Annotated in this window: 96 protein-coding genes and 4 tRNA genes (1 of these 100 running past the window's edge); 44 read left to right on the forward strand and 56 right to left on the reverse strand. The window is 66.6% G+C overall.

What is annotated here, in order from left to right:
- Positions 1 to 128: 128 nt before the first annotated feature.
- The 5 genes from tgt to AB0H61_RS23530 form a co-directional block, all read right to left on the reverse strand.
- Entirely contained in the window at positions 129 to 1,364 is a 1,236-nt protein-coding gene (tgt, locus tag AB0H61_RS23510; protein ID WP_357307921.1) for a tRNA guanosine(34) transglycosylase Tgt, read from the reverse strand.
- Between the two features lie 126 nt (positions 1,365 to 1,490).
- Positions 1,491 to 3,410: an ABC transporter ATP-binding protein gene (locus tag AB0H61_RS23515; protein ID WP_357307923.1), complete on the reverse strand. Its 1,920-nt coding sequence runs from the start codon at positions 3,408 to 3,410 to the stop codon at positions 1,491 to 1,493.
- Positions 3,407 to 5,140, reverse strand: coding sequence for an ABC transporter ATP-binding protein (locus tag AB0H61_RS23520; protein ID WP_357307925.1), 1,734 nt, complete (start codon positions 5,138 to 5,140; stop codon positions 3,407 to 3,409). Before AB0H61_RS23520 ends, AB0H61_RS23515 begins: the two co-directional genes overlap by 4 nt.
- 110 nt (positions 5,141 to 5,250) lie before the next feature.
- Positions 5,251 to 5,718: an Rrf2 family transcriptional regulator gene (locus AB0H61_RS23525; RefSeq protein WP_357307927.1), complete on the reverse strand. Its 468-nt coding sequence runs from the start codon at positions 5,716 to 5,718 to the stop codon at positions 5,251 to 5,253.
- 75 nt (positions 5,719 to 5,793) lie between these two features.
- Complete coding sequence (locus AB0H61_RS23530; RefSeq protein WP_357307929.1) at positions 5,794 to 6,336, reverse strand: helix-turn-helix domain-containing protein; 543 nt, start codon at positions 6,334 to 6,336, stop codon at positions 5,794 to 5,796.
- Between the two features lie 253 nt (positions 6,337 to 6,589).
- Here AB0H61_RS23530 and AB0H61_RS23535 point away from each other — a divergent pair, with 253 nt between their 5' ends.
- Both AB0H61_RS23535 and AB0H61_RS23540 read left to right on the forward strand, forming a co-directional pair.
- Positions 6,590 to 8,884 (forward strand): MMPL family transporter, encoded by a 2,295-nt coding sequence (locus AB0H61_RS23535; protein ID WP_357307931.1) that lies wholly within the window; start codon positions 6,590 to 6,592, stop codon positions 8,882 to 8,884.
- A 217-nt stretch (positions 8,885 to 9,101) separates the two neighbouring features.
- Positions 9,102 to 11,393 (forward strand): MMPL family transporter, encoded by a 2,292-nt coding sequence (locus AB0H61_RS23540; RefSeq protein ID WP_357307933.1) that lies wholly within the window; start codon positions 9,102 to 9,104, stop codon positions 11,391 to 11,393.
- 77 nt (positions 11,394 to 11,470) lie between these two features.
- Here AB0H61_RS23540 and AB0H61_RS23545 read toward each other — a convergent pair whose 3' ends face one another.
- The gene (locus AB0H61_RS23545) at positions 11,471 to 11,671 is read right to left on the reverse strand and encodes a hypothetical protein (protein WP_357307934.1); all 201 of its coding nucleotides are present in this window, start codon (positions 11,669 to 11,671) and stop codon (positions 11,471 to 11,473) included.
- Positions 11,672 to 12,192: 521 nt separating this feature from the next.
- Between AB0H61_RS23545 and AB0H61_RS23550 the strand changes: the two genes are divergently transcribed.
- Positions 12,193 to 13,101 carry an EamA family transporter gene (locus AB0H61_RS23550; RefSeq protein ID WP_357307936.1) on the forward strand — a complete coding sequence of 303 codons (909 nt, stop codon included), beginning with the start codon at positions 12,193 to 12,195 and terminating at the stop codon, positions 13,099 to 13,101.
- A 3-nt stretch (positions 13,102 to 13,104) separates the two neighbouring features.
- Here AB0H61_RS23550 and AB0H61_RS23555 read toward each other — a convergent pair whose 3' ends face one another.
- Both AB0H61_RS23555 and AB0H61_RS23560 read right to left on the reverse strand, forming a co-directional pair.
- Positions 13,105 to 13,320 carry a hypothetical protein gene (locus AB0H61_RS23555; RefSeq protein WP_357307938.1) on the reverse strand — a complete coding sequence of 72 codons (216 nt, stop codon included), beginning with the start codon at positions 13,318 to 13,320 and terminating at the stop codon, positions 13,105 to 13,107.
- A 166-nt stretch (positions 13,321 to 13,486) separates the two neighbouring features.
- Complete coding sequence (locus AB0H61_RS23560) at positions 13,487 to 13,702, reverse strand: hypothetical protein (protein WP_357308318.1); 216 nt, start codon at positions 13,700 to 13,702, stop codon at positions 13,487 to 13,489.
- A gap of 131 nt (positions 13,703 to 13,833) precedes the next feature.
- On the opposite strand from AB0H61_RS23560, the gene AB0H61_RS23565 reads away from it, so the two are divergent.
- Entirely contained in the window at positions 13,834 to 14,130 is a 297-nt protein-coding gene (locus AB0H61_RS23565; protein ID WP_357307940.1) for a DUF6191 domain-containing protein, read from the forward strand.
- 280 nt (positions 14,131 to 14,410) lie between these two features.
- Positions 14,411 to 14,908 (forward strand): hypothetical protein, encoded by a 498-nt coding sequence (locus AB0H61_RS23570; RefSeq protein ID WP_357307942.1) that lies wholly within the window; start codon positions 14,411 to 14,413, stop codon positions 14,906 to 14,908.
- Between the two features lie 122 nt (positions 14,909 to 15,030).
- Here the strand turns inward: AB0H61_RS23570 and AB0H61_RS23575 are convergent, their stop codons facing one another.
- The 4 genes from AB0H61_RS23575 to AB0H61_RS23590 all read right to left on the reverse strand — a co-directional run bounded on the left by AB0H61_RS23575 (position 15,031) and on the right by AB0H61_RS23590 (position 16,783).
- Positions 15,031 to 15,351: a hypothetical protein gene (locus AB0H61_RS23575; RefSeq protein WP_357307944.1), complete on the reverse strand. Its 321-nt coding sequence runs from the start codon at positions 15,349 to 15,351 to the stop codon at positions 15,031 to 15,033.
- A 248-nt stretch (positions 15,352 to 15,599) separates the two neighbouring features.
- Positions 15,600 to 15,690, reverse strand: a tRNA-Ser gene (locus AB0H61_RS23580).
- A gap of 78 nt (positions 15,691 to 15,768) precedes the next feature.
- Positions 15,769 to 16,203 (reverse strand): nucleoside deaminase, encoded by a 435-nt coding sequence (locus AB0H61_RS23585; RefSeq protein WP_357308321.1) that lies wholly within the window; start codon positions 16,201 to 16,203, stop codon positions 15,769 to 15,771.
- Positions 16,204 to 16,243: 40 nt separating this feature from the next.
- Positions 16,244 to 16,783, reverse strand: a complete 540-nt coding sequence (locus AB0H61_RS23590; RefSeq protein WP_357307946.1) for a tRNA adenosine deaminase-associated protein — start codon at positions 16,781 to 16,783, stop codon at positions 16,244 to 16,246.
- 58 nt (positions 16,784 to 16,841) lie between these two features.
- On the opposite strand from AB0H61_RS23590, the gene AB0H61_RS23595 reads away from it, so the two are divergent.
- Positions 16,842 to 17,795, forward strand: coding sequence for a prephenate dehydrogenase (locus tag AB0H61_RS23595; protein WP_357307948.1), 954 nt, complete (start codon positions 16,842 to 16,844; stop codon positions 17,793 to 17,795).
- 9 nt (positions 17,796 to 17,804) lie between these two features.
- Here AB0H61_RS23595 and AB0H61_RS23600 read toward each other — a convergent pair whose 3' ends face one another.
- From AB0H61_RS23600 to AB0H61_RS23620, 5 genes are all read right to left on the reverse strand, one after another.
- A complete protein-coding gene (locus AB0H61_RS23600; RefSeq protein WP_357307950.1) occupies positions 17,805 to 18,401 on the reverse strand; it encodes a putative glycolipid-binding domain-containing protein in 597 nt (198 codons plus the stop codon).
- A gap of 191 nt (positions 18,402 to 18,592) precedes the next feature.
- Entirely contained in the window at positions 18,593 to 20,503 is a 1,911-nt protein-coding gene (locus AB0H61_RS23605; protein ID WP_357307952.1) for an ABC transporter ATP-binding protein, read from the reverse strand.
- 19 nt (positions 20,504 to 20,522) lie between these two features.
- Positions 20,523 to 22,424, reverse strand: coding sequence for an ABC transporter ATP-binding protein (locus tag AB0H61_RS23610; protein ID WP_357307954.1), 1,902 nt, complete (start codon positions 22,422 to 22,424; stop codon positions 20,523 to 20,525).
- Between the two features lie 225 nt (positions 22,425 to 22,649).
- Positions 22,650 to 24,575: a long-chain-fatty-acid--AMP ligase FadD32 gene (gene fadD32, locus AB0H61_RS23615; protein WP_357308324.1), complete on the reverse strand. Its 1,926-nt coding sequence runs from the start codon at positions 24,573 to 24,575 to the stop codon at positions 22,650 to 22,652.
- Positions 24,576 to 24,700: 125 nt separating this feature from the next.
- Entirely contained in the window at positions 24,701 to 25,951 is a 1,251-nt protein-coding gene (locus tag AB0H61_RS23620) for a KasA/KasB family beta-ketoacyl-ACP synthase (RefSeq protein WP_357307956.1), read from the reverse strand.
- A 290-nt stretch (positions 25,952 to 26,241) separates the two neighbouring features.
- On the opposite strand from AB0H61_RS23620, the gene dcm reads away from it, so the two are divergent.
- The 3 genes from dcm to AB0H61_RS23635 all read left to right on the forward strand — a co-directional run bounded on the left by dcm (position 26,242) and on the right by AB0H61_RS23635 (position 28,766).
- A complete protein-coding gene (gene dcm, locus AB0H61_RS23625; RefSeq protein WP_357308327.1) occupies positions 26,242 to 27,375 on the forward strand; it encodes a DNA (cytosine-5-)-methyltransferase in 1,134 nt (377 codons plus the stop codon).
- Positions 27,372 to 27,782 (forward strand): very short patch repair endonuclease, encoded by a 411-nt coding sequence (locus AB0H61_RS23630; protein ID WP_357307957.1) that lies wholly within the window; start codon positions 27,372 to 27,374, stop codon positions 27,780 to 27,782. The genes dcm and AB0H61_RS23630 overlap by 4 nt, the downstream gene beginning before the upstream one ends.
- Before the next feature lie 270 nt (positions 27,783 to 28,052).
- The gene (locus AB0H61_RS23635; protein ID WP_357307959.1) at positions 28,053 to 28,766 is read left to right on the forward strand and encodes a DUF998 domain-containing protein; all 714 of its coding nucleotides are present in this window, start codon (positions 28,053 to 28,055) and stop codon (positions 28,764 to 28,766) included.
- Here AB0H61_RS23635 and AB0H61_RS23640 read toward each other — a convergent pair.
- Positions 28,753 to 30,354 carry an esterase-like activity of phytase family protein gene (locus tag AB0H61_RS23640; RefSeq protein ID WP_357307961.1) on the reverse strand — a complete coding sequence of 534 codons (1,602 nt, stop codon included), beginning with the start codon at positions 30,352 to 30,354 and terminating at the stop codon, positions 28,753 to 28,755. The genes AB0H61_RS23635 and AB0H61_RS23640 overlap by 14 nt on opposite strands.
- An 81-nt stretch (positions 30,355 to 30,435) precedes the next feature.
- On the opposite strand from AB0H61_RS23640, the gene AB0H61_RS23645 reads away from it, so the two are divergent.
- Together AB0H61_RS23645 and AB0H61_RS23650 are read left to right on the forward strand one after the other, a co-directional pair.
- Positions 30,436 to 30,828 (forward strand): RidA family protein, encoded by a 393-nt coding sequence (locus AB0H61_RS23645; protein WP_357307963.1) that lies wholly within the window; start codon positions 30,436 to 30,438, stop codon positions 30,826 to 30,828.
- A gap of 115 nt (positions 30,829 to 30,943) precedes the next feature.
- Complete coding sequence (locus AB0H61_RS23650) at positions 30,944 to 31,687, forward strand: maleylpyruvate isomerase family mycothiol-dependent enzyme (protein ID WP_357307965.1); 744 nt, start codon at positions 30,944 to 30,946, stop codon at positions 31,685 to 31,687.
- Positions 31,688 to 32,035: 348 nt separating this feature from the next.
- On the opposite strand, the gene AB0H61_RS23655 is transcribed toward AB0H61_RS23650, so the two are convergent.
- The 3 genes from AB0H61_RS23655 to AB0H61_RS23665 form a co-directional block, all read right to left on the reverse strand.
- Positions 32,036 to 32,108, reverse strand: a tRNA-Arg gene (locus AB0H61_RS23655).
- Between the two features lie 34 nt (positions 32,109 to 32,142).
- Positions 32,143 to 32,232: transfer RNA gene (locus tag AB0H61_RS23660), tRNA-Ser, on the reverse strand.
- Positions 32,233 to 32,324: 92 nt separating this feature from the next.
- On the reverse strand, positions 32,325 to 33,038 hold the full coding sequence (locus tag AB0H61_RS23665) for a dienelactone hydrolase family protein (protein ID WP_357307967.1): 714 nt from the start codon (positions 33,036 to 33,038) through the stop codon (positions 32,325 to 32,327).
- Positions 33,039 to 33,214: 176 nt separating this feature from the next.
- Here AB0H61_RS23665 and hisC point away from each other — a divergent pair, with 176 nt between their 5' ends.
- A complete protein-coding gene (hisC, locus tag AB0H61_RS23670; RefSeq protein WP_357307969.1) occupies positions 33,215 to 34,291 on the forward strand; it encodes a histidinol-phosphate transaminase in 1,077 nt (358 codons plus the stop codon).
- On the opposite strand, the gene AB0H61_RS23675 is transcribed toward hisC, so the two are convergent.
- Positions 34,288 to 35,346, reverse strand: a complete 1,059-nt coding sequence (locus AB0H61_RS23675; protein WP_357307971.1) for an alpha/beta hydrolase family protein — start codon at positions 35,344 to 35,346, stop codon at positions 34,288 to 34,290. The genes hisC and AB0H61_RS23675 overlap by 4 nt on opposite strands.
- Before the next feature lie 471 nt (positions 35,347 to 35,817).
- Between AB0H61_RS23675 and AB0H61_RS23680 the strand changes: the two genes are divergently transcribed.
- The 5 genes from AB0H61_RS23680 (at position 35,818) to AB0H61_RS23700 (ending at position 39,966) form a co-directional block, all read left to right on the forward strand.
- The gene (locus AB0H61_RS23680) at positions 35,818 to 36,927 is read left to right on the forward strand and encodes a nitric oxide synthase oxygenase (RefSeq protein ID WP_357308330.1); all 1,110 of its coding nucleotides are present in this window, start codon (positions 35,818 to 35,820) and stop codon (positions 36,925 to 36,927) included.
- Positions 36,928 to 37,036: 109 nt separating this feature from the next.
- Complete coding sequence (locus AB0H61_RS23685; RefSeq protein WP_357307973.1) at positions 37,037 to 37,378, forward strand: SDR family NAD(P)-dependent oxidoreductase; 342 nt, start codon at positions 37,037 to 37,039, stop codon at positions 37,376 to 37,378.
- A gap of 321 nt (positions 37,379 to 37,699) precedes the next feature.
- Positions 37,700 to 38,020 (forward strand): type VII secretion target, encoded by a 321-nt coding sequence (locus AB0H61_RS23690; RefSeq protein ID WP_357307975.1) that lies wholly within the window; start codon positions 37,700 to 37,702, stop codon positions 38,018 to 38,020.
- On the forward strand, positions 38,017 to 38,733 hold the full coding sequence (locus AB0H61_RS23695; protein WP_357307977.1) for a hypothetical protein: 717 nt from the start codon (positions 38,017 to 38,019) through the stop codon (positions 38,731 to 38,733). Before AB0H61_RS23690 ends, AB0H61_RS23695 begins: the two co-directional genes overlap by 4 nt.
- A 687-nt stretch (positions 38,734 to 39,420) precedes the next feature.
- Positions 39,421 to 39,966 (forward strand): hypothetical protein, encoded by a 546-nt coding sequence (locus AB0H61_RS23700; protein WP_357307979.1) that lies wholly within the window; start codon positions 39,421 to 39,423, stop codon positions 39,964 to 39,966.
- A gap of 103 nt (positions 39,967 to 40,069) precedes the next feature.
- Here AB0H61_RS23700 and AB0H61_RS23705 read toward each other — a convergent pair whose 3' ends face one another.
- From AB0H61_RS23705 to AB0H61_RS23725, 5 genes are all read right to left on the reverse strand, one after another.
- Positions 40,070 to 40,579 (reverse strand): hypothetical protein, encoded by a 510-nt coding sequence (locus AB0H61_RS23705; protein WP_357307981.1) that lies wholly within the window; start codon positions 40,577 to 40,579, stop codon positions 40,070 to 40,072.
- Between the two features lie 132 nt (positions 40,580 to 40,711).
- Positions 40,712 to 40,960 carry a PF20097 family protein gene (locus AB0H61_RS23710; RefSeq protein WP_357307983.1) on the reverse strand — a complete coding sequence of 83 codons (249 nt, stop codon included), beginning with the start codon at positions 40,958 to 40,960 and terminating at the stop codon, positions 40,712 to 40,714.
- 319 nt (positions 40,961 to 41,279) lie between these two features.
- A tRNA-Ser gene (locus AB0H61_RS23715) sits at positions 41,280 to 41,367 on the reverse strand.
- Between the two features lie 79 nt (positions 41,368 to 41,446).
- On the reverse strand, positions 41,447 to 41,938 hold the full coding sequence (locus AB0H61_RS23720) for a MarR family transcriptional regulator (RefSeq protein WP_357307985.1): 492 nt from the start codon (positions 41,936 to 41,938) through the stop codon (positions 41,447 to 41,449).
- 47 nt (positions 41,939 to 41,985) lie between these two features.
- A complete protein-coding gene (locus AB0H61_RS23725) occupies positions 41,986 to 43,161 on the reverse strand; it encodes an alpha-hydroxy-acid oxidizing protein (protein ID WP_357307987.1) in 1,176 nt (391 codons plus the stop codon).
- 153 nt (positions 43,162 to 43,314) lie between these two features.
- Between AB0H61_RS23725 and AB0H61_RS23730 the strand changes: the two genes are divergently transcribed.
- Positions 43,315 to 44,316, forward strand: coding sequence for an NAD(P)H-quinone oxidoreductase (locus tag AB0H61_RS23730; RefSeq protein WP_357307989.1), 1,002 nt, complete (start codon positions 43,315 to 43,317; stop codon positions 44,314 to 44,316).
- A gap of 79 nt (positions 44,317 to 44,395) precedes the next feature.
- Here AB0H61_RS23730 and AB0H61_RS23735 read toward each other — a convergent pair whose 3' ends face one another.
- Positions 44,396 to 45,598: a cysteine desulfurase-like protein gene (locus tag AB0H61_RS23735; RefSeq protein WP_357307991.1), complete on the reverse strand. Its 1,203-nt coding sequence runs from the start codon at positions 45,596 to 45,598 to the stop codon at positions 44,396 to 44,398.
- Between the two features lie 294 nt (positions 45,599 to 45,892).
- Between AB0H61_RS23735 and AB0H61_RS23740 the strand changes: the two genes are divergently transcribed.
- The 7 genes from AB0H61_RS23740 (at position 45,893) to AB0H61_RS23770 (ending at position 52,725) form a co-directional block, all read left to right on the forward strand.
- The gene (locus AB0H61_RS23740) at positions 45,893 to 46,495 is read left to right on the forward strand and encodes a bacterial proteasome activator family protein (protein WP_357307993.1); all 603 of its coding nucleotides are present in this window, start codon (positions 45,893 to 45,895) and stop codon (positions 46,493 to 46,495) included.
- A gap of 307 nt (positions 46,496 to 46,802) precedes the next feature.
- Complete coding sequence (locus AB0H61_RS23745) at positions 46,803 to 47,624, forward strand: ABC transporter permease (protein WP_357308333.1); 822 nt, start codon at positions 46,803 to 46,805, stop codon at positions 47,622 to 47,624.
- 12 nt (positions 47,625 to 47,636) lie between these two features.
- Complete coding sequence (locus tag AB0H61_RS23750; RefSeq protein ID WP_357307994.1) at positions 47,637 to 48,488, forward strand: ABC transporter ATP-binding protein; 852 nt, start codon at positions 47,637 to 47,639, stop codon at positions 48,486 to 48,488.
- A 146-nt stretch (positions 48,489 to 48,634) separates the two neighbouring features.
- Positions 48,635 to 49,657, forward strand: a complete 1,023-nt coding sequence (locus AB0H61_RS23755; protein WP_357307996.1) for a glycosyltransferase — start codon at positions 48,635 to 48,637, stop codon at positions 49,655 to 49,657.
- 238 nt (positions 49,658 to 49,895) lie between these two features.
- Positions 49,896 to 50,942, forward strand: a complete 1,047-nt coding sequence (gene rsgA, locus AB0H61_RS23760) for a ribosome small subunit-dependent GTPase A (RefSeq protein ID WP_357307998.1) — start codon at positions 49,896 to 49,898, stop codon at positions 50,940 to 50,942.
- Positions 50,943 to 51,000: 58 nt separating this feature from the next.
- Positions 51,001 to 51,711, forward strand: a complete 711-nt coding sequence (locus AB0H61_RS23765; protein ID WP_357308000.1) for a hypothetical protein — start codon at positions 51,001 to 51,003, stop codon at positions 51,709 to 51,711.
- A gap of 162 nt (positions 51,712 to 51,873) precedes the next feature.
- Positions 51,874 to 52,725 (forward strand): NAD(P)-dependent oxidoreductase, encoded by an 852-nt coding sequence (locus AB0H61_RS23770; RefSeq protein WP_357308002.1) that lies wholly within the window; start codon positions 51,874 to 51,876, stop codon positions 52,723 to 52,725.
- Between the two features lie 69 nt (positions 52,726 to 52,794).
- On the opposite strand, the gene AB0H61_RS23775 is transcribed toward AB0H61_RS23770, so the two are convergent.
- Together AB0H61_RS23775 and AB0H61_RS23780 are read right to left on the reverse strand one after the other, a co-directional pair.
- Positions 52,795 to 54,702: a glycosyltransferase gene (locus tag AB0H61_RS23775; protein WP_357308004.1), complete on the reverse strand. Its 1,908-nt coding sequence runs from the start codon at positions 54,700 to 54,702 to the stop codon at positions 52,795 to 52,797.
- A gap of 174 nt (positions 54,703 to 54,876) precedes the next feature.
- Positions 54,877 to 55,407 (reverse strand): GtrA family protein, encoded by a 531-nt coding sequence (locus tag AB0H61_RS23780; RefSeq protein ID WP_357308006.1) that lies wholly within the window; start codon positions 55,405 to 55,407, stop codon positions 54,877 to 54,879.
- Between the two features lie 130 nt (positions 55,408 to 55,537).
- On the opposite strand from AB0H61_RS23780, the gene AB0H61_RS23785 reads away from it, so the two are divergent.
- Both AB0H61_RS23785 and AB0H61_RS23790 read left to right on the forward strand, forming a co-directional pair.
- Positions 55,538 to 56,527 carry a glycosyltransferase gene (locus AB0H61_RS23785; RefSeq protein ID WP_357308008.1) on the forward strand — a complete coding sequence of 330 codons (990 nt, stop codon included), beginning with the start codon at positions 55,538 to 55,540 and terminating at the stop codon, positions 56,525 to 56,527.
- Positions 56,524 to 58,170 carry a DUF2142 domain-containing protein gene (locus AB0H61_RS23790; RefSeq protein WP_357308010.1) on the forward strand — a complete coding sequence of 549 codons (1,647 nt, stop codon included), beginning with the start codon at positions 56,524 to 56,526 and terminating at the stop codon, positions 58,168 to 58,170. Before AB0H61_RS23785 ends, AB0H61_RS23790 begins: the two co-directional genes overlap by 4 nt.
- A gap of 78 nt (positions 58,171 to 58,248) precedes the next feature.
- Here AB0H61_RS23790 and rfbB read toward each other — a convergent pair whose 3' ends face one another.
- Positions 58,249 to 59,265, reverse strand: a complete 1,017-nt coding sequence (gene rfbB / locus AB0H61_RS23795; protein WP_357308012.1) for a dTDP-glucose 4,6-dehydratase — start codon at positions 59,263 to 59,265, stop codon at positions 58,249 to 58,251.
- 305 nt (positions 59,266 to 59,570) lie between these two features.
- Here rfbB and AB0H61_RS23800 point away from each other — a divergent pair, with 305 nt between their 5' ends.
- Positions 59,571 to 60,296, forward strand: a complete 726-nt coding sequence (locus AB0H61_RS23800; RefSeq protein WP_357308014.1) for a hypothetical protein — start codon at positions 59,571 to 59,573, stop codon at positions 60,294 to 60,296.
- A 179-nt stretch (positions 60,297 to 60,475) separates the two neighbouring features.
- Positions 60,476 to 61,186, forward strand: coding sequence for a hypothetical protein (locus AB0H61_RS23805; protein WP_357308016.1), 711 nt, complete (start codon positions 60,476 to 60,478; stop codon positions 61,184 to 61,186).
- A gap of 123 nt (positions 61,187 to 61,309) precedes the next feature.
- On the opposite strand, the gene AB0H61_RS23810 is transcribed toward AB0H61_RS23805, so the two are convergent.
- Entirely contained in the window at positions 61,310 to 61,540 is a 231-nt protein-coding gene (locus AB0H61_RS23810; protein ID WP_357308018.1) for a helix-turn-helix domain-containing protein, read from the reverse strand.
- A gap of 210 nt (positions 61,541 to 61,750) precedes the next feature.
- Between AB0H61_RS23810 and AB0H61_RS23815 the strand changes: the two genes are divergently transcribed.
- Positions 61,751 to 62,617, forward strand: coding sequence for an alpha/beta fold hydrolase (locus AB0H61_RS23815; protein ID WP_357308020.1), 867 nt, complete (start codon positions 61,751 to 61,753; stop codon positions 62,615 to 62,617).
- Positions 62,618 to 62,707: 90 nt separating this feature from the next.
- Here AB0H61_RS23815 and AB0H61_RS23820 read toward each other — a convergent pair whose 3' ends face one another.
- Positions 62,708 to 63,700 (reverse strand): alpha/beta hydrolase, encoded by a 993-nt coding sequence (locus tag AB0H61_RS23820; RefSeq protein ID WP_357308022.1) that lies wholly within the window; start codon positions 63,698 to 63,700, stop codon positions 62,708 to 62,710.
- A 224-nt stretch (positions 63,701 to 63,924) separates the two neighbouring features.
- Between AB0H61_RS23820 and rfbA the strand changes: the two genes are divergently transcribed.
- Entirely contained in the window at positions 63,925 to 64,797 is an 873-nt protein-coding gene (gene rfbA, locus AB0H61_RS23825; RefSeq protein ID WP_357308024.1) for a glucose-1-phosphate thymidylyltransferase RfbA, read from the forward strand.
- A gap of 2 nt (positions 64,798 to 64,799) precedes the next feature.
- Positions 64,800 to 65,351 (forward strand): dTDP-4-dehydrorhamnose 3,5-epimerase, encoded by a 552-nt coding sequence (gene rfbC, locus AB0H61_RS23830; RefSeq protein ID WP_357308026.1) that lies wholly within the window; start codon positions 64,800 to 64,802, stop codon positions 65,349 to 65,351.
- Positions 65,352 to 65,434: 83 nt separating this feature from the next.
- Here rfbC and AB0H61_RS23835 read toward each other — a convergent pair whose 3' ends face one another.
- Complete coding sequence (locus AB0H61_RS23835) at positions 65,435 to 66,901, reverse strand: MFS transporter (protein ID WP_357308028.1); 1,467 nt, start codon at positions 66,899 to 66,901, stop codon at positions 65,435 to 65,437.
- Positions 66,902 to 66,986: 85 nt separating this feature from the next.
- On the opposite strand from AB0H61_RS23835, the gene AB0H61_RS23840 reads away from it, so the two are divergent.
- Entirely contained in the window at positions 66,987 to 67,427 is a 441-nt protein-coding gene (locus tag AB0H61_RS23840) for a MarR family transcriptional regulator (RefSeq protein ID WP_357308030.1), read from the forward strand.
- Here AB0H61_RS23840 and AB0H61_RS23845 read toward each other — a convergent pair whose 3' ends face one another.
- Entirely contained in the window at positions 67,428 to 68,264 is an 837-nt protein-coding gene (locus AB0H61_RS23845; protein ID WP_357308032.1) for a helix-turn-helix transcriptional regulator, read from the reverse strand.
- Between the two features lie 251 nt (positions 68,265 to 68,515).
- Positions 68,516 to 69,076: a DUF4282 domain-containing protein gene (locus AB0H61_RS23850; RefSeq protein WP_357308034.1), complete on the reverse strand. Its 561-nt coding sequence runs from the start codon at positions 69,074 to 69,076 to the stop codon at positions 68,516 to 68,518.
- Positions 69,077 to 69,253: 177 nt separating this feature from the next.
- Between AB0H61_RS23850 and AB0H61_RS23855 the strand changes: the two genes are divergently transcribed.
- From AB0H61_RS23855 to AB0H61_RS23865, 3 genes are all read left to right on the forward strand, one after another.
- Positions 69,254 to 69,748, forward strand: coding sequence for a hypothetical protein (locus AB0H61_RS23855; RefSeq protein ID WP_357308036.1), 495 nt, complete (start codon positions 69,254 to 69,256; stop codon positions 69,746 to 69,748).
- Between the two features lie 204 nt (positions 69,749 to 69,952).
- A complete protein-coding gene (locus AB0H61_RS23860) occupies positions 69,953 to 72,124 on the forward strand; it encodes a molybdopterin-dependent oxidoreductase (RefSeq protein ID WP_357308038.1) in 2,172 nt (723 codons plus the stop codon).
- A gap of 233 nt (positions 72,125 to 72,357) precedes the next feature.
- The gene (locus AB0H61_RS23865) at positions 72,358 to 72,999 is read left to right on the forward strand and encodes a pyridoxamine 5'-phosphate oxidase family protein (protein ID WP_357308040.1); all 642 of its coding nucleotides are present in this window, start codon (positions 72,358 to 72,360) and stop codon (positions 72,997 to 72,999) included.
- 90 nt (positions 73,000 to 73,089) lie between these two features.
- On the opposite strand, the gene AB0H61_RS23870 is transcribed toward AB0H61_RS23865, so the two are convergent.
- Positions 73,090 to 73,623, reverse strand: coding sequence for a GtrA family protein (locus AB0H61_RS23870; RefSeq protein ID WP_357308042.1), 534 nt, complete (start codon positions 73,621 to 73,623; stop codon positions 73,090 to 73,092).
- An 86-nt stretch (positions 73,624 to 73,709) separates the two neighbouring features.
- Between AB0H61_RS23870 and AB0H61_RS23875 the strand changes: the two genes are divergently transcribed.
- From AB0H61_RS23875 to AB0H61_RS23900, 6 genes are all read left to right on the forward strand, one after another.
- Positions 73,710 to 75,155 (forward strand): FAD-binding oxidoreductase, encoded by a 1,446-nt coding sequence (locus AB0H61_RS23875; protein WP_357308043.1) that lies wholly within the window; start codon positions 73,710 to 73,712, stop codon positions 75,153 to 75,155.
- Positions 75,152 to 75,913 carry a decaprenylphospho-beta-D-erythro-pentofuranosid-2-ulose 2-reductase gene (locus tag AB0H61_RS23880; protein ID WP_357308045.1) on the forward strand — a complete coding sequence of 254 codons (762 nt, stop codon included), beginning with the start codon at positions 75,152 to 75,154 and terminating at the stop codon, positions 75,911 to 75,913. Before AB0H61_RS23875 ends, AB0H61_RS23880 begins: the two co-directional genes overlap by 4 nt.
- A gap of 49 nt (positions 75,914 to 75,962) precedes the next feature.
- A complete protein-coding gene (locus AB0H61_RS23885; protein ID WP_357308047.1) occupies positions 75,963 to 76,205 on the forward strand; it encodes a hypothetical protein in 243 nt (80 codons plus the stop codon).
- A gap of 183 nt (positions 76,206 to 76,388) precedes the next feature.
- Positions 76,389 to 78,401 carry a galactan 5-O-arabinofuranosyltransferase gene (locus tag AB0H61_RS23890; protein ID WP_357308336.1) on the forward strand — a complete coding sequence of 671 codons (2,013 nt, stop codon included), beginning with the start codon at positions 76,389 to 76,391 and terminating at the stop codon, positions 78,399 to 78,401.
- A gap of 158 nt (positions 78,402 to 78,559) precedes the next feature.
- A complete protein-coding gene (locus AB0H61_RS23895; protein ID WP_357308049.1) occupies positions 78,560 to 82,000 on the forward strand; it encodes an arabinosyltransferase domain-containing protein in 3,441 nt (1,146 codons plus the stop codon).
- Positions 82,001 to 82,268: 268 nt separating this feature from the next.
- Positions 82,269 to 82,430, forward strand: coding sequence for a hypothetical protein (locus AB0H61_RS23900; protein WP_357308051.1), 162 nt, complete (start codon positions 82,269 to 82,271; stop codon positions 82,428 to 82,430).
- 151 nt (positions 82,431 to 82,581) lie between these two features.
- Here AB0H61_RS23900 and AB0H61_RS23905 read toward each other — a convergent pair whose 3' ends face one another.
- Positions 82,582 to 85,914 (reverse strand): arabinosyltransferase domain-containing protein, encoded by a 3,333-nt coding sequence (locus tag AB0H61_RS23905; protein ID WP_357308053.1) that lies wholly within the window; start codon positions 85,912 to 85,914, stop codon positions 82,582 to 82,584.
- Between the two features lie 125 nt (positions 85,915 to 86,039).
- Between AB0H61_RS23905 and AB0H61_RS23910 the strand changes: the two genes are divergently transcribed.
- Positions 86,040 to 86,537, forward strand: coding sequence for a peptidylprolyl isomerase (locus AB0H61_RS23910; RefSeq protein WP_357308055.1), 498 nt, complete (start codon positions 86,040 to 86,042; stop codon positions 86,535 to 86,537).
- Between the two features lie 73 nt (positions 86,538 to 86,610).
- On the opposite strand, the gene AB0H61_RS23915 is transcribed toward AB0H61_RS23910, so the two are convergent.
- From AB0H61_RS23915 to glf, 16 genes are all read right to left on the reverse strand, one after another.
- Positions 86,611 to 88,155 (reverse strand): acyl-CoA carboxylase subunit beta, encoded by a 1,545-nt coding sequence (locus AB0H61_RS23915; RefSeq protein WP_357308057.1) that lies wholly within the window; start codon positions 88,153 to 88,155, stop codon positions 86,611 to 86,613.
- 73 nt (positions 88,156 to 88,228) lie between these two features.
- Complete coding sequence (gene pks13, locus AB0H61_RS23920; RefSeq protein WP_357308059.1) at positions 88,229 to 93,559, reverse strand: polyketide synthase Pks13; 5,331 nt, start codon at positions 93,557 to 93,559, stop codon at positions 88,229 to 88,231.
- A 202-nt stretch (positions 93,560 to 93,761) separates the two neighbouring features.
- Positions 93,762 to 95,675, reverse strand: a complete 1,914-nt coding sequence (gene fadD32, locus AB0H61_RS23925; RefSeq protein ID WP_357308061.1) for a long-chain-fatty-acid--AMP ligase FadD32 — start codon at positions 95,673 to 95,675, stop codon at positions 93,762 to 93,764.
- A 193-nt stretch (positions 95,676 to 95,868) separates the two neighbouring features.
- Complete coding sequence (locus tag AB0H61_RS23930; protein WP_357308063.1) at positions 95,869 to 96,912, reverse strand: LLM class F420-dependent oxidoreductase; 1,044 nt, start codon at positions 96,910 to 96,912, stop codon at positions 95,869 to 95,871.
- A 213-nt stretch (positions 96,913 to 97,125) separates the two neighbouring features.
- Positions 97,126 to 98,058 carry a cutinase family protein gene (locus tag AB0H61_RS23935; RefSeq protein WP_357308065.1) on the reverse strand — a complete coding sequence of 311 codons (933 nt, stop codon included), beginning with the start codon at positions 98,056 to 98,058 and terminating at the stop codon, positions 97,126 to 97,128.
- Between the two features lie 47 nt (positions 98,059 to 98,105).
- On the reverse strand, positions 98,106 to 98,651 hold the full coding sequence (locus AB0H61_RS23940; protein ID WP_357308067.1) for a DUF732 domain-containing protein: 546 nt from the start codon (positions 98,649 to 98,651) through the stop codon (positions 98,106 to 98,108).
- 102 nt (positions 98,652 to 98,753) lie between these two features.
- Positions 98,754 to 100,628, reverse strand: a complete 1,875-nt coding sequence (locus AB0H61_RS23945; protein ID WP_357308069.1) for an alpha/beta hydrolase-fold protein — start codon at positions 100,626 to 100,628, stop codon at positions 98,754 to 98,756.
- A 196-nt stretch (positions 100,629 to 100,824) separates the two neighbouring features.
- The gene (locus tag AB0H61_RS23950) at positions 100,825 to 101,856 is read right to left on the reverse strand and encodes an alpha/beta hydrolase family protein (RefSeq protein ID WP_357308071.1); all 1,032 of its coding nucleotides are present in this window, start codon (positions 101,854 to 101,856) and stop codon (positions 100,825 to 100,827) included.
- A gap of 300 nt (positions 101,857 to 102,156) precedes the next feature.
- Positions 102,157 to 103,092, reverse strand: a complete 936-nt coding sequence (locus AB0H61_RS23955; protein WP_357308074.1) for an alpha/beta hydrolase family protein — start codon at positions 103,090 to 103,092, stop codon at positions 102,157 to 102,159.
- Between the two features lie 426 nt (positions 103,093 to 103,518).
- Positions 103,519 to 104,580 (reverse strand): alpha/beta hydrolase family protein, encoded by a 1,062-nt coding sequence (locus AB0H61_RS23960; protein WP_357308077.1) that lies wholly within the window; start codon positions 104,578 to 104,580, stop codon positions 103,519 to 103,521.
- Positions 104,581 to 104,876: 296 nt separating this feature from the next.
- Positions 104,877 to 105,872 carry an alpha/beta hydrolase family protein gene (locus tag AB0H61_RS23965; RefSeq protein WP_357308080.1) on the reverse strand — a complete coding sequence of 332 codons (996 nt, stop codon included), beginning with the start codon at positions 105,870 to 105,872 and terminating at the stop codon, positions 104,877 to 104,879.
- Between the two features lie 337 nt (positions 105,873 to 106,209).
- On the reverse strand, positions 106,210 to 108,126 hold the full coding sequence (gene zomB, locus AB0H61_RS23970; protein WP_357308083.1) for a flagellar motor control protein ZomB: 1,917 nt from the start codon (positions 108,124 to 108,126) through the stop codon (positions 106,210 to 106,212).
- 4 nt (positions 108,127 to 108,130) lie between these two features.
- Positions 108,131 to 109,063 carry a decaprenyl-phosphate phosphoribosyltransferase gene (locus AB0H61_RS23975; RefSeq protein ID WP_357308086.1) on the reverse strand — a complete coding sequence of 311 codons (933 nt, stop codon included), beginning with the start codon at positions 109,061 to 109,063 and terminating at the stop codon, positions 108,131 to 108,133.
- Position 109,064: 1 nt separating this feature from the next.
- A complete protein-coding gene (locus AB0H61_RS23980; protein ID WP_357308339.1) occupies positions 109,065 to 109,655 on the reverse strand; it encodes a phosphatase PAP2 family protein in 591 nt (196 codons plus the stop codon).
- A gap of 65 nt (positions 109,656 to 109,720) precedes the next feature.
- Positions 109,721 to 111,658, reverse strand: coding sequence for a glycosyltransferase (locus AB0H61_RS23985; protein ID WP_357308090.1), 1,938 nt, complete (start codon positions 111,656 to 111,658; stop codon positions 109,721 to 109,723).
- Positions 111,659 to 112,885, reverse strand: a complete 1,227-nt coding sequence (gene glf / locus AB0H61_RS23990) for a UDP-galactopyranose mutase (RefSeq protein ID WP_357308093.1) — start codon at positions 112,883 to 112,885, stop codon at positions 111,659 to 111,661.
- A 211-nt stretch (positions 112,886 to 113,096) separates the two neighbouring features.
- On the opposite strand from glf, the gene AB0H61_RS23995 reads away from it, so the two are divergent.
- Positions 113,097 to 114,266, forward strand: a complete 1,170-nt coding sequence (locus AB0H61_RS23995; protein WP_357308096.1) for a hypothetical protein — start codon at positions 113,097 to 113,099, stop codon at positions 114,264 to 114,266.
- 267 nt (positions 114,267 to 114,533) lie between these two features.
- On the opposite strand, the gene AB0H61_RS24000 is transcribed toward AB0H61_RS23995, so the two are convergent.
- Entirely contained in the window at positions 114,534 to 115,106 is a 573-nt protein-coding gene (locus tag AB0H61_RS24000) for a hypothetical protein (RefSeq protein ID WP_357308099.1), read from the reverse strand.
- A gap of 42 nt (positions 115,107 to 115,148) precedes the next feature.
- Positions 115,149 to 115,343, reverse strand: the 3' end of a protein-coding gene (locus AB0H61_RS24005) for a hypothetical protein (RefSeq protein ID WP_357308102.1). Its footprint extends 342 nt past the window's final position; only the last 195 of its 537 coding nucleotides appear in the window; the start codon falls outside the window, past its right edge; the stop codon is at positions 115,149 to 115,151.

Raw genomic sequence — 115,343 nt, forward strand, 5'->3', positions numbered from 1 at the left:
GGCCGAAGCGCACGCGACGCAGTCGCAAGTCTCGGCCGCTCGGCAGCGAGACATCCAGGGCCGCGAACCCGCCGCGCCCGCGCGGCCAACAACACAGCGCGAACACGCAGCGCCGCAGGCGCTGCAAATTAAACTCTGCCCTTCCAGCGGCCGAGGGTTTCGGCCTTGAGGTCGTCGAAGTAGCCGCCCTCGATGCTGTCGCGGATGCGGTCGACCAGCCGAATCGTGAAGCGCTCGTTGTGGATTGTGCAGAGCGTGGCGGCCAGCATCTCCTTCGCCTTGAACAGGTGGTGGATATAGGCGCGGGTGTAGTTGGCACAGGTGTAGCAGTCGCAGGTGTCATCGATCGGGGTGAAATCACGACGGAAGCGACTGGTGTTGATATTGAATCGGCCTTCGGCGACATAGATCGCGGCGTTGCGTGCCACCCGGGACGGGTTCACGCAGTCGAAGGTGTCGGCGCCGTTCTCCACCGCGACGAAGACGTCCTCCGGCTCGCTGATGCCGAGCATGTGACGCGGCTTGTCCTCCGGCAGTTCATCGCAGCACCAGCCGACGATGGCGCCCAGATTGTGCTTCTCCAGTGCGCCGCCGATGCCGTACCCGTCGAATGCCGTTCCGGCGCTGCCGCGAATCGCTTCCAGCTCGCGGCAGGCCTTGCGTCGCAGATCCTCGTACTGCGCACCCTGGATCACCGCGAACAGCGCCTGGTAGGGGCGGTGGGTGCGGGTGGCGGTCAGGCGCTCGTGCTCGTCGATGCAGCGCTGCGCCCACTCATGGGTGCGTTGCAGGGATTTCTCCTGGTACGCACGGGTATTGAGCAGTGTGGTGAGCTCGTCGAAGGCGAACATGATGTCGGCGCCGAGCTGATGCTGGATGCCCATCGACACCTCGGGGGTGAAGCGATGCTTCGAACCGTCCAGGTGTGAGCGGAAGGTGACACCGTCGTCGTCGACGGTCGCCAGCCGTTCCTTGCCCTTGGCGATGACGTCGTCGCTGCGGATGTCGACGGCCTCCATCGCGAGCACCTTCTTGAATCCGACGCCGAGCGACATCACCTGGAAGCCGCCGCTGTCGGTGAAGGTGGGTCCCGGCCAGTTCATGAACTTGCCGAGTCCACCCGCCGCGTCCACGATATCGGCGCCCGGCTGGAGGTACAGGTGATAGGCGTTGGCCAGCAGCGCCTGCGCCCCGAGCTCCTTCATGGTCTCCGGTAGCACCGCTTTCACGGTTGCCTTGGTTCCCACCGGAATGAACGCGGGCGTCGCGATCTGCCCGTGCGGCGTGCCGATCACACCGGACCGACCGTGCCGCCCGTCCAGCCGGCTACCAACGGTAAAAGAGAACGCTTCGGGAACTGACACCCCGCCATCCTCCCAGGCCGCCCCACCACCGCCGAACCCGCGATGCCCACAGACCCTGTGCACGCGGCACAGAGAGTACAAGCGCTGTGGAGCGTGTAATGCCTCTGTGATCTCCCTGGACGATCGTCAGGCTTCGGCGGCGGCAGCGGCGAACTGGGAGTTGTAGAGGCGGTAGTAGGGGCCGCGCTCGTCCAGTAGGCGCTCGTGGGTGCCGTGTTCGACGATGCGGCCCGCCTCCATGACGACGATGAGGTCGGCATCGCGGATGGTCGAGAGCCGGTGCGCGATGACGAAACTGGTGCGGTCGCGGCGCAGCGCGGCGGTCGCGTGCTGCACCAGCAGTTCGGTGCGGGTGTCGACCGAGCTGGTTGCCTCGTCCAGGATGAGGATGGACGGCTTGGCCAGGAAGGCGCGGGCGATGGTGATGAGCTGCTTCTCACCCGCGCTGACCCCGGAACCCTCTTCGTCGATGACGGTGTCATAGCCGTCCGGCAGCGCGTGCACGAACCGGTCGACATATGCGGCGCGGGCGGCGGCGAGAATATCGTCTTCGCTCGCGGTCGGATTGCCGTAGGCGATGTTCTCCCGGATGGTGCCCTTGAACAGCCAGGTGTCCTGCAACACCATGCCGATCCTGGAGCGCAGGTGGTCGCGGGTGATCTCGGTGATGTCGACCCCATCGACGGTGATGGTGCCCGCGTCCAGTTCGTAGAACCGCATCACCAGGTTCACCAGCGTGGTCTTGCCCGCGCCGGTCGGACCGACGATGGCCACCACGTGACCGGGCTCGGCCACCAGCGACAGCCGCTCGATCACCGGCTTCTCCGGCTCGTAGCGGAAAGACACCGCCTCGAATTCGACGCGGCCGCGATCGACCGGACGCGTGGTGTCCATCATCGGGTCCGGGCTCTGTTCCTCGGCATCGAGGATCTCGAAGATCCGCTCCGCGGAAGCGACGCCGGACTGCAGCAGATTGGCCATCGCGCCGATCTGCGTCAGCGGCTGGCTGAACTGCCGGGAGTACTGGATGAAGGCCTGCACCTCGCCGAGCGAAATGTGCCCTGTCGCCACCCGCAGACCGCCGACCAATGCCACCAGCACGAAGTTCACATTCCCGAGGAACATGATGGCGGGCATGATCAGGCCGGAGATGAACTGAGCCTTGAAGCTGGCGTCGTAGAGCTCCTGGTTGCGCTTGTCGAACTCTTCGCCGACCTCCCGGTTGCGGCCGAATGCGGTGACCACCTCGTGCCCGGTGTAGGCCTCCTCGACCTGGGCGTTCACCATGCCGGTGTACTTCCACTGATTCACGAAATGCGGCTTGGACCGCTTCGCGATCTGCGCCGTGACCACGACCGCCGCGGGCACCGTGAGCAGTGCGATCACCGCGAGCAACGGCGAGATCCAGAACATCATGATCAGGATGCCGAGCACCGAGAAGACCGAGGTGAGCAGCTGGCTCATGGTCTGCTGCAAGCTCTGCGAGACATTGTCGACGTCATTGGTGACTCGGCTCAGCACGTCACCGCGCGGCGCGGAATCGAAGTAGCGCAACGGAAGTCGATGGATCTTCTCCTCGACCTCGCCGCGCAGTCGCTTCACCGTCCGGTTGATGACGATATTGAGCAGGAAGCCCTGCAACCAGCCGAACAGCGCCGCGCCGAGGTAGAGCGCCGACACCAGCATCAGCACCCGGCCGACCGCGGTGAAATCCACGCCGACGCCCGGCACGACATCCATGGCGCCGAGCATGTCGGCCACGGTGCCGTTGCCCTGCGCCCGCAGCGATTCGACGACCTGTTCCTTGCTCATTCCGGCGAACTGGGTGAGCTGTTTGCCGACCACGCCGTCGAAGACCAGATTGGTCGCCTTGCCGAGGATGTAGGGCCCGAGGGTGTTCAGCACCACCGAGACGATCACCAGCGCGACGATCACCCCGACGTAGAGCTTCTCCGGCGCGAGCCTGCGCAGCAGCCGCTTCAGCGACGGTCCGAAGGATTTGGCCTTGGCATCCGGCGCACCGGGATTGACCGCACCGGGTCTCATCGGACCTCCTCCGCGCTGAGCTGCGACTCGACGATCTCCCGGTACTCGGCGCAGTCCCGCATCAACTGCTCGTGTGTGCCGATGCCAGCCATCGCACCGTCCTCGAGCACCACGATCTGATCGGCATCGCGAATGGTCGAGATGCGTTGCGCCACAATGATCACCGAGACATTCTTGATCTCCGGCCGCAGCGCCTCGCGCAGACGGGCATCGGTGGCCACGTCCAGCGCGGAGAAGGAATCGTCGAAGATATAGATGCGCGGCCGCCGCACCAACGCCCGCGCGATGGCCAGCCGCTGCCGTTGACCGCCGGAGACGGTGGTGCCGCCCTGGGCCACCGGGGTATCGAGTCCCTGCGGCATCTCACGCACGAAATCGGCGGCCTGCGCGATTTCCAGCGCATGCCACAGCTCTTCGTCGGTGGCGTCCGGTTTGCCATAGCGCAGGTTGCTGGCCACCGTGCCGGAGAACAGGTACGCCTTCTGCGGCACCAGGCCGATTTGCTCGCGCAGGGTTTCCAACTCGATGTGGCGTACATCGGTGCCGCCGACGTAGACCGCGCCGTCGGTGACATCGATGAGCCGCGGAATCAGATTGATCAGGGTGGTTTTACCCGCACCGGTGGATCCGACGATCGCCGTGGTCGTACCCGGCTTCACCTCGAATTTTATGGCCTTCAGAACCGGCTTCTCCGCACCCGGGAAGCTGAATTCGGCGAAGGACACGTCGATCGCGCCGGGATCGCCCTGGAACGGCTGCGGCAGCCGCGGCGGCAGCACCGAGGATTCGGTGTCGAGCACCGCGCCGACCCGGTCCGCCGAGACCGCGGCGCGCGGCGCCATCATGGCCAGGAACGAGGCCATCATCACGGCCATCAGGATCTGCATGATGTAGGAGAGCATCGCGGTGAGCGAGCCGATCTGCATCGTGCCGTCGTCGATGAGGTGGCCGCCGAACCAGATCACCGCGACCGCGGTCACATTGCTGATCAACATGACCGTGGGGAACATCAGCGCCATCAGGCGTCCGACCCGCAGCGAGGTCTCGGTGAGTTCGGTGTTCGCCACCCCGAAACGCCAGGTCTCCTGCCGTTCCCTGACGAATGCCCGCACCACCCGAATACCGGTGATCTGCTCGCGCAGCACCCGATTCACCTCGTCGATGCGGGCCTGCATATCGCGGAAACCGGGCACCATCCTGGCCACGATGAAGCCCATCGACAGACCGAGCGCGGGCACCGCGATCAGCAGCAACCAGGACAGTCCGAGATCCTCGCGCAGCGCCATGATGATGCCGCCGACACACATGATCGGCGCCATCACCAGGATGGTCGCCGACATCACGATCAGCAGTTGTACCTGCTGAATATCGTTGGTATTGCGGGTGATCAGCGAGGGCGCGCCGAACAGCCCGACCTCGCGTGCGGAAAAGGTGCCCACCCTGTGCAGCAGCGCGCCTCGCAGGTCCCGGCCCGCGCCCATCGCGGCCTGCGAGCCCAGGTAGACCGAGAAGGCCGACGCCACGATCTGCACCCCGGTCACGGCCAGCATCCACAGGCCGGTGGTCCAGATGAAGCCGATATCGCCCTTGGTGACGCCGTCATCGATGAGGTCGGCGTTCAGACTCGGCAGGTACAGCATCGCGATGACCGAGATCAGCTGAAGCACAACGACCCCGGCAAGCTGCGAGCGGTAGGGGTACAGATATGTACGAAGCAGTCTGATCAACATGATGACAGGCAGGCTACCGGCAATTAGTTAGGTGCGCCCCGAGGATTCTTGACCTGCGATAACGACCGGCCGGACGCCGTAAAACCTGCGGACCGGCACCGATGTCCGATTTACCGACGCGCCCAGGCGCCCACGTCCTCAGTCAACGCGTCGACGAATTCCGGCAGCCTGCCGAGCGCGATCTCCTCGATCGAGACGTTCTCCAGCACCGCGCGGATATTCACCCGCAGCGCGATCCACACCCGTTGCAGCGACTCGGCGGCGCCCCCGTAGGTGACATCCTCGGGTCGCTGCCCGCGCACCGACGCCAGCGGGCTCTCGATGGCCCGGATGACGTCGGCCACCGAGATCTGTGCCGCGGGCCGGGCCAGCCAGTAGCCGCCGTCCGGTCCGCGCCGACTGGTCACCAGGTCGGCGCGGCGCAGCTCACCGAGTACCGTCTCCAGCACCTTGGGCGGAATCCGCTGCGCGGACGCGATGGCGTCCGCCTTGAGCGCCGCGGTGCCGCCGGTCTGCGCCGCGCGGGCGATTTCGAGCAAGGTCCGCACCGCGTAGTCGACCTTCGCGGTGATGTGCACGTGGAACTCCTGGACGCCGGGGCGGGGATCAGCTCGAATCTACGCTGGCCCGCCCGCGCGACCGGCACGCAGTCGCTAACGTGTACCGCAGGCGGTCAGCACGCAGGTGGCCGCGTCCAGCAGGGTTGATTCCACCAGCGCGTCGTCCGCGGCGGGGACGAACTCCTTGGACGTCAACGCCACCCCGATCACCTCCATCGCGGCACAGGCGCGCAGCTCCGCCTCGGGACTCGCGCCCGGACCGGCCAGCCAGACGCGCAGCGTCTGATTCGAATCCTTCAGATCCGGGTACCGGTCGGCCATCGCGTTGAGGATGGCGACGGTGTCGCGGATACACAGCGCGCCCGCGTCGCGATGCCGGATCATGCCGCGCAGATAGGCGCGCAGCACGGCCCGGATGCCCTCGGCGTCGTGCGGCACCGCGTCGATGTCATCGACCACCGACCGCATGTGATCGATGATCGGGTCGATGATCGCGAGCAGCAGATCGAGTTTAGAGGGGTAGTGATAGTACAGCGAAGCCTTTGTGATTCCTACCGCATCCGCGACCTCGCGCAGGCTGGTCTGCTCGAATCCCTTGCTCCCGAAGAGCTTTACAGCGGCGTCACGAATCGCCACTTTAGTCCCGCTACCTGCGACAACACTATCGGTCGCGTCTCGAACGGCCATTGGATGATCCTCTCATCACTACTGCGCTGAGCTAACGTTCCCACCAAAATTGAGGTTGTGCCTCCACTTAGTTCATAGGTAGTCTACCTACCGCACGGTAGGCAGAAAGCGTCAGTGGAGGCGGGGACAAAGCAGGGCACCCCGCGAGTGCTGTCTACACGCCACGAACCAGCACGCCCCAGTCATCGCTAGGAGTACCCTCGTGTCCGTTTATCTGTATAGATGGGGAAAGTTCGCTTTCCGCCGTAAATGGATAGTGCTTCCGGTCTGGCTTGTTTTGTTCGTTCTCCTCGGCGGCCTCGGCTCCCAGCTCAGCAAGCCGATGACGAACGACTTCAGCATGCCGGAGCTGCCATCCGCCCGAGCCAACGACATCCTCGACAAGCACTTCCCCGGCGCGTCCGACGCCTTCAAATTCGACGCCGTCACCGGCACCTACGTCATCGGCGCCCCGGAAGGGCAGAAGCTGACCGATCCGGCGAACCGTGCGGCGCTCGAAGCGTTCATCGCCAAACTCGGCCAGCTCGACATCGTCGATCACAACAAGCCGGTGATGAACCCGGTCGAGGCGACCGACGAGATGGGCTGCCTCGCCAACCCCGATCCGTCCCAGTGCAGCGGCGCACCGCTGAATGTGCTCAGCAAGACCGACCCCGGGTCGGTCGCGTTCATGAGCGTGCCGTTCACCATCAAGAACTTCACCGATGTCACCGACAAGGAGCGCGCGGCCGCCTACGACGTGGCCGACGATGCGCGCAATGCCGGGCTCACCGTCGAGATGAGTGGCTCGATCGCCACGAAGCAGGAGCAGCCCAGCGGTACCGCCGAGCTGATCGGTATGGGCGTCGCCCTCATCGTGATGATCGTGGCCTTCGGCGCGATCGTGGCCGCCTTCGTGCCGATCGTCACCGCGATCGTCGGCCTCGGCTCCGCCACCTCGCTGATCATGCTCGGCACGTCCTTCATGGAGGTGCCCAGCTTCACGACATTCCTGGCCTCGATGATCGGCATCGCGCTGTCCATCGACTACGCGCTGTTCATCGTCTCGCGCTACAAACACGAACTCGCCGTCCAAGATTCGCCCGAGGAGGCGGCGGGCATCGCGCTCGGCACCGCCGGTTCCGCGGTCGTCTTCGCCGGCCTGACGGTCATCATCGCCCTCGGCGGACTCAGCATCGTCGGCGTCCAGTTCATGACGTTCATGGGTCTGGGCGGCGCGATCGCCGCCGGTTTCGCGGTGCTGACCGCGATCACGCTGATGCCGGCGCTACTCGGCGCGTTCGGCCGCTTCCTCTTCAAGCCGAAGCTGCCGATCGTCGCCCAGCACGATCCGGAAGACGACCGGTCCGTCACCAACGGCATGCGCTTCGGACGTCTCCTCGGCAAGGCCCCCTGGGCGGCGCTGGTGCTCAGCGTCGCGGTGCTCGGTGCGCTCGCGGCTCCGGCCGCCGGCCTGAACCTGGGCCTGCCCGGAGACGACAGCATGCCGAAGACCTCCACCGTGCGGAAGGCCTACGAGCTTCGCACCGAGGGCTTCGGTGAGGGCAGCAACGGCGTGCTGAACGTCGCGGCCGACCTGACCAACGTGCCGGAAGCCAAGCGTGAGGAAGCGGTGAAGGCGCTGCGCGACAAGCTCGCCTCGTACTCGGGCATGGATTACGTGACCGAGCCGCAGTACAGCGAGGACAAGCTGGGTGTGCTGCTCGACGGCGTGCCGAAGTCGGGCCCGAACAACCAGGCCACCAAGGATCTGGTGGCCGACGCCCGCGAGGCCGAGGCCGACCTGAAGGCCCAGTACGGCGTCGAATACGGCATCACCGGCACCACGGCGATCTTCGCCGACGTGGACCATGTGCTGCTCAGCAAGATCGTGCCGTACCTGGCGATCGTCGCGGGCGCCGCATTCGTCCTGCTGATCCTGGTGTTCCGCTCGATCCTGGTGCCGCTCACCGCCGCGCTCGGCTTCCTGCTCTCCATGGCAGCCACCTTCGGCGCGACCGTGCTGATCTTCCAGGAAGGCAAGCTCGGCCTGATCGACGATCCGCATCCGCTGGTCAGCTTCCTGCCGATCATGCTGATCGGTCTGGTGTTCGGTCTGGCCATGGACTACCAGGTGTTCCTGGTGACCCGCATGCGCGAGGAATATGTGCACGGCAAGTCACCGAAGGACGCGATGGTGGCGGGTTACCACCACGGCGCCCGCGTGGTCACCTCGGCCGCGATCATCATGATCTCGGTATTCGCGTCCTTCATCCTGGAGTCCGACGTCACGGCCAAGTCGTTCGGCTTCGCGCTGGCGGCGGGCGTGCTGCTGGACGCGTTCATCGTCCGGATGATCCTGATCCCGTCGCTGCTGGTGATCATGGGCAAGTGGTCCTGGTGGATCCCGGCCTGGCTGGACAAGATCCTGCCGGATATCGACGTGGAAGGCGCGAAGCTGCGTGAGCTGCAGCAGAAGTCGGTGAACATCACCAAGGAGCCGGTCAGCGTCAGCTGATCGACCCGCTCTCCGCGATCTCGGCCCCGCACCTGAAACCAGGTGCGGGGCCGAGTGCGTTTTCTTGCTCTTGTGCCCAGCGCGCAGCAGACTCGGAAGTTGTTCGACTCTCAGCTCGGTAATCCACCGGCGCTCTCGGTCGGTGGGGAAGTTCGCGACAGCGGGTCCACGCAGTGGTCCCGCACCGGCTCGACCCGATCACCGCGAGGAGAACCCCGTGTCCGTGTATCTGTACCGGTGGGGAAGGTTCGCCTTCCGCCGCAAGTGGATCGTGCTGCCCGTCTGGCTACTGCTGTTCCTGATCCTCGGAGCCCTCGGCGCCCAGCTGAAGGAACCGATGACCGACGACTTCAGCATGCCGAACCTGCCCTCCGAACGCGCCACGGAAATCCTCGACAAACACTTCCCCGGCATGTCGGCGGCGTTCCGATTCGACGCCGTCACCGGCACCTACGTCATCGGCGCGCCGCGGGGGCAGAAACTCACCGATCCGCCGAACCACGCGGCGATCCAGAAGCTGATCGGCGAGCTCGACCGGCTCGGGATCGTCGATCACGCCGAGCCGATCACCGACCCGATCGCCGCCACCGAGCGGATGGGCTGTCTGGTCCCCGACCCCGACCCCAGCAAGTGCAGCGGTGCACCGCTGAATGTGCTCAACAAGTCCGAGCCGGCGACCGTCGCGGTCTTCAGCGTGCCGTTCACCATCGCGAATTTCGGGGATATCACCGCCGACGACCGCACAGCCGCCTACGACGTGGCCGATGCGGCCCGCAGTGCCGGGCTGACGGTCGAGATGAGCGGCACCATCGCGATGGAACAGCAGGCCCCGAGCGGCAAGGCCGAAATGATCGGCATGGCGGTCGCACTGGTGGTGATGATCGTGGCATTCGGCGCGATCGTGGCGGCGTTCGTACCGATCATCACCGCCATCGTCGGATTGAGCGCGGCCACCTCGCTGATCTTCCTCGGCACCGCGTTCCTGTCCATCCCCAGCTTCACCACATTCCTGGCCTCGATGATCGGCATCGCGCTGTCCATCGACTACGCGCTGTTCATCGTCTCGCGCTACAAACACGAACTCGCCGTCCGGGATTCGCCGGAAGAGGCGGCGGGAACCGCGCTCGGCACGGCGGGTTCCGCGGTGGTCTTCGCCGGGCTGACCGTGATCATCGCGCTGGTCGGACTCGCGATCGTCGGGGTCAGGTTCCTCACCTTCATGGGTCTGGGCGGCGCGGTGGCGGCGGCATTCGCGGTGCTCACCGCGATCACCCTGATGCCGGCGCTGCTCGGCGCGTTCGGCCGCTTCCTGTTCAAGCCGAAGCTGCCCGTCATCGCCCAGCACGATCCCGAGGACGACACCGCGGTCACCAACGGCATGCGCTTCGCGCGGTTCATCGGCAAGGTGCCCGCGGTCACGCTGGTACTCAGCATCGCGGTGCTCGGCGTGCTCGCCGCACCCGCGGTCGGCCTCGATCTCGGACTGCCCGGTGAGGACAGCATGCCCAAGTCCTCCACCGTGCGAAAGGCCTACGAGCTGCGCACCGACGGCTTCGGGGAGGGCAGCAACGGCGTACTCCAGGTCGCGGTCGACCTCAGCGCGGTGCCCGCGGAGAAACGACCGCGGGCGTTGGCGGCGCTGCGCGACACCCTCGCGTCCTATTCCGGCATGGAGTACGTGACCGAACCGATGATGAGCGCCGACGGTCAGGGCGCCCTGCTCGACGGCGTCCCCGAGGCGGGACCGAACAGCCAGGACACCAAGGATCTGGTGCGCGACGCCAGGGCCGCCGAGGCCAGGTTGCAATCCGAATACGGGATCAGCTACGGCATCACCGGGACCACGGCCATCTACGCCGATATCGACCATGTGCTGCTCAGCAAGATCGTGCCGTACCTGGCGATCGTCGCGGGCGCCGCATTCGTCCTGCTGATCCTGGTGTTCCGCTCGATCCTGGTCCCGCTCACCGCCGCGCTCGGCTTCCTGCTCTCCATGGCAGCCACCTTCGGCGCGACCGTACTGATCTTCCAGGAAGGCAAGCTCGGCCTCATCGCCGATCCGCACCCGCTGGTCAGCTTCCTGCCGATCATGCTCATCGGCCTGGTCTTCGGCCTCGCCATGGACTATCAAGTCTTCCTCGTGACCCGCATGCGCGAGGAATATGTGCACGGCAAGCCGCCCAAAGAGGCGATGATTTCCGGTTACCACCACGGGGCGCGGGTGGTCGCCTCGGCCGCGATCATCATGATCTCGGTCTTCGGGTCGTTCATCCTCGAATCCGATGCCACCGCGAAACAGATGGGTTTCGCACTGGCGGTGGGTGTGCTGCTGGACGCGTTCATCGTCCGAATGGTGCTGATTCCGTCGCTGCTGGCGCTCATGGGGGAGGCGGCCTGGTGGATGCCGAAATGGCTGGACAGGATCGTGCCCGATATCGACGTGGAGGGCGCGAAGTTGCACGAGCTGCGCGCGGCGTCGACGGTCACGGAGTCCGCGCCCGTCGGCTGAGGCGGGATACGGATCGACCCCCGCGCGACGGCGCGGGGCTCGTTTCGTCGGATACCCGGCGCCGCTACCCGCCGGGGCTACTCGCTCGGCTCCGGCAATGTGCAGTCCGAGATCTTGGGGTTCAGTCCCATGTAATTGAGCGGACCGGCCAGAGCCGTCACGGCAATCGTGGCGAATCCGGCGCAGTCGATCGGACCGTTGGCGAAGCTTCGCCGCTGGCCCGCGGCGATCAATCCGATGGCCAGCCAGACCAGGAGCAGAAAGGTCCCGAATCGCATGCCGGCCTCGTGAGCCGGTCTCCGGTGAGTTACACGCTCGCGCATTTGTCATCGCATCCTTCCGCACAGGCGTAGGAGTCGAGTACCCCCGCGAGTGGTGTCGTACCGAGTTTCTTGTGCCCCACACCACAACTCACGTCACATTCGGCAACATTTTTAACGAATTTCGGCAACCGAACGGCTCACTATTCGTTGCTTAGGACACCTACACTCTTTTCCGTGAAACATGGCCGCGCGCAGCGCATAAAGCCTCGAATCCCACTCACTCCGCCGACAACGGCATAAATCGACCGGCGCGGGACCAGCCCCTCATCGCAGCCGCAAATCTGTCGCCACTCTGTCGCAACCCGATCGCGCAACCTGCGTGAACGCCGCGTTCGCGCGGCCCCGCACAGGTCGCGGGCGTGCGAACGGTCCGCCGCGTCGACGCACCTCATTCCTCTCCCCCACGCACATATCCGCTCCCGATCGCCCGGTCACGTCGGCGCGGTTGCGTGAGCCTGCCTCGAAACGGAGATCTCGTGGTCATCAGTCCGGTCAAGGACGCACCGGCCATCGTCACCTCGCCGCCACCCACCAGCCGGTCGGTCGGCAGTCTGCCCGCACCGGCGCTGGTACTCGGCGCCATGGTGAGCATCCAACTCGGCGCGACGATCGCCAAACATCTATTCGAGATCGCGGGCGCCGGAACCGTTGCCTGCGTCCGTATCGCGCTCGCGGGCGCCATCGCACTGCTGATCTGGCGGCCCACCTTCCGGGTCGACCGGCGCGCCCTGCCCGCCATCGCCGGACTCGGGATCTCCATCACCGCAATGAATCTCAGCTTCTACGCGGCGATCGAACGAATCCCGCTCGGCATGGCGGTGACCATCGAATTCCTCGGTCCGCTCGCCATCGCGCTCGCCGGATCGCGGCGGTGGCGCGATGCGCTGTGCGCGGTGCTGGCGGGCATAGGCGTACTGCTACTGGTGGATTCGCGCGGACCGGTGTCCTGGACCGGCGTGCTCTTCGCGCTGGGCGCGGGGGTGTGCTGGGGTAGCTACATCGCGTTCAGCGCTGCGGTCGGCCGTCGCACCGAAGGGCAAGGCGGATTGGCGCTGGCAATGGCCTTCGGCTCGATCCTGGTGCTGCCCTTGGTATTCAGCCAGCCCCTCGCCGTCGTATTGGATATCCGGGTGCTGATCGGCGCGGCGGCCATCGCCGTACTGTCCTCACTGGTGCCGCACGGTATCGAAATGGCGGCGCTGCGCCGGATGAAGCCGTCGGTATTCGGCGTGCTCATGAGCCTCGAACCCGCCGTCGCGGCGGGCGTGGGCCTACTGCTGCTCGGTGAGGGACTCGGCCTGAACCAATGGATCGGCATCGGCCTGGTGACGCTCGCGACAGCGGGGGCGGTACGGGATACGAGTCCCGCGCTCACCGATGCCTAGCGACTACGGGCTGGGTTGTGGCACATTGCAATCCGCTACGCGGGGATTGACCCCCATATAGTTCAGCGGGCCCGCCAGAACCGTCAGAGCGATGGTGCCCGAACTCGCGCAATTGATCGGCCCGCTGTCGAAATGGTGGCGCTGACCCGAGGCGATCAGGCCGATCACGAACCACGCGATGACGATCGCACCACCCAGACTGATATTGACGCCGCGCATCGTCCGGCCTCCGTCCCACAGACGCCATCAGGCGCATTTCCCAGGTGCGCCGAATTATCCGCGCCACGGCACGACTCGCCGAAGGGTTCGGGACGAATGCGCGCCGGGAACAAGGTCGTCGTCGAGCCGGGCCGGGCGCACGAGCACCCGGCCCGGCTCCAGCCCACTACGGACTCGGCTGCGGCACATCGCAATCCGCGATCTTCGGGTTCACACCCAGATAGTTCAACGGCCCCGCGATGACGGTCACCGCGATCGTGCCCCACCCGGCACAATTCACCGGTCCGCTGTCGAAATAACCCCGCTGCGCCGCGGCGATCACCCCGATGACCAGCCAGACCAGGACCAGAACACTACCGATTCTCGGATATCTCTCGCGCATCTTCCTCTCGCGCGGCTCGTCCGGCGACGCCTCGAGCGTCACACCCAGCCGCGCTCTCCTTACCTGGCGCATACCCGGATACGGACATTTCACACGGGAACTCCCGCGCACGTCTCGACGTTGCTCCGTGCATGACAGGGCTGCTTGCCTGGATGATCCCCGGCTGGGTTCTGCTACTGCTCACAGTGGCGGTCTTCGAGGCGCTCACCAGAAAGCGCCGTAAACGCCGAAACCCGGTCTCGGGCACCTTCACCGACGAATTCACCGCCCTGTTCTACGGCACCAAGCGCATGGAACTCGACCACCGCGACTCCATCTCCATGCTCCGCGATGAACAACACCGCGCCGCCCCACCCACCATCGGCGTCGACCTGAACCGCCGCACCGCCGTCCTACGCCCGAACCCGGGCCGGGCGAACCCCCAATAGTCAGCGCCGTCCCGTATACCCGGAACTACCAACAACCCCCTCCGCACACAGCCCGGTGGAGCGCGCGGCCACGAGAGCTGAAAACTGCACGCCGAAATCCCCGTGATGTAACCGATCACGTTGTCGTCGAACACAATTGGGCGGCCCGTGCATAGCGGCACCTGGACTTGATTCGGCGATCATGATCGGATAGAACTTGATCGTTGCAATACGCAACGCGAAACGTTCTGCACGCCAACGGATTGCAGCGTGCATTGGGGTCGGGAGAATAAGGGAAATCATGCGTCGGACTATCGGCAAATTCGGTCGTAAGGCTCTCATCGGGGCATTGCCGCTCGCGGTCGCGGTGACCTTCGTGGGCGCGGGAACAGCATCTGCCGACGTCCCGGACGCGGCCCCGCAGTCGGCCCCCGTGGTACAGATGGTCGCGGCTGCGCAAGCTCCGGTCGCGGTTCAGCAGGTCGTTCCGGTCGTCGCGCAGCCCGCCGCCTCGGATGGCGCACAGTCCGCCACTCCGGAGGTCATGCAGCCGGTGGCGGCCGCGGGTGCGCAGGATATCGCCACCAATCCGAATGCGGCCAACCATGATCCGATGGCCAATGGCGCGGCAGCGGGTGCCGTTGTGGGGGCCGTGTTCGGGGCTGTTGTCTGCGGCGCCACCATTGTCGGCATTCCCCTCATCCCGCTCTGCATCCTCGGCCCCGCTTTCCAGGGTGCCCTGCTCGGCCTGATCGTCGGCGCGATCGCCCCGGATGTCATTCCGCAGGTCCTGCCCTGATCCCTCCGGGATAAACACTTCTCGTTTTCTCGCCCCGCTGCCTGCCGAGCCCCTGAACGAAGCCCGGCAGGCACGCCCATCACTGCTACGCGGTATTGATGGCGGGTCTGGTGATGGCGTCCTTACGGTGCAAACACCGACGCGCCATAAGCGGTATTCATTGAACCCGGGTTGATCGAGCCTGTGGGCTCGCCCAGGCAGTCGCTGCCGCTGTAAACGGTGACCAGTCCGGACGTGTCGTTGTGGACCTCCAGATCCATTGCCTCGGGGGCGACGTTCACGCAGCCCGACGGGTCGATCCAGTCCGTACCGTTCACTGTGAGCGTGCCCGGCGCGGCGGCCGCGGACGCGGCAACGGCAACGGCAACGGCAACGGCAACGGCAACGGCAACGATGACGATGACGGCCGATAGGCCGGTGACAACCACTTCGAATCGCTTCATACCGAACTCCTCTGCTTGGTTCGTACGGCGATCGCCCGACGCCAGCCAAGGTAACCGCCTGATTGGTGTCCGAAATGTTGCGCTGCAACAGTAACCCCGAGGCGTGGTCCGGCCGGGCCAGCGATGGCGACCCCCACCCCTGGTCATGACTCATCCGGCTGTCGGCAAATTCGTGCCCAAACCGGCGGAGTCGGACGTCGCGGAAACAGAGAAAAAGCCCCTGACCTGCTGCTGCAAGTCAGGGGCTGTGGCGGTGGCGGAGGGATTTGAACCCTCGGAGGGGGGTTACCCCTCACACGCTTTCGAGGCGTGCTCCTTAGGCCGCTCGGACACGCCACCGCCGACAACCATACCGGAACGGGGCTGGATCGCTAAATCGCCTGGAGAGGGCGGCTGATGTGCGGGATACGGCGGCGATCAGCGCTGCGTGCGGAAGAACGTGTCGAGGAGTGCGGCGCATTCCTGCTCGAGGATGCCGCCGCGGACATCGGGGCGATGGTTGAGGCGGCGATCGCGAACGACGTCCCACAGTGAGCCGACGGCACCGGTCTTCGGCTCCCACGCCCCGAACACCACCCGGCCGACGCGGGCCAGCACCAACGCGCCGGCGCACATGGTGCACGGCTCGAGCGTGACGGCCAAGGTGGTTCCCTCCAGACGCCACCCGTCACCGTGCACCTGGGCGGCGCGGCGCAGCGCGAGCACCTCGGCGTGGGCGGTCGGGTCGCCGAGAGCCTCCCTGGCGTTCGCCGCGCGAGCCAGCTCACGGCCGGTCGCGTCGAAGACGACCGCGCCGACCGGAACATCACGCGGATCTGCGGCGGCGGCCGCCTCGATCGCGGCCCGCACCATCTCGGTGTCCGAGATGATCGGGTTCTGCGGCAGATTCACGTCACCGCGGCAGCTTGTCCAACACCGCCGACAATTCGTTGGAGAAACCCAGCCGCTGAGCGATCATGCCGAGCTGCTCGTCCGGGTACAGATCGGTCTCGGCGAGGATGACGCTCAGCACCGGTTCGGGCATGCCCAGGTCGGCGAGCACGCCGAGATCGCCCTCTTCCCAGGGCTCGATGTCGTCCAGTTCGTCCGGATCGATATCGGGGATTTCCACATTCAGCGCCTCGAGTACATCGGCGGCGATGTCGTAGTCGATCGCGGCCGTCGCATCCGAAACCAGCATCCTGGTGCCGCTCGGTGCCGGCCGGAGCACGATGAAGAATTCGTCATCGATGTCCAAGAGCCCGAACACCGCGCCGGAGCTGCGCAATGCCTTCAGTTCGTCCTCCGCCGCGGACAAGTTGGTGAGTGCCGCCTGGCTCAACGGACTGCACCGCCACTTGCCTTCTTCGCGGACAACCGCCACTGCGAACCCTTCCACGTCGTCGTAATCTTCCGACGCCGCCCTGTTCGTGCCCGAGCGCTGTGCTGCCATGGGCGCAACGGTAGTCTGCTCGACCCGAAATGTTGAAGTCGTATGCCAATCTGTTCCGATGACTCGTGACCAGAAAGCATCCGTCTGTGTCCTCGGGGCGGGCTTGATCGGCGGTTCCCTGCTGCGCGCCGCCGCGGCCGCGGGCTACGAAGTGTTTGGATACAACCGGTCCGCGGCCGGCGCGCAGGCGGCACGCCAGGACGGATTCGACGTCGGCGCGGACCTACCCGCCACGCTGACCCGGGCCGCCGCGGCCGATGCGCTGATCGTCATCGCGGTGCCGATGCCCGCGGTCGACCACATCCTGGCCGATATCGCCACCTTCGCCCCCGAATGCGCGCTGACCGATGTGGTGAGCGTGAAGGCGCCGGTCGCCGCGGCGGTTCGCGAACACGGTCTGTCGGCGCGCTTCGTCGGGGGCCATCCGATGACCGGTACCTCCGAATCCGGCTGGGCGGCGACCGATTCCGAACTCTTCCGTGGTGCGGTGTGGGCGGTCGGAGTGGACGAGGGCACCCACGTGGAACCGTGGACCCGGGTGGTGCGGCTGGCGCTGGACTGCGGATCGGTGGTGGTGCCGGTGGTCGCGGCGGAGCACGATCGGGCCGTCGCCCGGATCTCGCACCTGCCGCACGTGCTGGCCGAGGCGCTCGCGGTGGCCGGTGCCGCCGGTGGTCCGCTGGCGCTGGGGCTGGCGGCTGGTTCGTTCCGGGACGGTACCCGGGTCGCGGCGACCGCGCCCGATCTGGTGCGCGCCATCTGCGAACCGAATGCCGAGGCGCTGCTCGCCGTGCTGGAGGAAACGCTCACGGTGCTCGGCGCGGCCCGGGACAGTCTGCGAGCGGAGGGCTCGCTCGCCGATCTCGTCACCGCCGGGCACGACGGCAGACAGGACTACGACACCGCGCAGCGCTGGGAGATCAGGGATATCCGGCCCGGCGACCACAATTGGCTCGAACAGCTGCGCGACGCGGGTCTGCGCGGCGGTGTCCTGACCGAGCTGCGGAGCTGAGCCCGCGGATCAGATGCGTTCGGCCAGGCCGGGGTAGTCGAGCAGGAAGCCGTCCGCATCCACGGTCACCGTGGCGCTGGAGACCGGGGACAGCACGCTGATGCCGTCACTGGCGGCGCTATAGGTGAGGCTGGCTTCCTGAACCAGCAGGTCGGGTAGCCGGACGTAGACGACGGGAACCTGGATCTCGTCGACGGCATGCTGCAGACCGTAGCGGCGGATGGGCAGCGTATTGAAGAACGGGCTGAGCACCACGTCGACGTCGAGGGCCCCCGCGAAGGTGGAACGCACATGGTTGCCGCCCGCGTCCACCAGCCAGTAGTTCTCTTCATCCCGCGCGATCGAGGCATGCCGCTCCCCCGCCGAGGTGGTGGCGCGCACCGACAGCCGTTTAGTGACCCCGTTCTCGTCGGTGACCAGGTCATAGGACGCGCTGAACGCGGGATGATCCGCACATGCGCCACCGATCATGCGACCGGCGGCACGGATACGGTTGCCGTTCAGCGTCACACGCACCGACTCCATCCGCGTGGCGTTATGGGACCGCCACGTAAGAATCGCCGGCCACCGGGATGCGCTCTCGGAGCCAGAGGCTGCATTGGTCACCTATCTACCGTAAGCGACAAACCCCCCACGAACGCACCACACCGGCCCCGTGCCCGCATCACACCACCGCCGCATCGACGCTGGCGGCGTGATCTTCACAGAGGGTCCGTACGCCCTACAGAGGGTGCACGCTCTGTAGGGCGTACAGAAGGTCTGTGGGAGGACCACCCTGATCGGATAGACACCGGACATCAGACCAGGGAGTCGCGCCAGGCGGCGTGTAGGCCCGCGAAGCGGCCGGTGCCTGCGATCAGTGCGGCGGGGGCGCCGTCTTCGATGATTCGGCCCTGTTCCAGGACCAGTACTCGGTCGGCGATGGAGACTGTGGAGAGGCGGTGGGCGATGATCACGGCGGTGCGATGACGGAGGACCGTTTCCAGCGCTCGCTGCACCAGGCGCTCGCCCGGGATGTCCAGGCTCGAGGTGGCCTCGTCCAGCACGATCACCGCGGGATCCGCCAGGAACACTCTGGCGAACGCGACCAGCTGCCGCTGGCCCGCCGAGAGCCGTCCGCCGCGTTTGCGGACATCGGTGCCGAAGCCGTCGGGTAGCGCGGCGACGAAGTCGTACAGCCCGACCGCTCTGGCCGCCGCGTGCACCTCCTCGTCGGTGGCGTCGGGCCTGCCGAGGCGGATGTTGTCGGCGACCGAACCGGAGAACAGGTACGACTCCTGGGTGACCATGACGACATGGCGACGCAGGTCGGTGTCGGTGAGCATGCGCAGGTCGATGCCGTCCAGGGTCACCGTGCCGCCGGACGGGTCGTAGAACCGGGTCAGCAGCTTGGCCAGCGTCGACTTGCCCGCGCCCGTCGCGCCCACCAGCGCGATCACCTGCCCGGCCGGAATCTCCAGCGTGAACTCCGGTAGCACGGGGCGCGCCGAGGTCGGCGCCGCGGCGCCGTCCGGTCGCTTCGCCCCGGTGTCGTAGCCGAACCAGACCCGATCCATTCGCACCGCGCCGGCCGCCTTCGCGAGCGCAATCGGGTCGGTGGGCTCGGCGACCGATGGCTCTTCCTCCAGCACGCCGGAGATCTTCTCCAGCGCCGCGGCCGCGGACTGGTAGGAGTTGAAGACCTGCGCGAGTTCGTCCAGCGGGCCGTAGAACTCGTTGAGGTAGAGCAGGTATGCCGCGAGCACGCCGACCGCGAGGTTGCCCTCGATCACCTGCCAGGCGCCGACCACGATGACGATCACCGTGGTCAGATTGCCGAGCAGACGGGTCAATCCGGCGTAATCGCCCATGCCGCGCATCGCGGTGGTCGTCGCCTTGCGGTACTCCGCGTCCTCGATGGCCAGCACCGACTCATTGCGCTGCTCACGCCGGAAGGCTTGCACCGCGCGCATGCCGCCCATCGACTCGACGAACTGCACGACGACCTTCGCGATGGCGCCCCTGGTGCGCCGGTAGCCCGCCCGCTGCCTGCGCTGAGCCCAGCGGGTGACCAGCGCCAGCGGGACGAAGCCGATCAGCACGATGGCGGCCAGGGTCGGATCGAGGTAGATCAGCAGCACGGCGATGGTCAGCACCGAAAGGATCGCGCTCAGCGCCTGATTCAGCGCGCCCTCCAGCAATTCCTGCAGGGTTTCGATGTCACCGGTCAACCGGGCAACCACCTTGCCCGAGGTGTACTTCTCGTGGAAGGACACGCTGAGGCGCTGCATATGCGCGAAAGAGCGCACCCGCAGATCGAACAGCACACTCTGGCTGAGGCTGCCGGAGACCCGCAGGAAGCAGAATGTGGTGACCACGCCGACCCCGACGGAGCCGAGGTAACCGGCCACGGTCCAGGTCAGCGGCGCCCAATTACCCTCGGCGCCCTTCGCGATTCCGGTGTCGAGGCCGTGCGCGATGAACAGCGGCGCCGATACCATCGCGGCGTTGTCCACCACGATCAGCACCAGGGCCAGCACCGCCAGCTTGCGGTACGGCCGAACCAGACTCATCAGCAGGCGACGGGACCGCCCGGCCAGCACCAGATTTCCGGCCTCGGTGACTTCCCTGTCCTCGCTGGCGATGCCGCGCCAATCAGCGGATTCGTCGTGTTCCGGCGAATCCTGCTGCGGTGTCGGGTCTTTCACGGCACCTTCGGATCCACTCACCATCTCACCTCCGATCGAGTCAGTGGTCACTGGTGGACAGCGCCCGGTCGGGCGTGTCTTCGGACTCGGGCGACGCCGACCCGCCCATCAGCTCCCGATAGTGGGCGCTGGTGCGGAGCAGCTGCTCGTGGGTGCCCTCGACGGCGATGCGGCCGTCGGCGAGCAGCGCCACCCGGTCGGCCAGCGCCGCCGTGGAAGGCCGATGCGCGACAAGCAGTGTCGTCGCACCCACGAGTACGGTGCGCAGCCGTTCCTGCACCCGTTCCTCGGTCTCCACATCGAGCGCCGAGAGCGGGTCGTCGAGGACCATGATTCTGGAGCGGTTCCCGGCGCTCGCCCGGCTCAGCACCGCGCGAGCCAGGGCGAGCCGCTGACGCTGGCCGCCGGACAGGCTCAGCCCCTGCTCGCCGATCCTGGTGTCCAGGCCCCACGGCAGGTTGTCGACGAATTCGGTGGCCTGGGCGACATCGAGGGCGCGGCGCACATCGGCGTCGGTGGCCTCCGGGTCGCCGAGCGCGACGTTCTCCCGCACGCTGGCCGAGAACAGCACCGGCTCCTCGAACGCGACCGTCACCAATGACCGCAGGTCGGCGATCCGCATGCTCGCGATGTCGATGCCGTCGATGGTGACGACACCGCCGGAGACGTCGTAGAGCCGTGGAATCAGATTGAGCAACGCGGACTTTCCGCTGCCGGTCGCACCGACCAGCGCCACCGTCTCACCCGGGCGCACCCGCAGCGAGACGTCCTGGAGCACATCGACCTCCACGCGATTGTCACCGGACTTCTCGTCCGCACCGCGTGGGAAGGCGAAACGCACACCGGTCAGACGCAATTCGCCCGCGATCCGCTCCGGCAACCGCACCGGATCGGCCGGATCGGTGATATCGACAGGGGTATCGATGATCTCCCAGTACCGGTCCGCGGCGGTGCGGGCGTCGTTCAGCTCGGCGAGCAGGAAGCCGGTCCAGATGATCGGCCACTGCAGGAAGGTCGCCAACGTGATGCCCGCGACCAGGGTGCCCAGCGTCATACTGCCTGCCGCCACGGCGTATCCGCCGTAGCCGAGCGCGAAGGCGATGGCCAGCTGCGGCAGGCTCGTCATCGCCGACCACAGCGTCGCGTCCAGCCGGACCTTCAGCAGCTCGGTCTGCTGCAATTCCCGCGATTGCGCGGTGAATCGGGCGCCGAAGAACGCGCCGCGGCCGAATGCCTTGAGCACCCGCACACCCTGCGCCGACTCCTCCGCGGTGGTGGCCAGGTCACCCGATTGATCCTGGGACCGTCGCGAGGCCACCTCGTAGCGCCGCACGAATCTGGTGCAGATGTAGCTGAGCGGGATCGAGATCAGCGCGAAGATCAGGCCGACCTGCCAGCTCAGCGCGAGCAGCGTCAACAGGCCCACCGGGATCACGATGAAGTGGATGACCAGGAACGGCCCGGCGAAGGCGACGAACCGGCGCATCGTGGCCAGGTCGTCGACCGCGCGCGAGAGCAGCTGACCCGACTCCCACGCGTCGTGTCTGCCGATCGCCAAGGCCTGTAGCTTGCGGTAGATCTTGGCGCGCATGGTGATTTCGAATTCGGTCGCGGGCCCGGAGACCAGCCAGCGCCTGCCCCAGACGCCCGCCGCCTCCAGCAGGCCGAGCAACAGCACCAGCGCGACGGGCCCGAGCAGGCCCGCGAAATCGCGGTGCGCGATCGGTCCATCGATGATTCGCGCGATCACCAGTGGAATCACGATCGCGGTGAGGGTGGCGAGTACCGCGAGGGCGGTCGCCCCGAGTAGCGCGGCCCGATGTGGCCGCAGATACGGCCAGAAGCGCCGCAGCGAGTGCAAGCGGCCCGGCGCGGAGGCGACGGGCCGCTCGGGTCTATCGGCCTCCGACTCGGTCGTCGGCGACTCCAATGCGAGTGACAAAGCTCCCCCTGCCGGTTGGTGGTTTGCGGTGTCCGCCAGATGCGACGCCCGGTGATGTTCGCACCGAGGTCCGACATTCCAGAGTGGCACCGAAACCCACACCGGCCAACCGATTTTTCGCCCGCCGATAGCCCGCCAGCAGCCAATACGCGGGGCCGTCTACGAGGCACGCCGATCGGCGCACCGGATTTACCGGCGCGCCGGCCTTCCGGCCGCGGCGTCGAACTACCGCACCCCCGCGCGCTGCGGCTCGAGCTCATTCGGCGCATCCGGGAAGGACTGCTGCTGATAGCCGCCGCGCAAGGTGCCCTCCAGATAGGCGGCGCGGCAGGCGCGGCGGGCGATCTTGCCGCTGGAAGTGCGCGGAATCGAGCCCGCGGGGACCAGCAGCAGGTCGCGCACGGTGACGCCGTGGCGCTGGGCGATGGCGGCGCGCACGATATCGGCGATCGGCTCGGGGTCGAGCTTGCCCGCGCCGGTGCCGCGTTCGGCGACGACCACCAGTTGTTCGGAGGTGTCGTCGGCGTCGAAGCGCAGACCCGAATGACTGCCCTGTGCGAAAACCTCGGCGGGCAGCTGGTTGGCGGGCACCGAGAAGGCCGCGACGAAACCCGGCCGCAGCGCCGAATTCGCCTCCTGCGCCGAGAATTCCAGATCCTGCGGATAGTGGTTGCGTCCGTCGACGATCACCAGATCCTTCACCCGGCCGGTGATGTACAGCTCACCGTCGAGGTAGGCGCCGAAATCGCCGGTGCGCATCCATTGCGCGTCGGGTTCGGTTCCCTGCGCGTGGCTGCCCTTGCGCAGCCGCCGGGCCAGCCGATTGCGGAAGGTCGCCTCACTCTCCTCCGGACGACCCCAGTAGCCGATGCCCATATTGTTCCCGTGCAGCCAGATCTCACCGACCGAGCCATCGGGTTGTTCGGTGCCGTGCTCGGGATCGACGATCGCCGCCCACTGCGATAGTGCGACATAACCGCACGAAACCTGCGCGATGGCATTATCGGCGTCCGGGGCGACCTGCACCATGCGGCCCGCGTTCAGCTCGCCGCGATCCACGTAGACGACCTTCGCTTCGTCGGAATTCTTTGTCGCCGAGACGAACAGCGTCGCTTCTGCCATGCCGTAGCACGGTTTTATCGCGGTCTTGGGCAGCCCGTACGGCGCGAACGCGTCGTTGAATTTCTTCATCGACGACACCGACACCGGCTCGCTGCCGTTGATCAATCCGATCACATTCGATAGGTCGAGGTCCTCGCCCGGCTTGGGCAGGCCACGGACCGCAGCATGTTCGAACGCGAAATTCGGTGCGGCGGCGAAGGTTCCGGCGCCATCGGAAACAGCGGCCAGCTCCTTTATCCAGCGGTACGGGCGCCGCACGAACGCGCTCGGCGACATGATGGTGATGAAGCCACCGCCGATGGTCGGCAGGATCACACACAGCAGACCCATATCGTGGAACAGCGGTAGCCAGGTGACCCCGCGCGAATTCTCGGTGACGCCGATGGCGTCGATCATCTGCAACAGATTGGTGCCGACGGCCCGGTGCGTGATCTCCACACCGGCCGGGGTTCGGGTCGAACCCGAGGTGTATTGCAGGTAGGCGATGTCGTCGATCTCGATATCCGGCCACACCCATTGCGCGCCGACGCTGTCGGGAATGGCGTCCACCGCGATGATGCGCGGACGCTGCGTGGCGGGCAGATGCCGGAAGAAGTTCCGCACCCCCGCCGCCGCCGTGGAGACCGTCAGAATCGCCGCGGGCGTGCAGTCGTTGAGCACCGCGTGCAACCGGTCGGTGTGGCCCTGCTCCTCCGGATCGAACAGCGGCACGGCGATATTGCCCGCGTAGACCGCGGCGAAGAGCGAGACCACATAGTCGAGGCCCTGCGGGGCCAGAATGGCCACCCGATCCCGCTGCCGCGATACCTGTTGCAGCCGGGCCGCCACCGCGCGCAGCCGGACACCGAACTCGCGCCAGGTCAGGTCCTGGTACTCGCCATCGCGCTCGCGCGAATAGTCGATGTAGCGATACGCGAGTCCGTCCCCGTTCTCCGCGCTGTGCTTGTCGACGAAGTCGATCAGGGTTTTGTCACCCGGGATCTTGATATTGCCCTGTTCGTCCACATAGTCGTCAAAGGTCTCGCCGATCATTCGTCATATCCTTTATCCAACGCACGCGCGGGGGCGTGCAGTGACACCGAACACAGAACGACACTGGAGTGCCGGGAAGGTTAGCAGGTCTGCCGCCCGACTTCATTGCACATCGACATTACTCAGTACCTGCCGAAGGCCAGCGCGACGTTGTGGCCGCCGAATCCGAAGGAATTGTTCACCGCGTAATCGATCGCGCCGGGCCTGCACTGGCCACGCACGATGTCGAGATCGACCTCGGGATCCTGATTCTCCAGATTCAACGTCGGGGGGACGATGGCGTCCCGGATGCTCAGCACGGTCAGCACCGATTCCAGCGCGCCGACGGCGCCGATCGAATGGCCGAGTGCCGACTTGGGCGCGTAGACCGAGGCGTGGCTGCCGACGGCCTTCCTGATCGCCCGCGCCTCGGCGGTATCGCCGATCGGGGTCGCGGTGGCGTGCGCGTTGATATGGCCGACATCGCCCTTGGACAGGCCCGCCGTCTGCAGCGCGCGCGTCATGGCGCGGGCCGCGCCGGAACCCTCGGGATCGGGGGCCACCAGGTGGAAGCCGTCGGAGGTGACGCCCGCCCCCATCATCCGCGCGTGGATGGTCGCACCACGCGCCTTGGCGTGTTCCTCGGTCTCGAGCACCATCATCGCGCCCGCCTCACCGAAGACGAATCCGTCGCGGTCCATATCGAATGGGCGGGAAGCGCATTTGGGATCGTCGTTGCGGGTGCTCATCGCGCGCATCATGGTGAACGCGGCGATCGCGATGGCCTGGATCGAACCCTCGACACCGCCGGTGACCACCATGTCGGCATCACCCATCACGATCATCTTCCAGGCATTGGCGATCGCCTCCGATCCGGACGAACAGGCCGACACCGGGGTCGCCACCCCGGCCCGGGCGCCGAGCTCGACCGCGACGCAGGCGGCCGCGCCGTTGGGCATCACCGCCTGCACGGTCAGCGGGGAGACCTTGCGGTAACCGCCGTTGGCCAGTTTGTCCCTGGCATGGACGATGGCCTCGGCGCCGCCGAGACCGGTGCCGATGGAGACCCCGAGCCGATCCTTGTCCACCTCCGGACTGCCCGCGTTGCGCCAGACCTCGCGGCCGAGCACCGTCGCCATCTGTTCCACATAGGCCAGCCTGCGGGCCTCGCCGGGGGTGAGGCTGGCCGAGGGCGCGATCTTCAGGTGTCCGCCGATGCGTACCGGGAGTTCGAACTGGTCGATGAAGGAATCGTCGAGAACATCGATGCCGCTCTCCCCGTTGAGTAGTCCCTTCCAGGTGGAGTCGACGTCACCGGCGATCGACGTGGTGGCCGCGAGGCTCGTCACGACGACGTTCGGGTAGTCCCCGCATTTGGTGGACGAAGTCTGCATCGTTGGCTCGCTTTCCTGGCCTCGCATGGATCAATCCGGGACTGCGCATCGACGCTGGGCGCCGGGAGGTAAGCAAAGAACGGGGCTATAGAACTGCCCCCGCCGTGAGAAGCCGTGGTCGAGATGCGGCCGATTGGCATTATCGGGGAGCTCGAGCTAATCCGCAGCATGACACGCAAACCCGGTTCGCGCCACCCGGCCGGTGCTCATGGGGGCCGTGACTCGAGTAGTCTCGGCACCCGTCGTGATTTCGCGAGAGGCGAGAAGGGAAGACGGTGACGGGCGGGCGAATGGTCGGACTGTTCGCCGGGATCGGCGGGCTGGAACTCGGCCTGGCCGGGCACGGCTGGCGCTCCGAGCTGCTCTGCGAGATCGACCCTGGCGCGGGCGCGGTGCTCGCGACCCACTTTCCCGAGGTCGAGTTGCATACGGATGTCACTCGCCTGCGGTCGATTCCGGCCGGGACCGAACTCGTCGCGGCGGGCTTTCCGTGTCAGGACCTTTCACAGGCCGGGCGGACCGCCGGAATCACCGGCGCGCGCTCCGGATTGGTCGACGAGGTATTCCGGCTGGTGCGCCGTCAACGCGGACCGCGTTGGCTGCTGATCGAAAATGTCCCGTTCATGCTGCAATTGGGCCGCGGCGCCGCGATGCGGCACATCACGAGCGCGCTGGAGGAGCTCGGCTACACCTGGGCATACCGGGTGGTCGACGCTCGCGCGTTCGGGCTGCCGCAACGCCGTCAGCGGGTGCTGATGCTGGCCTCGCGCACCGAGGATCCGCGCCCGGTGCTGTTCGGAACCGATGCCGGGCCCGCGGAAGTCGGTGACCCGGAACGGGATCCGTGCGGCTTCTACTGGACCGAAGGCGTGCGTGGCCTCGGCTGGGCGGTGAATGCGGTGCCCACACTCAAGGGCGGTTCGGCGCTCGGCATCGCCAGCCCACCCGCGGTGCGGCTGCCCTCGGGTGAGATCGTCACCCCCGGCATCGTCGACGGCGAACGACTACAGGGCTTCGCGGCGGACTGGACCGCACCCGCGACCACGGCGCCGGGTGTCCGGCCCGGCCATCGCTGGAAGCTGGTCGGCAATGCGGTGAGCGTGCGGATGGCCGGATGGGTCGGGGCCCGGCTGGCCGCCCCGGACGGCGCGCCACCGGACTATCTCCGCCTCGCTCCCGGCCAGCCGTGGCCGGTCGCCGCGTGGGGACATGACGGGGTCGCGCATCGGGTGCCGGTGTCGACCTGGCCGGTGCACGAACCGTACGAGGACCTGAAGAATTTCCTCACCGATTCCCGGCTGCTCTCGGCCAGGGCCACGGCCGGATTCCTCCGCCGCACCGGCATGGGCAAGCTGCGGTTCCCGCCCGGCTTTCTGGACGATGTGGAGAGCCACCTCGACCGCATGGGAGGCTGGGCGGCATGACCGCACGGCCGCGCACCGACGCCGCCACCAGTGCGCGGATGGCGCGGCAACGGCGCGCCGGAACACGACCCGAGCTGGCGTTGCGCCGCGAACTGCACCGGCGCGGATTGCGCTATTTCGTGGACCGGGCGCCGCTACCGGGACAGCGGCGGCGCGCCGACCTGGTATTTCCGCGACTGCGGGTCGCGGTCTACGTAGACGGATGCTTCTGGCATCGCTGCCCCGTGCACGCGACGGATCCGAAGAACAATGCCGAATGGTGGGCGGCCAAGCTGGCGGGCAATGTGACCCGCGATCGCGCCACCGATGCGCAGCTGACCGCGGCGGGCTGGCGGGTCGTGCGGATCTGGGAACACGAGGATCCCGTCGTCGCGGCGGATCGGGTACAGACCGCGCTGCGCGAGTGAGCGCTAGCGGCGCCGCCTCCGGACCAGACCGCGCGGTGCGTGCGCCGCAAGATAGCCGGACGTGGCGATCGCCGCCATGACGGCGAAAGCGACGACTGCTGTCGCGTATCCGATCATGGGAACCTCCTCGATTGCTTCCCTGTAGCCTCACCGCCGAACCTGACAGGACCCTGTGTTTCCGGTGGCAATGGCGTGCGAACTCCCGGTAAGTGAGGAATCGCGGCCGGACGATCGACCACGGGATCGGCAGCCACCGGGACAATGGAATCCGTGACTGGTAGCCCGAGGATCGCCGACCGGCGCCTACGCGTGCTGTCTCTGCTGATCGCGGCGGCGATCGCGATCGCCGGGCTCTGCTATTCGTCATGGGTGCTGGAGTTCGTGCTGCCTATCCACGTGGACCCGGTCGATACGTTCCTCAGCGAGCTCGACGCGGAAGGCAAGCCGTACCGGGAGGTGTTCGCGACCGCCGACAAGATCGTCGGCGCGCTGCTGATGCCCGCGGCGATCGGCGGACTACTGGTGTTCCCGCGCCGCAGGCTCACCACCGTCGGCTGGGTGGCACTGTTCTGTTTCGGCGCCGCGACCATCGCCGACGTGCTGTTGCCGCTGCGCGACTGCACACCGGAGGACAACAGCGCCTGCGGCGGCGCGGGTAGCGAACTCTTCCCACAGCTGCACCAACCGCACGCGCTGACCAGCACCCTGGCGGTCACCTCGATCGCGGTGGCGGTTTTCGCGTTCAGTCTGGCCGCCTATCGCTATCACCGCTGGCGGATCCTGCGCGAGGCAGGCGTGATCATCCTGGCGCTCGGTGCGGCGGCGACCGTGTGGATGTTGGTCGCCGACAACCTGACCGGCAATTACGCGCTCGGCATCGCGCAGCGAATCCAGGTAGGTGCCATGTCGCTGTGGCTGATCACCTTGGCGGCGGCGGTGGTCCTGGAGGGCCGGGAATGGATCGAACCCGTCAGCCGACGTTGATCTTCACCGTGTAACCGCCCAGTCGCGGGGGCAGTTTCGCCGTATCGACCAGCAGGATCTCCCCGGTATCGGGCAGGCCGTTCGGCAGCGTCTTGGGTTTCAGCCCGAAGGGCGGCTGCTCGCCCTGACTCCCCGCCACGCCGAAATCACTATCGTTGGCGATGTAGATGGTTCGACCACCGTCCAGTGTTGCGATGCCCTCGATCTTGTCGTGGCCGAAGAACTCGCCGTTGGCATTCACCGACTCGCCATCGGCGTTGAGCGCGTTGACAAGTCCGGTCAGATCGAGATTATGCGTCTTGGCCACCGGGGTGATCCCGGCCCGCCGCAGGGCCGCCATACCGTCGGCGGTGGTGACCGTGCCGACCGAGGTCTCCAGCGGCTTTCCGTCGATGAGCAGCCCGCCGCGCTTCGGATCGTAGTGCGCGCCGGGCACCGTCGACTGCGGGCCGACGTCGGTGGCGCCCGCGATATCGATGGTCCACAACTTCTTGTTCGACTTCGGGGCCGGCTTGCCGTCGCGTTCATCGACCAGGAAGGTGGTCGGGCCGATCGCGGTGATCTCGGAGACGGCGACCTTGTTCTGCTCGGGATTCTCGAGCGGATAGACGAACTCCCTGAGCGCCTTGGTCTTCAGGTCGACGGTGACGATACGGGTCATCGGGACGTCCTTGGCGGAACCGCCCAGCCCCGGGGTATTCAGGCCGCTCTGGACGATGCCGACCAGGGTGCCGCCGTCGGGGGTGATGGTGAGACCCTCCATACCCTGGTTCGGGGTGCGCAGCGAAATCTCCTCGGGCAGGCCGTTTCCGGGGGCCAGTCGTTCGATCTCGGCGCCCTCGGCATCGAAATGCACCAGGAACGGACCGTATTCGTCGGAAACCCAGAAGGTGCCGTCCGGCAATGCGACCAGACCCTCCGGATCGAGACCGTGGTCGGTGGGCGGCAGCACATTTCCGGCGAGATCACGGATGGTCTCGCCGGTGCTCGCGGCGATATCGACCTGACCGTTGAACGGGATGCCGTTCGCGGTGCGCAGATCGATGGTGGACCGCAGCACCGCGTGGTTGCCCACCATTTCAAAACGTCCGATCCGGGGCACGAAACTCGGCACCGGAGCCAGCTTTTCGTTCTTCCCGGGACCGTCCACGTTCGGGCCGCGGTCGGTGAGGCCGTAGAACTCGTTGGTACTGCCGGGCACGGGGGTCCATGCCGAGCCGAAGCCACTGCCCTGCACCGTGCTTCCACCGAACTCGCCGAGCGGCGGAATGTCGGTGGTGTACAAGCGAACCGCGTCCGTGGTCGTGACGGTGAACTGATCGAGGCCGCGATACCCCGCGATCGGACTGTAGACGAACGAACCGTCGGGGCGGCGGGTCAGGTTGCCCTGCTCCGGTTCCAAGCTCACGGTGAGGACGGTGGCGGCGCCGGTCTTGCCCACCAGATCGTCGAGCGTGAACACCAACTCCCCGTCGCGCGGCACCGTGAAATCGGAGTCCGATCCGGGTGTGGTGCAACCTGCCGCCAGTACGCCGGTGCACAGCACGACGACGATTGTGGCGATCCGAGGAAGGGAGCGTGCTTTCACCAGCCATGCCTATCGCGTGCATCCGACTGCGAGTCGAAAATGAAATGAACTATCGGCAATCGAGCATGCCATGCTCTCGCCATGGGTGATCGAGTGAACATTGCGTCGGAATCCGAGTTCGAAGATGTCGTCGGCTACTCCCGCGCGGTCCGGGTCGGCGCCTTCGTCGCGGTCAGCGGAACCACCGCCGCCGCACCCGGCGGCACCGCGATCGGCGGCGCCGATATCGCCGCACAAACCCGAGAAGCGCTGCGCCGCATCGGCGACGCCCTCACCGAGGCGGGCGCGAGCCTGGACGATGTGGTCCGCACCCGCATCTTCGTCACCGACATCACCCGCTGGCCCGAGATCGCCGAGGCGCACCGCGAGGTCTTCGGCGCCATCCGTCCCGCCGCGTCGATGTATCAGGTCAGCGCGTTCATCACACCGGCGCTGCTGGTGGAGATCGAGGCCGACGCGATCGTCGGCGGATAGGGCGGACCGGCCACCACGCACAGCCCAGGCCGGACCCATCGACGCACCACCGGACCGACCCGGGCGCATCCGGAAAAGCCGGGCCCGGCCGACCCGTGCCATTAGGGTCGGGTTCGTGACCAGCGCCACGCCGGAACCCACCGCTCCCCTCGCCCTGCTGGATCAGGTCGCCGCCGCGACCGCCCGCCTCCTGGAGACGGTCGAGGGCATGAGCGATGACGACGTCATCACACCGTCCCTGCTCCCCGGCTGGACCCGCGGCCATGTTCTCGCCCACACGTCCCGCAATGCCGATAGCCTGGTCAACCTGCTGCTCTGGGCCCGCATCGGCGTCGAAATCCCGCAATATGCCAGCAAATTCATCCGCGACCACGATATCGAGGCGGGCGCCGCGCGCCCGATCGCCGAACAACTCACCGACCTCGCAACCTCCGCCCACCGCTGGCAGGCCCTCGCGAGAACCACCCCCGACACCGCGTGGTCTGCCACCGTCCGCACCCGCGCGGGGCGCGAAATCCCCGCCACCGAGGTCCCCTGGATGCGCCTACAGGAGGTCGAAATCCATCACGTCGACCTCGGCCTGTCCTACACCCCCGCCGACTGGCCCACCGACTTCCGCGACCGCCTACTGACCGCCGCCACCGCCGACCTCGATCGCGCGATCTCCGCGGAAACCCCCGCCACGACCCCCACCTTCGCCATCCACACCACCGACACCGACTTCACCGCCACCCTCGGCCGAGGCACCCCCACCCGAACCATCACAGCCCCGACCCCCACCCTCCTGGCCTGGCTGATAGGCCGCTCCCCCGGCACCGACCTCGCCGACACCCTCCCCACCCTCCCCGCCTGGCGCTGACCCCGAATCCCGCCCCAGTCCCCACCCGACATCGATCGCCATCACCCCACCGAGCCACCGCCCCCCGAGCCGCCGCCCACCCCCAAGACCCGCAGGGCAAGGCACCTCAATGCCCGCAAGGTGAGACCCCGGCGTCCGCAAGGCGAAATCCGACGCCCGCAAGGCGAGGCCCCGGCGTCCGCAAGGCGAAATCCGACGCCCGCAAGGCGAGGCCCGATGCCCGCAGGGCGAGGGAGGGGGTCCGGGGGCGAAGCCCGCCGGGTAGGGTGTGGGGGCTGCGCCCCCACAAGAAATGACGAAACGAGCAAGGCCCACACCCTTGTGGGCATGGGCCTTGCACGAGTGCAGTGCGCCCGAAGGGACTCGAACCCCTAACCTCTTGATCCGTAGTCAAGTGCTCTATCCATTGAGCTACGGGCGCATGTGTATTCAATTGTCACCCGGCGAACCGGGTGTGGCGGAGGCGAGAGGATTTGAACCTCCGGTCCCCGTGAAGGGACAACTCATTAGCAGTGAGTCCCATTCGGCCGCTCTGGCACGCCTCCTGGAGCCTTCTCTTCGAGGGCACCGGTCCTTTCGAACCGCCGAGCAGCAAGGTTACAGTAGCCGACGTACAGATAACAAAACGCCTGGTTATCTACCGTAAATTACTGTCGAACCAGTCGAAGATACGAGTTTGGGGATCGACGAGGACGGTGCCGTCTTCGGCGGTGTCGCCCGCGGTGTCCGCGCGGTGGCGCAGACCCGGATAACTGATGACGAGACTCGCGACCGAGGCGCGTGCGGTGGCGTCGCGCAACTGGTCGATGTCGGTGGGTGGGGTGTCGGGGTCATCGGTGCCGAAGAGGCCGAGCCAGGGCGCCTGGAGGTTCGGGGCGACCCGCACCAGGGCGTCGGCTTCGGAGGTCAGCGGTTCGACGATGCCGGGTGCGGCGACACTGACGGCGGCGCCGACCGGGCGGTTGGTAGCGACCAGGAAGGCGGCGGTGCCCGCGTGGTCGAATCCGAGGACGCCGATGCAGTCGGGGAAGACCCCGTGGCGTATCAGCCAGTCGAAGCAGGCGTCGAAATCGGCGAAGAGTTCTTCGCCGAATACCTCGTCGACCTGGTCGCCGTTGATCCGATGGAATAGATTGGGCGCGACCACCGTCCAGCCTTCGGTGGCCAAGGCCCGCATGAGCTCCAGCAATGTTCCAGTGAACTCCCGGGATTCGTGTAACACCACGATCCCGCCACGCGCGTTTCCGTCCGGCTCGACCACGGTGATGGGCACCTGGGTGTGGGGGGCAGGGTGCTGCGTCATGTCGTCGCCACCGCGTAGCGGGGCTATATCGTCATAAATGCCCGACATGAAACAAGCGTAGGGCGACAGCCTGATATTCGCGAGAAATTGCACGTGGGCGGCCATTACCCGCAGATTTTCCGGTACGCTACCCCAGCTCGGGGCCCGGTATCGCGGACCGCCGCGGTTTTCCGGAAACCCGCTCCGGGCCGAGGACGGATGCGGCCGCCACATAGGGTGGAGGGGTGACACCGCACATCCGGCCGGACCTCTCCTCGATCCCGGCGTATACCCCGGGCCGCAGCAACCCCGGCGCGGTCAAACTCGCCAGCAATGAGACCACCCTGCCACCGCTGCCCGCGGCGGCGAAGGCGATCGGCGAGGCGGCCGAACTGGCCAACCGGTACCCGGACAATCAGTCGACCGAACTACGCGCGGCGCTCGCGGATTTCCTCGGCGTCACCGCGGCCAATGTGGCCGTCGGCTGCGGCAGCGTCGCCATCCTGCAGGAGCTGGTGCAGATCACCTGCGACGCGCCCACCGACGAGGTGGTGTTCGCATGGCGCTCGTTCGAGGCGTATCCGATCGTCACCCAGGTCGGGAATGCGACCGCCGTGCAGGTGCCGCTGGATCCGGGGCTGGTACACGATCTGGACGCACTGGCCGCGGCGGTTACCGAGCGCACCAAATTGATCTTCGTGTGCAATCCGAACAATCCGACCGGCACCGCGGTGGGCCGGGCGGCGCTGGTGCGATTCCTGGACTCGGTGCCCGCGCATGTGCTGATCGTGCTGGACGAGGCGTACTACGAATATCTGCGGCTCACCCCCGAGGATCGCCCGGACGGGGTCGAGCTGGGCCGCACCCGGCCGAATGTCATTGTGTTGCGGACCTTCTCGAAGGCGTACGGGCTGGCGGGTCTGCGCGTCGGCTATGCGGTTGGCGACCCCGAGGTGATCGCGGCGCTGATGAAGGTGCACATCCCGTTCAGCGTGAACCGGGTCGCGCAGGCCGCCGCCATCGCCTCGCTGGAGGCGCGGCACGAATTGCTCGATCGAACCGATGCCCTGGTCGCGGAGCGCGTGCGGGTTCGTGACGCGCTGCTCGCGGCGGGCTACCGCGTGCCGCCGAGTGAGACCAATTTCATCTGGCTTCCGCTGGGCGAACACAGTGTCGAATTCGGTGAGGCGAGCGCGGCGGCCGGTGTGCTGGTTCGGCCCTACGGCACCGACGGTGTCCGGGTCACCATCGGCGACGCCCATGAGAACGATCTGTTCCTGGAGTTCGCCTGCGACCCCGCGGTGGCCGCCCGCTTCGCCTAGGAGGTGCCCAGCGCCCCGGCGATGGTCGGCCAGGACACCGCGAGTTCGTCGGCCCAGTAGGGCCACGAATGCGTTCCGGTGGGGCGGAAGTTCGCGGTGACCGGGATACCGAGCTTCACGAGCCGCTCGGTCAGCCTGCGGGTGCAGGCGTTGGTGCCCGCCTCCAGCGGACCGCCGAAGCCGACGGTGCTGGCCAGTTCCGGATTCCCCGGTACGTCGTACTTACCGGGGAGCCCGCTGCCGACGGACAGGTAGACCGCCTTACCGCGCAATGCTTCCGCGTGCACGATCACATCGTGTGCGAGCCATTCCGGGTCGTCCTGCTTGCCGAACATATTGTCCGGCTGGCCGCGATAGGTGGCGACGACGGTACGCGCCTGCGCCTGGCCGACGTCGGTTCCCATCGAGAAGCATCCGCTGTGCGCCGCCACCGCCGTGTACAGCGCCGGTTGCCGGACGGTCAGCATCATCGCCGCCTCGGCGCCCATCGAGACGCCCATGATCGCGTTGCGGCCGTTGCCCTGGAATCTGGCGTCGATCAGCGGCGGTAGTTCGCGGGTCAGGAATGTCTCCCATTTGTTGGTGCCGAGCACCGGATCCGGCTGCTGCCAATCGGTGTAGAAGCTGGCGGGCCCGCCGACGGTGAGCACCACGTTGACGTTCTTGTCCTCGAAGAACCGGTCGGCATGTCCGAGTTCGGTCCAGTTGTTGCTATCCGGGTTCGCGCTGCGACCGTCCAGCATGTACACGGTGGGGCGGCTTCGGTCCTGCTCACGCGGCAACAACACCTGCACCTCGACGGTGCGGCTCATCGCGGGCGACTTGACGAAGACCCGCAACCACCGATCGCTGATCGGCTCGATGCGTTCGATCGCGGGCCTGGCGGGCGGCACGGTGGTCGGCTCGGCCGGGCTCGGACCGTCCGACGAACCGGTGCTCGGCTTATCCGGTTCGGCCAGCACCTGGGGAGCACCGACCCCCGCCGCACCGGGTAGCAGTGCGGCGCATATGACGACACCACAGAGCCAGCGCCGTATTTCCCGCCGAGACAGCATGGGTGCCATCCTGCCAGAAACAAGGAAGCCGGGCCGGATGCCATCGCCATAGGCGGGTGGGCATCGCTTTTCCCACGCCCCGAAGCGCCATACCGCGATGGCGACCGATCACCGCGAATTCGGGCACACGGTCAGCACACCGGCCGTACGCTGCTCATCGGGCCTTTTCGGGCGTCGATTGGGAACAGCATGACCGTGCACAGCTACGACCCGCATCGAGGTCGCGGTGTTGTGCACGCGCGCTTACGGCGGCCGTACCCGGCCGGGCCCGATTCCGATCTCCGGCTCGCACCCGATTACACGCAAATTCACGGCATCAATGGCGCTGGACCCGCTCGGGCGCCACCGACACCCCATCTCGGCCGTGCCCGCGCGCGAATTCTCTGCTCGAAAGATGTCTGTCTGTCCACAGTCGCAGTACCTGATGCCCGACCGGAGAAAAACGTGAACCAAGTGTTACCCGTTCCACCGATCGAGAATGCTCCTGACACACAACCTTTCAGCCTCGACCTACGCCGTCGCCTGCGCGAGTGCGACGAATTCTTCCGCCGACCCGAACTAGCCCATCTATCCGCGCAACGCAGGCGCACCGCGCTCGAGCAGCTCGAACAAAACGGCTACTACCTGCAGACGGCCGAGGAAATCCTGATCGGCGCCAGGCTCGCGTGGCGCAACCACGCCCGCTGCGTCGGCCGAAAACATTGGCGCTCATTGAAATTGCTCGACGCGCGCCGGGTGCGCTCGGCCCGCGACCTCGCCGAGGTCTGCTGGCAGCACCTGCATATGGCCACCAATGGCGGCGCCATCCGCTCGATGATCACCGTCGGGCCGCCGCGCCAAGCCGACGGACGCGAATACCGCATCGTGAGTCCACAACTCATCCGCTACGCGGGCTACCGCAAAGGTGACGGCACCGTCATCGGCGATGCGGCCAATATCGCGATCACCGAATTCGCGACGAAGCTTGGCTGGCGCGGCGCGGGCACCCCGTTCGATATCCTGCCGGTGCTGATCAGCACCCCGGACGAGCCGATCCGCTGGTTCGAGGTGCCCCCGGAGCTGGCCCGCGAGGTCGAACTGGAACATCCCGACTTCGACTGGTTCGCCGGACTCGGCCTGAGATGGCATGCGCTACCGGCGGTTTCGAATATGAATCTGGAGATCGGCGGCGTCACCTACCCGTTCGCCCCCTTCAACGGCTGGTATGTGGGCGCGGAGATCGGCGCACGCAACCTCAGCGACACCAACCGCTACAACATGCTCCCGCTCGTCGCCGACATGATGGGTCTGGACACCTCGAGCGCCCGCACCCTCTGGCGGGACCAGGCTTTGGTCGAACTGAACCGCGCTGTGCTCTACAGCTACCGCAAGGCGGGCGTCCATATCGTCGACCATCACACGGTCGCGAAGCAGTTCTGCGACCATGTCGCCCGCGAAGAGGCGGCGGGCCGCACCTGCCCGACCGATTGGTCCTGGATCAACCCGCCGATCTCCTCGGGACTGACCCCCACCTTCCACCGCTACTACGACCCACCCGACGACGATATGCGCCCCAACTTCGTCCGGCGGGATACCACGTGAAACGCGATTCCAGCGGAGACGGCGGTCGAGGACAGAGTAGCGACCAGAGTCGAATCCTCAACGGCCACAGCTTAAGATCGACGTGCTACACAGAGGGGGAGGACTCGAAGTGTCGACTAGACGGCCGCTGGGTGACCGGCGGGTGTGCCTGATCACCGGTGCTGGAGGCACGCGCGGCGACGGGTTCCGCCGGGCGCTGTACACGCAATACGACATCGTGGCCGTACATTGCAATCGGCCGCCCGGTGTGCCTTCGCAGATCGAATGGTTCGTCGACCCGCAAGCCGAACTGCCGGAGAACAATTCGCGGGTGCACCTGATTCGGGCCGACCTGAACGAGCCGGGTGAGGTGGAGCGGGTTGTCGACCTGGCGTTGGCGCGGTTCGGGACAGTCGATCTGCTGATCGACAATGCCGCCGACCGGAAGTCGCGCGCGGCAGGGCATGGTTGACGGCGACGTGGCGCCGGCCGATTTCGCCGGCATGTTCCGGACGAATGTGGTTGCGCCACTGCGGATGACGACACGGCTGGCCCAACGGAGCAGTGTGTCAGGAGAATTCTCGCTCAGATGGAACCGAAACGGCCGGTTCTTCGTCAAACCTGATATGAAACCCGACATGCAACCGCTGACGGCGCGCACAGGCAGGCCAAGGTCGCCGAATTCGCCGCGATTGCTTGGTTCGGGGGTGAGGATGCGGTTGGCGAACGGGGTGGTGTTTGGCGTTTCCGACGACGCCGGGCCTTGTGGTGATTCTATGAAGAAAGGAAAATCATGACAGATTTCAAGGTTGTTCCAGATGACCTGGACAAGGCGGCAGCAGGATTACTGAAAATTGCCGAAGAAAACACCAAAGCTGTTGCCTACGCCAAGGAATGGATGGACCTGGAAGGAAATGCCGGCGCTATTCTGAAAGATATTATTCAGGCGCTCGACGAAAATTGCTCCAGAATCGCGTACAACTATGAGCGCCTCGGTGTGATTACTAACTTGTCGGAGCAGGAGCTGCGGAAAGCTGCGCAGATGTACCGGACAACCGACGCAAAGAACGCAGCCAATCAAGATGCGCTGTACGTTAAGGCAGAAGGCGAATGACCGAGTCTCCGATTGAAAAACTAACCGCGCCAGACAATGTGGACTGGTTTCCAGGTTCCAGCGTCGCCCAATTCATCCTCGGCGGCGATTTACTCAGCATCTCCGGCGTTGTGAATCAGATAATCGACACGGTCACAGGGTGGAACGCGGTTGAATCGATAACTAGCAACTACGGAGGGGACTGGAAGGGGCTCCGCAAGTCCGTTGATGCGTTCAGAAACTTAGCCGAGTACAACAATGCATATGCCGCTTCAGTAAAGGCCTCCACTGAATACTTCAGCACTTCATGGCAGGGGAAAGCGGCTACTAGTGCGGTCGAATTTTTCGACACACTCTGCACAGCTCTGGAAAATCAGGCGACGGCGCTGAACAAGCTCGCAGACGAGATAAACCTTTTTGCCGAAGCGTCCTACCTGATGATTCAAGCGATGAATAACATCGTTCAGATGATTGTCGACCTCGCGATCATTTTGATCGCGTCAATCCTTGCGTACGGTACCGGAATCGGAGCGGCAGCGTCGGCGGTAAGTGCCGCCATTTCGGCGTCGATGATCGCCAAAGTCGCGGCAGCCATGAAACTCATCGGTGAAAGCCTTGTCATTGCCGAAGGGGTTATGGGCCTGATCGTTACCGGACTTGCTGCATCGCAGGGTGAGGACAAGCATACGCAGCTTCCCAGCCTCGGAAAGTCCTACAATCACAGTGCGGTGTAATTATGAAACCAGATAACGAGCCGATGCTTGACACCGTTGGTGGCGATATCGGAATGTCACGCCATATCGCGAATGCCCTTACTGTCATTGCCGATCGCACTCACGACAACAATCTCAAGGTCTGTTGCGGGAGATCTTGAATGGCCAAGGCAGCATTCGAGACCTCATACGCAACGAGGGGTTTATTCGCCTCAGCGAGACCGTCGTTCCCCCTGCTCTCGCGGAACTGAAGTCACTGACCCCGGAGGAGATGCAGCGCCTCGCAGATCAAGGCAATGCGGTCCTGGATCGGTACCGGAATGAGGTTCCGGCCGGTCAGCATCAGCCGGAACCGGATGCTAGTTATGAATCGCAACATCAAAGCCCGCCTCGGGATGCGGCCCCTAATTCAGTAGGCGTTGGTGTCCCTGACCTTGCGCGAGATTCTCGAACACTGCCAGGAACACGGAAGCCCAACCGCGACAGAATTGTATGGCCGGACGACGATCTGGACGAAGACGACGCATACTTCCAGGATCGCAACCGGAGGGGCTGGCTACAGTGACAGAAAGTAATGAACGAAACCTCGGCCCACCAATGACCTATCAGCGGCCCGAGACGAACGCGAGCGATGTGGTAATTAGGTTGCGCCGGTCATCCGGACTTGCCGTGAATACCGGGCATGTGTGGTTGGATCGACTGAGAGCCATGGCGCCCCCACCGCTCGAACTCGAGATCGACCAGCCGCTGCCGCCGATATGTAGCAGACATGGACGTTCGGAGGTTTCGCGCCGTCCGGTTCGTGTGTATTTCTTCGACTCCCATTCCCGTCGCCGATCTCCCTCAGTTATGCCCGAATTCTCGGTCGCAACTGTGCTACAGCCGGAATTGCGTCAGAGAAAAGTCTCGACCGTCATCGTTGGGGAATGGCCGGTCTGCGACCGGTGTGTACGCGCCGGTCGACTGGGTCGCCGTATCGCACGGTTCCTGTATGCAGCGATGGCTGCCAATCTGGCGGCGTTCGTGATCGTGGCGGCAACGAAGTTCGAGCCCCTGATCGTCCCGGTTTCGGCTGCGGTGCTACCCGGTTCGATCCCGCTCGGTCTGTTAGCGGCGGTTTGGATCACCAAGAAGGGAGTCGAACCGGTCATATTCCGCCCCATCTACGACGTACGCTTCGCCTTCGCGCAGGCTCATCCCCGCTTCCGAGCAGCCATCGATAAGGACCCGCGCTACAAGCCACCCTTGGATTGAGTGGGGATGGGCATTCGCTCTGGTGGCGAGAGGAATTGCTGTGGCTGGCGTCGACGCCGAGGTGAGATCCACGGCTATCAGGAGCTGATACGTCGGGCCTGAGCTACGCCATGGTCCTTCGCAGCCCATCGACCAGCCAGTTGTGCGCCGCACCGGTCGTGGCGGGGGTTCCGGTGATGTGCGAGGTCAGTTGCCAGTATCGGCGGGGCCGCGGGTCGTTGTCGATTTCGCCGCCCAGCAGCTGTCGACGAAACAATGGCGTGTCGCGCCTGCGGCGGGCGAGGGAGTGGGCGGCGACGAACTGATCGAGTTCGACACCCGCACGGGGGGTTTCGGCTTCGAGGACGAGGCGTCTGGTGTGGTCGTACACCTGCGCCAACGCTGCGAGTAGTCCGTTCTTATCGCGGATCGGGGTATCCATGGGCCGCCACAACTGCGCCGAGACCACCGAACGCGACGCCGGATCCGCGACAAGCGCAACCGACTCGGCGTAGGCGAGGACTCGATCCGGCGTCGGAAACGGCGGCAGTCGTGGGACATTCGCCGCTATGAACCCGTCGGCCGTGTCCGGGGTCCTATCGGTGAGATGTGACAACGCGATGACAACACACAACCGAAGGTTGTGGATCAGCGTTGTGCAGCCACCGCAGCGACAACGCGGACCAGACCCCGTCTGACGGAAGAAATACAGCTCTGACCGGCAAATAGGATAAAGAATCCGAGTCCTGTGCCTGGTGGTAGGTGGCTACGTGTCATAGCTGGGGTCGGCGGGGATCACCGTCGTCGCACACTGAGGACATCGCATTGCGACTCGCGCGTCCCTGCCGCCAGCACGGGCCTTCAGCAGCACCACCGCGCCTTCGGGAACACGCAGGCGGACGTATCCCGGCTCGGTGGGCTGCCAACGGACTTTTTGTCCCAGGATGGGGTTCCACATCGCTACCCACCCCGATGTCATCGAAATACCACAGGTCGGGCAAGCCATGGTGTTCATGAATGGCCAGGCTAATGCCCTTGGCCTGGCAGGTCAGCCACATTCGGCAGGTGGGCGCGTCGGGAACCTCCCGGCAGCCAAGACCAATTCAGCACCCTGCTGCACCTTCAGAACGTGCCGACTGCGGTCGTGTCGGCTTGGCTGGGGGCATTGCGACGCCGCGTTCACGATGCGGACCTACGTGCACAGCCAGCCCGACGCGCTGGCCGAGGCCGCCCGGAGTTTGAACGCGGTTGTGACAAGTCGTGACAAGACAGCGGCCGTACGATCGATTCGAAATCGGCGACGCCGCAGGCCAACAGCCTGACCTCGGCGTCTGTGGCGGAGACGGAGGGATTTGAACCCCCGGTCGCTCTCGCGACGCTCGCTTTCAAGGCGAGTGCATTCGGCCGCTCTGCCACGTCTCCCGGCAAGTCGCCGCGCGACTTGCCCAGCGACTTTACCTCGCGCACTGGCGTCGCGCCCAATGATGCCGGTGGGAGGTCCTCAGCCGTCGCGGTGGCCGATGGCCTCGTCGATGCGGCCGAAGACGTCGGCAATCACCTCGAGCTGCGCGGGGGTGAGCAGGTCGATGAAGTTGCCGCGCACCGCGTCGACGTGGCCGGGGGCGGCGGATTCCAGCCTGCGCATGCCCTCGTCGGTCAGTTCGGCGAGCACGCCGCGGCCATCCTCCAGGCAGGTGTTGCGGCGCACCAGGTGCTGGGCCTCCAGCCTGCGGATCTGATGGGTGAGTCGGCTGCGGGAGGAGAGCACGCCATCGGCGAGTTCGCTCATCCGCAGCGAGCGGTCGGGGGCCTCGGACAGCAGGACCAGGATCCGGTATTCGGCGATAGTGAGATCGGAGTCGTGTTGCAGCTGACGGTTCAGCGCCGTCATCAGGCGCTGATGACCGTCCATTAACGACCGCCACGCACGCTGCTGCGCCGGATTGAGCCAGCGGGTCTCGGCGGGCGCGCGACCGCTCGATTCGGGATGCACGGGCCTAATTCTAATGCGCTCTGAGCTGGGAAAATACCGCCGGTGGCTCAGCGAACGGTGGCGATCAGCGATCGATTGAGGTCGGCGGGACCAGCACAGCCGGAAAGTCCGAGCGCCGAATCGAAATCGGCGAGCAGCAACCGCAGCGCATGCCGCATACCGTCGCGTCCGGCGATGCCGAGACCGTAGGCCCACGGCCTGCCGTAGAGCACGGCTTTGGCGCCGAGTGCCAGCGCGATCAGCAGGTCCGAACCGGTGCGCACGCCGGAGTCGAACAGGACGTCGGCGCGGTCGCCGACCGTGGCGACCACCGCGGGCAGCGCATCCAGCGCCGCGATCGAACCGTCCACCTGACGGCCGCCGTGATTGCTGACCACCACGGCGTCCGCACCCGCGTCCACCATCTGGCGCGCGTCGTCGGGGTGCAGGATGCCCTTCACCGCGATCGGCAGATCGGTCCATTCGCGCAGGTGGGCCAGATCCGCCGGGCGCAGCCCGTGATTGCCGAACAGGCCGGCCCAGGTCAGGATCGCCGCCCGCATCGCCTCGGCGCTCTCCTGCGGCGGCGCGGACAGTTTGGCCAGGAAGACCGGATCGGACAGATAGTTGGCGATACCCTTGCCGTGCAGGAAGGGCAGATGGGCCAGCTCCAGATCACGCGGCCGCCAGCCGAGCATCGGGGTGTCGACGGTGACCACGATCGCCTCCGCGCCCGCCCGCTCGGCCCGCGTCACGAACGATCTGGCCAGTTCGTCGTCATTCGGCCAGTAGAGCTGATACCACCACGCGTCCGCGGCCGCGCCGACCTCCTCGATGGTGGAGGAGGCCGCGGTGGAGAGCACGGTGCCGATCCCGAGCTCCTTCGTGACCTCGGCCGCGATCACCTCACCGCCGTCGTACACCAGCCCGAGTACCCCGATCGGCGCGGTCAGCACCGGTGCGGCCAGCCGCGTGCCGAGCACCTCCACCGAGAGATCCCGCGCGCCGGGTCCGGTGGTGCCCCGCAGCATGCGAGGCACGATCCGGTACCGATCGAATGCGGAGCGGTTCGCCGCCGCCGTCCGTTCCGACGACGCGCTACCCGCCACATACGCATATGCCACCGGGTCCAGTTCCGCTGCCGCCCGAGCCTCCAATCCCGCTGCCGTCATCGGCAATTCGGGCACGACACCACCCAATCCACCCAGGTAGATCTCGTTCTGGAAGTCGATGAAGCCACTCACGCGGGGAACGCTAGTCCCTCCTCCGGTCACGCGCAGGGTGCTTACCAGATCGCAATCAACCCCGCCGTCGGCAACGAATGCGCTACGGCCTCGATCACGCCGAATCACCGGGGACCGTGCGGTGAGCGGTCTGAGCGGAGCAGTATGGGACAGGTGCGCGCTATCAACCTGAACGGGTTCGGTGGACCCGAAGTAATGCGGTGGAGTGAGGCGCCGGATCCCGTACCCGGGCACGGTGAGGTGCTGATCGATGTCGTCGCGGCGGGTGTGAACCGCGCCGACCTCTTACAGCGGCAGGGCTTCTACGCCCCGCCTGCCGGGGCGAGCGAGATCATGGGGCTGGAGTGCTCGGGCGTCGTCGCCGAGGTCGGTGACGGTGTGCGGGACTGGCGGGTGGGCGATCGGGTCTGCGCGCTGCTGTCCGGCGGCGGATATGCCGAGCGGGTGGTTGTGCCCGCCACCCAGCTGCTTCCGGTGCCCGAGCAGCTCGATCTCGGCGCGGCCGCCGGACTTCCCGAGGTCGCGGCCACGGTGTGGTCGAATCTGGTGATGACCGCCGGGCTGCACGCCGGTCAGCTGGTGCTGATTCACGGCGGCGGCAGCGGCATCGGTACGCACGCCATCCAGGTGGCGGTGCAGCGCGGCGCGCGTGTCGCGGTGACCGCGGGCTCAGCGGAGAAGTTGCAGCGGTGTAAGGAACTCGGTGCGACCGTGCTGATCAACTATCGAGAGGACGATTTCGTCGCCGCGGTGCGCGCCGAGACCTCCGGTGCGGGCGGACCCGGCGCCGACATCATCCTCGACAATATGGGCGCCGCCTACCTGGCGCGCAATGTGGCGGCGCTGGCCGACCACGGCCACCTGGTGGTGATCGGCATGCAGGGCGGTGTCAGCGGCGACCTGAATCTCGGTGCGCTGCTGTCCAAATGGGGCACCATCCACGCCACCAACGTGCGCAACCGTCCCACCACCGGCAACCACAGCAAGGCCGAGATTGTCGCCGCGGTCCGCAGTCAGCTGTGGCCGCTGATCATCGACGGCACCATCGTGCCGGTGATCCACGCCGAACTCCCGATCGCCGAGGCTCCCGACGCCCACCGCCTGCTCGACGCCTCCGACGCCTTCGGCAAAGTCACCCTGCGGGTGCGCGACTAGATCCCGGACGATGTCGTCATCTCGCGTCGGCCGCGACCCGCGCGAGGTGGCGAATGGAGGGCGCGGAAACCGGCGCGAATTACTCGAGCGCGGCGAGGGCGCGGCCGAGTTGGTCGATCTCGAATTTGGTTGTGTAGGGCGCGAGTCCGACGGTTACCGCGCCGCCCTCGTCGTTCACACCGAGCGCATCGAGTAATCGGCTGCCGCCGTGGACGCCGCTGAGGGTGCCGATGCGGGCGTCGGCGAGTTTGGCGGCGACCTTCTCCGCCTGCATGCCCGCGAGGGTGAAACTGACCGTCGGGATGCGGGTGGAGGCCCGGCCGATCACGGTCAGGTTCGGAACCTTGTCCAGGGCGTCCATCAGATGTTCGAAGAGCTGATCGTGATAGTCCTGCAGCGAGGTGATGGAGATTTCCAGGCGCTCGCGCCGGGTGCCGGTGGCGCGTTCGTCCAGTCCGGCCAGGAAGTCGATCGAGGTGGTGAGCCCGGCCAGTAGCGCGTACTGGTGACCGCCGACCTCGAGCCGCTCGGCGCCTTTCGCGTACGGGTTCAACGACATCGACGGAATCCGGTCCAGGAACGCGGGGTCACGGAACACCAGGGCGCCGATCTGCGGGCCGCCCCAGGCGGGGGCGCTCAGCGCGACCACGTCGGCATTGAGCTCGTCGATATCGATCAGCGCGTAGGGCGCCGCGCCGAACGCGTCGGCGACCAGTAGTCCGCCCACCTCGTGTACCCGGTCCGCCGCGACCCGCACCGCGGGCGCGGATCCGACGATCGGCGACGCGGCGGTCAAGGCGACCAGCCGGGCTGTCGGCCCGATCAGTTCCTCGAACTGCCAGGAGGGCATCTCACAGGTCTCGATCTCGACCTCGGCCCAGCGCACGTGAGCGCCATAGCGGTTGGCGATGCGCAACCACGGGGCGACATTCGCCTCATCGTCCAATCGGGACAGCACGATGCCGGTACCGAGTCCGAGCCGGGAGCTCAGCGACTCGGCCAGCCAGGCCAGCAAGACCGCGCGGTCCGGCCCGAGCACCACACCGGCCGGATCGCCACCGACCAGGTCGGCGACGGCCTCGCGGGCCGCGTCGAGGATCGCGGCACTGCGCACGGCGGCGCCGTTACGACCGATGTGGGAGAACGACGACGTACGGAAACCCGTTGACACAGCACGGGATACCGAATCCGGCACCAGCATGCCCGCCTGCGGATCCAGGTGGATCCAGCCGTCGCCCAGGGACGGTATCAGGCCCCGAACCCTCGCGACGTCGTAAGTCATGTGGGCCACTCTAAGGGCAGTGGGCAAGCCGGCGTAACCGCGTTCCCTCCGACCTGGGGGTGGGAGCACAGCCGCCCCGGCCTACGCGCCGGCGGGGAGGGGCGCAGCGAACTGGGACTCAGCATGGCAACCGACTTTCAGCAAATCCGAACCATACGACGACGCGAACAGTTTAGGACCCTCCCGCCGCGAGCAGACACCGACCGGTGCACCCGGTCCGTGACCGCACTGTGGCCCGCCGGCGCCGCGCGCCCGGCTTAGCGCGTTCGCGCAGAACGCGACATGATGGGGATCATGACGCATTCGGATGACGCACCCGATTCCATCGTCGTGGTCGGACCCGACGGGCGGCCGCTGGTGATCCCGGCCGACGCGGGCACCCCGCTGACCGGGCAGGTGGTCACCGACAACGACAAGAACCCCGATGATCAGGACGAACGCGACGACTCCGGTGAATCGCTCGCCGACATGGTGGAACAGCCCGCCAAGGTCATGCGCATCGGCACCATGATCAAGCAGCTGCTGGAGGAGGTCCGCGCGGCTCCGCTCGATGACGCCAGCCGGACCCGGTTGCGCGAGATCCACAAGTCCTCGGTTCGTGAGCTGGAACAGGGCCTGGCCCCGGAGCTGCGCGACGAGTTGGAGCGGCTGACCCTGCCGTTCACCGACGACGCCATTCCGTCCGACGCCGAACTTCGCATCGCCCAGGCCCAGCTGGTCGGCTGGCTGGAGGGACTGTTCCACGGCATCCAGACCGCGCTGTTCGCGCAGCAGATGGCGGCCAGGGCCCAGTTGGAGCAGATGCGCCAGGGCGCGCTGCCGCCCGGCATCCACGCCGTCGACCCGCGAGGCGGCCGGACCGACCAGGTCACCGGCGGATCCGGGCAGTACCTCTAGGAGTGATCCGTCGCGGAAATTCATCGCCACCACGCCGACCGGCACGGCCCGGTAGGAATATGGACGGGTAGTCTCGGGGATCGTGCCCGCCGCTGCCGCTCGACCCGACTCCGATATGAGTTCGGTGCGTCCTGAAGAGAGCCAAGTGCGTTCAGATGACAGCTCAGTGCGATCAGAAGAACCTGCGCATGCAGGGGAAACCAGTGCGTCGGCAGAAGAGAACCCGGTGACCGCCGAGAACTCGGCACCGGCCGAGGAAGCCGCCGCGCCCACCGCCGCCGAATCGGCGGTCCGCACGGAGCCGCTCATCTCGGATTCACAGACCTTCGGTCGCGCCTTCAAGGACTTCCGCGACGGTTTTTCCCAGCGCGAACTATGGCTGTCACTGGGCTGGCAGGACATCAAACAGCGCTACCGGCGTTCGGTGCTCGGCCCGTTCTGGATCACCATCGCGACCGGCCTGCAGGCCGCCGCGATGGGTGTGCTCTACGCGACGCTGCTGAACCAGCCGCTGCGCGAATACCTGCCCTATGTGACCGTCGGGCTCATCGTCTGGAATGTGATCCAGGCCAGCATTCTCGAGGGCTCGGAAGTCTTCATCGCCAATGAGGGGTTGATCAAACAACTTCCCTCGGCGCTGAGCGTGCACGTCTACCGGCTGGTATGGCGGCAATTCCTGTTCTTCGCACACAACATGGTCATCTATCTGGCACTGCTGGTGCTATTCAGCGTCTGGAAGAACCTGAGCTGGGCGAGTCTGCTCGCGGTGCCCGCGATGCTGCTGCTGTTCCTCAATGCGATGTGGGTGTCGATCGTGTTCGGCATTTTCAGCACCCGCTACCGCGATATCGCCCCCATTCTCAGCAGCACGACGCTGATGCTGTTCGTGCTGACGCCGGTGATGTGGACGACCAAGACGCTGCAGTCGCAGATGGGCGCGGGTGACCGGGCCCGGCTGGTCGAGATCATCCCGACCTTCCACTACCTGGAAATCGTCCGGGCCCCACTGCTCGGCGAGCCGCAGGCGCTGCGGCACTGGGCGATCGTCGTCGCGATCACCGTCGTGGGCTGGATCGTCGCGGTCCTCGCGATGAAGCAGTACCGTTCTCGCGTGCCGTACTGGGTATAAGGAGGCTCCACGGTGACCTCTCAGGTGAGCATCGAAACCCACCAGGCGTGGGTCGAATTCCCGATCTTCGACGCCAAATCGCGGTCGTTGAAGAAGGCCTTTCTCGGTAAAGCGGGCGGCGCGATCGGACGCAACCAGTCCGACGTGGTGGTCGTGGAGGCGCTGCGCGATATCAACCTGTCGTTGAAGGAAGGCGACCGGATCGGCCTGGTCGGGCACAACGGCGCGGGCAAATCGACGCTGCTGCGGTTGCTTTCCGGCATCTACGAACCGTCCCGCGGCAGTGCCCGAATTCGCGGACGGGTGGCGCCGGTATTCGATCTCGGCGTCGGCATGGATCCGGAGATCTCCGGATACGAGAACATCATCATCCGCGGGCTCTTCCTCGGCCAGACCCGCAAGCAGATGCTGTCCAAGATCGATGAGATCGCCGATTTCACCGAGCTCGGCGAATACCTGTCGATGCCGTTGCGCACCTATTCGACCGGTATGCGGGTGCGGCTGGCGATGGGCGTGGTCACCTCGATCGACCCGGAGATCCTGCTGCTGGACGAGGGCATCGGCGCGGTGGACGCGGAATTCATGAAGAAGGCGCGGCTGCGATTGCAGGAACTGGTCGCACGTTCTGGCATTCTGGTATTCGCCAGCCATTCCAATGAATTTCTCGCGCAACTCTGCGATTCCGCACTGTGGATCGATCACGGGCAGATCCGGCTGCGCGGCGGCATCGAAGAAGTGGTCCGCGCGTATGAGGGACCGGATGCGGGTAACCACGTCGCGACGGTGCTGCGCGAAATGGAAGCGGAGCGGGCGGCGACGGCCGACGAAACGATCGAACGAGAACTGGAGCGGAACAAGGCATGAGCGGTCAGGGCCCGGAGGAGGCAGCTCACGTAACCACGGAGGGCCCCCCGCTCGTGCCAATCGAACCCAGCATGAGCGGTCAGGGCCCGGAGGAGGCAGCTCGCGTAACCACGGAGGGCCCCCCGCTCGTGCCAATCGAACCCAGCATGAGTGAGCCGACCGGGCAGGACGCCCCGATCAACGCGGGGACGCCGGCCCCGGTCGACTCCGTGACCGCCGATGACGCGGTTCCGGCGCTGTTGACCGCCGCCGATGTACAGCCCGCGGCGGGCACCGGGCCCGGCGCCAGGGTGATCGCCGTCGTGGTGACGCACAAGCGGCGCGAACTGCTCGCCGAATCGCTGAAAGTCGTGACCTCCCAGTCCCGGCCGGTGGATCACCTGATCGTGGTCGACAACGGCAACGAGTCCGAGGTCGCCGATCTGGTGCGGGAGCAGCCGATCGAATCGACCTACCTGGGTTCGGCCCACAACCTCGGCGGTGCGGGTGGTTTCGCACTGGGCATCCTGCACGCACTGACCCAGGGCGCCGACTGGGTATGGCTGGCCGACGACGACGGCAGGCCCGAGGGCACCGACGTGCTGTCGATCCTGATGGATTGCGCCGGACGGCACGGTCTCGCCGAGGTCTCCCCTGTTGTCTGCGATATCGACGAACCGGATCGGCTCGCCTTCCCGCTGCGCCGCGGCGTGGTGTGGCGGCGACTGCGTTCCGAACTCGGCGACGAGGATTTCCTGCCCGGCATCGCCTCACTCTTCAACGGCGCGTTGATCTCCGCGAAGGCCGTCGACCTGATCGGTGTCCCTGATCTGCGGCTGTTCGTCCGCGGCGACGAGGTCGAGGTGCATCGGCGGCTGGTTCGCTCGGGTCTGCCCTTCGGCACCTGCCTGCAGACGGCGTACCTACACCCGAACGGCGCCGCCGAGTTCAAGCCGATCCTGGGCGGCCGGATGCACACCCAGTATCCGGACGATCCGGTGAAACGCTATTTCACCTACCGCAACCGCGGCTATCTGATGGCCCAGCCCGGCATGCGGAAGCTGTTGCCCCAGGAATGGATTCGCTTCTCCTGGTTCTTCCTCGTCACCCGCCGCGACCCCGCCGGACTGCGCGAATGGTTCCACCTGCGCTCGCTGGGTCGCAACGAGCAGTTCGGTAAGCCGGACTAGGAACACCACCGCACCGGCCATCGGTGCAGGTAGAAAATGGATTGCTCGGTATCGGGCCGCGTGCCAAGGTGTTGGGACTACAAGAGAGACGAGGAGGTGGAAAGACGTGATGGCGAACATTCGGATTGTCGTGCCCGGGCGAGCCGCGCTACTGCGCGCCGCCGCACGAAATTCCACCTCGAACTCATCTCGCTGAGCCCGGGTCGGGCTCGGCGCCCGACGAAGGACTTCTTCCATCATGGTCGACAACGACCTGCTCGTCTCCTACGGCTGGACCGAAGCCGTATCACTTGATTACGCGGAGTTCATCGCCGACGGGTGTGTACCCGCGCGGGTGATCCGGATGGATCGCAGTGAATGTGATGTGGCGACGCCGACCGGCACCACCCGTGCCCGGTGCCCGCGCGCCGATTCCGAGGTCAGCGGTTTATGCACCGGTGACTGGGTGAGCATCGACGCCGAATCGAATGTGCGGCAACTGCTGCCGCGCCGCTCGGCGATCGTGCGTTCCTCGGTTTCCGGGAAATCCGAGGGCCAGGTGCTGGCCGCCAATGTCGATACCGTGCTGATCTGTACGGCAGCCGACGGCGATGTCGATCTGGGCCGGATCGAGCGGATGCTCGCGCTGGCCTGGGAGAGCAATGCGCAACCCATCGTGGTGCTCACCAAAGCGGATGCCGCGGTGGATATTCCGCTCGACGAGGTACAGGCGGTGGCGCCGGGGGCGGTCGCGCTCGCGGTCAGCGCGAATACCGGGGCGGGTCTGAATGTGCTCACCGCCATGCTGGACGGCACCGTCGCGCTGATCGGCCCGTCCGGTGCGGGCAAATCCACCCTGGCCAACGCGCTGCTCGGTCAGGAAGTGTTCGCCACCAACGCCGTCCGCGCGGCGGATAAGAAGGGCCGCCACACGACAGTGCATCGCGAGCTGCGGCCGTTGCCCGGCGGCGGGACGCTCATCGATACCCCCGGGCTGCGCGGGATCGGACTGTGGGAGGCGACCGAAGGTATCGAGAAGACCTTCAGCGATATCGAATCCCTGGCCGAGCGTTGCAGATTCGCCGACTGCGCCCATGACAGCGAACCCGGCTGTGCGGTGCGGGCAGCCGTCGACAGCGGCGCACTGGCCCAGCGCCGGATCGACAGCTATCGAAAACTGGCCAGGGAGAACGCGTGGATGCAGGCGCGCACCGATAAACGACTGCGGGCCGAACGCGAAAAGGTATGGAGGGACATCACCAAACAGCACCGGCAGATGTACCGGGAGCGAAACTCGCGACACTGATCCGGCGAAACCACGGTAGGGTTCGGCTCGCATAAATCGCGATTCCTGGGAGAGATGGATGAGTTACCCCGGCGGGTACCCGCCTCAGGGCCAGCCGCAGCCCGGGCAGTGGCCCGGACAGCCTGCGTACGGTCAACCGCCCGCCCCTACGGGCCAGCCCTACGGCGCGCCGCAACCCTACGGCCAGTCGGCACCCGGTCATCCGGTGGCGCCGCAACCGTACGGACAGTCCGCGCCGGGTCATCCGGTGGCGCCGCAACCCTACGGGCAGTCCGCACCCGGTTATCCGGTTCCCGGGCAGCCGTACGGCGCGCCCCAGGCCGGGCAACCCTACGGACAGCAGGCACCGCAATACGGACAGCAGGCGCCGCAGGCGCCCGCACCGCCCGGGATCACCGTGGACGCCTCCTACGAGTGGTTCGGCTTCATGCTCGGGTTGCTGACCAAGCCGAAGATCACGATCAATGGTCAGCAGGTGCCGAATACCCGGTGGGGCGAGAACCATATTCCGGTCGGACCGGGCAACTACCAGGTCTGGATCGCGACGCCGTGGCTGTTCGATATGGGCGCCAATCAGCTGCCGGTTCAGGTCAGCGGTGGGCCGGGCACCCGGGTGTATTACAAACCGCCCGCCGCCTTCTTCCTCAAGGGCGCGATCGGAACGGTTCCGCAGAAAACGCCGGGCATGCTGTTCATCTGGCTGCCGTTCGCGATCGCCGCGGTATTCATCGTGCTGATGCTCTTGCTGACGGTGGTGGCCGCCGCCTGATCGGGTAGCCGCGGAATTCGGGCATCGGACCACGGTCCGGTGCCCGTTCTTCGGCCACCCTATGCAACTGGTTGCATAGGGTGGTGGTCTACGCTTAGTGTGCAGAGCGCGGAAGGCCGCGGGCGCCCCTCAACCTGCGGCACATACGACAGGAGCAGGTCAATGACGGAATCGGCAGCCAAGCCGCTCGCGGGCAAGACGATGATCATGTCGGGCGGCAGCCGCGGCATCGGTCTGGAGATCGCGAAGCGCGCCGCGGCGGACGGCGCGAACATCACCCTGATCGCCAAGACCGATCAACCGCATCCCAAGCTCCCCGGCACCATTCACACCGCGGCGGCGGAACTGGAGGCGGCGGGCGGCCGGGTGCTGCCGTTCGTAGGCGATGTGCGCCTGGATGATTCGGTGGCGGAGGCGGTGCGCCAGACGGTCGAGCGATTCGGCGGCATCGACATCGTGGTGAACAATGCCTCGGCAATCGACCTGTCACCCACCGATGTGCTGCCGATGAAGAAATACGACCTGATGCAGGACATCAACTGCCGTGGCAGCTTCCTGCTTTCCAAACTGAGCATTCCGCATCTGCGCGCCTCCGCGCAGGCGGGCAACAATCCGCACATCCTCACCCTCTCGCCGCCGCTCAACCTCGACCCCAAGTGGGCGGGCTCGGCGCTGGGCTACACCATCGCGAAGTACGGAATGTCGCTCACCACCCTGGGTTTGGCCGAGGAGCTGAAGGGCGACGGCATCGGCGTGAACTCGCTGTGGCCGCGCACCACCATCGCCACCGCGGCGGTGAAGAACCTGCTCGGCGGCGAGCAGATGATCGCCACCTCGCGCACCCCCGATATCTACGCCGACGCCGCCTACCTGGTCCTCACCTCGCCCGCCGAGAAGACCACCGGCAATTTCTTCATCGATGACGATGTCCTTGCCGCACACGGCATCACCGACCTGGACAAGTACCGCGTCGTCCCCGGTGACGCCGAACTCACCACCGACCTCTTCCTCTGAACAGTCGGCACCAACGCATAACGCCCGGACCGGCGATTCCAGATCACCGGTCCGGGCGTTCTTTCGAAATCAGTTGTCTCGCTGAGAATTCGCAATACCGTACAACCGCTCCCAGTTGGCACGGCTGGTGAGTTCGGGCATGGCGGCGCGGTACTGCTCTTGCAGGGTGGGAAGTTCCTTGCGCAGGCGGCGCAGCACGCGCAGGGTGCGCAGCAGGAGCTGCCGGGCACGAGCCTTGTCGCGCCGCCGGACCCGCACACCGGACTGGGACGCGTCGGTGACCACCACATGATCGAACAGTGCGACATGCCACCAGTGCGCATCCTCGCGGGTGACGCCGATCAGGCCGTGCTGGGTGCGGCCGAACCACTGGTTGATGGCCCGTTTGATGAGCACCAGCGTAATACGGCTCGGTTCGCCACCGGCGCGGCGCAATTGGATATCGGCCGAGGGAACCGGCGGGGTGGCCGCCGGATGTTTGATGGTCTCGGCGTAGTCCGACCGGCTGGTGCGGGCGGCGGCCAATGCGTCGATTCCGCCGTCGCGCAGGATCTTCGGGCCCTCCAGGAAGTCCTCGATGCCCTGCAGGGTGGTGTGCACCAGGCCGTACTGCATGGCGACCAGATGCTCGGCCAGGGAGCGGAACAGCTGGCGGGTGATCGCCTTACCGTCCAGGTCGGTGTGCAGCGATCCGACGATGAGCGAGTTGCGGGTGCTGAAATACCGCGCCCAGTCGTCGTAGTCCTTCCAGTAGAAGTCGGCGTGCCAGACCGCGGCATTGGGCAGCGTGACGGTCACGAAACCGTTCTCCCTGGCCCGGATGCCGTATTCGACATCGTCCCACTGGAAGAAGATCGGCACCGGAAGCCCGATCTTCGCGACCACCTCGGCCGGGATCAGGCAGGTCCACCAGGCGTTGTAGCCCGCGTCGACGCGGCGTTCCTGGTTCCTCTTGAGCATGCTGGTGTTGCGCAGCGCCTTGGGCACCTTCTGCCCATGCTTGAGCTCGTGCAGGTGCACCTCCTCGGCTCCGACATTGAGGTAGTCGGGGTTGAGCAGGAACAGCATCTGCGCGCCGACCAGGGTCGGTTCCACCGTCATATTGGCGAAGGCGTTGAGCCGCAACACCGTTTCCGGCTCGCACAGGATGTCGTCGTCCATCAGGATGACGTCGGCGTGCTCGTTTACCGCGGAGACCTCGTAGAGCCCGCGCGTGAAACCGCCCGCGCCACCGAGATTCGGCTGCCGGATGTAGCGCAGCTTGTCACCGAGGATCGGCAGGGTCTGCTGGAAGCGCGGCCGGTCCTGCACCAGATCGGTGCCCTGGTCCACCACGTACACCGCATCGATGGCGGCGAGCACGGTCGCGTCGGAGGCGAGTGCGGCCACCGTCTCGGCGCAGTCCGCGGCGCGGTTGAAGGTGCAGATCGCGATGGCGACGGGGCGCACGTGATCGGGCGCGACCGAGGTCCAGGTCAGCTCGGTGATACCGAGTTCGCCGCCGATCGCGTCGAACTCCAGCCATATCGCGCCGCCGTCGACGTACTGGTCGAGCGGTGCGGTCAGTGTCACCGGACCGCTCGCGGTGACCTCGGTGGTCTCGATAATGCGGCGGTGCCCGGCGATGTCGGAGGCGACGATCCGGACCCTGGCCTTCTTGTCCACATCCAGCACCATCGTGGTGCGGACCTCGGTGACGGTGGTCCAGCGCTGCCAGTAGGCGGCGGAGAAGCGACCGAAGTAGGTGTTGGTATGCGCGGTCGCGCCCTTCTCCAGGCGCAGCGCCAGCCGCTCCCGGTGCGCGCGACCCTTGACCACGGCGTACAGCTCATCGCTCACCTTGGCCGATGGCCCGGTGAAGATGCCGCGTTGCAGCACCATCCGATCGGGCGCCCGATGGTCGACGCGCAGCGAGGCAGGCGCGGCCTCCGCGTAATCGTTCGTTTCGGTAACGGCCTCGGTAACCGACTGCTCCATGAAATCCTCACTGTGCCGACGGGACAGACACGCCCCTTGATGCCGTTCGCGGCGGGGCCGAGGATATCAATCCGTATCCACGCCCGCCCGTCCAGCAACTGGATAATCCGGTCGCATCGGTCACGCGAGGATCCGGCTCCAACCCCTGACCTGTTATTACCCTATGCCGAATGCCTATAACCGCGGCGGCAACGCCTGGTCCGCATCCGGCTTCCCGGTGAATACGAACTTGTCATATGCCCAGTACCGGAAGACCACCGCGACGATCTGGCCGATCAGCGTGCCGGAGATGTTGTCCGACAATGGGGTCGACAGGTCGAGCACATAGCGGGAGAAACCGAGGCAACCCAGTTGCAGACCGATCGCGACCACATTGAAGACCGCGTAGAGCAGGTATTCGCGGCCGGGATTATCGGTCTGTTTGTGTGAGAAGGTCCACCACTTGTTGCCGAAATAGGTGACCATCGTGGCCACCGCGATCGCGATGATCTTGGCCTGTAGCGGCGCGTGATAGAGCACACCCTCGCCGCCCCAGAACACCAGCAGGTTGTAGGTGCCCGCGTCGACCAGGAATCCGATGGCGCCGACCACGAGAAAGGCCGCGCCCTGGCGCAGCCCGGTGATCAGTTTCGTGGTCAGCGACGGTGCGTCGGACGGGGAGCCGGACCGCTCGGGGACTGACACGGGCTGCTCGGGGTAAGACACCGGGCGACGGTACCCCACTACGCTGGATACACGCGGCTCACTGCCGGGTGAACCGAGTGAGCGCCGTACGTCACAGCCCTGTACCCTCCCGGTGTTCCCCATTCACCGCCGACATCGAGGATTGACCCGGGTGGACTCCACCGAGCTTCGAATTGCCGCCGTGGTGCCGTGCCACAACGAGGAGGCTTCGGTCGCCAAGGTCGTCGCCGACCTACAGGCCGCCGTGCCGGGAATCGTCGTCTACGTCTACGACAACCTCAGCACCGACCAGACCGCCGAACGTGCCCGCGCCGCCGGCGCGATCGTGCGGCACGAGCACACCAAGGGCAAGGGCAATGTGGTCCGCCGCGCCTTCGCCGATATCGAGGCCGATATCTATTTGATGATCGACGGCGACGACACCTACGAGGCGTCGGCCGCACCGCTGATGATCAAGACCCTGCTCGACGGCCCCTACGATCACGTGCTCGGCGTGCGCAAGCAGGACGAGGGCGGCTCGGCCTACCGCGCGGGTCACGAGACCGGCAACAAGGTGCTCAACGGCGTGGTCGGCAAGGTGTTCGGCGAGAACGTCGAGGATATGCTCAGCGGCTTCCGTGTCTTCTCGCGCCGGTTCGTGAAGAGCTTCCCCGCGGTCTCGCGGGAGTTCGAGATCGAGACCGAGCTGACCGTGCACTCCCTGCACCTGCGGGTGCCGCAGACCGCGGTGCCGGTCGGTTTCCGGGATCGGCCCGCGGGCAGCGAATCGAAGCTGCGGACCTATCACGACGGTTTCAAGATTCTGGCGCTGATCGTCGGGCTGGCCCGGCACGAGCGGCCGGTCGCGTTCTACGGGCTGTTCGGCACGCTGAGCTGGCTGGTCTCCATCATCCTGACCATTCCGATCGTGATCGAGTTCTACAACACCCACGAGGTGCCGCGCTTCCCCACGCTGTTCCTCGGCTTCACCCTGCTGCTGCTCGGCAGCCTGGCCTGGACCGCGGGCCTGATCCTGGATGGCATCCGGCGCTCCCGGCACGAGGCGGCCCGGCTGGTCTACCTGCGCTATTCCGCCCTGAGTTCGGATGACGTGAGCGCCGACCTCGGTGGTGACGCGCGGACCGGTGGGGCCACGCGGTGACCACCTCCGCGGATAGCACCACCGAATCGAACGGCACCACCGAATCGAACGGCACCGCGAATCACGCTGTGCCCGACAGCGGAACCGAAACCTCGCCGCATCAGGGCGGCACCGGCGGCGATCCCGGCAAGACGACGGAGGCCACCGCACCGAATCCGGTCGCGGACTCCGGCGTGCGCGCCTCGTTGCGTCGGATCGCGGAACCGATCGTGACCCGCTGCGGCGCGGCCACCCTCGCCTTCGCCGTCGTCGCGGCGATCTTCGGTGCGGTGTTCTCGGTGGTCACGCCGCCCTTCTGGGGACATGACGAGATCACCCAGTTCGGCCGCGCCTACCAGGTCGCGCACGGCGGCTTCCTGCCGGAACGGATCTACGACAGCCGAGGCATCTCCTACGGCGGCGACGTGCCGATCAGCGTCACCGACCTCATGGGCTACGCGTTGCAGGACTACACCACCAACCCGGAAGAGCCCGGCGCGATGGTGGCCGACCCCGGCGTCTACGACCGGCTGAAGGCCGCCGAGGTCTCCGACGCCGAGGAACCGGTCTGGTTCACCAACACCGCCGCTTACTCACCCGTGCCTTATGTGCCCGCCGCGCTCGGTATCCGGGTCGCCGAACTGTTCGGCCTCGATGTCGGCGGCCTGATCCTGGCGACCCGGCTCGCCGGGCTGCTCGCCTATCTCACGGTGGTCGGATTCGGTCTGTGGGCGCTGCGCGCGCACCGCGTGCAATGGCTCGCGTTCACCGTCGCGGTGCTGCCGATCGCCGTCTTCCAGGCGGGCACAGTCACCGCGGACACCCTGACCAACGCGCTCGCGATCCTGGTCTCGGCGCTGCTGGTGAAGGCGCTTTTCCTGGGTGACCGGCTGCGCGGCATAGAAACAGCCGCACTGCTCGGCGCCACGATCCTGCTGCCGGTGAGCAAGCCGACCTATGTGCTGCTGGCGATGCTGGTGGTGCTCGTGCCCGCGGACCGATTCGGTTTCACCGGCCTGCGCCGCTGGATCCCGTGGGGTTTCGCGGCGGCGGGCGCGCTGGTCTTCGCGGTCTGGATGAAGATCGCCGCGCCCACCGGCGAGGGTATGGGCCTGATGCGGCCGCAGCACCAATGGAATTCGGTGCGCCCCGGCGATCAGCTGAGCGGAATCCTCAGCGACCCGCCGCACTTCGTCTCGGTATTCGGCGACAGCATCATGTACCGGGATCAGCGCTGGTTCACCCAATTCTTCGGCGAGCTCGGCTTCGCCTATATCGACGTACCCGCGATCACCGTGCTGGCCTGCCTGCTCGCCTTCGCGGTGAGCACTGGTACCGCGGACCGGATGAACAAGACCACCGCCACTTTCCGGCGCACCCTGCTTGTCGCACTGACCGTGGCGGCGAGCGTCGCGATGATCTACGTGACGCTGTACATGTCGTTCACGCCGGTCGACTACTACATCATCGACGGCGTTCAGGGCCGCTACTTCGTGCCGCTGGCAATCGTCGGATTCGCGGTACTGCTGCGCTGGATGCCGTTGCGGCTCACCGACGCCGAGGGCCGGACGCCGACCTGGGGTCCGGCGGTCACGGTGGTCACGGCGAGCACGATCGCGTTGATCGCGGCGCTCGCCAAGTACCACACGATCGTCTGGGGCTGATCGCGCGCGTCGCGACGTGCTCTTCGCGCGGCGCGGCGGTCCCGGCGGTGTCGGATTCCCTCCGCCCGCGGCGCAGCCCTACTCGCCCGCGGCGTCCAGCGTCTGTTCCCCCGCCGCGGCGTAGGCGCGTTCGGTGTTCGCCTTGTCCGGGCGCCACCAGGATTCGTTGTCCCGGTACCACCGGATGGTCGCGGCCAGACCGGCACGGAAATCGCCGTAGCGGGGCGCCCAGCCGAGTTCGGCGCGCAGCAGTGAGGCATCGATCGCGTAGCGCTGGTCGTGGCCGGGGCGGTCGGTGACGTGGTCGAAATCGTCGGCGTCGCGGCCGAATTCCTCCAGGATCATCCGCACCACGGATTTGTTGTCGAGTTCGCCCGCGGCGCCGATGAGGTACGTCTGCCCGATCCGCCCGCGCTCCAGGATGTCCCAGACCGCGCGATTGTGGTCGTCGACGTGGATCCAATCGCGCACCTGATGTCCGGCGCCGTAGAGGCGGGGGCGGACTCCGTCGATGAGATTGGTGATCTGGCGCGGGATGAACTTTTCCACATGTTGGTAGGGGCCGTAGTTATTGCTGCAATTGGACAGCGTCGCCCGCACGCCGAACGAGCGGGTCCAGGCCCGCACCAGCAGATCGCTGGATGCCTTGGTGGCCGAGTAGGGGCTGGACGGGTTGTACGCGGTGGTCTCGGTGAACGCGGGCGCGTCCGGGGTGAGATCGCCGTACACCTCGTCGGTGGAGACGTGGTGGTAGCGCACCTCGTGCCTGCGCACCGCCTGGAGCAGCGAATAAGTGCCGATGATATTGGTCTGCACAAAGGGCCACGGCTCGGTCAGCGAGTTGTCGTTATGCGATTCGGCGGCGAAGTGCACCACCGCGTCCACGCCGGAGACGAGTTCGTCGACCAGGTCCAGATCGGCAATATCGCCGTGCACGAAATCAATGCGGTCGGCCACCGGATCCAGTGATGCCTTATTGCCCGCGTAGGTCAGCGCGTCAAGGACGGTAACGGTGGTGTCGGGCCGTTCGGAAACGGTCTGCTGGACGAAATTCGCACCGATGAACCCGGCGCCGCCGGTTACGAGCAATCGCACCCCTTGACCTTACGTCGGACGCGCACCGTTCCGGCACCGAGGCCCGACACCTGAGCCGATGTCGAGCGACCAGGCGGTCCACTGTGACCTTCGTCTCACTACCCCCGGGTAGAATGTGGCGTCCGGTTTGGTTCTAGGCTGAAATCCCTGCTCGGCGTGCACGTTTCCAAGATCGCACCGAGCATGGAGTCTCGATGGTGAACAAAATTTGAATTAAAGGTCACAACCGGTTCACCACGCGTTAGCTGGTCTAGATTTCGATCGTCTAGTCCCCTCCGAACGCTTCACATCGAGGTTCCTAACAAATGCTGATGAGGAAATTTGCCGCCACCTCGGCGCTGCTGATCGCCGCCCTGGGCGTGACCGCGGGCGCTGTCAACGCGGCACCGGCGGCGCCGGCCACCGATGCGCCGATCAACTTCACCGCCAAGGCCACCGACACCCAGTCCATCATCACCGTCGACGCGGGCTCGATCGTCGTCGAGGATGACGCTCTCAAGGTCAAGGCCGCCGACGGCACCGTCGTCGCCGGCACCCCGCTCAAGTTCCGCCTCGACGACTTCGAGCTCCCGATCGCCGCGGACATCTCCGGCCGCACCGCGACCCTGACCCCGCAGCTCGACGTGGACAAGGCCGTCTACAAGCCGGTCGCCCTGCCCTACGAGGACAAGGCCCCCTGGAAGAACGAGTACGACCGTGAGCTCGCGGCGTTCAACCGTCTGAAGGACACCATCGGCATGGGCGCCACCATCGGCACCCTGGTCGGCGGCCTCAGCGGCGGCGCCCTCGGCTGCGTCCTCGGCGGCATCGCCGGCGCGACCATCGCCTCGGCCACCATCGTCGGCCTGTTCGGTCCGTTCATCCCCGCCGCCGCGGTCGGCTGCGTCGCGGGCATCCTGGCCGTCGGCGCCCTCGGCACCCTGGCCGGTCAGATCCTGATCACGGCCCCGGTCGCCATCGGTGCGGCGATCCAGTACTTCGCCACCGTCAGCTCGCCGATGGCGGTTCCGGCTCCGGCCCCGGCCAAGTAAGCCGGATAATTCTCCAGCACAACTGAATTCGCACAACAGAACAATTCGAGCCAGGAAACCCACCCGGACGAGTACGACCGGGTGGGTTTTCTTCGGCCCGGCCGAGTTACTGGAAGTTTGCGAACTCAAGTACCGGTCGCTACCACCTGCTTAACGCACCTGATAGAGGACCACATCACATGTTCATCAAGAAGTTTGCCACTACTTCCGCGCTGTTAATCGCCGCGCTCGGCGCTACCGCGGGCACCGTCAATGCGGCACCGGCCGCGCCCGCCGACGCGCCGATCAACTTCACCGCTAAGGCCACCGACAGCCAATCCATCATCACCACCGACGCCGGTTCCCTCGTCGTCGAGGACGGTGCACTGAAGATCAAGGCCACCGACGGCACGGTGGTCGCGGGCACCCCGCTGACCTTCCGCGTCGACGAGTTCGAATTCCCCATCGCCGCAGCGGTTTCCGGGCGTGAGGCGACCCTGACCCCGCAGCTGTCCATGGACAAGGCGGTTTACAAGCCGGTCGCGCTGCCCTTCGAGAACAAGGCACCCTGGAAGTCCGAATACGACCGCGAACAGGCGGCCTGGAGCCGCCTGACCAGCACCATCAGCATGGGGGCCACCATCGGCACCCTGGTCGGCGGCCTCGGCGGTGGCGCGCTCGGCTGCGTCCTCGGCGGCATCGCCGGCGCGACCGTCGCCTCGGCCACCATCGTCGGCCTGTTCGGTCCGTTCATCCCCGCCGCCGCGGTCGGCTGCGTCGCGGGCATCCTGGCCGTCGGCGCCCTCGGCACCCTGGCCGGTCAGATCCTCGTGACCGCCCCGGTCGCCATCGGTGCGGCGATCCAGTACTTCGCCACCATCAACCAGCCGTTCACCCCGCCCGCCAAGTAAGAATCGGGGACGTTCGAAAATCCGGACAGCACAACCGAATACCTCGGAAGACCCCGCCCGGGAGGGCGGGGTCTTCGCGCAGTGCTGACAATTCCACCTGGCTCGCGATGGCGCCCGGTGTGTTCACTCGGAATGGGCTACTGCCCAGCCGCAGATCGCCGTGAGTGGGACTTGCAGGGATTTACCCAAATCGGTGAGGGCGTATTCGACGTGCCGGGGTGCGGATTCCTTGTAGACATGGCGTTCGACCAGCCCGTCGGCCGCCATCCCGCGCAGTGTTTCGGTAAGTACCTTCTGGGTGATACCCGGCAGCCTGCGGCGCAGCGCGGCATGCCGGTGCGGGCCATCCAGCAAGTGCGTAGACCAGCAGGATCCGCCATTTCGCGGCCAATCGCTCGAGGGCCTGCCGGGTCACGCAGGACTCCTCGAGCACATCTGGGATGACCAGCGCCATCTCTCCTCCTGGGGTAGGCACTTGAAAGTGCCTTCTATCCGGCCCACTCGCCGCGACCTACCTTCGGTTCCACCGGGAACCCACGGTATCCGAGCAGAGAAAGACTAGAAATGACGATCAGCACAGTTCCTTTCACCTTCGCCCGTGCGAGTGACCGGCTCGTGGGCACGCTGTACCTGCCCGCAGGTGCGCCAGTCGCCACGGTGGTCACGACCGGTCCGCTGACCTCGGTAAAGGAGCAGGCGGCGGGGGTGTATGCGGCGGCGCTGGCGCGGCGCGGCTTCGCGGCGCTGGCCATCGACCACCGGACCTTCGGCGAAAGTGCGGGCACGCCGCGGCAATTGGAGGATCCGCTGGGCAAGGTGGCGGACATCGGCGCGGCGGTGGCGGCGTTGCAAGCCGACGAACGACTGGCGGAGGTGCCGGTGGTGGCGCTGGGCGTCTGCGCCGGTGGCGGGTACATGGCCCGCGCGGTTGCCGACGATCCGCGGATCCGGGCGTTCGCCGGGGTGGCGGGGATTTACCCCGGCACTGCCGTGGTCGATCCGGCCGTCGTGGAGCGCGGGCGGGCCGCGCGGGAGCGCCGATTGGCCACCGGGTTCGCCGAGACCATCCCGGCGGTGGCGGCCGACAGCGGCGATGTGGCGATGCCACTGCGCGAGGCGTTCGAGTACTACGGCACCCCGCGCGGCGCGGTGCCCAACTACACCAATGCCTTCGCCGTCGAATCTTTCGAGCACACCGCCGGTTTCGATGCCAAGGAGGCGGCCGCGCGGCTGACGGTCCCATTCCTGCTCGTGCACTCCGAGCACGCCCTGGTCCCGCCGTGGGCCCGCGCGTTCTACGCCGCCGTGATATCGCGTAAGTCCGAGCTGTGGCTGGACTCGACCGGGCAGATCGACTTCTACGACGACCCCCACCTGATCGAACCCGCCGCCGAAGCCGCCGCCGCGCACTTCCGGAACGCGGTCAGCTGACCCGCAGGGCGCCCGGCTCCGCGCCGGAAATGCTGATCAGAAAGTACGCCGGGCCGGGCCGGGGTCTTCGGCTCGTCCGGCCGACCGTGGTCAGGCCGTCCGAGCCTTCTCTTGCCGGTCCAGGCAGGTGCGGACGAATCGGGCGACGTGACCGAGGGCGGCGCGGCCTTCGGGGAGGTTGGGGGCAATGGACATGAAGGCGTGCACTTGGCCGCGCCAGAGCTCCAGGGTGTTCGGGACGCCCGCGGCGGTGAGGCGGCGGGACATGAGTTCGCAGTCGTAGCGCAGTACTTCGTCCTCCGCGGCGATCAGCAGGACCGGGGGCAGACCGGCGAGGACATCGTTGACCGGCGACAGCATGGGATCGAGCGCACCGTCCGCCTCGGCGCCGATGCGGACCACGGCCTCCAATGCCGACAGCGGGATATAGGGGTCGCGCGTGACATTCACATATGCCCGCTTGGCCGCATAATCCAGATCCAGCAGCGGGCTGAGGCCGACCAACCCGGCGGGACCGGGCAGACCCGATTCGATCGCGCGCAGGGCGGTGGCGAAGGCGAGGTAGCCACCGGCCGAATCGCCCGCCAAGACGATGCGCGCCGGATCCGCGCCGTGCCGCAGCAGCCAGCGGTAGGCGGTCAGGCAGTCGTGGACCGACCCGACGATGCTGCGTCCGGGCAGCTGCCGGTAGTCGACATTGAGCACCGGCAGTCCGGTGCGCCGGGCCAAGGCGGCCGCGATCGGCCGGTGCGTCTCCAGACCGCAGATCGCGAATCCCCCGCCGTGCATGTACAGCACCGCGCCGTGCCGCAAGGCGCGGGCCGCGCCGGACGGGCGGATGATCTCCATCCGGAAACCGCTGAGCGTCACCTGTTCCCGATCGATGCCGCGTGGCCGCGGGCGCAGCCGGGCCAGACCGTCGACGGCGAAGGCGCCGATGGGGATGGTCGCGCGGGTGATCGGCGCGACCCGCAATATCGGGCGAACCACCCCGCGGCAGGTCGCGAGCAGTAGGCGGGCCGCAACGCTCGGACCGTCCGGATTCACCACCATGCCGAGCTCGCCGACGTCGGTCGCAGTCATCGCGCACCACCCTCACCTTGGCGCACCGAGCCCGGACCGGCAGAACTCCGAGACGGATGTCGGCGCTGACATCTAACACAGTGACGTTTCAGAACAACATGCAACCGTGACCTACGCAACATTCATCGCCCGACGCGCCGGGTGACGAAACGTTCGTAATAGATTTGTGGGCGAGTCGGAACCTCCCCGACTCCGAGGACAGCGAGACTGGCAGACTCCTGGGCATGCGCGGAATCATTTTGGCGGGCGGCACCGGATCGCGGTTGCACCCGATCACGCGCGGGGTGAGCAAACAGCTGGTCCCGGTCTACGACAAACCGATGGTCTACTACCCACTCTCGACGCTGATGCTCGCGGGTATCCGGGACATCCTGGTGATCACCACGCCGGAGGATGCCGAGGCCTTCCGGCGGCTGCTCGGCGACGGTGGGCAATACGGTATTTCGATCAGTTATGTGGTGCAGCCGGAGCCGGACGGGCTGGCACGGGCGTTCACCCTCGGCGCGGATCACATCGGCACCGAATGCGCCGCACTGGTGCTCGGCGACAATATCTTTCACGGCCCCGGCCTCGGCACCAGCCTGAACCGCTTCGCGAGCATCGATGGCGGCGCGGTATTCGCGTACTGGGTTTCCGACCCGACCGCCTATGGTGTCGTCGAGTTCGCCGAAGGGCGAGCGGTGTCGATCGAGGAGAAGCCGAAGGCGCCGCGCTCCAACTACGCCATCCCCGGGCTGTACTTCTATGACAACGACGTCGTCGAGATCGCCCGCACGCTGCGCCCCTCGGCGCGTGGCGAGTACGAGATCACCGATATCAACCGCGCCTACCTGGAACAGGATCGGTTGCAGGTCGATGTGCTGGCCCGCGGCACCGCCTGGCTGGACACCGGCACCTTCGACTCACTGCTGGACGCCGCCAACTATGTGCGCACCATCGAGGAACGGCAGGGTCTGAAGATCGGCGTGCCGGAAGAGGTCGCCTGGCGGATGGGCTTCATCGATGACGACGAACTGCGCGCCCGCGCCGAACCGCTGGTCCGCTCCGGCTACGGCGGCTATCTACTGGATCTGCTCGAGCGCGGACGGGATTGGTAAGTATGGAGATTCGCGAACTCGCGGTGCCCGGCGCCTGGGTGATCACGCCGCGCCAGTTCCGCGACGAGCGCGGCGCCTTCGTCGAGTCGTTCAAGGCCTCGGAATTCGAGAAGGCGACGGGACGGCCGTTCGAGCTGTACCAGGTGAATTGTTCGATCTCCGCGGCCGGGGTACTGCGCGGCATCCACTACACCGAGGATCCGCCGGGCCAGGCGAAGTACGTGACCTGCGTGCGGGGCGCCTTCCTCGACGTGGTGGTCGACCTGCGTCCCGAATCCCCGACCTACGGGCGCTGGGACAGCGTGCTGCTCGACGATGTGGACCGGCGCTCGGTCTTCCTCTCGGAGGGATTGGGTCATGCGATCCTCTCGCTGGAGGACGAATCCACGGTCACCTACCTGTGCTCGCTGGAGTACACGCCCGAATTCGATCGGGATATCGATGCGTTCGATCCGACGCTGGCGATCGAATGGCCGACCGTAGGCCGCGACGGCACGCCGCTGACCTACGTCCGCTCGCCCAAAGACACTGTGGCGCCGCCGTTCTCCGAATAGGCCGGATTGCCGATACGACAAAGCCGGACGTCACCGGTCTGCGGGATCGGTGACGTCCGGCTTGCCCGTCGGCTGAATGGGCCTCAGCCGACGAGTTCGAGCTCCGGTTCGGGAGCCTTCTCCTCGCGCCGGTTGAACTTCGGCACGAAGGCGAGCAACGCGACCAGCGCACCGACGATGGAGACGCCCGCGGCGAATTCCAGACCCGGCCGGTAGGTGTCGAGCATTCCCGCGGGCGAGGTATCGGTGTGCGCGCCCGAGGTGACGATCGCGGTCGTCACCGCCAGCACGATGGCCGCGCCGACCTGCATGGAGGTCTGGAGCACGCCGGCGGCGAGACCCTGTTCCTCATCCTCGATGCCATTGGTCGCCTGGATGTTGATGGCGGGGAAACCGACCCATCCGATTCCGATCAGCAGCACCGCGGGCAGGAGCACCGTCAGGTAGGACGGCTCGGTATTCAGCCGCAGGAACAGCAGGTAGCCGATGGCCATCACAACCAGGGTGATCGCGATGACCGGTCCGGTGCCGAACCGGTCGACCAGCTTGTCCGAGAAGAACACCGACGCGACGACCAGCAGACCGACCGGCAGCAACGCCATCGCCAGCTTCAGCGGCGACCAGCCGAGCGACTCCTGCATGTACAGCGTCACGATGAACTGCCAGCTGAAGTAGGAACCCGCCACCGCGATGATCGCGAGGCTGGCCCGCACCAGCGTCGACTTGCGCAGGATGCCCAGGCGGATCAGGGGGTACCGGACCCGCTTCTCCACCGCGACGAATGCCACGAACAGTCCGGCGGCCACCACGAAGGAGCCGATGGTGCGCACCGAGGCCCAGCCCACCTCGGGGGCGGAGACCACGGTGTAGACCAGCAGCAGCATGGCCGAGGTGGACAGCAGGGCGCCGAAGATATCGTGTCCGCCCTCTTCGACAGGCTCATCCTTCGGGACCAGGAAGTAGGCGGCCACCAGCGCGGCCACCGCGATCGGCACCGGGAGCAGGAAGGTCCAGCGCCAGCCGACACCGGTCATCAGGCCGCCGAAGAGCAGACCCATCGAATAGCCGCCCGCACCGAACACGGTGTAGATGGACAGGGCCTTATTGCGGGCCGGTCCTTCGGGGAAGTTCGTGGTGATGATGGACAGGCCGGTCGGCGCGGTGAACGCGGCGGCCAGACCCTTGATGAATCGCGTGATGATCAGCAGCGGACCGGAGCTGACCAGGCCGCCGAGCAGCGAGGCCACCGCGAAAACGGCCAGTGCGATCAGGAAGACCTTGCGGCGGCCGAGCAGGTCGGCGGTGCGTCCGCCGAGCAGCAGCAGACCGCCGTAGCCGAGGACGTACCCGCTCACCAGCCACTGGAGTGTGGAGGTGGACAGGTCGAGTTCGGCGCCGATGGAGGGAAGGGCGACCCCGATCATCGAAACATCGAGCCCGTCCAGGAAAAGCACGATGCAGAGGGTGATCAGCATGCCCCAGAGCCGGGCGGACCAAGCGGTCGGATCGGTCGCCGTCGAGGCGGCCGAGAGCGTTGCTGGTGAAGTCATGCGGGAGACATTACATGCGTGCGCATTAAATGCCAACACATCTAATGCGTTTGCATATATCGCCATGAACGCCTAAGATGGGGCCATGTCGAAGCCGTCGACAACGGAAACAGCCCAGCGCACCCTCCGCGGATCACAGCCGTCGGAGCGGGTCAGTGCAGCGCCGACCGGGCTGGTTGGCGAGTGGCGCGAGCTGCTCGACCGGCACGCGGCGGTGAGTTGCGCACTCGAAAAGGCACTGCAGGGACAGCACAAGATCGGGCTCAGCGAGTTCGAGACGCTGGACCGGCTGGTCGACGCCGATTGCGGCGACTACCGCATGAGCGATCTGGCCGGCGATATCTACCTCAGCCAGAGCGCACTGTCGCGGGCCGTGGCCCGGCTGGAACGCGACGGCCTGGTCCGGCGCAGCATGTGCGCCGACGACCGCCGCGCCATCTTCGTCTGCCTCACCGACAAGGGCCGCGAGATCTACGAGCAGGCGCTACCGACACATCGGAACGTCCTGGCCCGCAGCTGGAAATAATCAGACGTTCGCGTCCTCGATGAGGCCGCGCGCGTCCACCGCGGCCGCCTTGATGGTCGCGAACGCCTTCCGGTACCGCTCGATTTCGGCATCCTTGTCCAGGTACACCGGACCGGTGAATGCCTCGAGGTAGACCACGGGGGGTTCGGGCGGCTCGCCCATCTGCCCCTCGGGGAATTCGAGCATGACGAACTGACCCGTCTCCATACCGTCGTGATAGCCGCCCTCCGTCGGCACCACCCGGATCCGCACATTGGGCAGTTCGCCCATGCGCCGCAGGTGATCGAGTTGTTCGGTGCGAACCTCCGGCCCGCCGATGCGCCGCCACAGCACCGACTCGCTGATCACCACATCCAAGTGCACGGGCGAGTCGGCGCGGGTGATCAGTTGCTGGCGCGCCATGCGCAGCTGAACCCGCCGGTCGATCTCCGCCGCGGGGGCCTGCGGACGAGCCGCGACCAGCAGCGCCCGGATATAGCCCTCGGTCTGTAGCAATCCGGGGATCAGCTCGTTCTCATAGGACGACAGCTGCCGGGCCGCCTCCTCGAGTCCGATGTAGACCTCGAAACCCTCGGGGATCACATCGCTGTACCCGGTCCACCAGCCACGCGCCTTGGTCTCACGGGCCAGAGCGGTCAGCGGAGCGACGAGATCGCTCGGGGCGCCGTAGATCTTGCACATGGCCTCGACGTCGAGGCTGCGCAGGGAGGTCTGCCCGGTTTCGATGCGCCAGATCTTGGCCTCGGACCACTCCAACTGCTGTGCGGCCGTACGGGTTGTCATCCTGGCGCGATTGCGCAGCTCCCGCAGATGGCGGCCGAGTTGCCGACGGGGCATGGTCGATCCGGTCGTTCCGTGCGGTAAAGCCATGCTTCCCCCTCGCGCCGTGCGCCTGCCCGGCGCTACCTCCAGTGCCCCCGGTGCGACGCTTCCCTACCGGGCGCCGTGGTCGTCGCTCGAACACCCGAACAGCATTGTTTCACAGTAAATCTGACATAGTGCACACTTGGTTACGCAGACAGGCCACTGTCGCATGGGAGCCAAACAGGTTCGGCATGGGCCGATTCCGGAAATCCGGCAAGGTTTCGCTACTTGCGCGGACCGCGCTTGCGGAAGCGCCAGAACTGCACCGCCCGCACATCCTCGGACAGCTGATTGACCGGTTCGGCGACATCCGAGAGCGCCTGGAACAGGTCGTCGGCCAATTCGCTGATGTGCTCCACCCTGGTCGCCAACCGGGAGGCGTTCACCAGGAACTCCAGCAGCAGGCGCACCACCGCCGCGATGGTCAACCCCAGCGGTACCGCGATCAGCGCGGCCAGCACCCCGAGCACGGCCGAGACCTGCCACATCAGCACCGTCAGTGCGATCGGGATGCCAACCGCGAAAGCCAGGCCGAGCATGTACGCCAGCGGCAAGAGGGTCCGGGTGACGGGCCGGTGGAATTGCACGTCGAGCAGACCGCGCGCCGCCTCGGCACTCCACTGGCGGAAGGCGCGCGGGCTCTCGAAAGGCTCGGCCGGTTCCTCATCCGTGGTTGTGGTGCGCGAAAACCGCTTCGACGTGGACTCTTTCCAAGCAATCCAACGGGATTCGGTGTCGTACTCCCCCGAATCCACGTCCGCGATTCCGTTGGGGTCATCGGTCATGGCGTGATCCTCCTCGCCGATCGCGCGAGCGCCAAGTGGGGCCCCGCGACGGTCATAGCAAGGGCGCGAATGCTGAGACGAACCCGACAGTCCAAAAGATCTTTTGAAACGGCCGTAACGCCCGGGCCACCCCGCGTCGATAGGCCCCATGAACGCAGGACCCAGATCTATCGGGGAATGGAGATAACAGTGCGCACCACTTCCGTCTCGGCGGCTGACATGACCGCTGCAGCGCAGGACTACATCCAGCGCGGGTGGACGGTCGCCGAAACGGCCAACGGGATCTGCCTGATCACCGATGAGGACGTGTCCGGCATCGAGGTCGCCGGCGAGCTCGCCGGCGATGTGCGCCGCTTCCTGCGCGCAAACAACCTCTCCGGCCCCGTGATCGAGATCCCGGGCGAAGAGCGGCGCGAGATCCACCTGGTCACCGGCCTGCGCAAGGCCGCGATGGCGCTGGAGGCGCTGCGCGAGGCCGGTTGCGTCGTCTACACCGACGGTGCGGGCATCGCCCTGCCGCCCACCCAGGTCTCCGCCGCGGGTGCGGCCCAGTGGCGCGTCGCTCCGCACGAGGCTCGCTGGCTGCCGCCGGTCGTCGCGCTCGGTGCGGCCGTCCGCGCCTCGCTGGCCCGGCGCAACGCCGGTTCCACCCTGACCAGCGTCGCCTGCTGAGCTCCGGCCGGGCCGGCGCGTTTCGAAAGCTCTACCTGGTAGACCTGCGTTCGGGTCTACACCTGACCCATGTCCGATCGGGCGAATGACCTCCCCCCGCAGGGGTTGGCCGGCGCTCCAACCGGTATCCGCCATTACGCGGGTACCGGTCTTTTCCTTTTGAACACTGTTGACTCAACCGCATCGTGCGCGATGATCTAGCCTATGGCCCAGATCACTGCCCGGAACCTGTTGCGCACCTGCCCGCTGTGCGAGGCGGTGTGCGGACTCGAGATCACCCTCGACCCCGATGATCACGTCACATCGGTGCGCGGCGACAAGCAGGATCCGTTCAGCGGGGGCTTCATCTGTCCCAAGGGCGCCAGCCTCGGACACCTCGACGAGGATCCGGATCGGGTGACCGAACCGTTGATCCGGGATCGCGCCACCGACACCTGGCGCACCGCGTCATGGGACGAGGCATTCGATTACATCGCAGCGCGGTTTCCGGCGATCGTGGCCGAGCACGGAAAGCAATCGGCGGCCCTGTATCTGGGCAATCCGAATGCGCACACCGTGGCGGGCACACTATACGTTCCGGTGCTGACCAGGGCGCTGGGCACCAAGAATATCTATTCGGCGAGCACCGCCGATCAGATGCCCAAGCAGGTGGCCAGCGGCCTCATGTTCGGGGATCCGCTGACGGTGCCGGTGCCGGATCTGGATCGCACCGACTACCTGCTGATGCTGGGCGCGAATCCGCTGGAGTCGAATGGATCACTGTGCACCGCACCGGATTTCCCGGGGCGCCTGAAGGCACTGCGCCGGCGCGGCGGGCGGTTCGTCGTGGTCGATCCGCGGGTCACCCGTACCGCGAAGCTCGCCGACGAACACCTGTTCATCCGACCGGGCAGCGATGCCTATCTGTTGTTCGGGATCGTGCATACGCTCCTGACCGAGCAGCTGACCGATATTCGCGTCGAGGTCGAAGGCCTGGACGAGTTGCGCGCGGCCGCCGCGGAATTCACCCCGGATGTGGTCGCGGCGCGAACCGGCGTGCCCGCGGAGACGGTACGCCGGATCGCTCGCGAGCTGGCGGCCGCGCCGACGGCGGCGGTGTACGCGCGCATCGGCACCTGCACCGCCGAATTCGGCACCATCACCCAGTGGCTGGTCGAGGTCGTCAATGTGCTGACCGGCAATCTGGATTCGCCCGGCGGCGCCATGTTCGCCACCGCCGCGGCGGGCGGAATCAACCGCACCAAACCGTTCCGGACCGGACGCTGGACGAGCCGGGTGCGCGGTCTGCCCGAGACAATGGGCGAACTGCCGGTCGCCACGCTGGCCGACGAGATCCTGACCCCGGGTGCGGGGCAGATCCGGGCCGCGGTCGTCGTCGCGGGGAATCCGGTGCTCTCCGCGCCGAGCAGCGCCCGTTTGAACGAGGCGTTCGCGGGGCTGGAGTTCATGGTCAGCGTGGACCGCTATGTCAACGAGACGACCCGGTACGCCGATGTGATCCTGCCGCCGCCGCGGCCGCTTCAGTCCCCGCACTACGACTTCGCACTGCTGCAATTCGCGGTGCGCAATTACGCCAGGTACTCCCGTCCCCTGGTGCCGCTCGGTGATCGGCCCTCCGAGGCGGGGGTGCTCGCCCGGCTCGGCGCGGCACTGACCGGCCAGCCGCATACCGGCGATCCGCTCGCCGCGCTGGACGAGATGATCATCGCGGGCACCTTGCACAAGGCCGGGATACCGGATCGGCGGCCGGAACTGCGTGGCGCCGACAGCACCGAGCGGCGCATCGACATGATGTTGCGGCTCGGGCCGCACGGCGAATGGAACGGCGGCACCTTGAATCTGCAGGTGCTGTTGGACAATCCACACGGCATCGATCTCGGCCCGCTACAACCCCGGCTGCCGGGCGTGCTGCGGACCGCGTCGAAGCGGGTCGAGCTGGCGCCGCCGCAGTTGCTGGCCGATGTCGAGCGAATGCGGGCCCGCCTCGTCGACGCCGCACCGGAGTTCGTGTTGATCGGACGACGCCACCTGCGTTCCAACAACAGCTGGATGCACAATGTCGCGACACTGGTCAGCGGCTCGAATCGGTGCACGCTGCAGATCAACCCGGTCGATGTCGAGCGGCTCGGACTCGGACAGGAGGCCGTGGTGAAGTCTGCCGCGGGCATGCTGACGGTGCCGGTGGAGCCGACCGAGACCATCATGCCGGGGGTGGTCAGCCTGCCGCACGGCTGGGGCCACACCGACAGCGCGCAGTCGGTCGCCAGGGCGCACGCCGGGGTCAATGCCAATGTGCTGACCGATGATTCGGTCATCGACGCGCCGTCGGGCAACGCGGTGTTCAATGGTGTTCCGGTGACCCTGATTCCGGCCTGATCCGAAACATCCAGTCCCCTTTATTGCTTCGCCGACCGGACAAAATATTCCGGCCGGTCGGATTGGAGCAAACTTGTGGAAACCCTTGCGCTAACTCGACATTCGGTGCATTCTCAACATGGATTTCGTAGCTATGCCCGGCTCATTCCACTAAAATGGACTGGATTTCGGTCAAAGTCATAGGTTCAACGTCGAACCTGTCATCCGGATTCCGGCTACCCGAGGGGGCTCAGTTGCCCGGTACGCGTTATGGCAGTGACGGCGAACACGAACTGCAGGACAGGTACGGCACGCAAGACCGGGCCAGCCGCTTCTACGCGGATCAGGTGCTCGATCGACTCAATCCGGAGATGATCGAATTCATCGCCAGGATGGAGATGGCGTTCATCGCCACGGCCGATAAGCACGGCGAATGCGACAACAGCTTCCGCGCGGGGCTGCCCGGATTTCTGCACGTCATCGACGAACGCACACTTGCTTATCCCGAGTACCGCGGCAACGGCGTCATGGCCAGCCTCGGCAATATCCTGGAGAATCCCCACGTAGGCATCCTGCTAATCGATTTCGTGCGCGATCTCATCGGCCTGCACATCAACGGCTCGGCCCGCATAGTCGACGATGTCGCGCTACGCCGCTGTGTGCCCGAGCTGCCTGCGAACGTGAAGGGCCGCGCCGCCGAATGCTGGGTGGTGGTGGATGTCGAAGAGGCCTACATCCACTGCCGCAAACATATCCCGCACCTGGTGCCCGCCAAGCGCGAACAGCGCGACTGGGGCACCGACAATGTGCGCGCCAAGGGCGGTGACTACTTCGGCGCGAAGGCCGGGCGGCGCGAGGACGCCGATGCCACCGCGCCCGCCCTGGCACACCACTGAGCGCACCGTCGTCCTCGCGGAGACCGGGAACCGGGTAGGTGACGCACGCCGAAGCGATACCGGCTCCCGGCCTCCGCCGGGGCGACGGGCTCAGTGGATCTTGAAGATGACCGCTCGTTGCACGACGAAGTTGATAACGGTGGCGGTGCCCTGTGCGACGACGAAGGCCACCGTCAGCTGCCACGCCTGTTCACCCAGCCAATTGACCATCAGCTGGTTGAGGCCGACCTGGACGCCGAAGGTAGTCGCGTAGAGGGCGACCACCGCGAGGAAGCGGGCCCGGCTCGGCGGCGCCTGGAAGGTCCAGCGCCTGTTGATCAGGTAGGCGGTGGTGGTGCCCGCGACGAAGCTGATGGCCTTGGCCCCGCTCGTGGGAAGCCCAACCACGATCTTCAGAAACAGATATAGCCCGTAGTCGACAACGGCCGATAACCCACCGGTAACGGTGAACCGGATGATCTGCGTCTTCAGGTCGACATTCGTGCTGTCGTCGACACAGCGCTCCCGGGGCCCTTCGTGGTTACGCAAGCTGCCTCCTGCGGGCCCGTCGCTCGCGCTGGCCGGCTCGTCGACCGGCGGCAGTTCCGCCGGAAGCGGGAGGTGGGGTTCGGCTGACACGGCCATGAGCTTAGTGGCGAGAGATAGATCCCATACTGGCGAGTACGGCGACATCGGCCCGATGTTCGTTGATACCTGTAGCCTCTATGCCGATGTCCACGAAAGCTTCGACCCCCACCACGACAACCGGTGACAGCGAGTCCGCGTACGCACTGCCCACGCGGACTCGGGCGTTGACCGGGTGGGGTCGCACCGCAGCAACCTCCGCCGAAGTGCTCTCGACCAGCGATCCGGAAGTGATCGCCAAGGCAGTAGCCATGGTCGCCGAGGACAATGACGGCAAGCCCGCCCACCTGCGCCGCGGCGTGATCGCGCGCGGGCTCGGCCGCTCCTACGGCGACAACGCCCAGAACGCGGGCGGCCTCGTCGTCGATATGACCGCGCTGAACAAGATCCACCGCATCGACCGGGACACCCGGATCGTCGATGTCGACGCGGGTGTGAATCTGGATCAGCTGATGAAGGCCGCCCTGCCGTTCGGGCTGTGGGTCCCGGTCCTGCCCGGCACCCGCCAGGTCACCATCGGCGGCGCCATCGGCTCCGATATCCACGGCAAGAACCACCACAGCGCGGGCAGCTTCGGCAATCACGTGCGCTCGATGGATCTGCTCACCGCCGACGGCACCGTGCAGCACATCACGCCGCGCAAGAACGCCAAACTCTTCTGGGCGACCATCGGCGGCTGCGGCCTGACCGGCATCATCCTGCGCGCCACCATCGAGATGACGCCGACCGAGACCGCGTACTTCATCGCCGACGGCGACGTCACCCCGACGCTGGACGACACCATCGCCTTCCACAGCGACGGCTCCGAGGACCGCTACGAATACAGCTCCGCCTGGTTCGACGCGATCAGCCCCGAGCCCAAGCTGGGCCGCGCCGCCATCTCCCGCGGCAATCTGGCCAAGGTGGATCAGCTGCCGAAGAAGTTGCAGAAGGATCCGCTGCGGTTCAACGGCAGGACCTTCCTGACGCTGCCGGATGTCTTCCCGAACGGGCTGGCCAACAAGTACACCTTCACCCCGATCGGCGAGCTCTGGTACCGCAAGTCCGGCACCTACCGCAATAAGCCGCAGAGCCTGACGGCCTTCTACCACCCGCTGGACATGCTGGGCGAGTGGAACCGCGGCTACGGCTCCAACGGCTTCCTCCAGTACCAGTTCGTGGTGCCGCCGGAGTCGGTGGATGAATTCAAGCGGATCATCGTCGACATCCAGCGGTCCGGGTTCTACTCGTTCCTCAACGTTTTCAAGCTCTTCGGGCCGGGTAATCAGGCACCGCTGAGCTTCCCGATGCCGGGCTGGAACATCTGCGTCGACTTCCCGATCTCCCCCGGACTCAACGAGTTCGTGACGGATCTGGACCGCCGAGTGCTCGAATTCGGCGGGCGGCTCTACACCGGTAAGGACTCGCGCACCACCGCCGAGACCTTCCACAAGATGTACCCCCGGATCGACGAGTGGATCAAGATCCGCCGAAGTGTCGACCCCACAGGCGTTTTCATGTCCGATATGGCGAGAAGGCTGGAGCTTCAGTGATCAATGCCGTAGGCAACCCGCAGACCATCCTGCTGCTGGGCGGGACCTCGGAGATCGGCTTGGCGATTTGCTCGGAGTACCTGAAGAAGGGATCGGCGCGGATCATCCTGGCCGCGCTGCCGGGCGATCCGCTGCGCGAGGAAGCCGTTTCCCAGATGAAGGCCGCCGGCGCGAGCCAGGTCGATGTCATCGACTTCGACGCGCTCGATACCGATAGCCATCCGAAGGTCATCGACGCGGCCTGGGACGGCGGCGACGTCGATGTGGCCATCGTCGCCTTCGCCCTGGACGGCGACCCCGAAGAGCTGTGGCAGAACCAGCGCAAGGCCGTGCAGGTCGCCGGAATCAACTACACCGCGGCGGTGTCGGTCGGTGTGCTGGTCGGCGAGAAGATGAAGGCGCAGGGCTTCGGGCGGATCATCGCCATGTCCTCCGTCGCCGGTGAGCGGGTGCGGCGCTCGAACTTCGTCTACGGGTCGACCAAGGCCGGTCTGGACGGCTTCTACCTCGGCCTCGGCGAAGCGCTGCGCTCCTACGGCCCGCGCGTGCTGGTGATCCGGCCGGGCATGGTGCGCACCAGGTTCTCCGCGCACGTCAAAGAGGCTCCGCTCACCGTCGAGAAGGAAGATATCGCGGCGCTCGCGGTTTCCGCGTCACAGAAGGGCAAGGAGCTCATCTGGGCACCCGGCGCCTTCCGCTTCGTGATGATGATCCTGCGCCACATCCCGCGCCCGATCTTCCGCAAACTCCCCATCTGAGCGACGTCGAGCCGCTGCGAGCGCGGTCCCGCCAGGTAGCCTTGTGCTCGTGACGGCGGCCTTCGACGATATGGATTTCAGCGAGCTGGTCGGCCTGTTGACCGAAGAGGAGCGACAGGCGCTTCGTCCTGTCGTTCTGCGACTGGTCGCCAGCCATGGCCACCATGTTGTCTCGGAGCAGCAAGAAGCTCCCCGGCGCCGCCTTTCCTTCGTGGGTTCCGTCGAGGCCGCGCCGGACTTCGCATCGACCTCTCAGTCGGTTCTCCGGCGCGAGCTCGGCGGGAACGAGTGATCGAAGAGTCGCTCGCACGACATCGCTGATGCACCGGTCGATACCATCGTCGGGGCTCCGCTGCCGCGGATGCCGCGGTACACGGCTGTTCTGCGCGATGACGGATGGAGTTAACCGTTGGGCACCACCACCCTGACAGAGCCAGAGATCTCCTCTCTCAGCACCGGCGGGCGGACGCCGGTGCTGGCCCGGCGCATCGGGTCCGGGATCGCACAGGCGGTGCTCGCGACTCTGGTGGCCGTCGCGGTGGCCGCTGTGGGGCTGGTCGCGTTTTCGATGGTGGACTGGCCCGCGTTCAACTCCTCGAACGTGACCCGGGCCTTGACGACCGTCGGGCAGGTCGGGGCGGCGATCATGTTGGTGGCGGCCATCGCACTGATTCGCCTGCGCAAGTGGCCGTGGTTCGCGAAAGTGCTTTCCTGGGCGGGGATTTCGGCGTTCGTCACGGTGACGCTCGGAATGCCGCTGGCCGCGACCAAGCTGTATCTGTTCGGGGTCTCGGTGGATCAGGAGTTCCGCACCGAGTATCTGACGCGGCTCACCGACAGTGCCGCGCTGCGCGATATGACCTACATCGACCTGCCGCCGTTCTATCCGGCCGGGTGGTTCTGGGTCGGCGGACGTGTCGCGAATGTGCTGGGTATGGACGGCTGGGAGGCCTTCAAGCCGTATGCGATCGGCTCGCTCGCGGTCGCCGCGGTACTCGCGCTGGTGCTGTGGTCCGAGCTGATTCGCGCGGACTGGGCCGTCGGGGTGACGGCGGCGACCACCGCGGTCGCCATCACCTTCGCCGCGCCCGAGGCCTACAGCGCCGTGATCGTCCTGCTGCTGCCGCCCGCGCTGGTACTGGCCTGGGGCGCACTGTATCGGCCCGCCGAGCGGAGCGTCCGGGTCGGCGAAAGCTCCGCCGACGATGGCGCATCGGACGCGAAGCGCGCCTCCGGGTCGGCCGGATCGAGCGGCGACGGCGGGTCCCGGGCGGCGACCGCGGGCGGTTGGGGCGCGGTCGTCGGCACCGCACTGTTCCTCGGGCTGGCCGCGACGTTCTACACCCTCTACTTCCTGGTCGCCGCGTTCGCCATCGGATTGATGGGGCTGCTCGCGGCCTGGCTCGCGGTGCGGGAGCGGCGGGCCGCGGCGGGCTCGGGCGGTGCGGGTCCGGTGTGGCGGGCCGCGCTGCCGCCGCTGGTGCGGCTGGTCGCGATCGGCGTGATCTCGGGTGTGATCGCGCTGATCGTCTGGCTGCCCTATCTGCTGAAGGTGCTCGGCACCAAGACAGCGAGTTCGGGGACCGCGCTGCACTATCTGCCGCAATCGGGTGCCGAACTGCCGCTGCCGATGGCGGAATTCTCGCTGCTCGGCGGGTTGTGCCTGATCGGCACCGTGTGGTTGGTGGTGCGCGCGGGATCCTCGCGGCGGGCGCAAGCGCTCGGCATCGGGGTGGTGGCGATCTACCTGTGGACGCTGCTGTCGATGCTGGCGACCGCGGCCGGAACCACTCTGCTGTCGTTCCGTTTGGAGGCGCCGCTGCGCGTTCTGCTGGCCGCGGCGGGTGCGTTCGGTTTCGTGGAGGGTGCGCGCGCGATCTACCGGGCCTTCGACGAACCGAGCCGATTCCGGGCCGCGGTCGTGGCGTTGGCCGTTATCGGCGCGCTCGCCTTCAGCCAGGACATCCCTCATGTGCTGGCTCCGGAGATCACCACCGCCTACACCGATACCGACGGCAACGGGCAGCGCGCCGATAAGCGCCCGCCTTCGGCGGTGTCGTACTACCGCGAGGTGGATGCGGCGCTGCTGGCGCGAACCGGGCGACCACGTGACGAAACAGTGGTGCTGACCGCCGACACCAGCTTCCTCTCCTTCTACCCGTACTTCGGATTCCAAGCCCTGACCTCGCACTACTCGAACCAGCTCGCGGACTTCGCCGGTCGCGCCGCCACCATCAAGGGGTGGAGCGAACTGGACTCCTCGACCGCGCTGCGCGAGGCGCTGGCCGCCTCCCCGTGGCGCGCGCCCGACGCGTTCCTCTTCCGCCGCAGCGGCGACAACTACACCCTGCGCCTGGCCGAGGACGTCTACCCCAACGATCCGAACGTCAAGCGCTACACCGTGGCCTTCCCGAAGAAGCTCTTCGCCGATCCCGCCTTCACCGCCACCGATATCGGACCGTTCACCCTGGTCACCGTCGAGCGATAGTCCGGGCCACCGCGACCCCGAAGGTGGTTTATGCGCCATCGGAGGTCGAGCGCGGCGATTCGGGAACAGCCTCGTCGGCCCTGCCGCACGGACCGGCGGTAGCCCGCAGAGGATCTCGTAGCCGCGGTCACAGGATGCGATGGCTAGCATGAACCCCCGTGCGACCGGACCGATCGACTCCAGCGTTCAACCGCTACCGCCTGATCGCCCTCGTCTCCGGGCTTCTCGGATTCGTGCTGGCGCTGCTCACACCGCTGCTGCCGGTGCGACAGGACCAGGCCACGCTGGACTGGCCCCAGGCGGACAAGAGCACCAGCGTCGAAGCGGCGCTGGTGTCGTATGAGCCACTGCGGTTCACGGCCACGCTGCCGTGTTCGATGCTGACCAGCGCCGCGCAGCCCGGCGGTCCGGCCGAACCGGGAACACGGCAGCCGAGCGACGGGACCGAACCGGGCGCCGCGGCCGAACCCGGTGCGACCACCCAGCAGAGCGCGAAGTCGCACACACTGCTGTCGACCATTCCGATCGCCTCCGGCAACGCCGCGACCAAGGGCCTGGTCGTCTCGGTCGCCGACGGCACCCTCTCGGTATTGCAGCGCGATATCCCGTTGCTCGCCGCTCCGGTCGAGGAGATCGGCGGTTGCACCGCGATCGTCCTCGACTCCACCGCGGCCGCGACCACCGTCGAATTCACCGGGGTACGGCGCAAGGACGGCACCCCGTTCCGCAATACGCTGCCGCGGGATATCCGCCCACAGGTCGCCGGCATCTTCACCGATCTGACCGCCGACCAGCTCGACGGCGCCCGAGTGCACCTCGATATCGACTCGCGCTTCTCCTCGACGCCGACGGTCCTGAAGCTGATCGCGATGGTCGCGGCGGCGGTCTGCACGATTATCGCGCTGATCGCGCTGCACCTGCTGGACACCTCCGACGGCCGCCGGGCCCGGCGCTTCCTGCCCGCGCACTGGTGGCGGTTCGGCCCGGCCGACGGCGTGATCCTCGGCATCCTGGTGCTCTGGCATGTCATCGGCGCCAATACCTCCGACGATGGCTACATCCTGAATATGGCCAGGGCGTCGGAACATTCGGGCTATATGGCCAACTACTACCGGTGGTTCGCGGTCCCGGAGGCGCCGTTCGGCTGGTCCTACGAGGTGCTGGCCTGGATGACGAAGGTCTCCGACGCCAGCCCGTGGATGCGGCTGCCCACGCTGGCTGCCGGGGTGGTGTGCTGGCTGGTGATCAGCCGTGAGGTGCTGCCTCGCCTCGGCGCCCGGGTGCGCCGTGACATGGTGGCGCTGTGGACGGCCGGCTTGGTCTTCCTCGCCTTCTGGCTCCCCTACGACAATGGTCTGCGCCCGGAGCCGCTGATCGCGGCGGGCGCACTGCTCACCTGGTGCTCGATCGAACGCGCCATCGCCACCGGCCGCCTGCTTCCCGGCGCGATCGGTGTGCTGATCGCCGGGTTCTCGCTGGCCGCTGGGCCGACCGGGCTGATCTGTATCGCCGCGCTGATCGCCGGATCGCGGCCGGTGCTGGAGATCATCGTCAAGCGGGCGCAGGGCGCGCTGCCGCGGCAGATCGCGGCGGACGCGCACGCGTCCGGTGGCGAGCCGGATTCCGAGACCGCGGCGCGACCGCCCGCACGGATCGAGTCTGCGTCGCGTGGTGGCCTGTTCTTCCGCTACGCGGCGCTGCTGGCGCCCGGACTGGCCGCCGGAACCCTGGTGCTGATCGCGGTTTTCGCGGACCAGACGCTGGCCACCGTCATGGAGGCGACCCGGGTCCGCACCATCGTCGGACCCAATGTGGCCTGGTTCGATGAGCGGACCCGGTGGGATTCGCTGCTGATGCTCTCCCCGGACGGGTCGCTGGCGCGGCGCTTCGGCGTACTGCTCATGCTGTTGTGTCTGCTGGTCTGTGTGCTCCAGGTGCTGCGCAAGGGACGCATTCCCGGCACCTCCCGCGGACCGTCGGTGCGCATCCTCGGCATCGTTTTCGCGTCGCTGCTGCTGATGATGTTCACGCCGACCAAGTGGACGCACCACTTCGGTGTGTACGCGGGTCTCGCCGGTTCGCTGGCCGCGCTGGCGGCGGTCGCGGTGGGCAGCGCGGGTATTCGCTCACCGCGCAACCGGGCGCTGTTCGCGGCCGCGGTGCTGTTCTTGCTGGCGATCACGTTCACCGGCTCCAACGGCTGGTGGTACGTCTCCAGCTACGGCGTGCCGTGGTGGGACAAGGCGCCGTTGATCGCCGGTAAGGGCCTGTCGACGCTGTTCCTCGGACTGAGCGCGGCGGCACTGCTGTGGGCGATCTGGCTGCACTATCGCGAGCCGTACCGAAAGCCCGCCGCCCCGGGCCGTTTCGGCCGGTTCGCGTCGGCGCCGCTGACCATCGCGGCGGCGCTCCTCGTGCTGTTCGAGGTGGCGTCGCTGGCCAAGGCGGCGCTCACCCAGTACCCGGCGTACTCGATCGCGAAGTCGAATGCCGAATCGCTGGGCGGTGATTCGTGTGCGCTCGCCAACGAGGTACTGGTGGAGGCCGATACCGCTGATTCACTGCTGCTCCCCTACACCGGCGCCCCCGCCGACGGATTGTCCGAGAAGTCGAAGGGTTTCACCCCGAACGGGGTGGCGGCCGACCTCACCGCCGATGCGGAGGAGACGGTGACGGGCGGTGCCAACTCCATCGACAAGGACTCCGCCAATAAGACCACCAAGACCACCGGCGCCGGCACCGGGGGCGGCACCAGCGCGCAGGCGGGTATCAACGGCAGCACGATGGCGCTGCCGTTCGGTCTCGACCCGGCGCGTACCCCGATCATGGGCAGCTATCAGGAGGGTGAGCAGCGACAGGCCGAGCTCACCTCACAGTGGTACCGGCTCGATCTGACCGACAGCATGCGCAACGACCCGGCCTACCGGGTGCTCGCGATCACCGCCGCGGGCCGGATCAGGTCCGTCGACGCGGACGGCGTACTCACCTACGGCCAGGAACTACACCTGGAGTACGGCGTTCGCGGCGGCGACGGCGAGGTGACGAAGCTCGGCGCGGTCGACCCGCTCGATATCGGGGGCGCCCCGTCCTGGCGCAACCTGCGGGTGCCGCTCGACCAGCTGCCCGCGGAGGTGAACGCGGTGCGCCTGGTCGCGGTCGACAACGACATCACCCCCAAACAGTGGCTGGCCGTAACGCCGCCTCGGCTGCCCCGGCTGTCCACCCTGAATTCGGTAGTCGGCTCACAGGATCCGGTGCTGCTCGACTGGCATGTCGGCCTCGCCTTCCCCTGCCAGCGGCCCTTCGACCACCACAACGGCGTGGCCGAGGTCCCGAAGTGGCGCATCCTGCCGGACCGGGTCGGCTCCGACGCCTCCAACGCCTGGCAGGACGATATCGGCGGCGGTCCGCTCGGCTGGACCGGTCTGCTGTTGAAGTCCGAGACCGTCCCCACATATCTGGACCACGACTGGTCCCGCGACTGGGGTTCCCTCGAGCAGTTCACGCCGTATGACCAGGCCGCCGATCCGGCCACCATCGACGTCATGGTCGTGCAGCGCAACGGCTGGTCGAAGCAGGACCCGATCCGGGTCCGGTAACGATCGACCGAACCGCAGCCACGTGCTGAAGCTCGGTCGTCAGTGCGGCCATCGGGTCCCAGACCGTGCCCTTCGGACCGAAGTTTCGCGCTCTGCCGATCAGTGCACTGTGGCATGCCTCGTGAGTATTGCGCCGCACGAACCGACCAGCATTGGGGCGGAATGCGAATTCCACTGATACAGTACGCGTTTCGCTCAGGTGACAGCTCAGTAACCGATGATCGGAATGCCGGACGAAGCACCGGCTCGGACCGTAATGTAGTGCGCTATGACAGGAGCCTTCGATGACATGGATCTGCGCGATCTCGTCGATCTGCTCACCGACGAGGAGAAGCGCGAGTTACGCCCGGCGGTGCTGCGGGTGTTGGGACGTCTGCCCTCCCAAGAGGTGCTGCGCCGGGAACTCGGGCGGCGCATGCTGAACGTGTGACCTCCCGCGACGACGCGTCGGCAGACGCGCGCGGCCGCCTCCTCCGCTTGCCCTCGTTCACTCCACGACATCCCGCGATAAACAAATCTCGCGATAAGCAACAGGGCCGTAGCGTCATTCGACGCTACGGCCCTCCTACTTTCGTCCCGAGCTAGAACACCCGTAGCTGACCCGGGGACCACCAACCCGAACGATTCGTGGTGTCCGTATCCAGCTTCGCCGGTGTGGCGTTGCGGTACTGGTCATAGCGTTCCAGCGAACCCCAGTCCCGGGCCCAGTCGTTCTTCAAGTAGGTCGGCACCGTCGTCGACTTCGCCAGCATCTGGGTGAACCCGAGCGGCCCACCGAATTCCTCGGCCTGCCAGGTGTTGGTGGAGCTGATGGCGAGCGGCCGGTCCGGCAGGATGCGGTAGCCCGGCACCTCGGCGACACCATTGCGGTGATCGAACGGACGCTGGCAGGGGAATTGCAGGCCGACGGCCCAGTCCAGCAGCACCGGCTGGTCGGAGCCGATGTAACTGTTGAGGGACTTCAGTTTCGGCATGCGCGGCGGGGTGAACGCCAGCCACTGGTCGCCGATCAGGATCGGATCGTTGGCGACGATGCGGACGGCATCCGCGTCGGCGGCGATCTCGTCGAGCGGGATCCGCAGATTGCGCCAGGACGGGAACGGGCCGATATCACGCGGCAGGTAGTTGCCGAGCGGCTCGACGCTGCCATCGGGCAGGCGCTTGCCGTAGTCGACGGTCAGCGACTGGCCGTATTTCATCGAGCCGGTGTCGTCCAGGGACAGGATGCGCCCTGCGGCGGAGATGACCACCAAAGGCTTGTCGTCGGAGCGCGGCTCGAGCTGGTACCAGCTGGAGGTCAGCCGTGCGGGCTGCTGCACGCCGTTCTGGTAGCTGCCCATCACCGGAGTGGTCGCCGGGTCGAGCCCGAAGGGCAGGGCCACGGTGCTGCCGTTGACGCCCTGCGCGCCCTGACCGCCACCGGTACCCGCGCTCTCACCCTCGGCGAAGGCGGCGCCCACCGACTGGGTGGAGGTGTTGCCGGTGCCCGGCTTCACCTCGACGGTGTCGGCGGACAGATCGTCGGGCACGCCGTTGGCGTCGAAGCCGACCGGGTCGATACCGGCCAGCGGGTCGCCGTTCGTCGGCGGATTGACCGGATCGATGATCGGCCGCAGCCTGCCGCCGTTCGGGTCCGGTTCCACCAGTACGTCATTGGCGAGACCGCAGGAATTGCCGCCGAGCGCGTCGAAATTCGAGCGGGCCAGCGAGTACGCCGGATACTGCGAGTAGGCGCCCTTGACCAGTGAGAGCACTTCCAGCGCCACCATCAGCGCGGCGACCACGGTCAGCGGGATCGCGGCGAATTTGCGGATCCGCTTGCCGCGCGCCGACTTCGGCGAGGCCTCGGGCGCGACGTACTCCTCACGCAGGGCGGACCAGGCCACCAGTGCGAGCGCGGCGCCGAACAGGATCAGCATGACCGTATTCGACTGGTAGCCGTGCAGTGAGATGCGCTTGTCGAACCACGGCACGCCGAAGCTGGAGACGTACCAGTAGCCGTTGATACCCGAGAAGGCGATCGCGAGCACGAAGAGCAATCCGGCCAGGAAGATGGCCCGGTTCTTGCGGGCCCGCAGGGCCGACGCCGATACCGCGACCGCGGTGACCGCGGCCAGCGAACCGGCGATACCCGCGTACGCGCCGAAGTGGTGCGTCCACTTGGTCGGGTTGAACATCATGAAGAAGATGGTTCCGAAGACGACGCCCATCAGCCGCCAGGTCGGACCGCTGGCGATGCCGGGCACCTGCCTGCGCCGCAGCAGCACCAGCATGGTGGTGAACAGGCACAGCAGCATGGTCAGGAAGGCGAACCGGCGCGAGAGCGAGCCGTCCACCGTCTCCACGAACAGGTAGTAGTAGCGCAGGTAGTCCTCGTACCAGGCCAGATTCGGGCCGGTAGCCTGCCGCACCCGGTTGGCCTCCTGAATGCCCGCGAACGTCTGATCGCTGTAGACGACCGTCAGGACGAGTAGACCGGCCGCCGCGATGGGTGCGAGCAGCGGCAACGTGCCGTGCTGACGGTGCCTGCGCACCACGATCTTGACCAGCGGGCGGATACCGGCGAGCAGCGCCGCCACACACATCAGGCCGGTCGGCGCCGCGGCCAGCGTGAACGCGGCGACCAGCACCGCGACCGCGGCGGGCAGCAGCCGCCCGGTGGCAATCGCCCGCTCGATGGAGACCCAGGTCAGCAGCGCGCCGAGCGCCACGATCGGCTCCGAGCGCAGACCGTTGTCGAAGGGCAGCCAGAAGGCCAGGAACACCAGACCACCGGTCCAGAGCGCGACCCTGCTGGTGCGCACCCCGCGGCCGAGCCGAGGCACCACCTCGCGACTGATGACCATCCAGCAGAGGATCGCGCAGGCCAGCGCGGGCAGCCGCACCCACGGGCTGGCGGTGGAGATCTCCGAGAAGACCTGGATCACGTAGTAGTACCAGCCGAACGGCGCCTCCGGCACGCCGTACCAGCGGAAGTAGTTGGCCATATAGCCCGCGTGCGGGGCCACCCGCACCATGCTCAGGATGTAGCCGTCGTCGGAGGTGTTGGCGCCGACGAAATGCCATGCCAGCAGCGTGCCGACCACCGCGCCGTCGGTCCAGGTCGGCTTCAGCCAATGGGCGGGCAGGAACCGCCGGTGCCCGCGGCCGTCACTGCCGTCGAGCCTGGCCAGCGCGGCGAGCGCGATCAGCGTGCAGAGCACGGCCACGATCATCGCCACCAGCTTGATCAGGGTGGGGGTGGAGGTGAAGCGGGTGTCGATGGTCATGTCGAACGACAGCCCGGCGGGCACCGCGCCCTTGAGATCGGTGAAGACACCGACGACCTGCGGCCGCAGATCACCGCTCAGCTGGCCCTCGACCGGCACCCGGACGCTTTCCTCGGCCCCGGGCGCCCCGCCCTGAACCGGCCGCTCGACGGTTTTGGTCAGGCCGGTGAATTCGGCGCGGGTGCGCTGATCGTCCGAGGTGATCGCGATCGACGAGCACCGCCCCATCTCCGACCGCTCGGCGGACGCCACCACCGCATTGCGATCGACCACATCCACCGAGGTCTCCGAGACCCGGACGAACATCGCCTCCAGGGCGGCTCGATCCCCCTGGGGCGGCGCGGTGGCCAGCAACATGCCGCCCTGCGCCGGCAACGCGTCCACCGCGCTACACGGAATGGTGGCCTTCAGTGTGGTGGGCACCTGCGACATCAGCGGTGCCTGCACATTGCCGAGGGTGCCGCCCTGCGGCCAGTTCAGCACCGCTGTGGTCTGGCTGACCGGCAAGAACGGCGTTGCCAGTGCTAACAGCGCGCCTATCAATCCGGTGACCAGCGCGATGATGCGCGCGGTCCGGAAATCGCGGGATGCGACCGCCGGGGCGGGGGTCGGCTTCGTAAGGACAGCTGTAGCGGCGTCGGGCACGGTTCGCAATGCTAGCGGCACGCGTGTCCGTCGGCGTGGTGTGTCTGCGCAAGTCATGCCACCCGGACACCGAAACACCGGACCGAACTGCTGACCGTTAACCGGTGCCATGGAAAGGTGGAGGCATGACCAAGGTGAATCTCGTGACGAATTACGGATCGATCGTCCTGGAACTGGACGACGCCAAGGCGCCGAACTCGGTGCAGAACTTCGTGAACTACGTGAAGGCCGGCCACTACAACGGCACCATCTTCCACCGCGTCATCCCCGGCTTCATGGTCCAGGGCGGCGGCTTCGAGCCCGGCATGCGCCAGAAGGGCACCGAGGCGCCGATCCAGAACGAAGCGAACAACGGCCTGAAGAACAACAAGTACACCGTCGCGATGGCCCGCACCAACGACCCGCACTCGGCCACCGCCCAGTTCTTCATCAACGTCTCCGACAACGATTTCCTGAACCACTCGGCCCCGACTCCCTCCGGCTGGGGCTACGCGGTCTTCGGTGCGGTCATCGAAGGCAAGGATGTGGTCGACAAGATCGCCGCCGTCACCACCGGTTCCGCGGGCATGCATCAGGACGTGCCGAAGGACGACGTCATCATCAAATCCGCCAGCATCGGCTGATATCCGGGTATCCGACGCGAATCGGGCCGTCTCCCAAGGGAGTACGGCCCGATCCGGTTTCCTTGTACCGCTGTCAGAGCGGCAGCAGGTGATGCTTGCGCGGGTTGCGCGCCATCTGCTTATCGCGCAGCAGATGGAGCGCCCGGCGTAGCTCCAGCCGGGTCGCGGACGGCTCGATGACGGCATCGATATAGCCGCGCTCGGCCGCCACCCACGGCGTCGCCATGGTCGCGTTGTAGAAGTCGATCATCTGCTGGCGCATTGCCGCGCGCTGCTCCTCGGGCGCGGCCTCCAGCTGCTTACCGCCGATCAGGCTGACCGCGCTCTCCGCGCCCATCACCGCGATACGGGCGGTCGGCCAGGCCAGATTGACATCCGCGCCGAGCTGCTTGGAGCCCATCACGGCGTATCCGCCGCCGTAGGACTTGCGGATCACCACGGTCACCTTCGGCACCGTCGCCTCGACGAAGGAGAACAGGAAGCGGCCGCCGCGCTTGATGACGCCGATCTTCTCCTGCTCCACACCCGGCAGGAAGCCCGGCGTATCCACCACGAAGATCAGCGGAATCTCGAAGGCGTCGCAGAGCCGCACGAAATGCGCGGCCTTATCGGAGGCGCGGGCGTCCAACGCTCCGGCGTAGACGATCGGCTGATTGGCCACCACGCCGACGCTCGACCCGTCCACCCGGGCGAATCCGGTGATGATGTTGCGTCCCGCCGAAGCGCCGACCTCGTGGAATGCGCCGTCGTCGAAGATGCGCAATAGGATGTCGTGCATGTCGTAGGCCGCGTTGTCCGAGTCCGGCACAAGCGAATTCAGTTCCAGATCCGATTCGGTGGTCTCCGGTTCCAGACCGGGATTCACGATCGGCGGCAGTTCCTGGCAGCTGGTGGGCAGGTAACCGAGGTATTCGCGCACCCAGTCGAAGGCCTCGGCCTCGTCCTTGGCGACGTGATGGATATTGCCGTACTCGGCCTGGCTCTGCGCGCCGCCGAGCTCCTCCAGGCTGACATCCTCGCCGGTGACCTCGCGGATCACCTTGGGACCGGTGACGAACATGTACGCCTCTTCGGTCGCCACCACCACATCGGTATTGATGGGGGCATACACCGCGCCACCCGCGCATTTGCCGAGAATCATCGAGATCTGCGGCACCAAGCCGGAAAGCGGCTCCTGGCGTCTGCCCAGCTCCGCGTACCAGGCCAGCGAGGTGACCGCCTCCTGCACGCGCGCGCCGCCGGAGTCGTTGATGCCGACGACCGGGCAGCCGACCTTGGCGGCGTACTCCATGATGTGGGCGACCTTGCGGCCGAACATCTCGCCGACCGACCCGCCGTACACGGTCTGATCGTGGGAGAAGACCGCTACCGGGCGACCCTCCACCAGGCCGTGCCCGGTGACCACACCGTCGCCGTAGAGCGCGGCGGGATCCCCCGGTTTGCGTACCAGCGCACCGATTTCCACGAAGGTGCCCGGATCGAGCAGCATATTGATCCGGTCGCGGGCGCTCGGGATACCCTTCGCGGCCCGCTTCGCCACACCCGCCGCACCCGCCGGTTCTTGCGCAAGTTCGAGGCGTTGACGCAGGTCGGCGAGTTTCTCGGCGGTGGTGCTCACGGCCGCACCTCGCGGACGTCCGATTTCACCGCGCTCACCCGCGCGCTGTCGGTAGTTCGGTCGCTACGCTCCCTCACTTGACCCCTTTCGCCTCGATTGCCACGAGTTTCGCGGTGAGGTCGGCTCCGATCTTTCCGATGCGCGGCTCGTCGACAATCTGCAGGTGGTCACCCGCGATGTGGACTACCTCGAGATTCGGCAGATACTCGTCCCAACCACCGTTCGGCTTGCGTTCGGCGAAGCGGGGTTCCAGCTCGATCATGCCGTCGTGGTAGCGATCGGCCAGGTAGAGCACGACGTTGCCGTCGTAGTGCGAAGGCTGGGTCTTGGCCAGATGCCTGCTCTCGACCCACGAGGTGCGCTGATGCTCGAGCACACCGCCGGGAATCTTGGCGCCGCTGAACTTGATCAGATCGCTGATCATCTTGAACTGCTCTTCATCGGAGGCCGCGGCCAGCGTCTCCAACTGCTCACGGTCCAGCTCGCCCTCGACACCGTAGGTCTTCTTCGCGAAGACCTGGTAGCGCTCGATGCGGCGCACCCGCTCCTCCGGACTGTTGTCCTCACCCTGCGTCGGGATGGCCAGGTCGATGAGTCCGACCACGCTCACCTCGGCGCCCTCGGCCCGCAGCAGCTGCGCGACCTGCAGCGCGAACACCGCACCCAGCGACCAGCCGTACAGCACGTACGGACCGTTGCCCTGGATCTTGCGGAGTTCGGGCAGGTACTGCCGCGCCCGCGTCTCGATATCGCCCTCGACGCGTTCGAAGCCGTACATCGGGGTGTCGTTGGGCAGCCGCTTCAGCAGCGGTTCGTAGACCAGCGTATTGCCACCGGACGGGTGGAATACGAAGACCGGCACCGCATTCGAGCCCTCGACCCGCGCCCGCAGCGGACGCACGAACCCGTCCACCTCGGCGCCGCTGTCCTGCAGGTCGCGCACGATATTGGAGAGCTGTTCGATGGTCTCGCAGTCGAGCACGTCGTCGACGGTGACCTCGGCCTTGATCCGCTCGGTGAGGCGTTCCGCCAGCTTCTCGGCGACCTCCTCCTCCAGAATCGGGAGGGTATTGAAGATGCCGCCCGCCGACTTGCCGGTGACGATCGCCCAGGTGGCGAAGGTCAGTCGCTCGGCGGCGTCGCGCGGGGGTACATCGTCCTCGGCGGCGGCATTCGGCTGACCGCCGAATACGGCGGCGGGAGCCGGTTCGGCCTGGGCGACAACCGCTTCGGCCGGAGCCTCGGCGGTGATATCGACCGCGGATACCTCGGCTTCGGCGACGATGACCTCGGCTTCGGCTTCCACCGTGGTGTCCTCGACGGTGAGCGGCGAACCCGCCTCGGCGGCAGCGGCTTTCGCCACCGCTGCCGGATCCGCACCGGCCTCCAGCGCGGCGCGGGCCGCGGCGACGAAGCCACCGTCGACCGCGACCTCCTCGCCCGCGGCCTGCCTGTCCGCCATCGCCTGCACCTCGTCACGGTGGTCGATGGCGTAACGCAGCACTTTGCCGACCTCGGTCAGGTTGGCGTCGCGCACGGCCTGGATCTGCAGCTGTGGGATATCGAATTCGTACTCGACCCGGTTCTTGATGCGCATGGCCATCAGCGAGTCGAGACCGAGCTCCATCAGCGGGATCTCCATCGGCAGATCCTCGACCGCGTAGCCCATCGACTCGGCGACGATCAACGCCAGCCGCTCCTCGAGCGACTGGGTGCCGTTCGGATCCCAGCGGTCACCGAAGGTCTCGACCACCTCGAGCACGGCGCTGTCGGTGGCGGCCACCGCGACGGCCGGAACAGGCTGCACCACGGCGGGTTCGGGCAGCGGCGCCCCGGAGGCGACCACACCGTCGAACAGCAGCCGGAAGGCGGCGCCCTCCTTGGCGTGCACCTGGACCGCGCCGCCGCCCGGGTACGGGGTCAGCGTGGTGGTCAGGGTGCCGGTCGCGGGAATCGGGGCGTACGGAACGGAGACGCCCGGCGACACCTCGCTGAGCACCTGCGCCGCCGCGGCCTGCGCCAGCGCGCCGAGGTCGGTGACCGACGCGGCCTGCACCTCCCACACGTGGCGGCCGTCCGGCAGCGCGACGTGCGCGCCCGGCACCCGGGCATTTCCGCCGCTCGCCACCATCCGCGCCTTGGGCCAGAACTCCTTGCGCACGAATGTGGTTCGCGGAATATCGGCGTAGTCACCGGCGGGCAGCATCGAGGGCAGGTCGACCTTGTGCCCGTGCACATAGAGCTGCGCCAGCGCGCCGATGACACCCGCCGACTCGTCTTCCTTGCGCTTGAGCGTCGGGATCAGCTGCGCATTGTGCACGCCCGCGGCGAAGGTGGTGCCCAGCACCTGCATCAGCGCGACGGAGTTGGGCGCGAGCTCCAGGAAGGTGGTGTGGCCGGAGTCCACCGCGAGCTTCACCGCATTGGTGAAGTACACCGCGTGGCGCATGTTCTTGACCCAGTAGTCCTCGTCATGGATCGGGTCGTGGCCGGGACGGTAGAACTCTTCCTTGTTCACCGTCGAGTACAGGCCGGTCTTCAGCTTGGTCGGCTCGATACCGGCCAGCTCCGCGGCCAGCTCGCCGAGCAGCGGATCCATCTGCGAGGTGTGGCCCGCGCCGCGCGTCTGCAGCACGCGGGCGAATTTGCCCGCCGCCTCGACCTGCGCAACGATGGCCGCGACCTGGTCCTGCGGGCCGCCGATCACCGTATTGGTGGGCGCCGCGAAGACGGCCATCTCGACATCCGGATAGTCCGGCAGCAGCTTCTCGACATCCTCGACACCGAGTTCGACCAGTGCCATATTGCGCACGTCGGCATCGGTGATCATCGCTTCGCCCTCGCCCATCAGGCGGGAACGAGCGCAGATCACGCGCACGGCATCCTCGAGAGCCAAGCCGCCGGAGATGTAGGCCCCGGCCACCTCGCCCATCGAATGGCCAACCACCGCCTCGGGTTCCGCGCCGTGGGCGCGCAGCACCGCGGCCAGGCCGATCTGGATGGTGAAGATGCCGACCTGCGAGGTGCCGACGCTGTAGTCCTGCGCGTCGTCCAGGATCAGCTCGCGGATCGAATAGCCCGCCTCGTCCTGCACCAGTTCGTCGACCTCGTCGACGGTCCGGCGGAAGATCGAATTCTCCTGGTAGAGCTGCTTACCCATCTTGCGATGCTGGGCGCCGAAACCGGCGAGCACCCAGATCGGAGCCTGAACGGCCGGGGCGTCGGCGGTGAAGACGCCGGTACCCGGCTTACCCGCCGCGATGGCGCGCAGGCCGGCGACGGCCTCCTCGTGCGTCTTGGCGAGCACCACGCCGCGCGAACGCCAATGGCTGCGCTTGGCCAGCGAGCGGGCCACATCGGCCAGCGGCACCTCACGACCGGCCTCGGACTCCAGCCAGTCGGCGAGTTCGGCGGCGGCACGGCGACGGCGCGAGGGCAGATAGCCGGAGACGGCCAGGATCACCGGCAGCGGCTCGGTCCGCTCCCCGGACCATTCGGGTTCGGGGACGGCCACCTCGGCGGCCTGTTCGGCGACGATCTCTTCCGCCTCGGCGATCACATCGGTGGTCTCGGTGTCGAGATCCTCGGTGGCGAGATCCGCACTGTCGAGATCCGCGGCCTCGTTCGCGACGGTCTCGACCGGCGCCGCCGCGGCAGGCACGTACTCCTGCAAGACGACGTGCGCGTTGGTGCCACCGAAACCGAACCCGTTGATGCCGACCGTGGCGGTACCGCTGTAGCGCGGGAATTCCGTCGGGGCGTCGATCACCTTCAGGTGCGCCTGCTCGAACGGGATGTACGGGTTGGGACCGGCGTAGTGGATATTCGGCGGCAGCACATTGTGCTGGAACGCCATGATCACCTTCGCCAGGCTGGCGGCGCCCGCGCCGGACTCGAGGTGGCCGAAGTTGGTCTTGGCCGAACCCAACAGCGCGGGTTTGTCGGCGTCGCGGCCGCGGCCGACCACCCGGCCCAGCGCGTCGGCCTCGATCGGATCGCCGATCAGGGTGCCGGTGCCGTGCGCCTCGATGTAGTCGACGGTAGAGGGCTTGACGCCCGCGTCCCGGTAAGCCCGGCGCAGCACGTCGGCCTGTGCGTCCGGATTCGGCGCGAGCAGGCCATTGGAGCGGCCGTCGTTATTGACCGCGGAACCCTTGATCACGGCCATGATCCGGTCGCCGTCACGTTCGGCGTCGACGAGGCGCTTGAGCACTACCAGACCCGCGCCCTCGGAGCGCACCATGCCATCGGCGTCGGAGGAGAAGGCCTTGATCCGGCCGTTCTTCGCCACGCCGCCGTTCAGGTCGAAGCCCAGGGTGGCCGCGGGGGCCAGGATCATATTCACGCCACCGGCCAGCGCCAGATCGGCGTCGCCGTCACGCAGCGCCCGCACCGCCTGGTGCACCGCGACCAGGGTGGACGAGCACGCGGTGTCGACAGTTACCGACGGACCGCGGAAGTCGTAGAAGTAGGAGACCCGGTTGGCGATGATGCCCGTCGAGCTGCCCATGATCCCGTAGGCCTGTGCGGACGCGGGCACATTCGGATCCGGCTCGGCGCCGAGCCCGAGTGCGGTGATCAGCATGAAGTCGCTGGTGGACGAGCCGATGAACATGCCGACCGACTCACCCTTGAGCTCACTGGCCGGAATCCTGGCGTGCTCCAAGGCTTCCCAGGTCAGCTCCATCATCAGGCGCTGCTGTGGATCGACCCGCTCGACCTCGATGGGCGACATGGCGAAGAACTCCGCGTCGAAGCCCTTGACCACCTCTTGGTCCAGATAGCCGCCCAGGGTGTTGCCCTCGGCGACGGCCCGGGCCACCTCGGGCTCATCGAGGAACTCCGCCCACCGTCCTTCCGGCAGCTCGCGAATAGCGTCACCGCGGTTGATCAGGAATTCCCAGGTGGACTCCGGGGTGTCCCCCGCACCCGGCAAGCGAGTGGACATCCCGACGATCGCGATGTCGTGCGCCTCGCCCGGGGCGTATCCGGCGTAGAACGCGTCATCGCCCGATTCCTCGGGGACCTCGGGTTCACCATTGATGATCCGCTCGGCCAGCGCGGCGATGGTCGGATGCTGGTAGACCACCGTCGCGGTCAGCACCACGCCCGTGAGCTCCTCGATATCGCCGCCGAGGGCGAGGGCATCGCGCGAGGCCAGCCCGAACTCCTCCATCGGCCGGTCGACCGTGATGTTCTCGATGGCCTGACCGGTCGCGTCGGCAACCCAGGAGCGCAGCCATTCCCGCAGTTCGGCCACCGACATATCGGTTGTCGCACCGGTTTTCAGCGCCTCGTTGCCGACGGTGAAGTCGGGCAAGGATCCGGCCGGTGCGGCGGAAGCGTCCTGCGCGGCGCCGGGAACGCTATTGGTCGTCTGGGGCGTGCCCTCGTTGTCAGCCATCAATTCCTCAAGCTACCTGTCTGCGTACCGGGCCGCGCCGCGAATTGACGCGCAGGTCGTCGGCGACCCGCGACCAGCGGTGAGTTCCGAGCGACCTGTACTAGCGGCGTGGGATGCCTCGGCGCCGAGCGTCGATGATCGGCGGTTCGAAGTCACCCCGGGGCAATCCTATTTCGAGCGGCCCGCAGGCAATCGCGAGCGTCTACTCTTCCGGAGCATCGGGGAATGCCTGCTGGGTGTAACCACCCCGCAGCGTTCCCTCCAGATAAGCAGTCTTGCAGGCGCGCCGCGCGATCTTGCCGCTGGAGGTGCGCGGAATCGATCCCGCGGGTACCAGCAGCACGTCGCGCACCGTCACACCGTGGCGCTGCGATACCGCCGCGCGGACCGCGTCGGCGATCGGCAGCGGATCTGCCTTGCCCGCGCCCGGACCACGCTCGCCCACGATCACCAGCTGCTCGGAGGCATCGTCGGCGTCGAACTTCAGGCCCGAGTGGCTGCCCTGTTCGAAGACCTCGGTGGGCAACTGGTTCGCGGGCACGGAGAACGCGGCGACGAAGCCGGGCCGCAGTGCCTTGCTGGCCTCCTGCGCGGAGAACTCCAGATCCTGCGGGTAGTGGTTGCGTCCGTCGACGATCACCAGATCCTTGACCCGGCCGGTGATGTACAGCTCGCCTTCGAAGTAGACGCCGTAGTCGCCGGTGCGCATCCAGTTGGCGTCGTCCGTGGTGCCCTCGGCGTGGCTGCCCTCGGCGATCCGCTGGCCGACCTTGTTGCGGAAGGTCTTGGTGGTCTCTTCCTCGCGACCCCAGTAACCGATGCCCATGTTATTGCCGTGCAGCCAGATCTCACCGACCCGGCCGTCGGGCAGCTCGTGGCCGCCGTCCGCCTCGACGGTCTCCGGGTCCACGATGACGGCCCACTGCGACAGCGCGACGTAACCGCAGGAGACCTGCGCGATCGAGTTCTCGGTGCCCTGGTCGACCTTCACCATCCGACCAGCGTTGAGCTCGTTGCGGTCCACGTAGACGACCTTGGCCTCGTCCTCGGCCTTGGTCGCCGAGACGAACAGCGTCGCCTCCGCCATGCCGTAGCACGGCTTGATCGCGGTCTTGGGCAGACCGAACGGCGCGAACGCCTCGTTGAACTTCTTCATCGAGGAGGTGGTGACCGGCTCACTGCCGTTGATCAGACCGATGACATTGGACAGATCCAGCGACTCACCCATCTTCGGCAGGCCACGCGCGGCGGCATGTTCGAATGCGAAGTTCGGTGCGGCGGCGAAGGTTCCGGCGCCGTCGGAAACCGCGGCCAGCTCCTTGATCCAGCGGTACGGACGTCGCACGAACGCGCTCGGCGACATGATGGTGATGTACTTGCCGCCCACCGCGGGAAGGATCACCGTGAGCAGGCCCATGTCGTGGAACAGCGGTAGCCAGGTGACGCCGCGCGAATTCCAGTCCAGGTTGATCGCTTCGACCATCTGCAGCAGGTTGGTGCCGACCGCGCGGTGGGTGATCTCCACACCGGCCGGGACCCGGGTCGAACCCGAGGTGTACTGGAGGTAGGCGATGTCATCGATCTTGATGTCCGGGCGCACCCAGGTCTCGCCGACACTGTCCGGGATCGCGTCGACCGCGATGATGCGCGGCCGCTGCGCGGCGGGCAGGGCGCGGAAGAACTGACGCACGCCGGCGGCGGAGGTGCTCGCGGTGAGAATCGCCGAGGGCGTGCAGTCACCGAGTACGGCGTGCAGGCGATCGGTGTGGCCCGGCTCATCCGGATCGAACAGCGGCACCGAGATGCAACCGGCGTAGATCGCGGCGAAGAAGGAGATCACATAGTCCAGGCCCTGCGGGGCGAGGATCGCAACCCGGTCGCCCGGCTTGGTCACCTGCTGCAGACGGGCGGCCACCGCGCGCAGCCGAACACCGAACTCCAGCCACGTCAGCTCGTGCACCTCACCGTCGCGTTCCCGCGAGTAGTCGATGTAGCGGTACGCCAGCGTATTCGCGTCGTTCCGGGTGTGCTTCTCGACGTGATCAACCAGGGTGTGATCCTCGGGAATACGGATGTTCCCGGTTTCGTCCAGGTAGTCGTCGAAAGTCTCGTCCATTCCTTCTTCTCCTCCAAGGCACACGCAGTAAAACGGCGTGATCGCCGCTATCACCTGTGAGGCCCCGACTCGCTTTCGCCCGCGGGTGCTCCCAAATATAAAGAGCCAACCTGCAGATTTTCGTGCGGTCTGCGCGGTGACCGCTATCGGCTAGATGTTCTCAAACCAGAGTCATGTTACAGAGATGACCGGCTTACTCGTCCCGCAGCAGGGGGATAACGGGGGCGAATGCGTCCATCTGGGTGGGGAATACCCCGACATACGACATCGAGGTGAGTTGCCGCACACGACGGATCTGCTCGGCGATCTCCTCGAATGTGCCGATGGCCACATACGGTGAGGCCAGAATGTCCTCGACCGAGAGCTTCACATCGACCTCGAGGTCCGGGTGCAGGCCGCGGTCGATGGCCGACAGCGCCATCTCCGCGGTCTTCTCCCGGTCGTCGGTAATGACGATTGCCGTGATAGCCCAGTTCAGCTCGATATCCGCGAACCGATCCCCGGCCGCTTCCTTGATGAGCTCGACCTTCTCGATGGTCTTCTCCAGGGTGATACCGGAGAGCAGGCCCTTGCCGTTCTTGGTGGTGACCGGAACGACGGAGATGATGTCGGCGTGCTTGGCCGCCAGCCGCAGCATCTTCGGCCCGCCGCCGCCGGTGCAGATCGGCGGGCGCGGACCCTGCCGCGGTCGCGGCGTGCCCTTGATGCCCCGCACCTGGTAGTACTTGCCGTCGAAGTTGCACTCCTGGCCACGCAGCAGCACATCGAGGATGGTCAACGCCTCGTCCAGCTTGGCGAGCCGGATTCCGGGCGAATCGTAGGTGAGACCGGCGGCCTGGTACTCGTCCTGCTTCCAGCCCGCGCCGAGCCCGACCTCGAGCCTGCCCTTCGACAGCACATCGATGGTGGCGAGGTCCTTGGCCAGGACCACGGGGTGGCGGAAACCATTGGCCAGCACCGAGGTTCCGAGGCGGATCCGCTCGGTGGCCTGGGTCAGCGCGCCCAGCGCGGCGATCGGACCGATCTGGTCCCCGAGGTGATCCGGGACGACGAAGGTGTCGAACCCGTATTCCTCGGCCTGCTGCGCGGTCTGGATGAACTTGCGGGCGCCACCCTCCTGCTTATTTCCTTCGCCCGCGGCCGCGAAGCGGAAAGGACGCAACGGAATCCCCTGCGCGGTCAACCCAGCATCCGCTGCGCTGCTGGCCGAGTCGGCCGGTGCGGCGGCTTGTGTCATGAACTCATGCTCCTGGCTGTCTGTGTGCGATCCTCGATCACCCCGGCGAGTGATCGCCGCTGTACCTGTCCGACGCCCGGCGTCCCGCAGCAGGCTGCGGGTACCGGCGTCGCGATCATCAGCGCACTTTACAACGTGCAGACGAACCGCAGTGCGGTTGTCGCGGCGGCCGATGCCTGGACACCGACTACCGTCGGCGGGGACTGTGCAACCTCACGAATGCGCCGGGTGTGGCGCGCGCTCGATCAGGTCGGCGGCCCAGTCGACCGTCCACTGGGTGGCGGTCGCGCCGTCAGCGTCGACAACGAAACCGTTGTAGAGGCTGTGCACCGGGTTGCCCGCCGCGCGGACCAGCGTCAGCACGCTGCTGACGAAGTTGACCGGGCTCAGCGCTTGGCGCGGCGAATCGCAGATCAAATCGCCGGGCGCGCAAATGCTGACGGTGCGATCGGCCAGCGAACCGAAGCCACCGGAACGCGGACCGGTCATCGTGATGCCGGGCACCTTCACCCCGGTCAGCGCGATCTCGGCGCCGACGCCCGGCGGCGGGGTACCGACCTGGGTGGCCTCGCCGGCTCCGGTATCTCCGGTGCGGCGGCCGTCGGCGAGCACGGCGACGCCGAGCACCAGGTCGGCGTCGACCGGGCCCTTGTTCGCGCCGATCAGGTTGGCGATATCGCCCGCGATCACCGCGCCCTGGGAAAAGCCCGCGATGACATAGGTGGTCAGGGGGCATTGTTCGGTGCGCTCGGACATGAAGTCGACCATCCGCTGCGCGCCCTCGGCCCGGCTGTTGTTGTAGGACTGCTGGCCGTCCGGCGGAATGGCGATGGGGTTGGAGAACTGCGCGACGTACGGAACGGTGTAGACGTCGACCCGCTCCGACGGGAACTGCTGCTGCACCGGCCTGGAGATATTGAGCATCAACGATGCCGGATTCGCGGTCGGGTTGTAGGGATCGTCGACACTGCTCGACTCCCAGGTTCCCGGGACCGAAATCATCTGCACATCCGGGCACCAGGCGGGCTGCGAGGTCGGGCGTTCCGGTGGTTTCGGCGGCTTCGGAGGCTTCGAGCAGCCCGCGAGCGCGTACCAGAGCACGATCACGCCGACGATACCCAGCGCGATGACCGCGAGGGACGTCAAACATCCCGCCGGACGGATCCGGCGGGTCGAACCTCTGCCCGCGCTCACTAGCAGTACGTCTGCTTAGCCGTATCGATGTAGATCTTGCCCGCCGTCTCGACCGGCATCTTGGCCGGATCGAAGGACGGATCGGAACCGGCCATCGCGTTCACGAAGGTGCTCAGATCCGCATCGCTCGCGCCCGCCGCGACACCCTGGCAGACGTAGCCGCCGATGCTCAACGCGATATCCGGGCTCGCGGGGGTGATGCCCTGGGCCTTCAGCGCGTCGAGGAACTTGCGGTCCTTCTCGGAGAGGTTCGAGGTGTCCTGCGGCGGGACCGCGCCGGTCGGCACCGGCTGCGGCCGCTCGGGCGCCACCGTCTCGGTGGCCGGTGGCGCGGCCTCCGGGGTGGGCTCTGGGGCGGGCGCCTGTTGCCCGGTCTCGACCGGCGCGGACGTCGGGGCGGCCGAAGTCACGGCCGACACCGTGGTTTGGGGCAGCGTCGGCGTGCTCGATGCGGTCGAGTCATTTCCGCCACAGGCGGCGAGCAGGCCGGTCGCGGCGGCGATCGCTACGGCGGTGCCTAACACCTTTCCACTGGTCAGATGCATGAATTCGTATCCTCGATCTGTTCGCAAGGGGGACGCGGTCGACCCCAGGGTAGCGGCAACTGGGAGCCGACCGGCGGCAGTCAGCAAACAGACCGGTCCGAACTAAAGTCCGTGAACCTCCGTTTTGCCATCACGCACGGTGATGAACCCGGCCTGAAAATTCTGCTGCAGACCGCCCGGAATCTCGAACTCGTCACTGATCGGATAGCCCAATTTGCCGTTCTCGTAGCCCACGGTCTTCCAGGCATCCATGATCGTTCCGGGCCGCACCGACCACGCACCCGACAGCGGGCTCCAGTAGATATTGCCGCCCTCGAACCGGCTGTAGCGCCCCAGATCCTTCAGCGGCGCTTCCTCGTCGATCGGGAAACCCAGCCAGCTGTTCTCGTAACCCATCTGGGCGTACTTGGCGAGTATCAGGCCATGGACCCGGTGCACCCCGGAGTTCTGGCTGTAGTAGAAGGGACCGCCCTCGAAGGCCTGCACCACGCCGTCCCTATTCGGCGTCTTCACTTCGGGCGCGGACGGATAACCCGCGGGGCCGCGCTCGAAGCCCTGTTTACCCCACTCCTCCAGGATCGCGCCGCGCACCAGCTGGGCGCCGGTCTGCGGGGTCCAGTAGAGCGAACCGTTCTGGAAGGACTGCACACGCCCGCGACCATCGGGCAGGCCGCGCTCACCGCCGGTCGGCAGGCCGAGTGGGCCGCCCGGGCCCAGCACGGCCTGGTAGCCACCGCCGATCATGCCGCCCACCGGGAACGCCCCCGTGGCCGCCGAATGGAAGACCCGGCCGCCACGGAAATCCTGAGCCACGCCGCCCGGCACCGGATATTCACGGGTGAGACAGTCGCCGAGCCAGCTGGTGCCCGCCACCACCGTGGCGATCGCACCGCCCGCATCGCAGGCCGGTTTACCCGGGTCGACCCCGAGCGCGGCCGCGGCCTGCGACCAGGATTGACGCATTTCGAAATCCCAGTACGGCCACGTATGTGTGCCGGACTGACGGTAATTCACCTGCGCCGGAATGGAGAGTTTGCCCAGCTTCGTGACGAAGTTCTGGGAGGTGAGCCGGGACAGGATTTCCAGCCCCATACCCGCGTAGTTGGTGCTGACCCCCGGGATGCCCGCGGCCTGGTCGAACGGACCGACCGCCCCACTACCGCTGGAAATGTACAGGCTGGTCCCCTTCAACTTGTCGGCCAGCGCGTACGGATCGTGGTTCTCCCACTCCTGGCTGGTCGGCGGGCCCCACATGGCGGCCGAGTCGAATCCGCCCGCATCCCGCATGGCGAACTGGATGGCCTGCGGCATGCCGAGGGTGGTCGTGGTCAGAAAACCCGAGTACGAGGCCGCGTATTTGACGAAACCGGGGTTGCGGCCCGCCAGGAACATGGCGGCCGTACCACCCATCGAAAGCCCCTCCATGCCACGCACATCCGTGGCTCGCCACTGGTTCTCCAGCAGCGGAGGCAGCTCCTTGGTCAGGAAGGTCTCCCACTTGTAGTTCTTGCCGTTGTTCGGGTGTAGCCAGTCGGAGTAGAAGCTGGACTGGCCACCGATCGGCAGCACCACGGTGACGTTCTTGTCGGCGTAGAAATCCTGCGCGCCCGCGTCCTTGGTCCAGCCGCTCTCGTCGTCGGTGGCGCGCAGGCCGTCGAGCATGAACAGCACCGGGAAGCGCGCGCCCGGGTTGGCATTCCAGTCCCGGGCCAGCAACAGCTGGATCTGGACCGGTGTGCCCATGGACGGCGAATACACCCAGAGCGCGACCCTGCGGTCGCCGAACCACACCGCCCGCTGCACCGATGCCTCGGCGGGCGTGGCCGCGGGCTGCGCGCCGGCGGGCGCGCCGGGCGGGGCGATGCCGGTGGCCAGCGGGAGCACGAGGGCGGTGGCGAGTAGGGACAGCCGCCAGCGGGCCGTGCGTCCGTCGCGCCGACCGCGTCTCCCCCGCCTGCCGAACGTTTTCCCTGCCACAGATGCTTTCTACTCCGGCAGGTGGCGGGTTCCTGGTAAGACGCGCGGACGGCATACCAGTTGGTTCGGGGTTTTCGGTGCCGGAGACGGCCGCGGAATGGCCGGTGTGCCAGACAGCGGGCTTCGGGCACCCCGGAAAGACGAACGGCGCCACCACCTCCGAGAGGCAGTGGCGCCGTCCGGTCAGCGCTCTAGATCACCAGCCGCCGGTGGCGTCCAGGATGCCCTTGCGGGCGTTGAAGAGCTGGCCCTCCCAGTACTTCCAGGAGTGCGTACCCGCCGCCGGGAAGTCGAAGAACGCCGGAATGCCCAGCGAGTTCAGGCGAACCTGGAACGCGCGGGTGTTGACCAGCGACAGGGCTTCCAGCGCCATGGCGTTACCGGTGTTGAACGCGCCGACCGCCGAGGCCGGGCGGTCGAACTGACCCGGCAGGCCGCTGGCCGCCGAGATGTACATCGGCAGACCCTTGAGCTGCGGTGCGAACACGAACGGGTCCATGCGCAGCCACTGCGGGCTCCACGGCGCGGCCATCGAGTCGACGTTGTAGCGGCCCGCGTCCAGCATCGCGATGCGGATCGCCTCGCGCATACCCGGCGCCGAGATGTTCAGGTAGCCCGAGAACGAGGAGGCCTGCTTGAACTGATCCCGGTGGTAGGCGGCCAGCGCCAGCGCGGCGCTACCACCCATGGACAGGCCGGCGACCGCGTTGTTGGTCTTGGAGACGCCGTAGCCCTCGAGGAAGTTCGGGAGCTCCCTGGTCAGGAAGGTCTCCCACTTGTAGGTGGTCTTCTGACCGTTGGTGTTACTCGGTGCGACCCAGTCGGTGTAGAAGCTCGACTGACCGCCGACCGGCATCACCAGAGTGATGTTGTCGTTCTTGAACTGCTCCAGCGCGTTCGTCTCGAACGACCACGCATTGCGGTCGTCACGGGCGCGCAGGCCGTCGAGCAGGTACAGCGCGGCGCTACCGCCGCGTGCGGCCCACTGCACCTGGACCTTGATCGGGCCCATGGCGGACGGGACCATCAGGTCCTCGTTACCGCCCGCGGGCGCGCGCAGCACCGGGGCGGGTGCCGCGACGGCGGCGGTCGGGGCCGCCACTCCGGCGGCGATCGGTAGCGCCAATGCGGCGGCACCGACAGCCAGAATTCGATTACGCCAACCGCGAGGTTCGCCTCGCCGGCCCGATGTGATTCTCCTCGGCGCGGCGGCCCTGCCGAAACGCATGAATCCTGCTCTCTTTCTGCTGTGGTGGCATCACCCGGACCCGCGAGGGCAGGGCAACACCCGTGCTGCCAACGAGACGACGCCACAATCGAGCCGGACCCCGACTTGCCGGCACCATATGGCAGCGCTACAACGATCTGGTCACACTTGCGCTCGCAGGAGGATATTCGACACCCGAATCCTTAGCAAGGCCGAGGGCGAGCCGGGTGGCCGAAATCCGCCCGAACACAATCTGTGACGGTGCGGTGACCCTACCGCGTTCATCCGGTGATGTCGTCCCCGATGTCCTAATTTGTTACCTCATCCAAGGTGCGCACTCATATCGGGGAGCATCTTGTAAAGCTGATCCTCCCAGTAGTGCCAGCTGTGCACACCTACCGACGTGTAGTCGAAGATCACGTTGGCGCCGCCGAGACTGTCCAGCCTGACCTGGAACGCCCTGGTGTTGGCCAGTGCGATCGTCTCCAGCGCCATCGCATTGCTGAGGTGATAGGCGTCGATCGGCTCCTTGATCACATCACTCGGACCGCTCTGGCCATTGCCCGCAGCAATCCACATTCGAGTTCCGTTCTTACGCAACAGCGGCGCGAACATGAACGGATCGTTACGCAACCACTTCGGATCCCACGGCGGGCCCCACATGGCGTCGATATTGAATCCGCCCGCGTCGAGCAACGCCAGCCGCAGCCCCTCACGCATGCCGGGCGCGGAGATATTCAGGTAGCCCGAATACGAACCGGCGTACCGGAATTGGTCGGGGTGATAGGCGGCCAGCGCGAGCGCGGCGCTGCCACCCATGGACAGCCCGAACACGCCGTTGCCGTACGGATTGAAACCGAGCCGATCCCGCAGCGCCCACCGCAGATTCTCGGTCAGGAACGTTTCCCACTCGTACCGCACCTGCTGGCCGTTGGTATTGCTCGGCGCGATCCAGTCCGAATAGAAGCTGGACTGGCCGCCGACCGGCATCACCACATTGATGTTCCACTGCGTCAGGACCCGGGAGACCTCCGTGTCGATCTCCCAGCCGCTGAGATCGTTTCGGGCCCGCAGACCGTCCAGCGCGTAGACCACGCGGCTGGTGTTGCCGTCGAGAGCGCGGAAGATGCGGGTCTTGATCGGGCCCATGCTGGAGTCGACCCAGAAGTCATGCCCGGCCGGATTGAAACTCGCCGCCGCGGGTGCGCCGAGGCCGACGGCCGCGACACCGAACGGCAACGCCAACGCGAGGACCATCCCCGCCACCGAACGCCGTAACCACGCCTGCCGAACAGCCCCACGGGACCGACCTCCGGCAATCGTTCCGCGCACACCGCCAGATCGCATCGATTCGACCTTTCGCCCGTGCGATCACCATTGACCGCAACTGTCGTGCATGTGGATCGACACTTGCCGCCGGCGCACCGCGCAGCACGGTCCGTCGGCGTTACCGCTCTTGTATAGGCAGTTATTCGAAGTAGATCCCCGGAATTCGCCCTGCGATACCGGATCGTGATGAAAACCAAAGATTTGCCAATGAAATCCAATGCTTCGGCCATCGATCATCGCATGCGCCGAACTCCCGATTCCAGCGATCAGTCAGACAACTTTGAAGCGGCACGACAGACCGCCCGGCGTCATGCCGGGCGGTCCGTCCGCCACGCTCGGCCTCGAGCCGGGAACTCAGCCGATGTTGGCGGAGAGGTCCGGGACCATCCGGTTGACCTCGGCCTGCCAATTGTTCCACGCGTGAATGCCGTAGGCCGGGAAGTCGTAGACGGCGTTGCCACCGCCCAGCGTCGCCATCCGCACCTGGAAGGCCCTGGTGTTGGCCAATGCCAGCGCTTCCAAGCCCATGCCGTTGAGCGTGTTGAAGCTCGGGCCGTCGGTCGCGCTCGGCAGACCGCTCGCGGCGGCGATCCACAGGCGGGTGCCGTTGCGAACCAGGTTGGGCGCGAAGACGAACGGATCCATCCGCAGCCACTGCGAACCCCACGGCGGCGCCATCGAGTCGACGTTGTAGCCGCCCGCGTCGAGCATCGCGACTCGGATGGCTTCACGCATGCCGGGGGCGGAGATGTTCAGGTAACCGGAGTAGGAGCCCGCGAAGCTGAACTGATCCGGGTGGTAGGCCGCCATGGTCAAGGCGGCGCTGCCGCCCATGGACAGACCGAAGATGCCGTTGCGATTCGGGTTGAAGCCGAGCCGATCCCGCAGCGCCCACCGGAGGTTGTTGGTCAGGAAGGTTTCCCACTGGTACCGGTAGCTCTTGCCCGGACCGGCCGCGAGCACGTTCATCGCACCGGAGCCGGTACTCGAGCCGGTGCCCGCCGGGATGCCGAAGAATTCGCTCGGCGCGTTCCAGTCGGCGTAGAAACTGGACATGCCGCCGACGGGCATGACCACGTTGATATTCCAGCGCGCCAGGAGTTCGGCGACATTGGTCTCGATCTCCCAGCCGTTGAGCGTTTCCGGGGCACGCATGCCGTCGAGTAGGTAGACCACACGGTTGGTGTTGCCGTCCGCCGCGCGCAGTACGCGCGTCTTGATCGGACCCATACCGGAGTCGACCCAGAAGTCGAAGGCCGCCGGATTGAAGGCCGCCGATGCGGTCGCGCCGTTACCCGCCGCGGTGATTCCGAGAGGCACCAGCAGCGCCACCGCCACCCCCGAGGCCACCCGTTTCACCCAGGAACCAGAGGCCGTCGCACGGCCGGGGCTACGTTTCCAGCGGACACTTCGCATTCGACTCGACCTTTCATACGGACGGCCGACAGCAAATAACAAGCAACTCCGCCGGCCCCCTCATTGAGCACGGAGATCCCGCATTCGCGGCAAAACGGACGATTCGACCTCTGTGCATACTTTCTACGTATCAATCGGAAACGAATGCTTCTATGTTGCTGGAACGTGATACAAGCCACAACAATTGCACGTTTACCTCAGCGGATTCGTTGTCCAGCAATGTCTCGGACGGGTCACGACACGAAAAAAACCGCCCGGCGCCAGTGCACCGAGCGGTCTTTTCGGAAGCGGTACGGCTACCCGATGCTGCGGGAGAGATCCGGGATCATCCGGAAGACCTCGGACTCCCAGTTCCGCCAGTTGTGAATGCCGACGGCCGGGAAGCTGTAGGTCACGTTATTGGCGCCCAGCGTGGCCATGCGAACCTGGAACGCGCGGGTGTTGACCATGGCCAGCACCTCGAGCGGGGTCCCCTGCACGATGCCGAGCGGATCGGTCGCGTCGCCGCCACCGGGGATGCCGCTGCCCGCGGCCACCCAGAGGCGGGTGTTGTTGGCCTTCAACCGCGGCGCGAATACGAACGGGTCCATCCGCAGCCACTGCGGACCCCACGGCGGGGCCATCGCGTCGATGTTGTAACCGCCCGCACTGACCATCGCCACGCGCAGCGCCTCACGCATACCGGGCGCGGAGACGTTCAGGTAACCGGAATACGAGCCGGCGAAGCTGAACTGCTCCGGATGGTAGGCCGCCAGCGTCAGCGCGGCGCTGCCACCCATCGACAGACCGAACACACCGTTGCGATTCGGGTTGAAGCCCAGGCGATCACGCAGCGCGGTGCGCAGATTCTGGGTGATGAAGGTTTCCCACTTGTAGGTGTTGGTCTTACCCAGGGTCTCCTGCCAGCCGGAGGAACCGGTCATGGCCGAACCCGAGGACGAGCCCGAGGGACCCGAACCGGTGGGAATGCCGAAGAAGTTGCTCGGCCCGTTCCAGTCCGCGTAGAAGCTGGACGGGCCGCCGACCGGCATGACCACGTTGATGTTCCACTTGGTGAGCTCGCGGGCGACCTCGGTCTCGATCTCCCAGCCGTTCAGGTCGCCGCGGGCGCGCATGCCGTCCAGCGCGTACACCACCCGGCCGGTGTTGCCGTCGGCCGCGCGGAAGATCCGCGACTTGATCGGCCCCATGCTCGAATCGACCCAGAAGTCGAAGGCATCCGGGTTGAACGCCGCGGACGCGGTAGCACCCCCGCCTGCCACCGACGCCCCGAGCGGTAGCACTACTGCCATCGACAACAACATCGTCCGCTTGAGCCACCCACCTTTTCGAGCCCTCAGACGACCATCCTGCGCCCTACGCCCGATAACGCCTCGCATCTAGTTCGCTCCTTCATGCGACCGGATTTCGGCCGCGTTCGACGGTGACCGCCGGCTATGTACCCATAACTTGTCAACACCCCGGCGGGCGTACCCCGACCGAGACTAACCTGCCATCGATGCAGGCGCGTTATCAAACCGAGACAGAGCGGCGTTCGCCACTTTCGTGAGCATATCCAAGAGACCATTGGGCTCACAGTGTTCAAAGAGTATCTATGAGCCCCATGTGACAAGAACTGTTACGACCGGATCAGCGCGGTGGCTCCGGAACCGGGTTCACCAGACCGCAGCGTTCGATCTCGTATTTCGGCACCCGGTCGATCCGGTATTTCGCGAACTTCAGAGCATGTTTGAAGTTGTGGCGGAAGCGCTCGAAGGTCAGCGGATCGCGGTAGGAGATCAGCAGCGCCGCGGTATCCGGGCACGACATCGCGGTACGGGCCTGAATGACCCACTTCTCGTCCAGATACCAGGGCATCCAGGGCTTTCTGTCCACCATGCCGGTATCCACGACGACCCAGTCCGGGTACAGGTTCTTGTCGTGCCCGATCCGGCCGTCGGTGAGCCGCTCGGTATGCGCGGCCAGCGGGTAGGCCAGGCCCATCTGATCGATGACGCGCACATCCAGTGGAACGTTCATGCTGGTCATGCCCAGGTTCAAGAAGTACACGGTATGTCCGGCGCCGCCCTCGGGAATGGGCTGCGGCGGCGGCGCGATGTACCAGAACATGAACGACGGCGAATTCAGCAGCAGGCCGCCGTTCGGAGTGGCGGCGATATCGTCGACCATTGCCCTGATGCGCGGATAGTCGAGGTAGTCCTCGGCCCGGATCGGGTGGTCGTGGCCGGTATTGAGCACGTAGTAGACCCGCTCGTCGACAATGCCGGAGGAGCTGATCTTGGTACCGGTCTTGATGGCGGTGGTGTTCGCGGCGAACAGTGCCCAGCCGATGGTGCCGATCCAGGCCACGAGCAGCACCGCGAAGGTCCAGTCCACCGGCCGCAGGTCACGCGCGGGAAGCCGCAGCGGCAGCACCGCGACCGGCAACAGCAGCAGGAACAGCTGCGGCAGTAGCATCCGGCCGTGCATGAAGTCGCCGCCGACGCGCAGCGCGTAGACGGTGAGCAGGAAGCCACTGGCGAGCACCAGCGTGACGACCGCGCTCGGCGACCGCAGCCGGATCCGCACTTCGTGCAGCGACCAGCCGCGCTCCGCTGAGCCGTTATGCGTGAGGGCCGTGCGGCCCGCGACCACACCGGCGATCAGCAGCACCAGCAGCGGCACCCACAGGTAGTACGGACCGACCAGATCCCACAGGTAGGTGAAGCCCTGGCTCCACTTGGCCCCGCCCGCATCCTTGGCGACGGCGGTATTCGGGTAGGGCAGGCCGTAGTAGCCCATCCGCCAGATCTGGTAGCCGAGCGGCACCAGGCCCGCGACGGCGACGATGATGCCGCGCAGCACGCTCGGGCGCAGCCGGGATTCCGGCATCGGGGCCAGGAAGATCATCGACAACGCCAGCGCGCCGATCAGCGTCATCTCGGGGCGGATCAGCGGCGCGAGGCCGGCCAGGAAGACCAGGCCGAAAAGACCGGGAACGCGCACCCGTTCGGCGCGCGCCCAGCGCATCAACTGCCACCACAGCAGGCCGAGCCAGCAGATGACCAGACCGCTCTCCAGACCGGAGGTCACATAGTCCCGGGCGGGAGGCACCGCGATATAGACGAATACGCCCGCGGGCAGCAGTAGCGCGGACCCGCTGCCACCCCAGAGGCGGGCCGCGCCGAGCATGGCGAAGACGACCGCGGCCAACGACAAGGTCAGTGCCACGCCGAGCACCACATACTCGAGACGGGCCTGGGTCAGCCAGCTGAAGAACCAGACGATGTAGGTCCACGCCGTGCTGGTGTTGGTCTCGACCCGCTCGTCCACATTGAAGACGGGGCCGTTGCCCGCCAGCAGATTGCGGACGGTGCGCAACACGATCAGGCCGTCATCGGCGATCCAGCGCCGCTGCCAGCCGCCGACCGCGAAGAACACCACGGTGAGCGTGATCCCACCGACGAAGGTGGCTCGGGATAGCCTCGCGAACGAAGCAGAGCGCGCCTGCACTCGGGCAGGCCGCTCGGCGTCGTCTTCAGTTCGCTCCGCTCCCTCTACCAGCATCTCGTCAGGTGAGATAGACAGCGACACCTACCGCTCCGATCCAGGCGATTGCGAGGAACTGGAGGACGCGATCCCCCAGCGCGATCTCTTCGGGTTCACCGGCCTCGCCGCCATCGACGTCGACCGCGTAACGCAAGACTGCGATGGTAAACGGAATCATCGAGATGGCGTACCAATTGGTGTCATTGGCCTCGCCCTGCTCGAACGCCCACAGACCGTAGAACACCACGACCGCCGTCGCGGCGAGGGTCCAAATGAAGCGCAGGTAGGTCGGCGTATAGGACTCGAGCGCCTTGCGGATCTTGGCACCGGTGCCGAGCGCGATCTGCAGTTCGGCATAGCGCTTGCCCGCCGCCATGAACAGCGAGCCGAACGCCATGATCAGCAGGAACCACTGCGACAGCCGGATATCCGCGGCCGCGCCACCGGCCACCGCGCGCAGCAGGAAGCCCGACGACACGATGCAGATGTCGAGCACGGCCTGATGCTTGAGCCCGAAGCAGTAGGCGAGCTGGATGCCGATGTACACCGCCATTACGACGGCCAGCTGCCAGGACGCGAGGAACGAGCCGACAATCGACCCGATCAGCACCACAACCGCCAGCATGTAGGCCAGGTTCACCGGCACCACGCCCGCGGCGATCGGACGGAACCGCTTGGTGGGATGCGCGCGGTCGGCCTCCACGTCCAGCGCGTCGTTCACCAGGTAGATGCCCGAGGCCGCCATACAGAACACCACGAACGCGATCGCGACATGCCAGAGTACGGAGACATCGCTCAGCACATCGGGGCCCGCGGCCAGCGGTGCGGCGAGCACCAGCACATTCTTGACCCACTGGCGCGGCCGGACAGCCTTGATCAGCCCGCCCGCCAACGTCTTGGGCGGGCCCTTGACTACGGCCTCGGCTAGGTCGGCGCCGGTCGGCTCTTCACTCATGTCAACCAATGCCTTTTCTTGTCCGGTCACTATCGAGTCTCTTTTCGGCGGCAAGCACAACGGCGGCGGACGCGGCACCGAGCGCGGATCCGGCGAGCACGTCGGAGGGATAGTGCACCCCGAGCACAACCCGGGAGAGCAACATCGGTGGTACGAGCACCGCAGGCAAGGGTAGCCCGGTGAGTTTCCCGAGCAACACCGCAGCCGCCGTCGTGGAGGTGGCATGCGAGGACGGGAAGCTCAACTTACTCGGAGTACCGACGTTGACCTGCACCGAAGGATCATTCGGACGGGGACGGCGGACCACTCGCTTGATCACGATGGAGGCCGCGTGCGCGCCGACCGCGCCGACCGCGACCCCGGCCCACTGCCTGCGGCGCGGCTTGTCGACCAGCCAGCCCGCCGCGGCGATACCGACCCAGCCGAGCGCGTGCTCACCGAAATGCGACATGCCGCGCGCCGCCTTGACGACCTCGGGCTTATTGCCGATCGCGGCCTGCACCGCGTTGATGATCTTCACTTCCGGCGGCTGCTTCGCCGACGGCACCGCGGAGACCGGTGCGCCGTGGCCGTTCGCGCTCTGCTCACCCATCCCCTCGAGCAGCGGCCGATGATGCTCCGCGGTGTTGTCGTCCGCGGCGGCGTTGGTTCCGAGACTCACTGCTGCTCGCTCCCTTGGGTGTCGATACCGAAGGCTTTCTCCCAGGCCGCGGTGCTGGTGAGCCGCGGGTGGGCGGCGCGGTAGCGCTGCTGCATTTCCGGGAACCGGGCGGCGAGCTCCTTGCGCAGGCGCATGGCCTCCTTGAACAGGCCGAGCGCCTGGCGCGGATCCCGCTTGCGGTACACCACGCCGCGGCCGTCGGCGGTGGTGACGGTGACGCCGTCGACCTGCGAGAGCAGGAACCACCGGGCGTCCAGCGTCGGCACATTCAACTGCGGCGTCTCGTGGTGCTGGGGGTGTGCGGGTTTGACGTTGTGCAGCATGCCCTTCGCGAGCCGGACCACCTTGGCGATGGGATTCGCGGGTTCGCCCACCGCACCGACCTCGAGGTGGCTCGCCAGCGGTAGCTCGGTGGAGGACGGGAGGATGACCGCGTCCGGGAACTGCTTACGTATGTCGTGCACCGCGCCGAGTGCGCTCGGCAGCAATTCGAACAGCCGCTCCGGGCCCGCCAGGAAGTCCTTGATGGCCAGGTTCTGGATGGCGACCGTCGAATATTCCAGGCAGAGCAGATGCTTCAGGGTCGCCTTGACCGTATTCACCACCATGCCGCGGCCGTTGCCCGGCATCTGCAACGAGGCGACCACCAGGCGGTTGCGCAGGTGGAAATACGCCTGCCAGTCGATCGCGTCGTCCTTATCGCTCCAGGCCATATGCCAGACCGCCGCACCGGGCAGGGTGACCGTCGAGTAGCCGTGATCGCGGGCGCGCAGACCGTATTCGACATCGTCCCACTTGAGGAACAGCGGCAGCGGCTGGCCGATCTCCTCGGCGACCTGGCGCGGGATCACGCAGGTCCACCAGCCGTTGAAGTCGACGTCGATGCGCCGGTGCAGCAGCTTGGAGTTGTCGCGATCCTTGAGCGGGTATTTCGAGAAGTCGTGGTCGTATTCGACGTTCGGCGCCGAGGTCCACATGAAGATGCCGCGGTCGACGACCTCACCCATGCTGTGCAGGTGCGAGCGCTCCTGCAGGTTGAGCATCTGGCCGCCGACCAGCATGGGCGACTTCGCGAACCTGGCGAAGGCCAGCGCGCGCAGGATCGAGTCGGGCTCGATCTCGATATCGTCGTCCATGTAGACGATGTACTGGGCGTCGGTGGTCTTCAGCGCCTCGTACATGACCCGGCTGTAACCGCCGGAACCGCCGAGGTTGGGCTGATTGCGGATGGCGAGCCGGTCGCCGAGCACCGCTGCTGCCTCGTCGAAACCGGGCTCGTCGACCACCTTGCGGTTGCCCTGGTCGGCGACGATGACCGCGGCGATCTTCTCGAGCACCAGCGGATCCGAGCCGAGCGCGGTCAGGGTCTTCACCAGATCCGTCGGCCGGTTGAAGGTGGGCATGCCGACCGCGACGCGGCATTCACCCGGCGCCTCGATCGGGGCGTACCAGCCGCCGTGCAGCAGCGTCACCGCGGTGTCGGTGGTGATGTCGAACCAGATCCAGCCGCCGTCCTCGAACGGGCCGAGATCGGTCTCGAACTCCACGGTCACCGAGTCGGTGCCAGGTGCGACGGCGAACTCCTTGCCCTGCACGTGGATTCGCGAGCCGTCCGCCTTGGAGCGATACATATCGACGCGACCGTGGCCGGCCAGTTCCAACCGCAGCACCACCGAATTCAGGATGCTCCAGCGGCGCCAGTAGCTGGCGGGCAGCGCGTTGAAGTAGGTGCAGAACGACACCTCGGATTCCGCGCCGATGGAGAGTTCGGTGCGGGTGCTGGCGTGCGCGCGCCGGGCGTTGGTGGGCGATTCCTCCAGGTAGAGGGTGCGCACGTCGAGCGGTTCACCCGGCCGGGGCAGGATGATGCGCTGTAGCAGCGACTTCGCGCGGGTTTCGGTGGTCATCTCTTCCAAGATCGATTGGGATGTCAATTACGCCTCCTCATCCACGAGGGGTGCGCCGGACTCGAGATGCGGCCGCAGCACATTGTCGAACATGCTCAGCGCGGCGCCGATCGCCATATGCATATCGAGGTACTGGTAGGTGCCGAGGCGTCCACCGAAAAGCACCTTCGCCGTAGCGGTTTCCTGCTTGGCGCGATCGCGGTAGGCGAGCAGCTTGGCGCGATCCTCCGGTGTGTTGATCGGGTAGTACGGCTCGTCACCGGTCTGCGCGAAGCGGGAGAACTCGCGCATGATGACTGTCTTGTCCTGCGGGTAGTCACGTTCCGGGTGGAAATGGCGCGGCTCGATGATGCGGGTGTACGGCACATCCGCATCGTTGTAATTCATTACCGAGGTGCCCTGGTAGTCACCGGTTTCCAGCACCTCGGTCTCGAAATCGATGGTGCGCCAGCCCAGTTCTCCCTCGACGTAGTCGAAGTAGCGGTCCAGCGGGCCGGTGTAGACGACCGGGGCGTCCGGGTTCTCGGCGCGCAGGTCGTCGCGCACGTCGAACCAGTCGGTGTTCAGGCGCACCTCGATGAGGTCGGAGGCGGCCATATTCTCCAGCCACTTCGTGTACCCCTCCTTGGGCAAGCCCTCGTAGGTGTCGTTGAAGTAGCGGTTGTCGAAGGTGTAGCGGACCGGCAGCCGGGTGATGTTGCCCGCGGGCAGCTCCTTCGGGTCGGTCTGCCACTGCTTGGCGGTGTAGTCGCGAACGAACGCCTCGTAGAGCGGGCGGCCGATCAGCGAGATCGCCTTCTCCTCGAGGTTCTGCGCATCCTTGGTCTCGATCTCGGCGGCCTGATCGGCAATCAGCGTGCGCGCCTCTTCCGGGGTGAAGTAGCGACCGAAGAACTGCGAGACCAGACCGAGGCCCATCGGGAACTGGTAGGCCTGGCCCTTGTGCATCGCGAAGACGCGGTGCTGGTAGCCGGTGAACTCGGTGAACTGGGTGACGTAGTCCCAGACTCGCTTATTCGACGTGTGGAATAAATGCGCACCGTATTTGTGCACCTCGATCCCGGTCTGCGGCTCCGGCTCCGAATAGGCGTTGCCACCGAGGTGGTGGCGGCGGTCGAGCACCAGGACCCGCTTGCCCAGCAGGTTGGCGGCGCGTTCGGCGATGGTCAGCCCGAAGAAACCGGACCCGACGATGATCAGATCGAACGATGCGGTGGAGTTGACGGAGTTACCCGGAGACGATGCGGCGGTCACGGGAGCCCAGAGTATCGGAAGTCCGCGCCGCGTCCGGGGGGAGTTCGATCCCCGACGGTGCCGTGCGAGCTCGCCCGCGAATCGAGCGGCCGCCCGGATACCGGTCGACCGGCCGCGCGAGGGTATCGCCGTCGCGGATCGATGTCCACGGTCCACGCCGATTTCTCCGAGAATTCGCCGAAACCCACACACCCCCGAAACTGAGTTCGGAGTGCTCGGCACCGCCGTCCTCGTCCACACGACCGCGCGGGCGAGCGAAGCCGACTCGCTGGCCGCGACCCCGATCGCCGACGGCGCCGGGCTCTGCGTCACCGGCGCACCGACCTTCGACGACGTCGTCACCGCCGCAGCCACGGCGATCCGCACCCTGGTGCCCGCCCACCAGATCGACGCCTATGACCAGCAGGTCACCGGCTTCCGCGAGACACTGGCCACGGTGCGGGTCCACCGCGACGGGCTGCCGATGGATCCGGCGGCGATCGGCGACCGGCTGGACTTCCTCGACGATCCGATCGTCACCTATCTGGTGAACGGCTTGGACGCGGTGCGCACCGGACGGATCCACCAGACCATGTCGGTCTCACGGCTGACCGTCAACGACGCCATCGAGGTATTCATCCTCGCCACCCGGATCGTGAAGATCCCGGCCCAGCTCGCCGCCAGCCTGGTGCCGACCGCCGGATTCTTCCTCAGGCCCATCGTCGGCGCGGTCTTCACCGGTATCAAGTCGCTGACCCGCAATGTGCAGGACTTCATCGCCGCCCAGTGCGCCGCACCCAACGCCTATCCGAAGCTGGCGCTGGACGAGCCCGAGGTGACCGAGCGGGTCGAGCTGCCCGCACCTCTGGTCGACCTCGCCCATTCGCTGGTGCGCGCGGATGGCGCCTGCACTCCCGTCGCCGAACTCGACACCGCGACGCTGGTGGAGCGCACCCGGGACTTCCTGAACCACGCCGAACTGCCACTGGATCGCGTCGCGATGAACGGCGCGGCCGACTCCATCCAGTCCTTCCTCCGCGAGAACCGCGTCGCCGAACTGGCGCTGCTGCGCCGCACCGAGGAACTCGGCCCGATCGTGCACGCCCTCGACTACGGGCCGCTGACGTTCCTGACCAATCTCGGCTTCGGCATCTACGTGGGCAAGGCGCTGAACACCGTCCCGCTATCGCAGGTGCGCGTGGAGCACGTATTCGACCTGGCGACATTGAGCCTGGACATGACCAGCCTGCTGCTCACCGCGGGCACCACGGTGCTCGGCTTCACCGGCGTCGGCACCGCCGTCACCACCCCCCTCTCGATCGCCCAGACCCTCGTCTTCGCCCCCTCCACCTACGGCGCGCCGATCCTTAAGGGCGTTATGCAATCCATGTGCGCCGCCTGACAGCTCCCGGCCACCCCGGTTCCGCGGCCAAGTATTCGGTACGGAGCCGGGGCGTCCGGTTCGGGTGGCGAAGCCGATATCGAGTTCGACCGCGCGGCGTCGGTGTACAGCCGCCAATAGTGTTCGCCGACTTCGGTATTGGTCATGCGAGGGATTTCGACGCCGGGCAGAACCAGTTCGGGATGTTCGTCGACGATGCGTTCTGCTTCGCTGTCGCCGAGCAGCCGGAACCGGTTCGGCGGCAACATGGGCGCCGAGTGGCAATGCTCAATGGTCGGAGTATCGCGCGGATATCGGGTAGCGGGGCGGGCGGGGGGCAGCGATCCAGCGGGCGGTGTACCGCGAAGTCGCGGCGAGGACGGTGAACAGGGGGATTATCAGCCCGGCCAGGTTGGACACCCAGTCGCCATCGATGAGTGCGGTCACGGCCCCGACGATGCCGCTGGTCGCGAAGAGGGTATCGGCGAGTCGGCTGCTTTCGGCGAACCAGTGGAAGCCGTAGTCGGACTGGTAGCCGAGGAGCGCGCCGAGGAGTCCGGCCGCGGCGATCGCGGCCCACACACCGGCGGCCACGATCACGATGTATCGGCCGGATTCGTCGCGGCGGAAGAGCAGGACGGCGCCGTAGGTCAGCACCCCGGCCAGCAGCAGGCCACTGAGGAATGTGATGGCCGCCAGCGAATTGTCGAAGCGGCCCGGGTCATCGAGGAAGTCGATGCCCAATCGCAGCGCCCCGAACAGGTTCGCCGCCGCACCCGACAGCGCGAGCGCCCCCGCCACGGTCGCGACCGCACCGCTCGGCTCCGCAGCGGGCCGGGCCACCGGGTTCTCGTACAGCATTCGCTCATCCCTCCGCTCCGGCCGCATCCGCGCCCGAACGCCTCAAGTATGCGCAATACCGGGCTGCCCGGCGGACTCCTCCGGCCGCGCCTCGACAGCTACATCGAATATCCGGCCCGTCCCGATCCACCGCCCGGTGGCCGGGACGACCAGGAGAACCAGTACCGCCACCTCCACCGCGGCGCTGGCCACATTGCCGACGGTAACCGTTCCGTTCGCGATCCCGGTCAGCGTGGC

The organism is Nocardia sp. NPDC050710 (genome assembly GCF_040654375.1).
Classification (GTDB): Bacteria; Actinomycetota; Actinomycetes; order Mycobacteriales; family Mycobacteriaceae; genus Nocardia.

Excerpts from the sequence above, each read along its gene's own strand:
- AB0H61_RS23515 (WP_357307923.1), bottom strand. The coding sequence starts at position 3,410 with ATGAGACCCGGTGCGGTCAATCCCGGTGCGCCGGATGCCAAGGCCAAA.
- AB0H61_RS23520 (WP_357307925.1), bottom strand. The coding sequence starts at position 5,140 with ATGTTGATCAGACTGCTTCGTACATATCTGTACCCCTACCGCTCGCAG.
- AB0H61_RS23545 (WP_357307934.1), bottom strand. The coding sequence starts at position 11,671 with ATGCGATTCGGGACCTTTCTGCTCCTGGTCTGGCTGGCCATCGGATTG.
- AB0H61_RS23555 (WP_357307938.1), bottom strand. The coding sequence starts at position 13,320 with ATGCGCGGCGTCAATATCAGTCTGGGTGGTGCGATCGTCATCGCGTGG.
- AB0H61_RS23560 (WP_357308318.1), bottom strand. The coding sequence starts at position 13,702 with ATGCGCGAGAGATATCCGAGAATCGGTAGTGTTCTGGTCCTGGTCTGG.
- AB0H61_RS23565 (WP_357307940.1), top strand. The coding sequence starts at position 13,834 with ATGACAGGGCTGCTTGCCTGGATGATCCCCGGCTGGGTTCTGCTACTG.
- AB0H61_RS23570 (WP_357307942.1), top strand. The coding sequence starts at position 14,411 with ATGCGTCGGACTATCGGCAAATTCGGTCGTAAGGCTCTCATCGGGGCA.
- AB0H61_RS23575 (WP_357307944.1), bottom strand. The coding sequence starts at position 15,351 with ATGAAGCGATTCGAAGTGGTTGTCACCGGCCTATCGGCCGTCATCGTC.
- AB0H61_RS23585 (WP_357308321.1), bottom strand. The coding sequence starts at position 16,203 with ATGGTGCGGGCCGCGATCGAGGCGGCCGCCGCCGCAGATCCGCGTGAT.
- AB0H61_RS23590 (WP_357307946.1), bottom strand. The coding sequence starts at position 16,783 with ATGGCAGCACAGCGCTCGGGCACGAACAGGGCGGCGTCGGAAGATTAC.
- AB0H61_RS23595 (WP_357307948.1), top strand. The coding sequence starts at position 16,842 with ATGACTCGTGACCAGAAAGCATCCGTCTGTGTCCTCGGGGCGGGCTTG.
- AB0H61_RS23620 (WP_357307956.1), bottom strand. The coding sequence starts at position 25,951 with ATGCAGACTTCGTCCACCAAATGCGGGGACTACCCGAACGTCGTCGTG.
- dcm (WP_357308327.1), top strand. The coding sequence starts at position 26,242 with ATGGTCGGACTGTTCGCCGGGATCGGCGGGCTGGAACTCGGCCTGGCC.
- AB0H61_RS23630 (WP_357307957.1), top strand. The coding sequence starts at position 27,372 with ATGACCGCACGGCCGCGCACCGACGCCGCCACCAGTGCGCGGATGGCG.
- AB0H61_RS23645 (WP_357307963.1), top strand. The coding sequence starts at position 30,436 with ATGGGTGATCGAGTGAACATTGCGTCGGAATCCGAGTTCGAAGATGTC.
- AB0H61_RS23665 (WP_357307967.1), bottom strand. The coding sequence starts at position 33,038 with ATGTCGGGCATTTATGACGATATAGCCCCGCTACGCGGTGGCGACGAC.
- AB0H61_RS23675 (WP_357307971.1), bottom strand. The coding sequence starts at position 35,346 with ATGCTGTCTCGGCGGGAAATACGGCGCTGGCTCTGTGGTGTCGTCATA.
- AB0H61_RS23690 (WP_357307975.1), top strand. The coding sequence starts at position 37,700 with ATGACAGATTTCAAGGTTGTTCCAGATGACCTGGACAAGGCGGCAGCA.
- AB0H61_RS23695 (WP_357307977.1), top strand. The coding sequence starts at position 38,017 with ATGACCGAGTCTCCGATTGAAAAACTAACCGCGCCAGACAATGTGGAC.
- AB0H61_RS23700 (WP_357307979.1), top strand. The coding sequence starts at position 39,421 with ATGGCGCCCCCACCGCTCGAACTCGAGATCGACCAGCCGCTGCCGCCG.
- AB0H61_RS23710 (WP_357307983.1), bottom strand. The coding sequence starts at position 40,960 with ATGAACACCATGGCTTGCCCGACCTGTGGTATTTCGATGACATCGGGG.
- AB0H61_RS23735 (WP_357307991.1), bottom strand. The coding sequence starts at position 45,598 with ATGACTTACGACGTCGCGAGGGTTCGGGGCCTGATACCGTCCCTGGGC.
- AB0H61_RS23740 (WP_357307993.1), top strand. The coding sequence starts at position 45,893 with ATGACGCATTCGGATGACGCACCCGATTCCATCGTCGTGGTCGGACCC.
- AB0H61_RS23755 (WP_357307996.1), top strand. The coding sequence starts at position 48,635 with ATGAGTGAGCCGACCGGGCAGGACGCCCCGATCAACGCGGGGACGCCG.
- rsgA (WP_357307998.1), top strand. The coding sequence starts at position 49,896 with ATGGTCGACAACGACCTGCTCGTCTCCTACGGCTGGACCGAAGCCGTA.
- AB0H61_RS23765 (WP_357308000.1), top strand. The coding sequence starts at position 51,001 with ATGAGTTACCCCGGCGGGTACCCGCCTCAGGGCCAGCCGCAGCCCGGG.
- AB0H61_RS23770 (WP_357308002.1), top strand. The coding sequence starts at position 51,874 with ATGACGGAATCGGCAGCCAAGCCGCTCGCGGGCAAGACGATGATCATG.
- AB0H61_RS23775 (WP_357308004.1), bottom strand. The coding sequence starts at position 54,702 with ATGGAGCAGTCGGTTACCGAGGCCGTTACCGAAACGAACGATTACGCG.
- AB0H61_RS23800 (WP_357308014.1), top strand. The coding sequence starts at position 59,571 with ATGCTGATGAGGAAATTTGCCGCCACCTCGGCGCTGCTGATCGCCGCC.
- AB0H61_RS23805 (WP_357308016.1), top strand. The coding sequence starts at position 60,476 with ATGTTCATCAAGAAGTTTGCCACTACTTCCGCGCTGTTAATCGCCGCG.
- AB0H61_RS23815 (WP_357308020.1), top strand. The coding sequence starts at position 61,751 with ATGACGATCAGCACAGTTCCTTTCACCTTCGCCCGTGCGAGTGACCGG.
- AB0H61_RS23820 (WP_357308022.1), bottom strand. The coding sequence starts at position 63,700 with ATGACTGCGACCGACGTCGGCGAGCTCGGCATGGTGGTGAATCCGGAC.
- rfbA (WP_357308024.1), top strand. The coding sequence starts at position 63,925 with ATGCGCGGAATCATTTTGGCGGGCGGCACCGGATCGCGGTTGCACCCG.
- rfbC (WP_357308026.1), top strand. The coding sequence starts at position 64,800 with ATGGAGATTCGCGAACTCGCGGTGCCCGGCGCCTGGGTGATCACGCCG.
- AB0H61_RS23835 (WP_357308028.1), bottom strand. The coding sequence starts at position 66,901 with ATGACTTCACCAGCAACGCTCTCGGCCGCCTCGACGGCGACCGATCCG.
- AB0H61_RS23840 (WP_357308030.1), top strand. The coding sequence starts at position 66,987 with ATGTCGAAGCCGTCGACAACGGAAACAGCCCAGCGCACCCTCCGCGGA.
- AB0H61_RS23845 (WP_357308032.1), bottom strand. The coding sequence starts at position 68,264 with ATGCCCCGTCGGCAACTCGGCCGCCATCTGCGGGAGCTGCGCAATCGC.
- AB0H61_RS23850 (WP_357308034.1), bottom strand. The coding sequence starts at position 69,076 with ATGACCGATGACCCCAACGGAATCGCGGACGTGGATTCGGGGGAGTAC.
- AB0H61_RS23855 (WP_357308036.1), top strand. The coding sequence starts at position 69,254 with ATGGAGATAACAGTGCGCACCACTTCCGTCTCGGCGGCTGACATGACC.
- AB0H61_RS23860 (WP_357308038.1), top strand. The coding sequence starts at position 69,953 with ATGGCCCAGATCACTGCCCGGAACCTGTTGCGCACCTGCCCGCTGTGC.
- AB0H61_RS23870 (WP_357308042.1), bottom strand. The coding sequence starts at position 73,623 with ATGGCCGTGTCAGCCGAACCCCACCTCCCGCTTCCGGCGGAACTGCCG.
- AB0H61_RS23875 (WP_357308043.1), top strand. The coding sequence starts at position 73,710 with ATGTCCACGAAAGCTTCGACCCCCACCACGACAACCGGTGACAGCGAG.
- AB0H61_RS23900 (WP_357308051.1), top strand. The coding sequence starts at position 82,269 with ATGACAGGAGCCTTCGATGACATGGATCTGCGCGATCTCGTCGATCTG.
- AB0H61_RS23910 (WP_357308055.1), top strand. The coding sequence starts at position 86,040 with ATGACCAAGGTGAATCTCGTGACGAATTACGGATCGATCGTCCTGGAA.
- pks13 (WP_357308059.1), bottom strand. The coding sequence starts at position 93,559 with ATGGCTGACAACGAGGGCACGCCCCAGACGACCAATAGCGTTCCCGGC.
- fadD32 (WP_357308061.1), bottom strand. The coding sequence starts at position 95,675 with ATGGACGAGACTTTCGACGACTACCTGGACGAAACCGGGAACATCCGT.
- AB0H61_RS23930 (WP_357308063.1), bottom strand. The coding sequence starts at position 96,912 with ATGACACAAGCCGCCGCACCGGCCGACTCGGCCAGCAGCGCAGCGGAT.
- AB0H61_RS23940 (WP_357308067.1), bottom strand. The coding sequence starts at position 98,651 with ATGCATCTGACCAGTGGAAAGGTGTTAGGCACCGCCGTAGCGATCGCC.
- AB0H61_RS23950 (WP_357308071.1), bottom strand. The coding sequence starts at position 101,856 with ATGCGTTTCGGCAGGGCCGCCGCGCCGAGGAGAATCACATCGGGCCGG.
- AB0H61_RS23955 (WP_357308074.1), bottom strand. The coding sequence starts at position 103,092 with ATGGTCCTCGCGTTGGCGTTGCCGTTCGGTGTCGCGGCCGTCGGCCTC.
- AB0H61_RS23960 (WP_357308077.1), bottom strand. The coding sequence starts at position 104,580 with ATGCGAAGTGTCCGCTGGAAACGTAGCCCCGGCCGTGCGACGGCCTCT.
- AB0H61_RS23965 (WP_357308080.1), bottom strand. The coding sequence starts at position 105,872 with ATGGCAGTAGTGCTACCGCTCGGGGCGTCGGTGGCAGGCGGGGGTGCT.
- zomB (WP_357308083.1), bottom strand. The coding sequence starts at position 108,126 with ATGCTGGTAGAGGGAGCGGAGCGAACTGAAGACGACGCCGAGCGGCCT.
- AB0H61_RS23975 (WP_357308086.1), bottom strand. The coding sequence starts at position 109,063 with ATGAGTGAAGAGCCGACCGGCGCCGACCTAGCCGAGGCCGTAGTCAAG.
- AB0H61_RS23980 (WP_357308339.1), bottom strand. The coding sequence starts at position 109,655 with ATGGGTGAGCAGAGCGCGAACGGCCACGGCGCACCGGTCTCCGCGGTG.
- AB0H61_RS24000 (WP_357308099.1), bottom strand. The coding sequence starts at position 115,106 with ATGCTGTACGAGAACCCGGTGGCCCGGCCCGCTGCGGAGCCGAGCGGT.